This window comes from Bacillus sp. SRB_331, assembly GCF_003264175.1.
GTDB classification, from domain to species: Bacteria; Bacillota; Bacilli; order Bacillales; family Bacillaceae_G; genus Bacillus_A; species Bacillus_A mycoides.
The window spans coordinates 57,672-173,014 of the sequence record NZ_NADV01000043.1 but is presented as its reverse complement, the minus strand read 5'-3'; the positions used below and the strand labels follow the sequence as shown (position 1 = coordinate 173,014).

Sequence of the window (115,343 nt, the reverse complement as noted above, 5' to 3'; positions counted from 1 at the left end):
CCCAGCACGGAATGTATCTCCTGCCGCCAATAGGACAGACTTACCTTCTGATTTAAATTTATGTGCAAGCTTACCAATCGTCGTCGTTTTCCCCACACCATTCACACCAACAAATAAAACTACTGTTAATTGATCCTCTTGTATATTAACTTCATTACTAAAATCGCTGTCACCTTTGTAAATTCCCACTAGCTTTTCAGAAATAACAGCCTGTACTTCTTTCGGATCTTGAATGTTACGACGTTGCACTTCTTCTTTCAACTGATCAATTAATTCCATCACTGTCGAAACTCCGACATCCGCACTAATTAAAATTTCTTCTAATTCTTCAAAGAAATCTTCGTCTATTTTGCGGTAACGGTACACTAAGTCATTTACTTTATCAGCAAATGAATTTCTCGTTTTTTCTAATCCTTGTTTAAACTTCTCTGTTACCGTATCCGTTTGTTTTGAAATTTTTTCTTTTAATTTTTTTAAAAAGCTCATACTTCCCATCCTTCCTATCTACTTGCAACAAGTTCTTCGCCATCATCTAAACGAACAGAAACAAGCTTCGACACCCCTGATTCTTGCATTGTTACACCGTACAATACATCAGACTCTTCCATTGTACCTTTTCGGTGTGTAATTACAATAAACTGCGTTTCATCACTAAATTTCTTTAAATACTGCGCAAAACGAGCAACGTTTGCCTCATCAAGAGCTGCTTCCACTTCATCTAGAACACAGAATGGAACTGGGCGTACTTTTAAAATACCAAATAAGAGCGCAATTGCCGTTAAAGCACGCTCTCCCCCTGAAAGTAAACCTAAATTTTGTAGTTTCTTCCCTGGTGGTTGCGCTACAATATCAATACCCGTATTTAGTAAATCTTCTGGGTTCGTCATTACTAAATCCGCTCTTCCACCTCCGAATAATTCAGAGAATACAGATTGAAACTCTGTTCGAATCCCTTCGAATGTAGTAGAAAAGCGTTTTTTCATCTCTTCATCCATTTCCGTAATAAGTTGATGCAATGTCGATTTCGCTTGTTCTAGGTCATCTCTTTGCTCTAATAAGAATGTATGGCGCTCTGCTACACGTTCATACTCATCAATTGCCCCTAAATTTACTGCGCCTAACTCTTCAATGGATAGTTTAATTAGTTTCACCTTTTTACGTGCATCTTCTGCAGGCATCATCATTGTATACTTAAGTTTTGCTGCTTCAAATGAAATAGTATATGTTTCACGTAAATGTTGCAATCTATTTTCCAGCTCTACATCAAGTCGGTTAATTTTCACTTCTTGATCTTTCAGCATCTCAAGAATATATTTATGTTTACCTATTGTTTCTTTCACACCGCGCTCTAAATGCTCGACTCTTTCTTGCAATGATACGCGTTGTTCACGACGAGAACGAATTAACTCCGAAGTTTGATTACGATCATACGCTTTCTTCTCAATCATATTCGTAATTTGTTCTTCGCCACTTGAATTAGATGTCATCTCTTGCTTTAAGAACGCTAAATCTTCTTTCGTTTTTACAAGCGTCGCATCAGTCTCTTCTTTTTCCTTCGTCAATCGTTCGACTTTTTCTTTTTGATTAGACAAACGTTGTTGTTGTTCAGCAGCTTGTACTTTTAGCTCCGTCATTTCCTTCTGAACTTTTTCTTTTGAAGAATATTGTTCACTTTTTTGTTTCGTTAAAACGACGATTTTGCTATCTAATTCCCCAATCTCAGCTTGAAGAGTCGCTAAAATCTTTTCTAACTCTTCTTTGCGCCCTTGCATTTTTACTTGATCTTGTAAAAATCCTTCAATCTCTAAATCGTAAATCGATAAACGATCATTAATACGATGTTCATCTAATTCTAAACGATTAATTTCTTCTCTTAGCTTCTGTTCATCTACACGTTCGGTCTCTACACCTTGGCGTAGCTCTCGTATTTGTACTTCTTTTTCTTGAATCTCTTGCTTTACTGCTTTAACAAAGTTTTCTAGCTTCGTTGTTTTTTCTTCCATGTCAGTTAGTTTTTTAGTCCACTCTTCAAGTTCACGTTGACGTCCCAATAAAGAGGATTTCGCCTGTTTTACAGCTCCACCCGTCATAGAACCACCCGGGTTCACTACGTCACCTTCGAGTGTTACAATACGATAGCGGTATTGCAGTTGTTTCGCTAACTCATTTGCTCCGCGTAAATCTTTCGCAACAACAACTGTACCTAATAAACTTGAAACTACATTCTCATATTTATTATTGTACTGCACAAGTTCTGCCGCTACACCGACAAACGATGGATGCTGATTCACAATGCGTAATTGATCAAATGATAGCGATCGGCTTTTAATAACAGCTTGAGGTAAAAACGTTGCACGGCCATGTTTATTTTGCTTTAAAAATGCAATTGCATTACGAGCATGCTCTTCTGTTTGTACTACGATATGTTGCATCGCTGCCCCAAGGGCGATTTCCATTGCGATTTCATATTCTTTCGGCACAGTCAGAAGTTCTGCAACAGCTCCCTCAATACCTTGTAGTCTATTTTCTCTAGCCTTTAATACTTCACGTACCCCTTGATAGAAGCCAGAGTAGTCCTCTTGCATCTCTTCTAACATTTCTTTCCGAGAGCGCGCCTGTTGCACAAATTGATACGCTTGATACAGTTTCGTTTCATTTTCACTATACTGTGACTTACATTTCCCAAGTGCCGTTTCTGTCTTCTGTATGTTAGAAATAATGCCAGCTATTTTCTCTCTCGCTTGCTCATAACTGTCTACAAGTTTCGCCTTTTTCGCTGTAATTTCCACACGCATCTGTACATACTTTTCATTTTCTTCATCAAGTCGTTCGTTTTTAGAGTTTTGCTGTTTTGATTGTTCTTCAATCATAGATAATTCATTACGAAGACTTGCTTGTTGATTTAAAAGTTCAATATAGTCACCTTTTAAATTCTCAATTTGTTCCTCTAAATTCTCAGCAAAAGTCGCAAGTAATTGCTCGTTATCATGCAATTTCTTCTCCAATTCTTTTACTTGATTCACAAATTGCATTAAAGCTTCTGTACTTGTTTCAATTTCGCCATCATAACTTGTAGTTTTCTCTGTTAACTCAACAATTAGCTTTTCAAGCTGCGCACAATGTGTCGTTGCATTTTGCTTTCTTTCCTTTAACAGCTCGCGTTGCCCTTCTAGTTTTTCTAGTTCTTTACTAGACAGAAGTAGAACTTCTTGTAAGGAATTTACAGATTCATCAACGGCTTGTAATTGCCCGCGTAATTCCTCAAGCTCTTCTTCACTTTTTTGTAAGTTCGCCGACATTTTAGCTTCTTCATCTTTATTATGCCCAAATTGATTTCGAAGCGCTTCCCACTTTTCATGTAATTCTTCAATTTCATGTACAATAAGCGCAGCTTCTACTTTCTCTAATTCTTCTTTTTTCTCAAGATAATCTTTCGCAATAGAAGCTTGTCTTTCTAGTGGTTCTACTTGACTACTTAATTCGTGAATAATATCTTGTACACGATTTAAGTTTTCTTGTGTTTCCGCCAATTTCCCTTCAGCTTTCTTTTTACGAAGTTTATATTTCAGCACACCCGCAGCTTCTTCAAATACACCACGACGTTCTTCTGATTTACTACTCAAAATCTCTTCGACTTTCCCCTGGCTAATAATCGAAAAAGCTTCTCTTCCCATACCAGAGTCCATAAATAAATCAATAATATCTTTTAATCTACAAGATTGTTTATTAATATAAAAATCACTATCACCCGAACGAGATACACGACGCGTTACACACACCTCGTTATACTCAATCGGTAAGCGTTGGTCTTCATTATTTAAAGTTAATGTAACTTCAGCAACATTAACCGCTCTTCTCGTATCACTGCCGGCAAAAATAATATCCTCCATCTTTGCACCGCGTAATGACTTTGCAGATTGTTCACCAAGTACCCAGCGAATTGCATCAGTAATATTACTTTTCCCGCTCCCGTTAGGTCCTACTACAGAAGTTACACCTGGAACAAAATCGACAGATACACGCTCAGCAAAAGACTTAAATCCTGCTATTTCTAATCTTTTTAAAAACACGAAAGGCCTTCCTCCTATTCTCCGTTGTTGTAAACGTTGTCTGTACGAAAACAAACTACTATACGGATTTCCCACTCCTTTTATTTATAAATAAAAGGAAAGTTTCATTCTATGCATAAGGAATCCCCCTCATTCAAAGGGGGATTCCTTATGATTGTTCTTTTAATTTTTTCAATGCTTCTGCAGCAGCTTGTTGCTCTGCCTCTTTTTTTGACTTACCACTTCCAAGACCTAATGCCTCATTATTTAAAGTTACACGGGACACAAATTCTCGGTTGTGGGCCGGTCCTTTTTCTTGCAAAATTTGATACTCAACATTGCCACTACCATCACGCTGAATCAATTCTTGCAATTGACTCTTATAATCCATCACATGAGAAAAAGCACCTTCATTAATTTTTGGATATACAACTTCTTTTAAGTATCCCCAAACTGTTTCTAGCCCTTGATCAAGATAAAGGGCACCAATAAACGCTTCAAAGACATCCGCTAATAAAGCTGGTCGTTCACGTCCACCCGTCATTTCCTCACCTTTCCCTAATAAAACAAGGCTACCAAATGACATTTCGTTTGCAAAACGAACAAGAGATGGCTCACATACAATAGCTGCACGTAGTTTTGTTAACTCTCCTTCGCTCATTGTCGGATATTTTTGAAACAGATACTGTGATACAGTGAGTTCCAATACAGCATCGCCAAGAAACTCAAGACGCTCATTGTCCTCATGCGGTTTTTTTCGATGCTCATTCACATACGATGAATGCGTAAACGCTTGAATCAATAATTTTTCATCTGTAAACGTAATACCTATCTCTTCTTGAAATACTTTAAAAGCTTCACGATATTTTGCTTCGTATTTTTTTTCTCTATGTTTTCGGTACGGCATAGGTCCCTCCAGATATAAGCCGAGAAGCCCCGTTAAAAAACGGGACTTCACTTAAGCATTATAGATGACTCTCTATGTAAGTCACAGCATCGCCAACAGTAGCAATCTTTTCAGCATCTTCATCAGAAATTTCCATTTCGAATTCATCTTCTAATTGCATTACAAGTTCTACTACATCTAGGGAGTCTGCGCCTAAATCTTCTTTGAAGCTTGCAGCTGGTACTACTTCAGTTTCTTCTACTCCTAAACGATCAACGACAATTTTGGTTACACGCTCTAAAACATCTGCCATTCTGTTCACCTCCCCTCAAATATTATATAAAATATTGTCCAAAAAAACTAGGTGAAATCGATTCTTTTATTACATTACCATACCGCCATCAACATTTAACGTTTGACCTGTAACATATTTACTTTTATCAGAAGCAAAAAACGTTACAGTATTTGCGATATCTTGTGCTTCTCCAAACTGAGCTGCAGGAATTAATTTTAACATTTCGGCTTTTATATTTTCATCTAATACATCCGTCATATCAGTCGCAATAAACCCTGGAGCAATTGCATTTACAGTAATATTTCGGCTCGCTAATTCTTTTGCTGATGTTTTTGTTAATCCAATTACACCAGCTTTAGCGGCAACATAATTTGCTTGTCCTGGGTTTCCTGTTACACCAACAACAGAAGCGATATTAATAATACGTCCATGACGTTGACGCATCATATAGCGCGATACTGCTTTCGTACATAAGAAAACACCTTTTAAGTTTGTATTAATAACTGTATCCCATTCTTCTTCTTTCATACGCATTAATAAATTATCTTTTGTTACACCAGCGTTATTTACAAGAATATCAACTTGTCCAAACGTATCTACAGTTTGTTTCACCATTGCAGTAACATCATCAGCATTTGCAACATCTGCTCTTACTGCAATGGCATCTGAACCTAATTTCTTTATTTCATCAACTACTTCATTCGCCTTTTGCTCATTACCAGCATAATTCACTACAACATTTGCCCCTTGTTTCGCTAAATCAATAGCAATCGCACGACCAATCCCACGTGAAGCACCAGTTACTAATGCTACTTTCCCTTTTAACATCAGCTTTCTCCTCTCAAATTTGAAATGGTATCTTTTAATGTCTCTTCATCATATACCGCATATGCTTTCACTGAAGAATCAATCGACTTCATAAGACCAGCAAGTACTTTTCCAGGTCCGATTTCAATAAATGTATCTACCCCTTGATTCACCATATACTCAATAGATGGGTACCATAATACAGGCGAATAGAGCTGTTCAATTAGCTTTGCTTGAATATCTGTACCACGCGTAATAACATCTGCCGTAACATTTGCAATAACAGGAATATTCGTGTCTTGAATTGTAATTTCATTTAAAACACTTTGGAATTTCTCAGCAGCTGGTTTCATAAGCGAGGAATGAAACGGTCCACTTACTTTGAGCGGAATTGCTCTTTTAGCACCATTTTCTTTCGCTCTTTGAGAAGCAAGTTCTACTCCTTGCTTTGTTCCAGAAATAACAATTTGCTTCGTACTATTCATATTAGCAATTTGTACTGCATATCCTTCACTTGTTACTTCTTCTGTAACTCGTTTCAGCATATCCGGATCCGCACCTAAAATAGCTGCCATTGCACCTTCCCCGCCTGGAACAGCTTCTTCCATATATTCCCCGCGTTTCCTTACAGCATATACAGCGTCTTCGAATGTTAATGCACCAGCAGCTACAAGAGCGCTATATTCACCTAAACTATGTCCTGCGACAAAATCAGGTGTAATATCATACTCCTTCAAAGCTGTTAAAATTGCAAAGCTCGTTGTTAATAGTGCCGGCTGCGCATTTGTCGTTAATGTTAACTTTTCTTGCGGTCCTTCAAAAATCACTTCTGAAAGAGAATCATGCAAAACCTCATCCGCTTTTGCAAACACTTTCGCAACCTCTTTATTATTCTCCGCTAACTGTCTACCCATTCCAACTGCCTGTGAACCTTGGCCCGGAAAAAGAAATGCTATTTTTCCCATTTCAAATCCTCCTCTTATTGAAGCGGCTCCTTCTCCATTACACTTGAAATTGTAGGAATTACTTCTTTCGCTACCATTTCTCTCGTTTGACGAATCGCACTAAATATCGATTGGTCATTAGAAGAACCGTGAGCCTTAATGACAGGAGCTTTCAATCCAAACAACGCCGCTCCCCCATACTCCGAATAATCCATTTTATCTTTCAATACCATAAGTTTTGGTTTTAATACCGCTGCTGCTAATTTGCTCGTAAACGAACTCATTAATTGTTCTTTTAACATAGAGAATAACGCAAGTGCTGTTCCTTCTAATGATTTTAGCGCTACATTACCCGTAAAACCATCACATACAACAACGTCTGCTACACCTTGCAATAAATCTCTTGCTTCAACGTTTCCAACGAAATTAATTGGTGCATCCTTGAGCATAGCAAAGACTTGTTTTGAAAGCTCGTTTCCTTTACCATCCTCTGTTCCAACGTTTAAAAGTCCAACGCGTGGATTTTTAATTCCTCTTACCTTCTCTGCGTAAACAGAGCCCATTACTGCATATTGATATAAATGAATTGGTTTTGCATCAACATTGGCTCCAACATCTAACATAACAAAACCTTCTCCATCAACAGTTGGCATTGTAGGTGATAAAGCTGGTCGTTCAATTCCTTCCATACGACCAACAACAAACAATCCAGCTGCCATCAAAGCTCCTGTACTACCTGCTGATATACAAGCATCCGCTACGCCGTCTTTTACTTGCTGCGCCGCTAGTACCATTGAAGCTTGTTTTTTTCGACGAACCGCTCTTACTGGTTCGTCTGTCGATTCAATTTTTTCGTCCGTATGAAGTATAGTAATTCGCTCTTCACTCGTTAAATATTGACGAATTCCCTCTTCTTTCCCTACTAACGTAATATGTAAATCTGAGTATTCCTTAATAGCTTTCATTGCTCCTAATACTACAGCCTTTGGTGCATGATCGCCGCCCATTGCATCTATTGCGATTTTCATAAGTTGTTACCTTCCTCACTATAATTACTAGATCGATACATTTCAAAAGTGCCTGTAAAGACAAGTTCTTCTCCAACAAAACTACGCACTTTGACAACCGTCCGTCCTTTATCATTCTCTACATCTTCAACACGTACTTTTGCAACAACACGCTCTCCTAATTTTACAGGACGAATATATCGAATGGTGGACTTTGCAGTTAAAGCTAATTCTTCATCAATAACCGCAACAGCTAGTGAGTTTGCTTGTGCAAACAAATGATGCCCACGAGCAATTTGATTTCTTTTAAATACATGCTCTACCTTTACTTCAAAGATAGAAATCGCATGTCTATCTAATTCTATATCAATAATTTCTCCGACAACCTCTTCTAACGGTAAAGATTTCACATCTTCTTCATGTTGTTTTGTAGCCACATGCTTAATTCGTTCTCTTAATTCAGGAATAGATAATTCCATACGATCAAGACGAACAGTTTGTATGCTCACTTGAAATTTTTCCGCTAAATCTTCATCCGTTATAAAAGGATTCGTTTCTATTGTTTGTTGTAATAATTCTTGTCTTTCTTTTTTACTTCTTCTTTTTTTCATACCGCACCATCCATTTTTATGACTAGGTACTAAAAGTAGTATATAATCATTAAAAGTAGAATGCAACAAAAACTTTTGCAGACTACTTTTAATCGAGCTTCTCTCCCTGGAACACACCTGTCCCATCAAGATAAGTACGCAGCGAAGCATACTGATCATTATGCCAAAACGCTTCTGAATCAACTAGTATCGCTGCATCTTGTCTTGCTGTTTCTAACGCCCGATAATCATGTACCATATCAGCAACCTTAAATTCTGGTAGACCACTTTGCTTACTTCCAAAGAAATCCCCAGGACCTCGTAACTCTAAATCTTTTTCTGACAATACAAATCCATCATTTGTTTCAGTCATAATGCGCATTCTTTCTTTTCCCGTTTCTGATTTCGGGTCCGCAATTAATAAACAATATGATTGTTCACTACCACGCCCAACACGCCCCCTCAGCTGATGGAGCTGTGATAAACCGAAACGTTCCGCGTCATAAATAACCATAACAGTCGCATTTGGTACATTCACGCCTACTTCAACAACTGTTGTCGACACAAGAATTTGCACTTTACTTTCACTAAACTGTCCCATTATCTCTTCTTTTTCTTGAGATGATAGTCTCCCATGCATTAATCCAACTTGGCATTTCCCTTGATAATGATGAGTCAGCATACTATGTAAGTCGATAGCATTTTGTACATCAAGCTTCTCAGACTCTTCAATAAGAGGGCAAATAACATATGCCTGTCTTCCTTTTTTTATCTCTTTCTCCACAAAACCGAGGACACGATCTAACATATCATGTTTTGCCCAGTACGTTTCGATTACCTTTCTACCAGCTGGCATTTCGTCGATAATAGAAACGTCCATCTCTCCAAATGCGGTGATAGCTAACGTACGCGGGATTGGGGTCGCCGTCATAAACAATACATCTGGACTTTCACCTTTCTCACGTAAAACCCGGCGCTGCGCCACACCAAATCGATGCTGTTCATCGGTAATAACGAGACCTAACCTATGAAATATAACTTCGTCTTGAATTAAAGCGTGCGTTCCAACAAGGATGTCTACTTCTCCCTGTTCTAATCTCGACAAAATTTCTCGACGTCTCGCACCTTTAACAGAACTTGTTAGCAATTCAACCTTCATACCGAAATGTGAAAACGTCTCCGCGAGCGACTGATAATGTTGCTCGGCTAAAATTTCTGTAGGAACCATCAAAGCACCTTGATAATGAGCCAATTTCGCCGCATAAAGAGCAATCGCAGCAACAACTGTTTTCCCAGAACCTACATCCCCTTGCAATAATCGATTCATTCGGTACGGAGATATCATATCTTTCATTATTTCATCTACAACCCGGCGTTGTGCGCCAGTTAATGGAAACGGAAGCGCATCAGTAAACTCTTGCAATTCTACTAATGAAATTTCCTTTTTCGTCCCTTTCGAGTTTTCCCTTTCCATTTTCCGTAATGTTTGCATTTTCAACTGAAACAAGAAAAACTCCTCATATACAAAACGGCGACGCGCTTGCTTTAAGTCTTCCTGTCCCACTGGAAAATGTAACCCTCTGAGCGCTTCATAGCGTGATAATAATTTATATCGACTTAACAAACCATCTGGTAACACTTCGACTATAGAATCTCCATACTCCTTAAATGCTTGTGCAACAAACCGGCGCATCTGTTTTACTGTCAGTTTTCCTTTCACTGAATATACAGGTTCTACTTCTTGTTGTCGTACAACCGGTCCAAAATTCAGTTCTGATACAGCAATTGTTTGGCGATGCTGATCCCATTTACCAGTAATCGTTACCGTTTCATCTAAATTTAACTTTTGTTTATAGTATGGTCTATTAAAACATACAGCTGTAATTAAATAACGACCGACGAGAACACGAACTGTAAGACGTGACTTCTTCTTCCCATAATATTGCAGTAAAGGAGCACTATGAATTTTCCCCTCAACCGTTACACGCTCGTCATGCTTTACTTCAGCAAGATCTTTCATCGCATAGTCTTCATAGCGGTACGGAAAATGTTCTAATAGATGAGAAACTGTATAAATTCCCATCTCGTGTAACAACTCAGATGTTTCTCCTCCGATTCCCTTTACATCCGTAACAGGAACTTGTACAACTTCATTCAAGATTCTCACGCTCCGTCACATTATTTTCTTTGATTCATTCTATTGATTATCCATTATTATCATTGACACCTGTAATCGCTCTCTTTCACCTTATATATTCTATCATAGGCATTCTAAGAGAAACTACTCTAATCCCTCTGTATAAAGTGAAACTATAATCAGTGGGCGTTTACGGACAGTTAATCTCCCACTTAACTTCTTTGCTCCAGGCGAATATAGGGAGTCGAAGTTTTACTGCCCACAAATAGCGGGATAAAACAAAGTTGTACAATACGTAAGAAAAGAGCCTCACTATTAGCAGCAAGGCTCTTTTCTATCATCAATATGCTAGCCTTTTGAATAAAAACTAGTAATAAACTTCATATCACTATTTCTTATCCATTAGCAAGTAAGTAACCCATTTATTTTCAAATTGAATCTTTTCTTATTCTACAGAGAAGATGAAAGAATACACCGGTTGGTTCCCTGCATGTACTTCTACTTCTGCATCTTCAAAGTTCTCTTCTACAAACGCAACTAATTTAGCCACTTCTTCATCTGTTGCATCTTCACCTTGTAGAATCGTTACGATTTCAGAATCCTCATCAATTAGCGCTTCTAGTAATTGCTTTGCAGCTCCTACTTTCTCAGCATTTGTAGATACAATTTTCCCATCTGCAATACACATGAAATCATCTTTTTGAATCGCTACACCGTCAATTTCCGTATCACGAACAGCATACGTAATCTGACCTGTTTTCACATGAGCTAAAGCTTCTTTCATGTTTTCTTCATTCTCTTCTAGCGTTCCAACTGGATTAAATGCTAACATTGCAGCCATACCTTGAGGAACTGTTTTTGAACGAATAACAATAACTTCTTGTTCTACAACTGACGCTGCTTGTTCTGCTGCCATCACGATATTCCCGTTATTTGGTAAGATGATGATTTTTTCAGCATTCGCCTCTTCAATCGCCTTCACAATATCCTCCGTACTCGGATTCATCGTTTGGCCACCTTCGATAACTTTCGTTGCACCAATGCTCTCAAATAGAGTTTTAATACCCGATCCCATAGCTACAGTTACAATACCATACGGTTGTTTCTCTATTGGCTGATTCGTTTGTTCAGGTACCATGGTAGGTTCATCTAATAAAGCAGTATGCTGTTCACGCATATTTTCTACTTTGATCTTAATTAGACTACCGTAACGTTGTCCATAGTTCATAGGATCTCCAGGATGTTCCGCATGAATATGAACCTTTACAACCTCATCATCCGATACAACAAGTAGTGAATCTCCGTACACACTAATATCTTCACGGAATTTTTGTTCAGAGAAATTATGTTCCTTCATTTTTCCAGGCTCTAATTTCACCATGAACTCCGTACAATATCCATACTTAATATCTTCTGTACTCAATTGGCTTTGTACACTACGGTGATGTTCTGCACGTACCATGTCATTCATAGATGGTTGGGCAGGCATATTAGAAGAAATCATTTCTCCTTTTAAGTCAGCTAAAAATCCTTCATATACAACAACAAGACCTTTACCACCGCTATCTACAACGCCAACTTGTTTTAATACAGGTAATAAATCTGGCGTACGATTTAACGATGCGTTTGCTTCTTTTACAACGTCTTCCATAAACAAAACAAAGTCGCGCTGTTTTTTCGCAACTGTCACTGCATATTTACCCGTTTCTCTTGCAACCGTTAAAATCGTTCCTTCAATTGGTTTCATAACCGCTTTGTAAGCTGCCTCTACTCCAGCTTCTAAAGCTGCAGCAAAATCAACTGTCGTTAATTCTTCTTTTTGTTCAATGGATTTAGAGAAACCACGGAATAACTGAGATAAAATAACCCCAGAGTTACCACGAGCTCCCATTAATAATCCTTTGGCTAAACTTACACCGACTTTACCAGCATGCTGCGAAGGATTTGCTTTCACTTCACGTGCGCCTGAAGTCATTGATAAGTTCATGTTTGTACCGGTATCGCCATCTGGAACTGGGAATACGTTTAATGCATCAACAAGCTGAACATTATTTGTTAAATTATTGGCTCCTTGAATGATCATTTGTGATAAACGTTTTCCATCAATTTTTTGAATTGACACAGATTTTCCTCCTTAATGCACATTACAAGTTTATTACTTTAACTCCTTGTACGTAGATGTTTACAGAATCTACTGCTAGTCCTACAGTTTGATCTAATGTATATTTCACTTTAGTCTGCACGTTATGTGCTACTTCTGAAATTTTCGTACCATAGCTCACAATAATATACATATCAATATGTACTTCATCTTCATTTTTACGAACAATAACGCCTCTAGTGAAGTTTTCTTTTCGTAAAATTTCTGTTAATCCATCTTTTAACTGATTTTTTGATGCCATACCTACGATACCGTAGCAATCTACTGCGGCACCTCCAGCAATTGTTGCAATTACATCTGTACTAATATCAATTTGACCGTACTTCGTTTTAATTTCAATTGACATCTCGTTTCCCCCTTCATAAATGGTGAAAGTGAGCTAGACTACTTTAGTTACTATCATATAATCTTTTTAAAGAAAATTCCATCGTTCTTTCTTTTTCACTCTCATATTTTATGTTTTAAATTACATTTTTTTATGATGAGCAAAATAGTCCATTGTTATTATACAACATGTACCACTATAATATGTCAAGCAATTTTTCTTGATTTCACCTTTTCTTCATTGACATATAGTGTCAAGTATTTTTTCTTGATTTCTTTTTCCTACGGTGTTGCATTCTCTTTTTAGTTGTGTTAAATTATAGTAGTGTTTTTAGCATCGCATAAAAGACTAATATTGAAAAATTACGTATGTTACGGTAGTTAAGGGAGGGAAATATAAATGGCTCGTGTTTGTGCTATCACTGGAAGAAAAGCTCGTTCTGGTAACTCTCGTTCTCACGCAATGAACGCTACAAAACGTAAATGGGGCGCTAACCTTCAAAAAGTTCGCGTACGCATCGACGGAAAAGTTCAACGTGTTTACGTTTCTGCTAGAGCATTAAAATCTGGCAAAATCGAACGTGTTTAATAATAAAAAAAAGAGCCGCTAGGCTCTTTTTTTATTATACCATTGGAAAAAGCACCGGTAATAGGTGCTTTTTTTAGTCTTTTTTGAAGGTATTTAACATCGCACGAACAATTCCACCAAGAAATTTAGGTAACTTAATTGTATAAAATCTCATGGTTTCCCTCCTAATCCCCATTACTCCACTTGTTCACTATATGATGCAAGGAGCAAAATTGTTTCTTCAATCAGTGCTTCTTATCATCATTAATATGCCAGAAGTGAATGAAAAAGTACCTTTTTCCTCAACGAGTTCATTACTAATACAAAGTGTCGATCCCCACTCTATTATTTTATTAGTAAGGGGATACTTAAAACCGTGAAGTGTAATACCTTCTACCCTTTCAGTAACTGGTACAAATGATACGTATGGAAAATGTTCGTTTCCTTCAATTATATACATACCAAACTTTTTCACCATTATTTCATTTTTATTGTCCACAATACACATTTCTATATTTACTTCTAATCCCTTTAAAAGCATCTGAATATTTGCTAAACCATGATCAAGTCTTCCACCAGTAGCACCAAAAATACGAATTAATTTTGGTTTCTGTTCTAAAGCCCAGCTAATTGCAATTTCTAAATCTGTTTGATCTTTTTCTCGCGGGACGATATGTAATTCATTTGTTTGCTGCCTCATCCATGCTAATTCCTCATCAGTAACTGAATCATAATCCCCAAACGCAACAACCGGAGTGATTCCTCTTTTCAACAAACGGTACACTCCTCTATCAACGGCCGCCCAAACTACTTCTTCATTTTCATACCGCGAAAAATCTGCGCAGTATTCTGCAGGTCCTCCCGCTAAAATATGAATAATCATTTTTCCTTCCCCTTCTATTGTAAAAAGGCAATCTGCCATTCGGTAGATTGCCTTTCTCCTTATTTGCCACTCTAACATGTATAAATAGTGAAGTCTTAATGAACTAGAAGCTTCACTAGGATAAAGGTTCGTTCATTCTTTATCCGCGAATTACACGAATTGCTTCACCGCGGTCTTTTTGATTGTATACTGCTGATCCCGCTACAAGAACATTCGCTCCTGCTTCAATACAAAGTCTTGCCGTTTCAGCGTTGACACCACCATCAACTTCAATTTCCACTTCTAGATTTCGCTCTTTAACCATTTCTGCAACTTGTTTGATTTTCGGTAATACAGAATGAATAAACTTCTGCCCGCCAAATCCAGGATTTACTGTCATAAGTAATACCATGTCTATATCTTCTAATACATGCTCAATCGTTGAAACTGGAGTATGCGGATTTAATACAACCCCTGCTTTAATGTCATGAGATTTAATTAACTGAATTGTACGATGTAAATGAGGACACGCTTCTACATGAACAGTAATAATATCCGCTCCCGCTTTTGCGAAAGTTGGGATATAGTTATCAGGATTTTCAATCATTAAATGTACATCTAACGGTAATGATGTAATCGGACGGATTGCTTCTACAATTAATGGTCCAATCGTAATATTTGGTACGAAATGCCCATCCATTACATCGACGTGAATGTAGTCAGCTCCGCCTTTTTCTACATCTTTAATCTCTTCCCCTAATCTTGAAAAATCTGCTGATAAAATCGATGGTGCAATTTTAATCATGACTAATACCTCGGCTTTCTCTCTCTAATTTCTTCTACGAATTGTTTGTAATTCTTATAACGATATTCGGTAATCTTTCCTTCTTCAACCGCAGCTTTCACCGCACATTTCGGTTCAGCAAGGTGTGTACACCCTCTAAATTTACAGTATTGGCTCGCTTCTTTCAACTCTGGAAAACAATATGTAAGATCTTCTACCTCTATATCTATGAAATCAAGCGAACTAAAACCAGGTGTATCCGCAACAAGTCCGCTTCCAACTGTAATTAATTCTACGTGTCTTGTCGTATGCTTTCCACGTCCTAAATGTGAAGAAATATCATTAGTTTTCAATTCTAAATCTGGACGTAATACGTTTAGCATTGAAGATTTCCCAACACCAGATTGGCCTGCAACGACGGAAATACAACCTTCTAAGAATGGTTTCAGAATATCAATACTTTCCGATGTATTTATAGAAGTAAACAACACATCATAACCCATTTCACGATAATCATTTGCATAAGATTCAACAGTTTCTCTCATTTTTTCATCTACTAAATCCATCTTACTAATACAAATAATTGGTTTAATGTTATGATATTCAATTAATACTAAAAATCGATCTAACAGTCCTGGATTAAAATCTGGTTCTACCGCAGAGAAAACAAGAATAGCTTGATCAACATTAGCAATAGGAGGTCTAACAAGTTCATTTTTCCGATCAAATACTTCTAACACATAACCTTCATTCGGATTATCCGCTTGAAAAACAACTTGGTCTCCTACAAGTGGCGTAATTTTATTCTTTCTAAATACACCACGCCCACGACATTGTGTAATCCCTTCCTCATTCTGCACATAATAAAACCCACTTAGAGCTTTTACAATTTTTCCTTCTGGCATATAATTCTCCTTTATTTTGTATAAAATGAAACTGCCATTAAATATGAATAGACTAGCGTTCTTTAAACAATTAGTTCAAAGCCCACCAAATATATATCCAGGTTCATATATTTAATCTACCATCAAATTTGAAATATTATTTACAACAGTATCACTTTTACAGCTTTTTGAATCATATATTTTTGCCTGTTATACAGTCCACGATGTAGACAGCATAACAGGCAAGAGTAATAAATTCCATCTTCTATATAAGGACGATGGAATTCACTATTATTGAGCTGGATATGGTACTTCCTTGTCCATAATCGTTACTCCATCTCGGACAATTTTATAGTGTCCCTTTGCACCTTCTTGAATTACAAATTCTAAAGAAATAATCGCTGACTCAGTAATTGTTCTCGTTTCAACTGGTTTATCCATTTTTTGCTGCATATCTTCTTTATAAATTTCTATTGTTTGCGGCTTTTTCTCACCTGTTACAGAAGCTTCATATGGGATAGAAATGTTATCCACTTTTACCGTTTTCGTCACTTTAGGCTTCGGACCATCGGAGATAACAATCGATACTTTATCTCCTTCTTTTAAAGGTGTCCCAGGCTTTGGTAACTGTGAAATAACAAGACCTTTATCAACCTTATCTGAATACTCTCTTTGTATATCAGAAACAAGCTTTCTTTCATTTAAATAACCTTTTACACTATTTTCAGTCCATCCTGAAAAATCACCTGGTCTTATTTGATAAGGTCCTTTACTTACCCAAATTTTCAGTTCTTGTTCTGTCTCTATAACCATTTGATCAGGCGTTGGTATTTGCTCTACAATTTCACCTTTCGGCTTATCATTTTCAATATAATTTATTGTAACTTGTTTATATTTTTCTTCTAACTCAGCTCTTATACTCTCGAAATCTTTTCCTGTCAAATCACGCATCTTACTTTTCTTTTTCCCACCTGATTGATAGATAGTAATTTTAGAGTTTTCTTTCACTACTCTTCCTGCTATAGGATCTGTTTTTATCACGTTTCCGGCTTCAACATCATCTGTATATACAAGATTAGGTTCAGTAACTTCAAAACCTTTTTCAACTAATGTATTTACAGCTGTCGTATATTTCATACCAGCCACATCAGGAACCTTCACATCTTTCGGAATAAAGAAGCCTGGAATAACAGTAAGTGCTAATGTTATCCCTATCGCTAAAAGTAAAAATGTTGTAATTAAAACTTTCAGCCATTTATTATTTCGCTTTTTCTTCTTACCTGATTTGGTCTCTTCTTTTCTTACTTGTTCATCCACTTTACTTCCTTTTAATACAATCGTTTCATCACTTACATTTTGAAATAGTTGTTCTTGTTGAATAATTGGAATCGCTTTCGTTGCTTCCATATCTTCTGGTATGTAAAATGGTTGTTCATTTATTCGTTCTGGGTATAGTGCTGTTTCAATATCTCGTTTCATCGCGTTAGCAGATTGATATCGATGGAACGGATCTTTCGCAGTTGCCTTTAATATGATATTTTCAACACTTTGTGGAATATTGTCATTCCATCTTTTTGGAGATGGCATTTCATTTTGTAAATGTTTTAACGCAATTGCAACAGCAGATTCACCAGAAAACGGTTGTCTTCCTGTTAACAATTCAAACATAACAATGCCAAGTGAATAAATATCTGATTGTTTATTCGCTATACCGCCGCGCGCTTGTTCTGGTGATAAATAATGCACCGAACCGAGCACCGAATTTGTATGTGTAATTGTTGCTGCACTTGTAGCTGTCGCAATTCCAAAGTCTGTTACTTTGACCACTCCGTCATCTCGAATCAAAATATTGTGCGGTTTAATATCACGATGTACAATCTCAAAATGATGGGCGTGTGCCATAGCGGACGTTAACTGCTCCATTATATCAAGAGCCTCTCCTATCGGTAACATCCCTCGATCAATTATGTATTGCTTCAATGTTCGTCCAGGTACATATTCCATTACAAGATAATATATATCATCCTCTTCCCCAACATCATACATATTCACAATATTTGGATGCGACAACGTTGTAACAGATTGCGCTTCTCGATGGAAACGTTTAATAAACTCTTCATTATTTGAATAGTCGAGTCTTAATATTTTTACCGCTACATCTCGGCCGAGTATATCATCATGAGCTAAATATACATTGGCCATTCCTCCACCGCCAATCATTTTCAGCAGCTTATAACGGTCATTTAAGCGTTTTCCAATCAGCACGTTGCACTTCACCTACTTTCGTTTGTCGAATCCGTATAATCAATAATAACGAGGGTAATATTATCTTCTCCACCACGATCATTTGCTAATTGAATGAGATGCTCTCCCTTCGCCTCGAGCTGTTCATTCAATTGTAAAATTTGTTGCATATCAGCAATAGAAACTTTGTTAGACAATCCATCCGAGCAAAGAAGTAATTGATCATCTTCTTCAAGCACCAATGTTTTAACATCTAATCCAACTGTTTCTTCATTTCCTAATGCTCTTAACAAAACATTCTTTTTCGGGTGATATTCTGCATCTTCCTTTGAAATTTCGCCATGTCTTACAAGTTCATTTACAAGCGAATGATCTTCCGTTACAAGCGTCATTTTCCCCTCTGATACCATATAACAACGACTATCTCCTATATGACCTATCGTCACAAAATTCGATGTACAAATGGCTATTATAAGCGTTGTTCCCATGCCATTACATTCTGCATGCTGCTGAGAGTAAGCATATATGCGCTCATTAATAATTCCAACGTTAGTATGTAACCACTTTTCTACCTTTTTAGGCTCATTCATATTATGCGTTTGCTTCCAATAATCATGGAATAATTGAATAGCCATCGAGCTAGCTACATCGCCAGCTCGATGACCTCCCATTCCATCTGCTACTACCGCTAAAATATTTCCATCTAAATTGCGAAAAACTCCTGCACTATCTTCATTATGTTGACGAACTTTTCCTTTATCCGATAGAAACACGGCTTTCATCTAGTCACCTCGTCTCTTCTTTGCGCTCCTTTGCACGCAACTGACCGCAGGCTGCATCAATATCATGACCTTGTTCACGGCGAATGGTTACATTCACTCCACGATCTTTTAGCGTCTTTTCAAATAAGAAAATTTGCTCTCGTGGCGTACGTACATAATCACGTTCTGGCACGTAGTTTACCGGAATTAAGTTTACATGACATTTTACACCTTTTAAGAGCGCAGCAAGTTCTTCAGCGTGCTCAACTTGGTCATTTTCTCCTCCAAATAAGCCATATTCAAATGTAATACGACGCCCTGTTCTATTTACATAGTATTTAACAGCTTCCATTAAATCAGGTAGCTTATAAGCACGGTTGATCGGCATTAATTTTGAACGTATCTCTGTATTTGCGGCATGCAATGAAATCGCAAAATTAATTTGCATATCTTCTTCAGCGAACTTATAAATTTTTGGAACAATTCCACTTGTTGAAACTGTCATATGTCTTGCACCAATATGAATTCCTTTTTCATGATTTACAATGCGTAAGAATGACATTAAGTTATCATAATTATCAAATGGCTCTCCAATTCCCATAACAACAAGAGAACTTACACGTTCTTCTGTTTCATCAAGCGCACGCTGAACTTCTACTACTTGCGCTACAATTTCTCCAGCCTCTAAGTTTCGTTTTAACCCACCAAGTGTAGAAGCACAGAACGTACAGCCAATGCGGCAACCCACCTGTGTTGTTACACAAATGGAATTTCCATATTCATGTCGCATTAGTACAGTTTCAATAGAGTATCCATCGTATAACTGGAATAGGAATTTAATCGTTCCATCCGAAGACGTTTGTTTTACTAAAGTGTTTAAAGTAGTAATATCAAAGGAATTCGACAATTTATCGCGCAATCCTTTAGCAAGGTTTGACATATCCTCATAATTTTTTACACGTTTTTTATATAGCCAATCAAAAATTTGTCCTGCACGGAACTTAGGTTCCCCTTGTTCCTTTAACCAATCTTGCATTTCATGAAGTTGTAAAGAATAAATTGATGGTTTCTTTGTTTCTAGATTTTTCTTTTGTTTTTTTACAGTCGTTTCCATGATGCTACACCTTCTTTCTTAAACAAGCAATATAAAAGCCATCTGTTGCAAAATAATGCGGTAAAATTCGTACTTGACCTTCATCAATATACGGATTTAACTTTTCTGGCATGCGATCTTTTATCGTAGTATCCCATTCAAATTCAGGATGCTCTTGTAAAAATTGCTTTATTACTTGTTCATTTTCTATTTTTTCAATTGTGCACGTACTATAAACAAGGCGACCACCTTGTTTTAACAATGGTGCTATTTTTTCTAGTATCGCAAGTTGAATCGTTGATAACCTTTCACTATCGCCCTTATCTTTACCTAACTTAATATCAGGTTTACGTCTAATAACACCAAATCCAGAACATGGTGCATCTACTAATATTTTGTCAAAAGATTCATTTGCAAAATGCTCTTGAACTTTTCTAGCATCTAAAGCCATCGTTTCTACATTTTCTAAACCAAGTCTCTTCGCCTGTTGTTCAATTAAACGTACTTTATGTGCGTGTAAATCAAGCGACATTACCTTACCAGTTCCGTCCAAACGCTCTGCAATATGAGTTGTTTTTCCGCCAGGAGCAGCACAACTATCTAGAACTGTATCTCCTTTATTCGGTTCTAAAGCACGTGCTACAAGCATTGAGCTTTCATCTTGAATAGAAAGGAAACCTTTTTTGAACGCTTCTGTATGTGCGACATTTCCTCTTTCAATTTGAATTGCATCCTCTGACAATTCGCCACGTTTTGCTTCTATACCCTCATCAGCTAATAACGCAACCGCTTCTTCTACCGTTACTTTATCAACATTTACACGTGCTGTTGGTACAGGTGGCAACATATTTACTTCACACATTTTCTCTGCTGTCTCTAAACCATATTCGGATGCCCATTCTTGTACAAGCCACATTGGATGACTCGTTGCAATCGCAAGTCGTTCTACTGGATTTTCGATTTCTTCTAACGAAGGTACACCTTCTCGCTGAATCGAACGCAATACTCCGTTCACCATGCCTGAAATCCCTTTATGTCCACGACGCTTTGCAATCTCAACTGCTTCATGAATAGCCGCTCTTTCTGGAACTCGGTCTAAATATAGCATTTGATATAGAGATAGGCGAAGCAACACTCTTACCCACGCTTCAACCTTTTTTCTTAAAAATGGTTGTAAATAATAATCTAGTGTGTCACGACGTTGAATTGTTCCATATACCATTTCAGTTAATAAACCAATATCTTTTCTGTCAATTGTATTTTTTTCAATCAAATTATTTAAAAGTAAGTTGCTATATGCACCACTTTTTTCTACTTGAATTAAGCCATCCAGAGCTAACTCACGCACATTTTGTCTCATGCATTTTCTCCTAACTTCGTACCAATTTCAGGTTTTGTTCCACGTAAAAATTGTGAACAACTCATACGCTTTTTACCAGATGGTTGCAATTCAGTGATTTTAACGCCTGTCTCGTTCCCTGTTGCAACAACAAATCCATCTTCTTCAAGAGCTACTATTGTACCTGGTTCAGCTTTCTCTGTAATAGAGACCTTCTCTCCCCACCATACTTTAATAACTTGTCCTGCCAAAGTCGTATAAGCAACTGGCCATGGATTCAATCCGCGAATGTGATTGTATACTTCTTCACCTGTTTTTGTCCAATCAATTATCTCTTGCTCACGTTTTATATTATATGCAAACGTCACTTCAGCTTCACTTTGTTTAATTGGTTCTAGTTTACCCTGAATTAGTAAAGGAACCGTTTTAGATAAAAGGTGTGCTCCTGCTTCGCTTAACTTATCAAATAATGAGCCTGTTGTTTCACGCTCTTCAATTTCTACTTCTACTTGCGTTAATATATCGCCAGCATCTAATTTTTCTACCATATACATAATTGTAATACCTGTTTTCTCTTTACCTTCCATGATCGCATAATGAATTGGTGCACCACCGCGAAGTTCTGGAAGTAATGATGCGTGGACATTAATACATCCATACTTTGGCGCTTCTAAAATTTCATTCGGTACGATTTGTCCAAATGCTGCTGTTACAATTAAGTCTGGCTCTAGTGCTAATACTTTTTCATATTCGTCTTTTTCGCGAATTTTTAACGGCTGTACTACTGGAATACCATGTTTCTCCGCTTCTACTTTAACAGGAGTAGGTGTTAAAACCTTTTTTCTACCAACTGGACGATCAGGTTGCGTTACAACACCAACTACGTCATATCCGTCCTCGATAAGACGACGAAGCACCGGCACAGAAAAGTCCGGTGTCCCCATAAATACTACTTTCATCATTCAAAAACCGCTCCTTTTAAACCTATTCTAATTCGCCTGCTTCATAATACCTTTTCACTTTAGATGTAAATAAAACACCGTGTAAATGATCGATTTCATGCTGAATTGCACGCGCTAAGAAGTCATCCGCTTCTAATAAAAATATTTTACCGCGACGATTTTGTGCACGTACTTTAATGTAATCTGCACGCTCCACTTCACCATAAAGTCCCGGAAAGCTTAAGCAGCCTTCGGGACCTACTTGTTCACCACGTTTTTCTAAAATAACAGGATTAATTAATTCAATTTTACCCGTATCATCACCTATATCAACAACAGCAACTTGTAAGCTTACACCCACTTGTGGCGCAGCTAGACCAACTCCGTCTGCAATTAACATTGTTTCATGCATATCTTTTAACAATTTCACTAACTTTTTATCAAAGTTAATTACTCTTTCGCATGGTGTTTCTAACACTTCATTTGGATGCTTTACAATTTCTAAAACTGCCATATTTCCCTCCGCTACATTAACATTGTTGGATTAAAATCAATTGAGATTTGTAGCTCTTTTTGCATTTCTGCTTGATAATGTTCATTTACCATTTTGAGCACGTTCTTTAAGTTTGGTTCCCGTTTGTATTTTATCATGCATTGGTAACGATATCTATCTTTTATCCTTGGAATTGCTGAAGCAACCGGCCCTAACACCATTGTTTGCCTTGAACAATGCGTTCGTAAATGACCGACAATTTTTTCCGTCACTTGGACTGCCTTTAATAACTCCGGATGAGATACAGTTACAAGTACAACGTAGTAATATGGCGGATATTGTCTCATTTGCCTCATTTGCATTTCGTGCTCATAAAATACATCATATTGTTGATTCTTTGCTAATTCTACACTGTAATGTTCCGGCGTATACGTTTGAATTACAACTTCACCTGGCAATTCATGTCTTCCTGCACGTCCACTTACTTGTGTCAATAGCTGATACGTCTTTTCACTCGCCCGAAAATCAGGTAGATGAAGCATCGTATCCGCCGTTAAAACGCCAACAAGCGTCACCTTCGGAAAATCAAGCCCTTTTGCAATCATTTGTGTTCCAAGTAATATATCTGCTTTCTCTTCACCAAACGCCTTTAATAATTTTTCATGCATTCCTTTACGGCTTGTTGTATCCACATCCATTCGAATGACCCGCGCCTCAGGGAATAGTTTTGTGATTTCTTCTTCAACCTTTTGCGTCCCTGTACCAAAGAAACGAATATACGTACTATTACAAGCGGGACACTCCGTTGGCATATTTTCCTCATGACTACAATAATGACATTTTAAACGATGGTTCATTTTGTGATATGTCAACGAAATATCACAATGCGGACATTGTACGACATACCCACAATCACGACACATCACAAACGTAGAATGACCCCTTCTATTTAAAAAGAGAACCATTTGTTCTTTCTTTTCTAATCGATCTGCTATTTTTTCATGCAGTGCCTTTGAAAACATTGAGCGATTTCCATCACGAAGCTCTTCACGCATATCAACAATTTCTACAGTCGGCAAAGCTTGTTTGTTCATACGTTTTTCCATTGTAAGCAACCCATAGACACCTTTTTTCGCTCTAGCAAATGATTCAAGTGTCGGCGTTGCACTTCCGAGAACGATTGGACACTTATGGTATTGTCCTCTCCACACTGCTACATCTCTTGCATGATACTTTGGGTTATCCTCTTGCTTATAACTTGATTCATGCTCTTCATCAATAATAATGATTCCTAAATTTTCGAATGGAGCAAAAATAGCTGAACGCGCACCAACTACAACTTTCACTTCTTTTCTTAATATCTTTCGCCATTCATCATATTTCTCGCCAACAGAAAGCGCACTGTGAAGAACTGCAACTTGCGAACCGAACCTACCTTTAAAGCGATCTACCATCTGGGGCGTTAGCGCAATTTCAGGAACAAGCACAATTGCTTCTTTTCCTTTCTCGAGCACCGCTGCTATAGATTGTAAATACACTTCAGTCTTACCACTTCCTGTAACACCATATAGTAAAAATGGATTGTAAGTTTCATTTGTAATTGATGACAAAATCGGTGTAATTACTTGTTTTTGTTCCTCAGTAAGCGGAAATGGTTTCGTTTGTTCAAAATCATCATCGTCATACGGACTCCGGTATACCTCTACATACTTTTCTGAGATTAGACCCTTTTTAACAAGTGCTTTTATTGGAGCATCTGTTATTTGTAATTCTTCTGTTAAATTTTTTAACGGTACACTTTTGTAGTTTTCTACAAAATAATAGAGTACATCTTGTTGTTTTTTACTTTTCAGTTCAAATGCTGCTAATTCCAATTTATCTGCCGGCAACTCCGGTTGAACTACTCTTTGTTTCTTCTTCTGCACTTTATCCTTTACTTGATAAACCACTTCAGTCGTACCATTTTTAATTTCTTGTTGAATAGTGCGATATAGGTGCGGCTGTGCTTCGATAACTTCCCAATCTATCGTTTCCTTCCCTTGAAATAAAGAAAGAATTTCTGGTGCTACTTCTTCTCGGTTACGAAGTTGCAGACGCTTTTTATATGTTGCTTTAATCGCCGTCGGAAGCATCACCTGAAAAGCTGAAATCATATAACATAACGTTTCACTTGTAAGCCAATACCCAAGTTTTAATAATTCATCATTTAAAACCGGAGTGACATCTAATATTTCATACAACGCTTTTAACTTTTTACTTTCTAGTTCAACCGAATCCTTTATGCCAATAATAAAACCTTGCAATTTCCTCGGACCGAATGGGACTACTACACGCATTCCTGTTTGCACGATATCTTCCCATTTTTTAGGGATAATATAATCAAACGGTCGATCTGTTTGACGTGCAGGTACATCAACAATTACACTTGCAAACTTCATACATAATCATCTTCTAACATCATTTCTATTTGCTTTAATATTTCACGAGCCACTTCTTTCTTCGTTAAAAGTGGCAGCTCAATGATTTCTCCATCTTTTCTATACATTGTCACAATATTTGTATCCGTACCAAACCCAGCTCCTTGCGCTTTCACGTCATTCGCAACAATCATATTTGCATTTTTCTCACGTAATTTTCTCGTTGCGTATTCCTCTATGTTTGTCGTTTCAGCTGCAAAACCGATAAGTAACTGTCGGTCCTTCTTCTCACCTAACGTTTTTAAAATATCCACTGTTCTTTCTAATTCAATTACAGCATCGCCATTTTTCTTTTTCATTTTATTATCATGAACATATTTCGGACGGTAATCTGCAACGGCTGCTGTTTTGATGACAACATCCACACTCTGATAATGCTGAAGGACTGCCTCTAACATATCTTGTGCAGATTCTACTTGTATTGTTGTGACATGTAATGGTGACTCTAATGCTGTCGGTCCTGACACAAGTATGACATCAGCACCTAAGCCTGCTGCAACTTCTGCGATCGCATACCCCATCTTTCCAGAAGAAAAATTCGTCATAAAACGAACCGGATCAATCTTTTCACGTGTCGGTCCAGCTGTTATTAATATTCGTTTTCCTTGCAATGGTTGTTGTTCCGAGAAAGCCTCTTCTAATCGTCCAATAATTGCTTCAGGTTCTTCCAGTCTTCCTTTTGCTACATAACCACATGCTAAAAAACCTTCCCCAGGCTCAATAAATGTATATCCTAATGTTTTTAACGTCATCATGTTTTTTTGAACAATTTTATTTTCATACATATGCACATTCATAGCAGGTGCAATCCACACTGGAGCTGTAGTAGCTAACAAAGTAGTTGTAATCATATCATCAGCAATACCGCCAGCTAACTTTCCAATGCAATTAGCTGTAGCAGGTGCAACAAGTACAACATCTGCCCAATCCGCTAAATCAATATGAGCAATAACAGCGGAGTCTCTCTCATCAAACGTATCCGTATATACATCATGGCGAGAAAGTGCTTGAAATGTAAGAGGCGTAACAAACTTCATTGCCGACTCACTCATCATTACTTTTACAAGAGCGCCAGCTTGTGTCAATTTACTTGTTAACGCAGCCGCTTTAAAAACTGCAATGCCTCCTGTTACACATAGAAGTATCTTTTTCCCTTTTAGCATATGACTCGTCCTCTTTCTTTTTCAAACTTATTCTACTGAAATAGAATTTCCAGCTCGTCAGTACCAGTATTTCGTTCCGTCTTTTTCGATTCCTTTTCATCCCTATCGTAAAAAAATAACAACCTACTTGTAAATAGGTTGTTACCGTTACATAGAAAATTATAAAGTCTATGTTTTAATTTGTCGAAAAGAATGTCTTAATCAATTATTGTGTCATCGCTTGGTACATATTTTAATACTTCTAAATCGATTTCTTCTAATGCTTTACCTACACATTTATAAGAAACAGGCTTTTCAATAACACAATTGTCAGCAATTTGCATTTCACGTGCACGCTTTGCAGCTACTGTTACAAGTGTATATTTAGAATCGATTTTTGTTAATAATGAGTCAATTGATGGATTTAACATAATTATAGACCCTCCGTCATTTCTTTATAGTATTTTGCCACTCTTTCGCGGCGGCAATGTTCACCAACCACAATTGCTTTAATTCGGTCGCAAGCTAATTCAACTTGATCGTTTTCTACAACATAGTCATAAGCGTCCATCATTTCGATTTCTTCTTTCGCTACAGTTAAACGATTTTCAATAACATCTTCAGTTTCTGTACCACGGCCGACAATTCGGTTCTTTAGCTCAGATAAACTTGGAGGTGCTAAGAAAATAAATACACCTGCTGGGAAGGCTTTCTTAACTTGAATTGCTCCTTGCACTTCAATTTCTAAGAACACATCTTTTCCTTCTTGTAACGTTTTTTCAACATAATCAATCGGTGTTCCGTAATAATTACCAACGAACTCAGCCCATTCAAGTAACTTTTCATTACGAATCATTTCTTCAAATTCTTCTCTCTCTTTAAAGAAATAATCCACACCATCTACTTCACCTTCACGCGGTTTACGTGTCGTTACTGAAATAGAGTACTGAAAACGTGTGTCTTCATGGCTAAACAGCTCTTTTCGAACCGTTCCTTTCCCGACACCAGAAGGTCCCGAAAGAACGATGAGCAATCCTCTTCTACTTCTCATAAATATGTAAAACCTACCCTTCCTCACTTAAATCTTCTTTATTATTCAAACGATGTGCAATCGTCTCTGGCTGAATTGGACTTAATACTACATGCCCATCATCCATAACAATAACCGCCCTTGTTTTTCTCCCATACGTAGCATCAAGCAAAGCATTATGTTCACGCGCTTCCTGTACTGTCCGTTTAATAGGAGCTGACTCCGGACTTACAATAGCAATAATTCGATGAGCAGATACAATATTTCCGTATCCAATATTTAAAAACCGCATGGCCATAGTTTGCGCCTCCTAGTAAGTCTATCCGATTTCTCCACCACGTATAACTTTATATATTTTTTGAAAGCTACTCAATATTTTGTACTTGTTCACGAATTTTTTCAAGGTTATTTTTCATTTCTACGACATATTTTGAAATTGTTAAGTCATTTGCCTTAGAGCCTATCGTATTAACTTCCCTATGCATCTCTTGCACGATGAAGTCCATTTTCCTTCCAACAGGCTCTGTAATTTGCAGTGCTTCACGAAATTGATCTAAATGACTTTGTAATCGAACTAATTCTTCGTGAATATCTGAACGCTCTGCAAATATTGCTACTTCTGTCAACAATCGTTGTTCATCTAAATCTTGATTATGTAATTCTTTTAAGCGATTTTCTAATCGTTCACGATATTTTTGTGTAACAATTGGTGCATGTGGAATAATTGCATTTACACAATTATGAATCTCTTGCAAACGATATGCTATATCTTTATGTAATCGTTCTCCTTCGCCATCTCTCATCGTTTTCAACATATGAGCAGCTTGGCGAACAGCTTCATATAAACCGGTTTCAAATTGTTCATTTACATTTTCTATTTCTTCAACTGCCGTTACTTCTGGCATTCCCATTAGTTGCCCGAGTGTAATAGAATCTTGTAATTGAAATTTTCCTTTTATATCTTCCATAATGGATTGGTACTGCTTGAGAAGTTCCCAATTCACAGTTAATTTTCTTTCAACAAGCCCTTCACCTGTTATACTAATAGACACTTCAATACGTCCACGGCGAACTTGCTTTGCAATTATTTTACGAATCTTGTCTTCAAACGCCATCATTTGCTTCGGAAGCCGAATACTCATTTCTAAAAAACGATGGTTTACCGACTTCATTTCTACTGTTATTTGAAAAGTATCGTTTTCTACCTTCGATCTTCCAAATCCTGTCATACTACAAATCATCTTTATCACATCCAAGCCATGAAATAACTCAATGAAAAAGGCAATAGAGATGCGACTCTACTACCTTCTGTAAATTATATCATATTTTCATATCGTTGACTATTTCAAGTTTAATCCCTTCTTATATAACAGCGGCTTTTTCTTTTTCTCCTTTTTTCTTGTTAATAAGGATCCTACTAATAAGAAGGTCGGAATAGATGATAATCCTCCAATTAACAACCAATCTCGTGCTTGTATCGGCATTGTGCTAAAAATCGGCTGTAATGGTGGATAATATATAACTACAAGCATTAACAGTAAAGAAATAATAACCGCCCCTACTAAATATATATTTCCAAACGGGTTGCGGTGAAATATAGAATGTTCACTACGACAATCAAATACATGAATAAGCTGAGCCAGTACTAATGTTGCGAAGGCTACCGTTTGTGCATACTTCAATTCATTCGGATGCTGGTTAAATGCAATAATAAACGCTACTAATGTCACTGCTCCGATTAGAAAACCACGACTTATAATTTTCCACGCAAGCCCTCTAGCGAACACCCCTTCTTTCGGATGGCGTGGTGTTCTCTTCATCACATCTCCTTCAGCCTTATCCAAACCTAATGCCATCGCTGGTAAACCGTCAGTAACTAAGTTCACCCATAAAATTTGAATTGGAACCATCGGCAATGGCAGTGCAAGTAACATCGCAAATAACATAACTAAAATTTCACCAACGTTAGATGCTAACAAATACCGAATAAACTTCCGAATATTTTCATATATGTTTCTACCTTCTTTAATCGCCGATTTAATCGTAGCAAAGTTATCATCTAACAACACAAGTGACGAAGCTTCTTTTGCAACATCTGTCCCTGTAATTCCCATCGCAATCCCTATATCAGCTGTTTTAATAGCTGGAGCATCGTTCACTCCATCACCTGTCATAGCTACTATATGTCCCTTATTTTGTAGCGCCTTAACGATTTTCAATTTATGCTCAGGAGACACACGAGCGAATACATACGTATCTTCTACAATATCTTCTAATGCCTCTACATCCATATTCGCAAGTTCTACACCTTCAACAACACGTCCACCCGCCGGTAAAACCCCTAGCTGTTCCGCAATTGCCATTGCCGTCACTTTATGATCTCCCGTAATCATTACGGTTCTAATACCAGCTTCCTTACACTCTTTCACCGCTTGCGCCACTTCTAGTCTTGGCGGATCTATCATTCCTTGTATTCCAACAAGCATAAAATCCTGCTCGATTTCTCTTTCATGTTCAATTGAATCTGTAGCTTTTAACGGTTTAAATGCCACCGCAATCGTTCGTAAAGCTTGACTTCCTAAACTATGAATCGCTGCCTGCACTTCTTTTCGATACATTTCACTTAAAGGCTGCCGCTTATTTCCCCACAAAATTGTTTGACTCATTTGCAAAAGAACATCTGGTGCTCCTTTTGTAATAACAAATTTTTTACCTTCACGATCACGAACAATAACACTCATCATTTTTCTAGTTGAATCAAAAGGAAATTCACGAATGACTTCAAACTTTCCTTTAAGAGCTTCACGTGATATTCCCGCCTTCATTGCAGCAGCAACGAGAGCTCCCTCTGTTGGATCTCCATCTAACACATACGTCTTTTTCTTTTGAATAACATTCGCATTATTACATAAACAGCCAAATGTAAGTAGTTGATACAGTGATTTCGTCTTAGTAGGGTCAATTACTTCTTCACCTTTCATAAACGAACCTGTTGGCTCATAGCCTTGACCTGTTACTTTCCACAATTCTCCGCCTGACCACATATGTGTTACCATCATTTTATTTTGTGTCATTGTTCCTGTTTTATCTGAGCAAATAACAGAAGCACAGCCTAACGTTTCTACAGCTGGCAACTTTCGCACAATTGCCCTCTTTTTAATCATACGCTGTACGCCAAGTGATAGCGCAACCGTAACGATAGCTGGCAATCCTTCTGGAATAGCTGCAACAGCAAGCGAAACCCCAGCCAAAAACATGTGATACACTTCATTCCCTTGATATACACCAGCTAGTACAACAAGAGCCGTCAAAATAAGAGCAACAATAATTAAAATTTTTCCAAGCTGTTCTAGTCTTCTTTGTAATGGCGTTTCCATTTGCTCAGCATTTTGCAACATATTTGCAATTTGCCCCATAGCTGTATTCATTCCAGTTGCTACGACTACCCCTGTTCCAGCACCTCTCGTTATCATCGTCCCCATAAATGCCATGTTTTTTTGATCACCAATTGAAACATCTTGACCTTGTAACGCATCTACCTTCTTTTGTACAGGCAATGACTCTCCTGTAAGAGCCGATTCTTCAATATATAAACTTGAAGATTCCACAAGGCGAACATCCGCGCCAATACGGTCACCACTAGAAAATTTAATAATATCACCTAGTACAAGCGCTTTTGACGGCGCTTTTATCCACTTCCCATTTCTTAGTACAGTAACTTGAGGAGCTGCCAATTCTTTTAAAGCTTCCAACGATTTTTCAGCTTTCCTCTCTTGGAAGAAACCGAGGACACCATTAATAATAACAATTGCAACAATTGCAATCGAATCAATATACTCTCCTAAAAAAGCTGAAATAATTGTAGCACCAAATAAAACAAGTACCATAAAATCTTTAAATTGCGCTAAAAACACCATAAGCGCAGAAGGCCGCTTTGCTTCTTGCAATTCATTTGTACCAAATTTCTTTAATCGGCCCTCTGCTTCTTGCTCTGTAAGACCTACCTCCACATTCGTATTCGTTCTTTCCTCCACTTCATGTGCTCGCATTTCATACCAGTTCATCCTGCCATCGACCTCCTGATTCCAGACATACTCTAATGAAAGCTTATTCAGCCTCGTCCAAAAAAATGCTATAATTAACTTTTAGTTAGAAAGGAGTGTTCATTCATGGCATTCGATGGATTATTTACAAGAGCAATTACACATGAAATTGCAAATTCTCTTCAAACAGGAAGAATTTCAAAAATATATCAACCCTCAAAATATGAAGTTTTATTACATATTCGAGCAAACGGAAAAAACCAAAAGCTAATTCTTTCATCTCACCCTACATATGCGCGTATGCACTTAACAAATCAAAACTACAATTCACCAGCGCTACCGCCGATGTTTTGTATGCTTCTTCGCAAACATTTAGAAGGTGGATTTATTGAAAAAATCGAACAAATTGACTTAGAACGTATTATTCAAATTACAGTCCGCAGTCGCAATGAAATCGGTGACGAATCAGTAAAAACATTAGTAATCGAAATAATGGGACGACACAGTAATATTATCTTAGTAGATACGAAAACAAATGTTATTTTAGATAGCTTAAAACACGTTTCTTTAGCGGTAAACCGACATCGTACTGTATATGCTGGAGCTGAATATGTTGCCCCACCGGCACAACATAAAGTTAATCCGCTTCTTATCGAAACAGAAGATGATTTTATTAAACCGCTAGACTTTTTATCTGGCAACATGGACAAACAACTTGTCGGAGCATTCATGGGAATTTCCCCATTATTTGCAAAAGAAGTTGTAAATAAAGCAGGTATGGCAAATGAAAAAGCATTATCTGAAGCTTTCTTCAGCTTGCAAAAACCTTTGCTAACACATCAGTACGTGCCTGCCATGATAACAGCAAATGGAAAAGAGTTCTTTTACCTATTCCCTCTTTCTCACTTACAAGGAAACGAAAAAACATTTTCATCTGTTAGTGAATTATTAGATCGTTTCTTCTTTGGTAAAGCAGAGCGCGATCGTGTAAAACAACAAGCTCACGATTTAGAACGCTTTATGCAAAATGAAAAAACAAAAAACGAAAAGAAGCTAATTAAACTAGAAAAAACATTACAAGATGCCGGAAAAGCAGATAAATATCAACTATTTGGAGAGCTACTTACAGCCAATATGTACGCTTTGAAAAAAGGTGATAAAGAGATAGAAGTCGTTAACTATTACGACGAAAATGGTGGGACTGTAAAAATCACATTAAATCCTTTAAAAACACCATCTGAAAATGCACAACGCTATTTCCAAAAGTACCAAAAAGCGAAAAATTCAGTTGCTATTGTAGAAGAACAAATCGTAAAAACAAATGAAGAAATTCTTTATTTCGATAGCTTACTTCAACAAATAGAGGTTGCTTCTTCAAAAGATATTGAAGAGATTCGTGAAGAACTGACCGAAGAAGGTTATGTACGTAATCGTAAGAAGAAAAACACAAAGAAAAAACCGACAAAACCAGTATTGGACAAATATTTAGCTAGTGATGGCACAGAAATTTTCGTCGGTAAAAACAATAAGCAAAATGATTATTTAACAACGAAATTCTCCCGTCGTGATGAAATTTGGTTACATACGAAAGACATACCTGGGTCCCACGTTGTCATTCGTTCTCTTGAACCTACGGAAGAGACTTTACAAGAGGCCGCTAAAATCGCTGCTTATTACAGTAAAGCAAAAGATTCTAGTTCTGTTCCTGTAGATTTCACAAAGGTACGCCATGTCAAAAAACCGAGCGGTGCAAAACTTGGATTTGTTACATATGACAATCAACAAACATTATATGTAACACCAGATGCTGATACAGTAATGAAATTAAAAGCGTAAATTAAAAAATGCGTTGCTTGCTAGCAACGCATTCTTTAATTTAGTTCATATATCCATTAACTAATTCGTAACATCTTTCTTTTGTCATCTTATATTTCTCTTCCGAAGCCTCTATACGTCTCATCGTTCCATTATTTTCATCTGTAGCAATTGCTTTAACTTTACTTTCCTAACTTCAATATTGTCAAAAAATTTGACAGTGCTATTTCATATTTGTATAAATTTTTTTACAGTGTGTAAAGAAAGTGAATCTTGAGTTGATGTTTTTTTCATTCTCCCAACTGCTAATTGAAGTAATCTGTATTTCACGAGCAGCCCACCGCCCACAAATAATGGGCTGAATTTCTTATCTTCTCTAAAACATATGTAATTCCCACTATCTTTTCTCTAAAGATATTTTTTGGCACGCTATTTGCTTTATTCAATACTGTGAAAAGGGGGAAATTAACATGAATTTAAGAATTAATAAAATCCAAAATCAACTACAAAAATATGAAATTGACGGATTACTTATTACCAAAAAAGAAAATCGCCAATATGCAACTGGCTTTACAGGTAGCGCTGGCGTCGTCTTAATCTCTGCGGATAAATCGGTTTTTATAACTGATTTTCGCTACGTAGATCAAGCGAAATCACAAATAAAAGACGCTGAAATTGTTATGCATAAAGGAAATTTAGAGAAAGAAGTTGCAAATCAAGTATCGAAATTAAACATTCAAAAACTTGGAATTGAAGAAAATAACATGACATTACAACAATATAAAAACTTACAAAAATACATACATGCGGAAATGGTGCAAGTGTGCGAAATCATCGAAGATATTCGCATTATTAAAGACACACCTGAAATAGAAACAATGAAAATTGCGGCTAATATTGCTGACGAATCATTTCACCACATCCTTACGTTTCTAAAGCCAGGAATAAGTGAAACTGATGTCCGAGATGAATTAGAATTTTTCATGCGAAAAAAAGGGGCTACATCCTCATCATTTCAAATTATTGTAGCTTCTGGCGTTCGCTCTTCACTTCCTCATGGCGTTGCATCGAATAAAATAATCGAGCACGGCGATATCGTTACCTTAGATTTCGGTGCACTTTATAACGGGTATTGTTCCGATTTAACACGTACTGTAGCGATTGGCGAACCATCGGAAGAATTCAAAAAAATATATAATGTTGTATTAGAAGCATTAAAGCGTGGAACTGCAGCCATTAAACCTGGAGAAACTGCGAAAAGTATCGATGATATAACGAGAGATTACATTACAGAACATGGATACGGTCAATATTTCGGCCACTCTACTGGTCATGGGCTTGGGTTAGAAATTCATGAACCTCTCCGTCTATCCCAAGAAAGTAAGGCTACTTTAGAAGAAGGTATGGTTGTTACAGTTGAACCAGGTATTTATATACCAAACTGGGGCGGGTGTAGAATTGAAGATGATATTGTCGTTACAAAAGAGGGCTATGAGGTTATTACAAAGGCAAATCGGGAACTAATTGTCATTCCCTGTTAAAAATCATGAACTTTTTAACAGGAGTTTTTTCATAACTACTTTAAGTGGTTTCACGTATTTGAAGATGAGATCAACCATCGCGGACAAATTCGTTTAATTAAAAAGATGCAAAAAGCTCATTCAGTAAAGTAAAAAAATGCCACCGAATAAGGTGGCATTTTCTTTTATTCATTAACGAATAACTTTTCGTTTACTTTTTTAGCGACTACCGCTACCGATATTAAAATGCATATTAAATATAGCAATTTCGCAATAAATAACCACCCTTGAAACATTACAATTCCATCTATTATCTCATTTCCTTTCAATAACAAAAACGGAATCGTGCTAATTATAATGACAAACTCGATGCTGAAAACAATTTTCTTTTTTCGACTATATGCTTTCCATTCATCCCAGCGATACATAGGAGCAAAAATCAATACTCCTATACATAATATAACTGGTACCCATTCACTTTTAAGAAATCGCCCTGAAATAACTGATAATAGTAAACAAACGAGCACACCATAATACCCTATTTTCTCTCTCATTCGTACTCCCCATTCTACTTCGCCTTTAATATGTAACTTGCTATGCTTATAACAATTCTTAGAAAAATAACAACTACAAGTACAATATAAAGACCTTTTGCAGAAGACATCCATTCTTGAAAAATAGACATTTTCTCCATCTGTTTCTGCCCTTCTATTAAAATAAACCCTATGAAAAATGAGCAAACAACAGTGATACCTATCATAATTCCAATACTTTTCTTGCTATATTGTTTCATATCATCCCAGTTATATAACAGTACAAAAACAAACCCGAAAACAGGTATGATACTTACCCATTCATTGTTTGTAAATTGACTTAAAATGATTAATAGACTGCAAGATATGATGAATCCCCAAAATCCAATTTTTTTGTGCATAGCCCCTCCTTAAATTCCATTTTTAGGATTAATTGTATTGTAACATCCATTTCTTGTTCTTACCATTACAGTACATGAAATTTTACTTTTTCCTATACTCACATACTTTCACTGCTTTCATACAATAAACTACACGAATGCCTAAAGGATGTGAATGTTATGGGAGTTGAATTAACGCTTTTACATGCTCTCTATGTTCTTTGTTTACTCACTATTATTACCTTCTTTATTCTTAGAAAAGATACGACGATCATTTGTATCGTTTTTATCTTTTTATTAGCATTAACCGCTACAAGTTCTATCCCTCTTGCCATTAGTGGTATCTTTCAAAGTTTCATTTACGCCATTACCGAACTATTACCAACTATATTAATCATCTCCATTATCGTATCAATGAGCAATCTACTCGTTCATACCGGCATAAATGATACGATGATTTCACCATTTACAAAGATGATTCGTACACCTGCACATGCCTACTGGATTATCGGTCTTTTAATGATGACAATTTCCTTTTTCTTTTGGCCTTCTCCAGCTGTCGCCTTAATGGGGGCCATTTTATTACCAGTCGCTGTACGCGTCGGCCTTCCGCCAATTGGAGTCGCAATCGCTATGAACTTATTCGGACACGGCATCGCCTTATCTGGTGACTTCGTTATTCAAGGTGCACCGAAATTAACTGCAGATGCTGCTGGTCTTCCTGTTTCCAGCGTTGTTTCAGCCAGTGTTCCCCTCGTTATCGTTATGGGTATTGTGACAACTTCCGTCGCATTTTTCTTCTTACGAAAAGAATTTCATACAGGCTTATCTATACAAGAATCTATTCCATCAACTGAGTCTTCTAAAACGCTCACTTCATTATCTCCTCAGACAAAAAAATGGCTCGCTATTTGTATTCCGATCGTATATGCCATAGATATTCTTTGCATGATTCAATTTAAACTACAAGGAAGCGATGCAACTGCACTTATCGGCGGGACGACTGTTATTATGATTATCATTATTTCTCTCATCGCCTACAAAGGTAATGGACTGAATAAAACGACCGATTATTTTATAGAAGGGCTCCAATTTGGATTTAAAATCTTTGGTCCAGTTATCCCAATTGCTGCACTCTTTTATTTAGGAGATAGCGGCTTTATAAAAATTGTCGGAGACTATTTACCGAAAGGTTCACATGGAATCATTAACGACTTAGGAATCGCCTTATCCCAAACTGTACCTTTAAATCAATATGTATCGGCAGGAACATTAACTATTGTTGGTGTCATAACAGGCTTAGATGGATCTGGTTTTTCCGGTATATCACTTGCTGGTTCGATTGCAAACCTTTTCGGAACAGCACTTGGGCATGGAACCGCTACATTAACAGCACTCGGGCAAATTGCAGCAATCTGGACCGGCGGTGGCACTTTAATTCCTTGGGCGCTTATTCCTGCCGCTGCCATATGCAAAGTAGATCCGTTTGAACTTGCACGCCGAAATTTTTTACCAGTTGTGATTGGCTTAATCGTCACCACAATCGTTGCGATGTTTATTCTATAGCGTAAGCGAGTATTCTCTTGCTTACGTTTTTTATTGTGAAATCAATCATTTATTACTGCCTTTCAAAAGGGATTATGTATATGTTAGCGAAGTTATATTAGAAGAGTATTTATTTCAAAACGTTTACGAGAAACAGATTACTTCAATTAGAAAAGGGGACATAACTATGAATGAATTGATTTTTGTCTTATTAATTTGTCCATTACTTATCTTTATCGTTTCTGTTATTGGAACACGTAGAACGAGAACGTACTATGTAATGCCAATTGTAACGTTTGCTAGTTTTTTAATAGTAGGTGCTATCGCCTTCCCTCCAAAGTTTTTCTTTTGGGTCGGTATGTATAGTATCTTCTCATTTATTATTTCTTATATGACTCTATTGTTTGTGAGAGGATATGAAGTTGCAGAAAACAATAAGTAGTTATTAGTGAGGAGATTGTACTATGATTTTCTTTGATATCGATGGAACTTTACATAAAATTTTAGCAATGATATAAAAAAGACGACCGCGTTCCCCCGCGGTCGTCTTTTTTCGTGTTACGCTGTAATCCAAGCTTCATTTGCTGGATTTTTACGCCACTCTTGTAACTTTTTCGTTTCAGCTTGTCCGATCATACCTTTTTCTACTGCAACTTCAGTTAATGCACTGTAATCACTTAAAGAATATGATGCTACGTTTGCTGCTTCTAGTTTCTCTTTTCCTGACTCAAGCTCGTATGTGAAGATTGATACGATTCCTAATACTTCACAGCCAGCTTCGCGAAGTGCTTCTACACATGTAATTGCACTACCGCCAGTTGAAATTAAGTCTTCTACTACTACTACTTTTTGACCTTTTTCAGCTTTTCCTTCGATTTGATTCCCTTTACCGTGACCTTTTGCTTTACTACGCACGTAGCACATTGGTAAATCCATACGATCGCTTACCCATGCAGCATGCGCAATACCAGCAGTTGCTGTTCCTGCAATAACTTCTACAGTTGGGAAGTGCTCTTTAATTAACTCTTCTAATCCAGCTGCAATCGCTTGGCGTACTTTTGGATAAGATAAAGTTAAGCGATTATCACAATAAATTGGTGATTTTATACCAGAAGACCAAGTAAATGGGTCATTCGGTTGTAAAAATACTGCTCCAATTTCTAATAAATGCGATGCGATTTCTTTTTTCATACTGTTACACCTTCCCACTGTTGTTTTACTGTTTTATACGCTTCAAGCGGATTTTCTGCTTTTGTAATACTACGTCCAACTACGATGTAGCTTGAACCAAGTTCCCTCGCACGTTTCGGTGTTGCTACGCGCACTTGGTCATTTACATCATCGCTTGCAAGACGAATCCCCGGTGTTACTGTTACAAATTCATTTCCGCATACTTCACGTAATTTTGGTACTTCAAGTGTTGAACAAACAACTCCATCAAGTCCACTTTCTTTCGTTAATTTTGCATAATGAGCAACCGCTTCTTCTAACGTTTTCTCAATGCCAATCTCTTTTTTCATCATAGCTTCCGAAGTGCTTGTTAATTGTGTAACGGCAATACAAATCGGTCTCTCTTTTCCTTCTTGCTTACCTTCCTCTAATCCCTCAATCGCAGCTTTCATCATGCTGCTTCCCCCAGCAGCATGAACATTTACCATATCTACATCTAGACTAGCTAGGCTACGCATAGCGCTTTTTACCGTATTCGGAATATCATGAAGTTTTAAATCTAGGAAGATTTTATGTCCTTTTTCTTTTAAGTACGTAATAATTGCAGGACCTTCTTTGTAAAACAACTCCATACCAACTTTGACAAATAACTCTTCCCCTTCAAAGTGGTGTAAGAATTGTTCTACCTCTTGTTTCCCTGGAAAATCTAGTGCAACGATTAACGACTGTGACATGTTTGCTTCCAGCTCCTTCCTTGACATTCCGAAATATGATCAAATCCTAATTCATCTAGTAATGCTGGTAATTCTTCAATAATTGTCGGACATACGAACGGATCGATAAAGTTCGCCGTTCCAACTGCAACCGCGCTTGCGCCAGCATAGAAGAATTCAATTACATCTTCCGCTGTTTCAATACCACCCATTCCGATGATCGGAATGTTAACAGCTTGACTTACTTCATGTACCATACGAATTGCTACTGGCTTAATCGCAGGCCCTGATAGTCCGCCCGTACGGTTTGCTAAAATTGGTTTTGCAGTTTTTAAATCTAGACGCATACCAAGCAATGTATTAATCATCGTTAAACCGTCCGCACCCGCATTTTCAATTGCTTTTGCAATTTCCACAATGTTTGCCACGTTCGGTGACAATTTCACATATACCGGTACTTCAGAAACCTCTTTTACTCGCTTCGTTAAATCAGCTGCAATTTCAGGATTTGTACCAAAAGCGATACCACCCGTTTTTACGTTTGGACAAGAAATATTTAATTCTAGCGCATGAACATTAGGTGCCTTTGAAATCGCCTTCGCAACCGCTACGTAATCCTCAGCTTGTGAACCCGCAACGTTTGCAATAATCGGAAGATCAAATTGCTCGAGAAAAGGTAATTCAGAATTCATTACCTTTTCTAATCCAGGATTTTGAAGCCCGATTGCATTTAGCATTCCGCCTGGTGTTTCAGCAACACGAGGCGTTGGATTTCCATAACGAGGTTGTTCTGTTGTCGCTTTAATCATAATTGATCCAAGTACACTTAAATCATAGAACTGTGCATACTCACGACCAAATCCGAAGCAACCAGATGCTGGGATGATTGGATTTTTTAATGATAACCCTGGTAATTCAACTTGCAATCTGTTCATAGTACAACCTCCCCGATTGGAAATACTGGTCCGTCGCTACACACCTTCTTGTAAGAATGTCCACTCGGATCTGCTTGCAAATGGCATACACATGCGAAACATGCTCCGATACCACAGCCCATACGTTCTTCTAATGAAATGTAGGCTTTTCTCTCCTTATAGCGTCCTTCTAATGCACGAAGCATCGCTAAAGGTCCACATGAGTAGAGAATGTCAAAGTCAATTCCATAGCTATCGATTACATCTGTTACAAACCCTTTTGTACCATGTGTACCATCAACTGTTGCAACATACGTATCACCAAGTTCTGCGAATTTCTCTTCATAGAAGACAACATCTTTCGTTTGGAAACCTAAGATGTGAATAACGCGTACTCCTTTTGCTACAAGACGCTGTGACAATTCATATAGTGGTGGTACACCAATTCCCCCACCAACTAATAGAGCCGTTTGTCCAGATTCCGCTTCTTCTACAGGAAATCCATGACCAAGTGGTCCTAACACATCTACAAGTTCACCTTGTTTTCTTTTCGCTAATGTTTTTGTCCCTTGTCCTTCCGCACGATATAGCATTGTAAATTCGTTCTTGTCTTGATCGACATTACAAATACTAATTGGGCGGCGCAGAAGGGGTGTAATGCCCTCTGCTACCTTAATGTGTACAAACTGCCCTGGATCGTTCATTTGCTGCACTAAATCCCCTTGAAGCACTAATTCGTAAATATTTTTTGCGATTTCTTTTTGGTTAACGACGATCATATTTTGCTTTTGCATCATGCATGTACCACCTCGTGACGCTTCGTTTGCGTAATTTCTTTCATTGAATGAGCTGAGAATGTCATAGATTCTAATACTCTCAAGATTGCTCTCGTTGTATCAAGTGATGTTAAGCAAGCCACACCATTTTCTACTGATTCACGGCGAATGCGGAAACCATCACGCGCTGGTTGTTTTCCTTTTGTTAATGTATTGATTACAAACTGTGCTTTCCCTTGACGGATAATATCAAGTAAGTTGTAGTCTTCAGAATCAATTTTGTTTACAACTTGCACCGGAATGTTTTGTTCTGTTAGCGATTGTGCTGTTCCTGCTGTTGCTAATAAGTTATAGCCGATTTCATGGAAGCGTTTTGCAATTTCCAGCGCTTCTTCTTTATCTTTATCCGCTACAGTGATGATTACTGATCCGTGCGTTGGAATGTTAATTCCTGAAGCAACAAGTCCTTTATATAATGCTTTTTCAAGCGTTAAATCTTTACCCATTACTTCCCCTGTTGATTTCATTTCAGGCCCTAATGTTGTATCAACTGAGCGTAGTTTCGCAAATGAGAATACCGGTGCTTTTACATACACTTCCTTCTCTTCTGGGTGATAGCCAGTTCCATATCCTTGTTCTACAAGGTTTTGACCTAAAATAACTTTCGTTGCGATATTTGCCATCGGTACACCTGTAATTTTACTTAAGAATGGTACTGTACGGCTCGCACGTGGATTTACTTCAATTACATACACTTCATCTTTGAATACTACAAACTGAATGTTTAGTAATCCAACAATGTTTAAACCTTTTCCAAGCCCAATTGTATGTTCAATAATTTGTTCTTTTAGTTTTTCAGATAAGCTCTGTGGTGGATATACTCCAATTGAATCCCCAGAGTGAACTCCAGCGCGTTCGATATGTTCCATAATACCTGGAATGAATACATTCTCACCGTCTGAAATTGCATCTACTTCAATTTCTTTACCAACCATATAACGGTCGATTAATACTGGGTGATCTGCGTGAACTTTAACCGCATTTTTCATGTAGTGCAGTAATTCTTCTTGACGATATACGATTTCCATCGCACGTCCACCTAGTACGTAAGATGGTCTTACTAATACTGGGTAACCAATTTTGTCAGCGATCGCTACTGCTTGCTCTACAGTCGTTGCTGTTTTACCAACTGGTTGCGGGATACCAAGCTTTGTTAAAGCTGCTTCAAACTTATCACGATCTTCTGCACGGTCTAAATCTTCAAGTGATGTTCCTAAGATTTTCACACCGTGTGCTTCTAATTTAGCCGCTAAGTTAATTGCCGTTTGTCCACCGAATTGGACGATAACACCTTCTGGCTTTTCTAAATCGATAATGTGCATTACATCTTCGATTGTTAATGGTTCAAAGTATAATTTGTCAGAAATACTGAAGTCTGTTGAAACTGTTTCTGGGTTGTTATTAACAATGATTGCCTCATATCCAGCTTCTTTTATTGCCCATACAGAGTGAACTGTTGCATAATCAAACTCAACACCTTGACCAATACGGATTGGACCAGATCCTAGTACAACTACACTCTTACGATCTGTTACAATCGATTCATTCTCGTCACCATATGTGCTGTAGTAGTATGGTGTTGCAGATTCAAACTCTGCCGCACAAGTATCTACCATCTTATAAACAGGAGTCATATTGCTTTCTTTACGCATATCGTAAATTTCACGCTCTGTTTTGTTCCAAGCATTGGCGATGTAATGGTCACTGAAGCCCATTTCTTTAGCAGATTGTAACACTTCCATATTTCCTACATTCGCTTTTACTTCGCGTTCCATGTTTACGATATTTTCAACTTTTTGTAAGAAGAAGAAGTCCATTTCACACCATTCGTTGATTTCTTCTTTCGTTACACCTTGACGGATCGCTTCTGCTACAACGAACAGACGCTCGTCATCAGCTTTTATAATACGCTTTTTCATCGTTTCTTTATCAAGCTCTTTTAAGTGGTCTAACTCTAGGTGATAAACGCCAAGCTCTAAAGAACGAATCGCTTTTAATAATGATTGTTCTAAGTTACGTCCGATTGACATAACTTCACCAGTTGCCTTCATTTGTGTACCAAGTGTTCTGTTTGCTGATTCAAACTTATCAAATGGCCAACGCGGAATTTTTGAAACAACATAGTCTAATGCTGGCTCGAAGCAAGCGTATGTTTTTTGTGTTACTGGGTTTATAATTTCATCTAATGTTAAACCGACTGCAATTTTCGCCGCTAGCTTCGCAATTGGATATCCAGTTGCTTTAGATGCTAGTGCAGACGAACGACTCACGCGCGGGTTTACTTCGATTACATAGTATTGGAAGCTATGTGGATCAAGTGCAAGCTGAACGTTACATCCACCTTCAATTCCTAATGCACGAATAATTCTTAATGAAGTGTTTCGTAACATTTGATACTCACGGTCACTTAATGTTTGGCTCGGTGCTACAACGATAGAATCACCTGTGTGAACCCCAACCGGATCGATATTTTCCATGTTACATACTACAATCGCGTTATCATTCGAATCACGCATTACTTCATATTCAATTTCCTTACAACCGGCAATACTCTTTTCTAATAAACATTGTGTTACGGGACTATGTTTTAATCCACCTGATACGATTTCAATTAGTTCTTCTTCATTATTACAGATTCCGCCACCTGTTCCCCCCATTGTAAATGCTGGGCGAACAATAACTGGATAACCAATTTCTTTTACAAATTCATGTGCTTCTTCCAGCGTATGAATAATCGTGCTAGATGGAATTGGTTCATTTAATTCCTGCATTAATGTACGGAATAAATCACGATCCTCGGCTTGCTCGATTGCTGATAATTTTGTTCCTAAAATTTCAACTCCGCACTCTTCAAGTATGCCTGATTTCGCAAGTTCAACAGCCATGTTTAGGCCTGTTTGACCACCTAATGTTGGTAGGAGTGCATCTGGACGTTCTTTACGAATGATACGGCTTACGAATTCTAATGTTAATGGTTCTATATATACTTTATCTGCTGTTGCAGTATCTGTCATAATTGTTGCTGGGTTAGAGTTAACAAGGATTACTTTGTAACCTTCTTCTCTAAGAGATTGACAAGCTTGTGTACCAGAGTAATCAAACTCTGCTGCTTGCCCAATTACAATTGGTCCTGATCCGATTACTAAAATTGTGTTAATGTCTAGGCGTTTTGGCATAACTCTTCCCCTTCTTTCTTGAAGTTTTCAATCATTGCTAAGAAATCTTCGAATAAATCATTTGCATCTTCTGGTCCTGCAGAAGCTTCTGGATGGTATTGCACTGTAAATGCTGGGAACTTCGTATGACGAAGACCTTCTACTGTTCCATCATTTAAAGCAACATGTGTAATTTCAAGTTCTGTATTTCCAACTGATTCTTCTTCTACTGCGTAACCATGGTTTTGAGAAGTGATTGCTACTTTTCCAGTTGCAAGATTTTTTACTGGATGATTTAAACCACGGTGACCGAATTTTAACTTACTTGTATTTGCACCAGATGCTAGCGCGAACAATTGATGTCCTAGGCAAATCCCGAATAAAGGAACTTTACCAATAATGTCTTTTAACATTTCAATTGCTTCTGGTACATCTTTTGGGTCCCCAGGTCCATTACTTAACATAATTCCATCTGGGCTAAGGCGTAGAATTTCTTCTGCTGTTGTATTGTAAGGTACAACAATCACATCACAATCACGCTTATTTAATTCTCGTAAAATACCATGTTTCATTCCGAAGTCTACAAGTACAACTCGGTGTCCACGGCCTGGACTTGGATATGGATCTTTTGTTGATACGCGTTTCACATGATCTGTAAAGACAGTTGCTTTCAATTGGCTAACGATGTCCTCTACATCCACATCCATATTGCAAAGACGTCCGCGTAAAGTTCCATATTGACGGATCTTTCTTGTTAATTTTCTCGTATCAATTCCTGCTAATCCTGGGATATTTCTTTCTTTCAAGTAATCATTTAGCGAAATTTCATTACGGAAGTTTGATGGGTGATCACAAATTTCGTTTACGATTAAACCATTTACAGATGGGTGAATTGATTCAAAATCATCACGGTTAATGCCGTAGTTTCCGATTAATGGATACGTAAATGTTACGATTTGACCGCAGTATGATGGATCAGATAAAGTTTCTTGATATCCAGTCATCCCAGTTGTAAATACAACCTCACCTGACTTTTCTATTTCTCCTCCGAAACCTTTTCCAATTAATACTGTTCCATCTTCTAAGATAAGTTGTCTTTTCATACTAATGCACTCTCCTTTTGCCATGCGATCTTACCACCAACGATTGTCATAACCGGCCAACCTTGGCATTTCCAACCTGCGAATGGTGTGTTTTTTCCTTTTGATAAGAATGTTGTTGGATCAATTTCTTCTTCTTGTTCTAAATCGATAATTGTAATATCAGCTGTTCTACCTTCTGTTAGGCGCCCTGCTTCTAAACCGAATGTGTCAGCCGGTTTTTCTGTTAAGAATTGAATCAGTTGCTCTAATGTAATGATTCCTTTTTTCACAAGGTTTGTATATAAAAGTGGGAATGCTGTTTCAAAACCAGTAATTCCGAACGGTGCTCTTTCAATCCCTTGCGCTTTCTCTTCTGCAGTATGCGGTGCATGGTCAGTTGCGATCATATCAATTGTTCCATCTAATAGTCCTTCAATTAACGCTGCATGATCTTCTTTTCCTCGAAGCGGTGGATTCATTTTAAAGTTAGGATCAGCCGATGGGATATCATCTTCACATAATACTAAGTGATGCGGTGTTACTTCTGCTGTCACCTTAATTCCAGCACGTTTCGCGTCACGGATTACACGTACAGATCCTTTTGTACTTACGTGACATACGTGGTAGTGACAATTTGCAGCTTCCGCAAGTAAGATGTCCCGGGCAATATGTACGGATTCACATACTGATGGGATACCGTTTAATCCGTGTTTCTCAGAAAACTTCCCTTCATGTACACATCCTTTATTAATAAGTGTGTTCTCTTCACAGTGTGCAACAACTGCCATATTTAATTTCGATGCACGCTTCATTGCAGCTAACATCATGCTTGCATCTTGCACGCCTACGCCATCATCAGTGAAAGCAAACGCTCCAAGTTCTTTTAACGTTTCAAAATCGGTCATTTCAGAACCTGCTTGACGTACTGTAATTGCTCCATATGGTAATACATTTACATGTGCTTTTTCTTTAATACGCTTTTGCAGGTCTTCCATATGTTCTTTACAATCTGGTACTGGGCGTGTGTTTGGCATTGCGCAAATTGTAGTAAATCCACCTTTTGCTGCTGCAAGTGTTCCTGTTTCAATTGTTTCTTTATGTTCACCACCTGGTTCACGAAGATGAACGTGTACATCTACTAATCCAGGTGCGATTAACTTTCCATTTACATCGATTACTTCAGCATTATCTGCCGTAATATTTTCTGCTACCTTCGCAATTTTACCGTCTTGTACGAGAAGATCTGTTGCTACGATTGTTCCTTCTGCATTCATATAACGACCATTTTTAAACAAATAATTCATGTTTCATTCCTCCTAATACATTTGGTAATGCGCGTTTTAGTACAGCCATTCTTACGTAGACCCCGTTTTCCATTTGCTTGAATATGCGTGAGCGTTCACACTCGACAAGTTCACTCGCAATTTCAACATCACGGTTTACGGGGGCTGGATGCATAATAATGCTTCCTTCTTTCATACGTTTTTCTCTTTCAACTGTTAACCCATGTTGCTCGTGATACTCTTTCATAATGTCTGTTTCATAATGGTCATGACGCTCATGTTGTACACGAAGTAACATCATCACATCCACTTCTGGAACAAGTTCATCTAAACTCTTGTACGTTCCAAATGTGTTCTCTTCATCTTTCCACTCTTCTGGGCTTGCAAAGTAAATTGTCGCGCCCAGTTTCGTTAATGCTTCTGCATTAGAACGTGCTACTCGGCTATGACGAACATCCCCAACTATTGCAATCTTCAAACCTTCAAATCTTCCAAACTCTTGTTTAATTGTTAGAAGATCGAGTAGACATTGCGTTGGATGATTTCCACATCCATCTCCAGCGTTCAAGATTGGGATATTCACCTGATCTTTTAATTCATCGAAGTAACGATCTTGCTCATGGCGGATGACTACCGCTTTTGTTCCGATTGATTCTAGTGTTCTTATCGTATCGTATAAAGTTTCTCCTTTTTGTACGCTAGATGCATCTGCGGAAAAGTCTAATACTTCAAGTCCTAATCTCTTCTCAGCAACTTCAAAGCTAAATCTCGTCCTCGTACTATTCTCAAAGAACAAGTTCGCAACAAATGTTTGCTCTGTCGTTTTTCTCTCTTTTCCATTCGCGAAATCTTCTGCGTCTTTTAGGATTTCTGAAATTTCTTGTTCCGATAATTCACTCATCGTTAACAAATGGCTCATCGTCATCCCTCATCTTTCTGTTTTTTATGATAACACCATTGAATTTATATAACAATAACTGCATAAAAATACCCTAGTCTTTGAGAATAGGGTGCGTTAAAGTAGCCACCCTTTTCTATCTCACAGGACTGAATTAAAAGGTTATTTTTATGAAGCAATCTGCTTAGATTGTTTTGTTTTATTTGTTTGTTTTGTCTCTGGTAGTAGTAGATTTAATAGTACACCTACAATTGCTGCTAGCGCCATTCCTTCTACTTGGAACGATTCACCTACGTGCAGTACCGCTCCGCCAATACCGATTACTAGTATAACTGATGCAATCATTAAGTTTCGTTTGTCACCTAAGTCTGTTTTATCGTCTACCATCATACGTAAACCACTTGATGCGATTACACCGAAGAGTAAGATTGATACACCACCCATAACTGGTGTTGGAATCGAATGAATCAGTGCTGAAATCTTCCCGATAAATCCAAACATGATTGCGAACACTGCTGAACCGATGAATAAGTATACACTGTATGCTCTCGTAATTGCTAGCACGCCGATGTTTTCACCGTACGTTGTATTCGGTGGTCCTCCTATTAGTGATGCGATCAATGTTGCTATCCCATCACCGAAGATTGAACGATGTAAACCTGGTTTTTCAATTAAATCTCTTTTAATAACATTTCCAAGTACAATTTGATGTCCGATATGTTCTGAAATTGTTACAAGTGCAACTGGCACCATTAAGAGTACAATTTTCCATGAAAACTCCGGAGTATATGTTACAAACGGTACTGTGAAGTCTGGTATGACAAACCATTTTGCCTCAGCTACTGGCTTTAAATCTACTAGCCCTTGGAAGTAAGCGAATATATACCCGCCGATGATTCCAAGTAGCACTGGTATGATACTGAAAAATCCTCTCCCGAATATGGAGCAAATGATTGTAATTGCTAATGTTACTAATGCTACTGAAAAGTGTGTAATGCTATACTTACCATCCGCACCGTTCATCGCCATGTTCACTGCTGTATGTGCTAAAGATAAACCGATTACCATTACGACTGGCCCAACTACGATTGGCGGAAGTAATTTCATAATCCATTCTGACCCAGATTTCTTAATTCCGAGTGAGATTAAGATGTAAACAAGTCCCGCAAGCATTCCTCCAAGCATCGCTGCTCCAGGTCCACCTGCTGTTTTTGCTGTAATAATTGGTGCAATAAAGGCGAATGATGATCCTAAATATGCTGGTACTTGACCTTTCGTTATTAGAAGAAACGCTAGCGTTCCTAATCCACTTGATATTAAAGCTACTGATGGATTCAGTCCTGTTAAAAACGGAACAAGCACTGTTGATCCAAACATCGCGAACAAATGTTGTATACTTAATAATAACCATTTTCCCGGTTTCGGTACTTCATGAATGTCTAACACTGGCTTTTGCTCCATTGTTACATCCTCCTTCAGTTTTGATTTTTGCAATAAAAAAACTCTTTGTGCCTGTGCACAAAGAGTCCTACACTTTCGTATGCCAAATTTGACATATGAAAGCCAAGACCCTTTGGCAGCCTCACAGGACTACATTTAAAAGGGCTTTACTTATCGTATATGCTTACTCGATCTTGTTGATCTGTCTCTTGCAAATCAACTTCGATACGCTCTTCACTAGATGTTGGAATGTTCTTTCCTACATAATCAGCGCGAATTGGTAATTCACGATGACCTCTATCAACAAGAACAGCTAATTGGATTTGTGATGGTCTACCTAAATCCATAAGAGCATCCATTGCTGCTCGAACTGTTCTTCCTGTATATAACACATCATCCACAAGGATAACTTTTTTCTTCGTAATATCTACAGGAATATCAGAACCTTTTACAAGTGGTTCTTTATGTTTCGATTGTAGTGTTAAATCATCACGATACAACGTAATATCTAACTCTCCTACTTCCATCTCTTTTCCTTCAATTTGACCAATTCGTTCTGCCAAACGTTGTGCAATAAAAATTCCACGTGTTTTTATTCCGACAAGAACACAATTATCGACACCTTTATTTCGTTCCACGATTTCATGACTAATTCGTGTTAAAGCGCGGCGAATCATTTGGTCATCTAAAACGACAGCTTTCTCTTGCATGCTCTACACCTCCAAGTTTTTTTCTTGCGTGAGAGTAATGGTATAAAAAAAGTCCTCTCAGCGTGTGCGAGAGGACTTTTGAAAAAAGGGTACAACATACCCTAAGTATTTCAAACCGTTACCTTCTCAACCTCACGGGGCTGTGTTAAAGGATCATTATTTAACTGTTGTCAGTATCTCAGTTTTCTTATGATTTGTCAATACTATTTCCGTAAAATATTTAGCGCTTCTTCAAACACTTCTGGAATCGGTGCCTCAAACTCAATATATTCACCAGTACGAGGGTGATCGAAACCTAAAATCCCTGCATGAAGTGCTTGTCCATTCATATCTAATGTTTTCTTCGGACCATACTTTGGATCCCCTGCAAGTGGATAACCAATATATTTCATATGAACACGAATTTGGTGTGTACGTCCCGTTTCTAAGCGGCATTCTACAAGTGTGAAATCCTTAAATCGCTCTAACACTTGGAAATGTGTAACTGCATTCTTACCATTTTCATCAACAGTCATACTTTGACGTTCTTTTTTATCACGACCAATTGGAGCGTCAATTATTCCTTTATCATGTGGAATTACACCATGTACAATCGCTTTATAACGTCTTGTTACCGTTTTTGCTACAAGTTGATTTACAAGTGATTCATGCGCCATATCATTTTTAGCAACCATTAATAATCCAGATGTATCCTTATCAATACGGTGTACTATACCAGGACGCATTACACCGTTAATACCTGATAGGTCTGTACAATGATGCATAAGTCCGTTTACAAGCGTACCCTTCGTATGCCCTGGTGCTGGATGTACTACCATGCCACGCGGCTTATTTACAACTAGTACATCGGCATCTTCATAATAAACTTCTAAATTCATATCTTCCGGTTGAATATCTAACTCTTCTGGCTCGGGAATTGTTACTGTAATTTCATCATTTCCTTTTACTTTATAATTCCCTTTAACTGATTTTCCATTTACTGTCACAACAGCATCTTTAATCCATTGCTGCACTTGTGAACGTGACCATTCACTGTTTATTTCTGCAACGAATTTATCAATTCGCTCGCTTTTTTGTTCTTCTGCAACTGTTACTTGTACTACTTCACTCATTCAATTACTCCTTCGCTTTCTTTCCTTCTAATACTGTTTGAATAATAATTAATACAACTCCAATACATAATGCTGAGTCAGCTATATTGAATACCGGATAGTTGTACGAGAAAATATACACGTGAATGAAATCCACTACTTCTTGTCTAAATACACGATCAATAAAATTGCCAATTGCTCCGCCTAAAATTAGACCTAATGAAATACCTAGAAGCTTGTCCGTTTTCGCATATTTTTTCATATAAAATACGATAAATGCTACGAAAATGACTGTAATAATGTAGAAAAACCACATTTTATTTTCTAAAATACCCCAGGCAGCTCCTCTATTTCGATGAGATGTTATGTATAATACATTATCGATAATCGGAATGCTCGTACCCAATTCCATGTTCTTTACAATTAGCCACTTCGATATTTGATCGATGGCAATGACAAATAACGCTATTACATAATATATCATTTTCATTTCCCCCACAAAGACAGTGTACCTCAAAATTTTAGCATAGCTGCTACCTTTTCACAATGAACCTTTGTAGAAGAATAAAATAAATTAAAAAAAGGTAACATAATATCGTTGTGCGTATTCATACATTTACCTTTTTACAGAAAAATTCATGAATAGTACGAGCAGTCGGCATTGTTTTCATTTGTTTTGTAGAAATCGCTCTTCCAGTTTCTTCACAAATACCGTACATATCTATTTCCATTTTAAACAATGCACGTTCTACATCTTTTAAATCCTCTTTTATATCATGTAATAGCAATTTTTTCTTTGTCTCTTCCTTTATTTCGTATCCAAGTTCTTGCCCAAATTCCATATAGTATGTGTGCATTACTTCTTTCGCCAATCTATCTTGCAACTCTTTTCTCATCAATTGCAATTCTTCTTTTATTTCCATATAAATTTCATTCACGTGTACATTCCTCCCAGCTGCAATGTACAATTAGTGTGTCCGAAATTTCCACGCTTACCTCACACACATTTTTCCTTCATAGGAAAGAGAGTGAAAGTTATTTCGATATATCATCAACAAAAAACTGACTGCTATTATGAGCAGTCAGCTTTTTTTCATTATTTTACATAATTTTCTTTAACAACCGTTGCACAACGCTCACATAATGTTTCATGCTCTGCATCTTTACCAATTGTTTCTGAAACAACCCAACAACGTTCACACGTCTCACCTGTCGCCTGTGCTACAACTACAGCTGTATGCTCATACTTTGGTGCTTCTGTTGGCGCTTCTTCAATTGTACCACCAAGTTTATACTCAGAGACGATGAATAATTGCTTTAAGTCTTCGCTAATAGACTCTAACATAGCCTTCATTTCTGCAGTCGGATATAGCGTAATGCTCGCATTTAATGACTTACCAATTACTTTCTCATTACGAGCTACTTCTAACGCTTTTAAAACGTCATCACGTAATGTCATAAATGCATCCCATTTTGCTCTTAACGCTTCTGAACCCTCTACTTCTGTAGCTTCTGGCATATTAGTTAACTGTACGCTTTCTTCTTCTGCACCAGGAACATATGGCCATACTTCATCAGCTGTATGAGGTAAGATTGGCGTTACAAGTTTCGTTAATGCAACAAGAACATCATATAATACAGTTTGAATTGCACGACGATCCGCGTGATCTGCACCTTCAATGTATAAAATGTCTTTTGCAAAGTCTAAGTAGAATGAACTTAGATCAATTGTACAGAAGTTGTGAATTGCATGATATACAGCAGCAAAATCATATGTTTCATATGCATCTTTTACTTTTGTAATTAAGTCATTTAACTTCACTAACATGTAACGATCTACTTCACGAAGTTCAGCTACCGCTACTGTATTTTCACTTGGATTAAAATCATCTAAGTTTCCTAATAAGAAACGGAATGTGTTACGGATTTTACGATACACTTCTGCTACTTGTTTTAAAATATCATCTGAAATACGTACATCAGATTGATAGTCAACAGAAGATACCCATAAGCGTAAAATGTCTCCGCCTAATTGATCCATAATTTTCTTCGGTACGACGATGTTTCCAATCGACTTACTCATTTTACGTCCGTCACCATCTAGTACGAAACCATGGCTTAGTACGCCTTTATACGGAGCTTTACCAGTTACAGCAACTGCTGTTGATAATGAAGAGTTAAACCAACCACGATACTGGTCAGATCCTTCTAAATATAAATCAGCTGGACGTTGTAAGTCTTCGCGCTCTTCTAATACCGCTTGGTGAGAAGAACCTGAATCGAACCATACATCCATGATGTCTGTTTCTTTACGGAATTCACCATTTGGGCTACCTGTATGTGTAAATCCTTCTGGTAATAAATCTTTCGCTTCACGCTCGAACCATACGTTAGAACCGTGCTCACGGAATAAATCTGCTACATGATTAATTGTTTCATCTGTAATAATTGGATCACCATTTTCTGCATAGAATACAGGAATTGGCACACCCCATGCACGCTGACGAGAAATACACCAGTCACCACGGTCACGAACCATATTATGAAGACGAGTTTCTCCCCATGCTGGTACCCATTTTGTTTCCGCAACAGCTTCTAATAATTCTTTACGGAACGCTTCAATAGATGCAAACCACTGCGCTGTCGCACGGAAAATAATTGGTTTTTTTGTTCTCCAATCATGTGGGTATGAATGCGTAATGAATGTTAGTTTCAGTAACGCGCCTACTTCTTCTAATTTTTCTGTAATTGGCTTGTTAGCTTTATCATAGAATAAGCCTTCAAATCCAGGTGCCTCATTTGTTAATACACCTTTATCATCAACTGGGCAAAGTACTTCTAATCCATACTTTTTACCAACAACGAAGTCATCTTCCCCGTGTCCTGGTGCTGTATGAACACAACCTGTACCTGCATCTGTTGTTACGTGCTCTCCTAGCATAACTAATGAGTCACGATCGTAGAATGGATGTTTTGCAACTGTATACTCAAGTTCGCTACCTTTTACCGTTTTCACAACTTCAGCATTTTCCCACTCTAACGTTTTTGCAACTGTCTCAAATAGTTCAGAAGCAATAATATATTTCTCATCATTTACTTTCACAATAGCATATTCAAGTTCTGGATGAACAGAAATACCTAGGTTAGCAGGTAATGTCCAAGGTGTTGTTGTCCAAATAATGTATTTCTCATCACCTTCTAATACGTTCTTTCCATCTTTTACAGGGAATGCTACGTAAATAGATGCTGATTTTTTATCTTGATATTCAATTTCAGCTTCTGCTAAAGCTGATTCACTTGTTGGAGACCAGTAAACTGGTTTTTGTCCTTTATAGATATAACCTTTTTTCGCCATGTCACCAAACACTTTAATTTGTTGTGCTTCATAAGCTGGCTCTAAAGTAATATATGGATTATCCCAATCTGCACGTACACCTAAACGCTTAAATTGTTCACGTTGACGTTCTACTTGCTCATATGCATACTCTGCACATAACTTACGGAACTCAGCAACTGTCATTTCTTTACGCTTTACACCTTTATTTGTTAAAGCTTGCTCAATTGGTAAACCGTGTGTATCCCAACCTGGTACATATGGTGCACAGTATCCAGTCATTGATTTAAAACGAACAATAAAGTCTTTTAACACTTTATTTAGTGCGTGTCCCATATGGATGTCACCATTTGCATATGGAGGTCCATCATGTAGTACAAATAAAGGACGGCCTTTCGTATGTTCTTGTACCTTTTCATAAATATTCATTTCAGCCCATTTTTCTTGCATTGCAGGCTCACGTTTCGGTAAATTCCCACGCATCGGGAATTCTGTTTTTGGCATTAGTAATGTATTTTTGTACTCCATGCTCAATTCCTCCTTAAATATATAAACGACAGACCTTAAAAAAGGGAATAAAAAAGAGACCTCTCATCCCCAAAAAGGGACGAGAAAGTCTCCCGCGGTACCACCCTAGTAGACCATATACAAATGCATAAGGTCCTCTTTATATTCTTAACGCGAATATACGCCTACGCTTACTAAATTTGTTCAGCGCGGAACTCCAGGGTGATATTCCCATTATCTCCTTATCCTGAGCTTACACCATCCTCAGTTCGCTATATAAGGTATGAAAAAGGTACTTATCCCTATCTTCGTTTTTCTTAATAAATATGCTGTTTAAAATTATATGTAATAATGAGAAAAACGTCAAGCTTACACTGTTTCTTCTTTTTTCAACAGTTCGTCCACTTCGTCTTCTAATTCAATTAGTTTATCCCAATCATCGTTGTTTAACATTTCAAGTTGTGTTTCTAATAACATACGGAAACGAGTTCGGAATACTTTCGCTTGTTTCTTCAACTCTTCAATATCAAAAGCAACTTTTCTTGATTTCACTAACGCTTCATTAATGATACGATCTGCATTTTTTTCTGCTTCACGTACAATTAATTTTGCTTCTTTTTGTGCATTACGCTTCACTTCTTCAGCAGCTTCTTGTGCGACAATGATAGATTTGTTCAGCGTATCTTCAATATTAGAAAAATGATCTAACTTTCCTTCTAATTGTGCAACCTTTTCTTCTAAAGCTTTTTTCTCACGAATGACTAATTCATAATCTTTGATGATTTGATCAAGAAACTCATTTACTTGATCTTCATCGTAGCCACGAAACCCGCGACCAAATTCTTTGTTATGAATATCTAATGGTGTTAACGGCACAACGCCACCTCCAAGTAGTTATCTAAATTTCCTCTTTCAATTATATCTTTTCTTCGACAAAATAAGAGAATTTCCTTCTAAAAAACCAATCATTTTAGTATACCATACAAAACTCTCCATTTGTCGCGCTTCGTTTTACCTTCTACAGAAAATAATTTACTTCGTCCATACCCTCTAACCGAGAAAACATCCCCTGGAAAACATTCATACGAAGTTTGCTCTACTGTTTTCCAATTGACTTTTACTAAGCCACCTTTTATAAGAGGCTGTACCTTCTGCCTAGATATATGTAGCATTTCAGCTAATAAAACATCTAGACGAAGTGACGAAACAGTCCCAGATTTTTCTCCCCATTTTTCACCTACACGCAAAATTTTCTCTACTTGTATAGGAGAGAGTGTGACTTTCATTTTCCCTATTGATTGTAAGTTCATTTCAATATACGATACAACTTCTTTGGCAACTGCAATTTGGGCACGGTCTTCTTGAAGCAAAATATCACCACATTTTTCCCTTGTTAAACCAAGCGACATGAATGCACCTAATATTTGCCTATGTTCTAGCGTAAAAAACTTGGAAGGATAGTCAATTTCTAATACTTCTACTTGAAATTCCTCTTCATTTAATTCTAGATAATCTGGATAAATTAGTGCTCTTTTCCGTTCGGCTTCAGGCATCGCACCATCAAACCGTACAGCTACATCTCCTTGCCCTATTACCATAGAAACAATTTGTTGCTGTCTTGGATCAAGAAAATCTGTTAACTTGACTTGATGGTACTCAGCAGCCTGTTTCCACTCTAATACTTTATCCACAAAGACCTCTTCATCAGGTCTAAAATGCTCATAGATGCTCATGTATTTAACCTCACACTATAAAAAATAGTTGAATAAACTCACTAAACCACCTCTAGCAAGTTTCAAGGCAACAATAGCAACAAGTGGAGAAATATCAATCATACCAAATGGTGGAATAAACCTCCTAAACGGCTCTAAATACGGTTCGCAAATACGCGCAAGAAAATCTCCAAAAGCTGATTCCTTTGCGCCAGGAAACCATGATAGGAGAATGTAAATAATTAGTGCCCACGAGTAAATCTCGATAGCAGTAAGTAACACTGTTAAAACTGTTGTCATGGCGTATTACCACCTCTTTATATTTGTCTCTTCTTCTTCACCGAATAACTCTGAAATCGCACCAACGATATCAACATTTTCAGGTGTACACATAAATGTTTTCGGGCCTATTTTTTGAATATCCCCGCCTATAGCGTATACAGTACCACTTAAAAAGTCAACGATACGTACAGCTTGATCTGTAGACATTCTTTGCAAATTAATTACAACAGCTCGTCTACCTTTTAAGTGATCCGAAATGCCTTGCGCTTCCGAATATGTACGTGGTTCTAGTAAAACAACTTTTGAAGATTGCTTCGCTGTTTCAATACTCACTACATTTTGCTTCGGTTGCACTTTCGCAAACGGAACATCTTGTTGTTCTGGGGGATCTTGTTGCTTTTTCATGTCTGTTTGCTCCTTTTCATAACTATATTGAGCTGCTTCTTTTTCTTCCGGTGTGTCAAAAAAGAAGTATTTTACTTTTGACCAACTCATAATAACTTTCTCCTTCCTCCTACGCTTTTCCTACTAAAACCGTTCCCAAACGAATATATGTAGCGCCTTCCTCAATTGCAATCGTGTAATCATTTGACATTCCCATTGATAATTCTTTACATGGTGCATGTAATAATTCTAGCTCCTGCACCTCTGTTTGTAGCATGCGCAATTCCTTAAAGCAGCGACGAATCTCTTCCTCTTCTCCTGTAAACGGAGCCATTGTCATTAATCCTACCACTTCAATCTTATCCAATTCTTGCAAACTTTGAATAAAAGAAATTGTTTCTTCTATCGCCAATCCTTGCTTTGATTCTTCAGATGATGTTTTCACTTGAATAAAGCATTTAACTTTCTTATCAGCACGTTTTTGAATTTCTTTTGCAAGCGAAAGACGATCTAATGAATGTAAATAATCAATCTCATTAATGATTTCTTTTACTTTTCTCGTTTGCAATGATCCAATAAAATGCCAATTCACTTTTGAACCGAAATGCTCGTATTTTTGTAAGAAACCTTCATTTCTATTTTCACCTAAATCAATAATTCCTGTTTCAATTACTTCGCTTGTTTTTTCAATCCCTACAGTTTTTGTAACTGCAACGAGCTTAATATCTTTCATCGAACGTCCAGCTCGTACACAAGATTCTTTAATTACTTCGTTTACATCTGCTAAATTCCCTTGCACTGTCACTTACTTCACTCCTCCTTAAAACCTATGAAACTCAACATTCTCCCCGTCTTACCTTGATCACGACGATGAGAGAAAAATAATTGTTCTTCACAGCTTGTACAAAGAGATGACATTACAATATGTTCTTCTTTTATGCCTGCTTGTACACATAATATACGATTAACTTCTTTTAAATTAATTGCATACTGACCATCAGAAATTACTTTATGAGGAACAGATCCGTTTACTACTTGCTGTGCTGCTGTTAATACACGATCATCAACAACATAACAACATGATCCGATTGCAGGACCAATTGCGACATGAATTTCATCACTTGAAACACCTTCTGCATTCCACTTTTGAATCATTTCTTTCGCAATCTCTGTTACAGTCCCTTTCCACCCAGCATGCGCAAGTCCTATCATATCATGTGATGGTGCATAAAAATAGAGCGGAACACAATCAGCGTAACAAGATGTTAAGAGAACATCTTTGTTAGTCGTATAAATGCCATCCGTTTTTGGAATACCGTCTTCATATGAATAAACGCCTTTCCCTTTTTCTTGCAGTCCTACTTTCTCAACATGATGGTCATGAACTTGTTCAGAGCAAATCCATTTTTCTAATGGTTTTTGTAACTTATTCGCTAAAATGCGTCTGTTTTCATGAACATTCTCCACGATATCATTCACATGTAATCCTAAATTCATCGCATGAAAGGAGCCTGTACTTACTCCACCATCTTTTGTCGTAAATCCAACAGTAATGTTTCCAAGTTCTTTCCACGCTTGTAAATACAGTATACCGTCCGCATATTTAAATGGTTCTCTCATAAAGCGACTCCTTTTAATTAAAATAACAGAAAAAAGTATGGTACTTCCTGTCTATTTTACCATACTTTTATTTTTTCATAATGACAACAGAAAAAAAAGAGGAATTTGTAATATTCTTTATGAAATTGTCGGTGTTTGTATTGATTCTGTTACAGAATTAACATGATCTACTTTTACAAGTATGACATCTTCTCCAATTTTCATAATTTGCTCCCAAGGAATCACAAATTCTACTTCCTTCCCAAAGAGTCCAAGCATTCGTGCCTGCTTAGAAATAATAACCGCCCTAATCTTTCCTGTGTCTATATCAATATCAATATCTCCAATATTCCCAAGCCTCTTTCCATCTGAAACATTTACAACATCCTTCATTTGAAACCCCGAAATCCGTATCATATTCATCCTCTCCCTTATATCATGAATCGTAAGTACGCTCTCAAATAAAGTGAAATCTTAATCAGTGGGATTATCCCCATCCCTACTGATTATTAACCCATGCCAATCGGACTTTTACGGGCAGTCCCGCTTCCATCTAACTTTTTACTTCAGCCTAATTTCGAAGCGGATAAACAGTATATAACCGCTACTAATAGAACATCCATTTTATTTTCATTATATGAACCTACCCAATCTACTATGAGCGCAAAATATTATATATAAAAAAGACCTCACCATAACTGGTGAGGACCTTATCCTTGAATCGTCTTATTCATTTGCTTAATAGCAGACTTCTCCAAACGTGATACTTGCGCTTGAGAAATCCCAATTTCTTCGGCAACTTCCATCTGTGTCTTTCCTTGAAAGAAACGTTTTCGAATAATCATTTTTTCACGATCATTTAAACGCTTCATTCCTTCTTTCAACGCCAGTTCTTCAACCCACTGCTCGTCCTTTTGTTTTTCATCCTTTAATTGATCCATAACAAAGATAGGATCTCCTCCATCGTTATAAATCGGTTCAAATAATGAAACCGGATCTTGAATCGCATCTAGCGCAAAAACAATCTCTTCATGTGTCACTTCAAGAACTTTCGCAATATCCATTGCTGTTGGTTCTTTTGAATTTTCAGCAATCAATTTTTCTCTTACTTGCAACGCTTTATACGCAATATCTCGTAATGAGCGAGATACACGAATTGGATTGTTATCACGCAAATATCTGCGTATTTCTCCAATAATCATCGGCACAGCATACGTTGAAAACTTTACATTTTGGCCTAAATCAAAGTTATCAATGGATTTCATAAGTCCAATGCAACCAACTTGAAATAAATCATCAACATATTCTCCTCTGTTATTAAATCTTTGGATGACGCTCAGTACAAGACGTAAGTTTCCATTCACTAATTTCTCTCTGGCGCTTATCTCTCCACTTTGCATTTCACGAAATAATTTACGCATCTCTTCATTTTTTAGTACTGGAAGTTTAGCTGTATCAACACCGCAAATTTCTACTTTGTTTCTCGTCAAAGTGTTCCCTCCTATCGGGAGTTGCTGTACAGTGTAAAGTATTTCCTTTGAAGGGGATTTTATGCATACGGTTTTTCCATCATTTTTCACAAATATCATATTTCCTAATGCACAAAAAAAGAATAAGACCAGTCTAGATACCGACTGGTCTTATTCTTCACACCATTTTATTAAATTCTTTTCGTAATCTTTTTATAATTCTTTTTTCCAAACGAGAAATATAAGACTGTGAAATTCCAAGCATATCAGCCACATCTTTTTGTGTCTTCTCTTCGCCACCAGCGAGTCCAAACCGAAGCTCCATAATTTGTTTTTCACGGTCATTTAATTGATGCAATGCTTTCATTAAAAGATGACGATCTACAGTAGCTTCTAAATCTTTTGTAATAATGTCATCATCTGTACCTAAAACATCTGATAGTAACAGTTCATTTCCGTCCCAATCAATGTTAAGCGGTTCATCAAAAGAAACTTCCGAACGATTTTTATTATTTCGACGCAAATGCATTAAAATTTCATTTTCTATACAACGAGATGCATATGTTGCTAATTTAATTTTCTTTTCTGGATTAAATGTATTCACTGCCTTAATAAGACCAATTGTTCCTATACTAATCAAATCCTCAATATTGATCCCTGTATTTTCAAATTTTCTTGCTATATATACAACAAGCCTTAGGTTACGTTCAATAAGCATCGACCTCGCAGCTTGATCTCCATTTGGTAATTTATTCAAAAGAACTGCCTCTTCTTCTTTCGTTAACGGCGGTGGCAACGCTTCACTTCCACCAATATAATAAATTTCATCGGTCTTAATTCCTAATTTCAGCAATACTTTATACCAAAGGTATACCAAATAAAATTTAAATTTCACCATATTATCCCGCCTCTCATAATTAAGCAATTACCATCTTTTGCGAAATCAACATTTTCGGATGTACAATGCATTGATACTCTCCATTAGTAGATAATTGTTGTGTATTTAATCCAATCAGTACTTTGTTTACAACAACCGAACTACCTTCATGATAAACTCGCACACAATCTGGCTTAATTGCCCATAAAAATTGATTCTCTACTCCTACTGCTCGGAAAGGAATTAAACGTAGTTTCGTCGCCCATCCAGAATCATTTTCTGGTATTTGAGGAATTTCTGTTTTGAAATAAATTTGTTCTGTTAACCAAGCTGGCAAACAATGTTCTAATGATGAAATATGCATAATCATAACGGGTGTTTTCGTTAACGGGTCATAAAGTTGGTTCCCACTATCAATTAGACCTGCTAATTCTAGTTCCTCTCCAGCTAATTGAATTTCCACTTTCACGATTTGATCATAGTGTATCTTTGTGACCTCTACGCTTTCTATACGCTTTTTAGAAAAATAATAAATTACTGGAAAACCAAAAATAACAAATACCCAACTAATTGGATCACCGTAAGAAACTGATTTAGATTGAACTAATCCATTTACCATTTCGTTCGTTTGCAAAAAGTAATGCGTTCCAATTAATCCTCCACCAACCATAAAGGTTACAAAATAGAAAGTAAAAACAGTTTGTGTATAATTTCTAAATGTCGAAAACCCAAATGCTGTATACACAATAAGTAACGAGTACAATAGTTTCATAATTGGATGTGTCATCATAGAAGCAAAAGGCGTAAAGGCGAAAATAACAATAGTTGAACCTATAAATGCCCCTAACACAAGCCTCCATCTTTTGATTCTCTTTTTTAACACGGTGGCTGTTAATAAAAGTAAAAGAAAATCAATGCAGGCGTTTAACAACCAGACAATGTCGGCGTAAACAACCAAACAATTCACCTCTTTTTTTAAGTTGAGACTAGTATAATGCATATCCAATAGGAAAGTGTGTCAATTGGTGGAGGGATTTTTTTGTTATTTTGTGATTTCTAGACATAATCTGTCGGTAAAAAATAAAAGTGTATTTTTCATAGAATAATATAAATTTTTTACTTGTATACATAATAATTGAATTATATATATACAAAGTTTATCTTGCTATTTGCGGGCAGTAAGACCCTGCCTCAAAATTCAGCTATAAAAAAGGACAGAAGTTAAGTGGGAGTCGGGCTAACAATCATTTTTGGATGAACACCCCCGACTAATTAAAGTTTCAATTTATCACAGCTTATGGCTTAAAAATAGGACTGGGCTCTCCATATGCAAAATAATAAAAAAGATCTGCTTAGCAGATCTTTTCCATTTAGACAACAAAAAAAAGGAGCATGAAAGCTCCTTTTCTTTTATCGTCTACGACGGTTACGTAAGAATGCTGGAATATCGATGTCATCTGAATCTGTATGACGATCATGCACAACCGGCTCTTCACGTTTCATTTCACGCTTAACTTCACGTTGTTTTGAAGGTTGAGCTACTGGTTGTTGTTGCTGTTGTGTGTGATTCGCAGTCGGACGGATAATTGGTTTTGGTGGTTGTGTCGAAGCACTATCATCAAAACCAGTTGCAATTACAGTGACAACGATATCATCTTTTAATCCTTCATTAATAACAGAACCGAAGATCATATTTACTTCTGGATCCGAAGCTGAAGCTACAATGTCTGCTGCTTCTTGTACTTCATATAAACTTAAGTTTGCGCCGCCCGTAATGTTCATAATAACACCTTGAGCTCCATCAATAGATGTTTCTAGTAATGGACTAGAAATCGCTTTTTTCGCAGCTTCAGCAGCACGATTTTCACCATTACCAGAACCGATACCCATTAAAGCAGAACCTCTATTAGACATAATTGTTTTTACGTCTGCAAAGTCTAAGTTAATTAGACCTGGTGTAGCAATTAAATCAGAAATACCTTGAACACCTTGACGTAATACGTTATCTGCTTCACGGAACGCTTCTAACATTGGCGTATTTTTATCAACAATCTCTAATAAGCGATCATTTGGAATTACGATAAGTGTATCTACATTTTCTTTAAATGACGCAATACCAGATGCAGCTTGAGTTGCACGTTTACGCCCTTCAAATGTAAATGGACGTGTTACAACACCAACTGTTAACGCGCCTAGTTCTTTTGCAACTTGAGCAACAACTGGAGCTGCACCAGTTCCAGTTCCGCCGCCCATACCAGCAGTTACGAAGACCATATCCGCGCCACGAAGCGCTTCTTGAATCTGTTCTTTACTTTCTTCTGCAGCTTTTTTCCCTACTTCAGGGTTTGCGCCTGCACCAAGTCCACGCGTTAATTTTCCACCAATTTGCATTTTCGTTTCAGCTTTTGATAGATTTAATGCTTGTGCATCAGTATTCACAGCGATAAAGTCTACACCTTGTACACCGTGTTCAATCATACGGTTTACAGCGTTGTTTCCGCCACCGCCGACACCGATAACTTTTATATTCGCTAATTGATCTTGAGTAGTATCAAACTCTAACATGTCGAAATCCCCCTAGAACCTCATTTTTCGTGTCCAATTTTAATCCCATAAATAACGGAATGCACGTTTTACTTTTGACATCATGCGGTCATCATTTTGATTAGTATTGTTTTGATTACGAGTTTTTTGTTTCGCAGGTTGCTGTTGTACCGGCATTGGTGCTGGTACTGGTTCAAAATGTTCTTGCTTTTCCTGCACATTTTTCCCACGTAATTTAGCTTTTTGATAAGAATGTTTAATTAATCCAACTCCACTTGTATATTGAGGCTCACGAACACCAATATAATCAGGAGTTGCTATACGAACATTTTCATGTAAAATATCGTATGCAAGATCAAGAACACCTGGCATAGAAGCTATCCCACCAGTTAGTACATATCCAGAAGCAGCTTGCTTTACTCCTAACTTATGCACTTCATCTTGAACAAACATTAAAATTTCCTCTACACGAGCCTCTATTATATCCGATAATTCCAACTGAGAATATTGTTCTGTTTGATCGCTTCCCATAATAGGAACCGTAAACATCTCTTCTTCAGATGCTGTATCATAAAAAGCATGTCCATATTTCAGCTTAATTTGATCTGCATTTTCTGTTGAAGTTTTCAGCCCAATCGCTATATCCTTCGTTATATGATCTCCACCTAATGGCAATACGCTCGTTGCTTGCAACTCTCCATCTTTAAAAATAGATAAGGTTGTAGATCCTCCGCCCATATCAACAAGGGCTACCCCTCTATTTCTTTCATCCGAAGATAACGCAACTGTCGCTGCCGCTAAAGGTTGCAGACAAATATCAACAATTTCAAGACCTGCTTTTTCTACACAACGAAGTAGGTTATGTAGTAAAGTTCTCGAGCCTGTAATAAGTGTACCTTCCATTTCTAATCTTACACCGATCATCCCGCGTGGATCGTTAATCTCGTCAAGACCGTCTACAATGAACTGTCGAGGTACCACATCAATAAATTCACGTTCAGGAGCAATTGACACAACTTGCGCTGCATCTAGAACGCGTAAGACATCTTCATTCCCGATTTCACGATCTTCATTTGAAACAGCGACTACTCCGTGACACGGGAGCAACTGTACCTGGTTTGCATTGACACCTACTACAACTTGCTCAATGTGGATACCCACCATGCGCTCAGCTTGTTCAATTGCTTTTTTAATTGATCGAACAGTTTCATCTATATCAACTATCGATCCCTTTTTCAAACCATTTGATTTTACGTTTCCAACACCAATAATGTTTAAGCTATCATTAACCATTTCACCAATGATAACTTTAACATTGGATGTACCGATGTCAAGACTAACATATATTTCATTGCTGTTCATTCTTTGGCACCTCCTTCTTTATTTATACCATACAACTCAATATATGGAACAACAATCGCAACTTTACTATTTATAAGAAAAATATTCAACGTCTTTGTACGTTTCCCTTTTTTAACCCTATATTTTTCTTATTTTTATTTAACATTCATTTAAGAATATCGCAGTAACCTGTGAATAACTGCTCTATCTTGAAATAATTATATTTCAAGTGTAAAGATTACCGCCAAGTATAAGTCTACACTAAGATGTACTTGTAGAAAAGTGAAACTTGTACCAATCCTAGTATGAATCTAAGAAAATTTACATTTTTTTCATCAAATTAAGCATTCTTGCAAATTAGCATCCATATAAAAGAACGTTTGTTTCATTTCATACGTAATAACGCAGTAAAAACTATCATTCTATTCTTTCTTTTCTTCAGCACCTAGTTCCTTCGTATATGCACCCACTTCTAAGTCAATTAAAACCTTCTTACCAGGTTCAATTGTTTTTAAAATAAGTGGATAAGCTTCCATTCGCTTTGCGAAATTTTGAATAGTGGTGCTCACTTCATATCCTTCATTCATATATAAAGTAAGATGATCTTCATTTGCGTTCGTTGGTGTATAACGAATTTCAGAAATAGACCTTAAAATAGTTGGCGTTAATTTTTCTAGTTCTGCAATTAATTCCTTCATTTTTTCCTCTTTAAATGGTTCAAAAATTGGTGCTGCAACTGGAAGCTTTCCGTTCGGAAGTACATCGAGTGTTTTCCCATTTTCTAATAACGGTTGTAATTTCCCATCTTTGTTTATATAGCCAATTGTTAAATATTCTTCGATATGAACATCAATTTTGTTTGGGAAACGTTTTTTTACATTTACCTCTTTAATTTCTTTTCGTTTCGTTAAGTTTTCTTCTGCTTTATGTGCTGTTACTCGGAAATAACTCGTATCATATGTCACACCTGATTCCTTCATAACTTGTTCATCTGTCATATAATGATTTCCAAAGACACTTATCTTTTTTATATTACTAAGCGGAGACCGAAAATAAATTAAAAAGAGTACTAATAAAAATAAAATCGATATGTATAAAATTAACCGATGATTAACAGGTTTCTTATTTTTTTTATTTTGATTCTTTAATTTTGGTACACGATCTTGTAGTTTAATCACTTTACTATTTTTCATGTACGATCCCCCTATGTAACATAAAGAACGGCATGTTCCTCATGCCGTTCTTATCTTCTTATTATAACATAAATGATAATGAGCGGAACGAACAACCGTTATCTTCCAATTATTTCTACTTCTGTATGCATATCAACACCAAATTTATCTTTAATTGTACGCTTTACCAATGCGATTAAGTCTAATACATCTTGCGCTGAGGCCACACCAGTATTAACAATAAAATTCCCATGCATTTCAGAAATTTGAGCTCCACCTATTGTATAACCACGAAGCCCTAATTTTTCTATTAAATCTCCTGCAAAATAGGGGACTGGATTTCGAAATATACTTCCTGCACAAGGGTGATTCCAAGGCTGCGTTTCACGGCGATACTCTTTATTCTTTTGCATGCTTCTTACAATTCCCTCGCGTTCGCCTACCTCTAATTGGAATTCAGCTTCCAAAACAATACCAGGGCGTTTCATTTGCAATACAGATGTGCGATAAGAAAAGCCCATTTCGGTATTCGTCAACCAATTAATTGTTCCATTGTCAAACAAAATACGAGCTTTCGTTAATACACTCGATATGTCGGACTTATGAGCGCCTGCATTCATATACACTGCACCGCCAACACTTCCTGGAATACCACTTGCAAATTCCAGGCCCGCTAATCCCTGTCGACTAAGTAAAGTTGACAATTTAATAAGGGGATATCCAGCACCGACTCTTACTCTATGTTTTTCGACTTCTAAATGGTCTAATCCTTCTCCTAAACGAATAACCACACCTTCTATACCTTGATCAGATACGAGAAGATTTGAACCACGACCAATTGCAGTCCACCTTGTCTTGTACTTCTTTACTAACTCTAGAGTCTTCTCAATACCAGCAACATGCTTCGGTACAATTAAAATATCAGCTGGTCCGCCTATTTTCATAGTCGTGTAACGCGCTAACGGTTCATTAACTAACACGCGACCAACATTTGCTTCTAAAAGCTCTTTTACTAATTGTTCCATAGACAATCTCCCCCATATCAAGTCTCCTTATTACAGTAATATGCAGGGCGTTCACCTAATGTTATTTTTTAATAAGCTTGTTCATTACTTCATATAGCTTATTTGCTGCATCTGGAATACCAAGTTGCTTAGTAGCCAGTTTCATATTTTGTAATGTTTGTGTATCCAATAAAATCTCATCAATGTCACGAATAAGCGTTTCAGATGTTAAATCTTTTTCAAGTAGCATTTTAGCTGCTCCTTTATCAACAACTGATCGTGCATTTTTTTCTTGATGGTTATTTGTTACGTACGGACTTGGAATTAATACACTCGGCTTTCCTAACGCTGTTAATTCTGCAAGCGTTGTAGCCCCTGCCCTTGAAACAACAAGATCTACACCCGTCAGTACCTCTGGCATATTATGAATAAAAGGTTTAATAATAACATTATTCGGATTCCCTTTTTGTTTCACAGCTTCCATAACTTTATCATAATGTACTTCGCCTGTTACATATAATACTTCGTAACTTTTATTCCCAAATTGTTCAATCGCTTCTACAAAAGCATCGTTAATCGGTCTAGCCCCGCGGCTCCCACCAAAAATAAGCACGGATTTTTTAGAAAGGGATAGTCCTACCGAACGTTTTCCTTTCATTCCATTTTGGTCCATTACTTCTGATGCACGTGGATTACCTGTCATAACCACTTTTGACTGTGGAAAATGTTCTGCAGCTGCTTCAAAACAAACTGCAACTTTATCGACATAACGACTTAAAAATTTATTCGTTACACCAGGTACACTATTTTGTTCATGGACAATAGTCGGAATACCTAATTTAGCCGCAGCATATACAACTGGCCCACATACGTATCCACCCGTACCAATCACAATATCAGGGTTAAAACGACGAATATATCGTTTACTATCTTGAACACCTTTTAGGAAACGCATCACGGTTTTTACATTATCAAGAGATATTTTTCGTTTAAATCCACTTATAACAATAGATTGGAACGGAATACCCGCTTTCGGTACGATGGTACTCTCTAATCCATTCTCTGTACCAATGTATAAAAATCTTGCTTCCGGATTTAGTTTTTTTATTTCTCTAATTAAAGCAAGAGCTGGATAAATATGTCCTCCAGTACCCCCACCACTTACTAATACTCGCACTACTGATTCCTCCACTTCCCTGTTCTTATTCAATCGTATTTATTTCTATATACATATTGTATTTTCACACACACACGAAAAACCCTGTCTTTTAAACAGGGTTTAATAGCGAGAATGGCGACTTATATTCAATAATACACCTACTGCCATTAACATTAAGGTCAAACTTGATCCACCATAACTTAAAAATGGCAAAGTAATACCGGTAACAGGCATCAGTCCTGTTACAACACCAACATTAATCATTACTTGAATCGCAATCATCGCCACAATACCTACTGCTAAAAACGTACCATATAAATCTGGCGCTCCTAATGCTATACGAATCCCACGCCATAATAATAGACTAAATAATAATAACACAAATGAACCACCAATAAAACCTAATTCCTCGGATAAGATTGCAAATATAAAGTCTGTTTGTGGTTCAGGTAAATAAAGAAATTTTTGTCTACTTTGTCCAAGTCCAAGCCCAAATAAACCACCAGGTCCAATTGCGAGTAACGATTGGATAATTTGAAATCCACTTCCGAGCGGATCCGACCACGGATCTAAATATGATGTGATGCGTTTCATTCGATATGGCGCTGATGCAATTAACCCTACAAATCCCGCTGCACCAAGCAAACCAAACATTGCAAAGTGAAAGACCCTTGCTCCCGAAATAAATATCATAATAATACATGTCCCAATCATTACCGTTCCCGTACCAAGATCTGGCTGTAACATAATTATCCCAAAAGCAAGAAATACAAAACTAAGAGCCGGTAGTAAACCTCGTTTAAAAGATGTAATTAATTTTTGTCGTTCCGCTAAAAATTTTGCTAAGAAAATAATCATCGCGAATTTCATAAACTCTGACGGTTGGATAGAAAATGCCCCGATTCCAATCCAACTTCGCGCCCCTCCACGAACGAGACCTACTCCAGGAATAAGAACGAGAATAAGAAGAACGAAACAAACTAGTAAAATTACTTTTGAATACGTACGCCATACCCAATAATCAATTTTCATCAGAAAAAACATAGCTACTACCCCAAGACTTGCAAATAACAATTGTCTTTTTGCAAAAAAGAATGAATCCCCCATTTTATAAGAGGCCCAAACCGCACTCGCACTATAAACCATAATCATTCCGATTGTTAACAACGCAAGTGTAACGATGATGAGAATAAAATCAGGCGTTTTCTTCATTACCCATGAACACCACCTCTTTGGGCAGAACCTTTGCCCTATGTAACAAAACATCAGTAGGTGTTAGCCTACTGATGTTTTGATTTACTTTATATAAGTTTATGCACAGCTTGTATAAAAATGTCTCCTCTTTCTTCAAATGTTTTAAATTGATCCCAGCTTGCACATGCTGGTGAAAGAAGAATTACATCACCATCGGTAGAATGAGCATAAGCTTTCACTACTGCATCATCTAAAGTATCGACACTTTCAATTACATCTAATCCTGCTTTTTCTGCCGCTCTTACTAATTTTGGTGCAGTTTGTCCAAATGTCACAATCGCTTTGACATGTTTAAAATATGGAATTAAATCATCAAATTCATTACCACGATCAAGTCCACCAGCCAATAATACAATCGGTTGTGTAAATGCAGATAATGCTTTTTCTGTCGCTAGCATATTCGTCGCTTTTGAATCATTATAAAATTTACGATTATTAATCGTTGTTACATATTCTAAGCGATGTTTTACACCTGTAAAACTTTTTAACACAGCAGTAATTGCTTCATTAGAAACACCTAGTAATTTAGCAATACTCATTGCTGCTAAAATATTTTCTAAATTGTGCTTACCAGGTAAAACAATATCACTTACTTTAACTACTTTTTCGCCTTTAAAATAAAGAGCGTTATCTTTTATATACGCACCATCTTCAATTTCTTTCGTCGTCGAAAATAATACTTTCTGTCCTTTACTATATGCCGATAACGCCATGACATCTGCATCATCTGCGTTAATTATACTATAATCTGCTTCAGTTTGGTTTTTGAAAATATTCGCTTTCGCCAAACCATACTCTTTCTTCGTCCCGTGATAATCTAAATGCGCTTCAAATAAATTTAAAAAGGCTGCAATTTTTGGTTGGAACGATTCCACTCCCATCAATTGAAACGATGAAAGTTCCGTAACGACAACTTCATTTTCCTTCGCCAATTGTGCAACTTCACAAGCTACAGTACCTATATTCCCCGCAATAACTGGGTGCTTTTGTCCTTCTTTTAACATTTCAAACGTTAACATTGTCGTTGTTGTTTTACCGTTAGATCCCGTAATCCCAACAAACGGTGCTGCTGAAATGGAATATGCTAATTCAACCTCAGTTACAATTGGAATTTGTTTTTCTTTCGCCGCCACTAAGAGTGGATTAGAATATGGAATTCCTGGATTTTTTACGACAAGTGAAATGTTTCTCTCCAGCAATTCTAATGGATGCCCACCACACACAACATCCATTCCTTCCGCTTGTAACTCAGCTGCAAGCACATTACCCGCTAATGGTTTCCCATCATTTACAATGACGTTTGCCCCTAACTTTTTTAATAAAGTAGCTGCTGCATAACCACTTTTAGCAATACCTAATACAAGAACATTTTTATTTTGATATTCAGTTACAGTTTTCAATTACATCCACACCCCGATATAAATTCCTAGCACAGCTAATAAAAATCCTACAGACCAAAACGTTACAACAACGCGCCACTCTGACCAACCACATAATTCATAATGATGATGTAATGGACTCATTTTAAAAACACGCTTTCCTGTTGTTTTGAACGAAATAACTTGGATAATAACAGATAAAGTTTCCGCTACGAATACACCGCCAATAATAACGAGTAACAATTCTTGTTTTAACAAAATCGCTACAGCTGCGATAGCACCACCTAAAGCTAGAGAACCAGTATCCCCCATAAATACTTTCGCTGGATTCGCATTGAATACTAAAAAGCCAAGTACAGCTCCTACGACTGCCATACAGAAAATCGCTACCCCAAATTGTTCTTGAGCTACAGCAATAATACTAAATGCTCCGAATGCAATAGCAGCTGTTCCTGATAATAAACCATCTAAACCATCTGTTAAATTAACCGCATTTGATCCACCAATAAGCATAAATAATACGAGAACAAAATACGCCCAGCCTAATTCAAATTTAACATCGGTTCCTGGAATCATGATATACGTGTGAAATGCTTGCCCTTTTCCAATTAAAAAGAACGCAATAGCAATTACAAGCTGACCAATCAATTTTTGTTTTGATGTTAAACCAAGATTTCTTTTCTTTACTACTTTTATGTAGTCATCTAAAAATCCGATTAATCCGTACCCAAATGTAACTAATAATAACAATGATACTTCTGCACCTAAATTGTTAAATTTAATCGCCATAATAAGCGTAGTCACCATCATAGATACATATATGACAATACCACCCATCGTTGGTGTCCCTGATTTCTTTTGATGTGACTTCGGTCCTTCGTCACGAATACTCTGTCCGAACTTTAACTTTCTTAAAAATGGAATAAATAATGGCGAAAGGGCAACAGAAATTAAAAATGCTACCCCAGCCGTTACTAATAAACCTTGTTCAAGCACATGTAGTCCTCCTCTCATGCTGTTACACTTCGTTGTTTAAACGCTCCGTGATTGCTTCTTTAGCAACTTCACGATCGTCAAAATGATGAACTTCTTTACCAATAATTTGATACGTTTCATGCCCTTTACCAGCAATAATAATAATATCTTCTGCTTTTACTTTCGAGATAGCGGAACGTATCGCTTCTTTTCGATCGACAATTACTTCATAATTATTCCCATTCACATCATTTACCATATCATCTAAAATAGCCTTCGGATCTTCACTTCTTGGATTATCTGATGTATAAATTGCATGAGTTGCATATTCGGTTGCGACACTTGCCATTATTGGTCTTTTCGTTCTATCTCTATCACCACCGCAACCAACGATACAATATACATCGCCTTTTGCAAACTGTTTTGCTGTTTTTAGTACGTTCTCTAAGCTATCAGGTGTATGCGCATAGTCAACAATAACTGTGTAATTTTGTCCACCATCTACAACTTCAAAACGTCCAGGAACGCCAGCAAGCTCTTTAATTACATCAATAATTGTTTGTAAGCTCACTCCTGAAACAAGACCTGCTGCTGTAGCAGCTAACACGTTGTATACATTAAACTTACCAATTAATTTCATCGTAACATTTACAGTTTCATACGGTGTTACAAGTGTAAATGTTGTACCGCCACTCGTCATTACGATATCTCGTGCCATAATGTCGCTTGCAACATCTATACCGTATGTTACAACAGTAGCTGCTGTACTTCTCATATACTCTTCTGCTACTGAATCATCACTGTTTAATATAGCGTATTTTTCACGATTATGATGATAACTATTGCCAAGCTGTGCGAAAAGCAACCCTTTCGCATGTTTATATTCTTCCATCGTTTTATGATAGTCTAAATGATCTTGTGTTAAATTCGTAAATACTGCAACATCATAATCGCACCCGTGTACACGGCCAAGATCTAAAGCATGAGACGAAACTTCCATTACTGTGCTATCCACACCTTGTTCAACCATTTTTGAAAATGTCTGTTGAAGTGTTAGTGCATCTGGTGTTGTATTTTTCACCTCAAATGTTTCATCACCGATTTTCATATTAATCGTTCCAATTAGCCCTGTTTTATGACCATGTGCGCGCATAATTTCATCCATAATATGCGATGTTGTTGTCTTTCCATTTGTACCTGTAATACCGATTAAATGTAACTTGTGTGTTGGTTGACCATAAAAATAATCAGCTAAAACCGCTAGCGAACGAAAAGTATTTTTCACAAGTACAACTGGAACGTCAACATCAATTGGTCTTTCCGCAACAATAGCAGCCGCTCCTTGTGCGGCTGCTTGCTTAGCAAAGTCATGGCTATCAACCGTATATCCTTTCATACATATAAATAAGCTTCCCTCTTTCACTTTACGTGAATCCGCTTCAATAGATGTTATTTCTGGATTTTCTGTTGGAACAACTGGAAAATCATGCAAACATGATACAAGTGTATGCAACTTCATTTCACTAAACCCTCTCTACATTGTTTATTTATCTCTTATTTTAGCAAGTAACACGTTACCTCCTAGTTATATAAAAATAGGAGGTAAGTGCTACTATAGTCTAATCAATAGATTTATTTATTAATGAGACACTTATCGTCTCAAGTAAAGCAATTTTTCTATAAAGAACTCACTTCCACCAATTGTACCATAAAACACAATCAGTTACCTTTAATTCCCGAAGTAAATTCTAACTTTTGAACCCTCTTTTACTTTAGCTCCTGCTTCTGGTGATTGTTTAATTACTTTCCCACCATCACCACTTATATCAAGCTTCAAGTCTACAAGTTGCGTTTGTAAATCTTTCTTTTTCATACCAATTAAATTAGGAACTTCCACAGTTGGTGTATCGCCCCATTTATATTCTTTCTCAACTTGCTCTTTTCTCGGTTCCACTCCCATTACAGGAAGTGCGTCACGAAGAATATTCCCAACAATAGGTGCTGCTACAACTCCACCAAATTGAGTGACTCCTTTTGGATTATCCACTGCTACATAAACAACAATTTGCGGATCGTCAGCTGGAGCAAAACCGATAAATGATACAATATAGTTATTATCTAAATATTTTCCATCTTTCACCTTTTGAGCAGTTCCAGTTTTTCCACCTACACGATATCCATCAATATAAGCCCCTTTACCCGAACCTTTCGCTACAACATTCTCTAATGCGTAACGAACTTTCTCTGAAGTTTCCTTGGAAATAACTTCCCTTTTCGCAACAGGTGTCTTTTTGCTGACAACTTGATTATTCTTCGGATCAATAAATTCCTTCGCTATATATGGCTGATACAAAGTTCCACCATTTACAGCGGCCGCTACAGCTGCTACTTGTTGAATCGGTGTAACAGAAACACCTTGCCCAAATGAAGTCGTCGCTTGCTCGACTGGACCAACTTTATCTAAATTAAATAAAATACCGCTACCTTCACCTTGTAAATCAATTCCGGTCTTCTGTCCAAACCCGAAATTGCGAATGTATTTAAACAATCGATCTTTACCAAGACGATCACCGAGTTCAATAAATCCTGGGTTACAAGAGTTTTGAACTACCTCTAAAAACGTTTGGCTACCATGGCCTCCAGCTTTCCAACACCGCAATCTAGCTCCACCAACTTCAGCTGCCCCATCATCATAAAATGTATCTTTCTCTAAGTCTACTAAATTTTCATTCAAGGCTGCAGCTAATGTAATAATCTTAAATGTTGACCCCGGCTCATACGTACTCCATACAGGTAAGTTTCTGTTATATACTTCCGGAGAAACACTTTGGAAATCTGCTGGATCAAAACTTGGTCGACTTGACATACCTAAAATTTCACCATTTTTCGGATTCATTGCAATTGCTATCATACCATCAGGGTTATACGTTGATTCCGCAATATTCATTTCTCTTTCCATAATCCTCGTAATGCGTGAATCAATTGTTAATCCTAAATTCAAGCCGGCTTCTGGTTTTTTGAAATCATCTCCAACGTTAGGCATTCTCTGTCCTTTCGCGTCTGCAAAAAATCGCACATGACCTTTATCACCATTTAGCTCTTTATCATAATATTTCTCTAGTCCCATAAGCCCTTGATTATCACTGCCCGCAAATCCTAATACGTGTGATAAAAAATTACCGAATGGATAGTACCGGATAGAATCCTCTGCGATGTACACACCCTTTAAACTTAATCCGCGTACTTCTTTCGCTTTGTCATGCGATATTTTCCTTCCGCCTTTATCAAGCCTTACAATCGATTCTTTTTTTGTAATCCGCTTATAAACATCATCTTTTTCCACACCTAATACTGCAGCTAACTTCTCTGCAGTCTCTGCTGGTTTTTCAATTTGCCTCGGCACAACAAAGACGGTCGGTGCACTTTTATTCGTAGCAAGCTCCACACCATTTCGATCTAAAATTTTCCCTCGCTCTGGTTCAAAAGTAATATTACGACTCCATGAATCCTTCGCACGATCCGTTAACATATTTCCAAGAAAAAATTGCACATATCCAAGACGAATATCGATAATGGTGAAAATGAGTATACCCGATATAAGTATAAAAATAAGTCGTTTTCTAACTGTTACATTTGATACACGCATATTGGAACAAGCCTCCCTTACGCCTAGCTTGTTCCAATATATGCTTGTACTTATTTAATTAGAACTTCTTCCCTATTACCATTATGGCTTTTCTGCTTCTTGCTGCGGTTCAAGTGGTGGTACGAGTGTTACACCTAATTCTGTACCAGGTTGCAACAATGTCCCTTCCGCTACACTTTGCTCAGTTACATATCCTGTACCAGAAGGTTTTAAGTTAAGCTTTAATGTTTTTGCTAAATTCATAACATCACGCAGTGCCCATCCCTGTATATTTGGCATTGTAGGTTTATCTCCTACTAAGAAGACTCGATCACCCTTTAATGTTTGTTCAGTTGCTTTTGGCACTTGCTGCTGCACTTTACCTTCACCTAATACGATTGGACGAAGTTTTGCTTTATCAATTGCTTTTTTCGCTTCTTCCATCGTTTTTCCGGTTACATCTGGAACGAAAGTTTGTTGTTCTTTCACATATTTTTTCGGGTCTTTTACTTCATTCGGCTTAATCTTTAAGTACTCTAAGCTATTTTTCGTTACATATTTAAAGATATCTGCTAAAGGTTTAGCCCCGTTTTCATCATCTTTTAATTTTGGTTGTTTAACGGACACATACACAACAAGTTGCGGATCGTCCATCGGTGCCATACCTAAGAATGAGAATATATAATTCTCTCTTCCCGTCATATAGCCACCTTTCCCGTCAGGAATTTGTGCTGTACCTGTTTTCCCCCCGACTGAATACCCATCAACTTTATATGCAGTTCCTGTTCCTTTCGGTGATGTAACAACACGTTCTAGTAATTGCCTTACTTGCGCTGCTGTCTCTTTGGAAACAGGTTTCCCTACTTCTTTTGGTTTATGCTCTAGCTGTACTTTACCTGTTATTGGATCCACAATTTTATCAATTGTATAAGGTTTCATCATTTTCCCATCATTTGCAATCGCTGTTGCAGCTTGTACAAGTTGAATTGGTGTAACTGTAGAACCTTGTCCAAACGCTGTTGTTACTTGTTGTATTTGTTGATCAAATAAAATTGTATTTGACCCTTCACCAAGTAAATCAATGTTTGTTTTTTCATCTAATCCAAAATTATGAATATATTTCCGGAAACGATCTGGACCAAGCTTTTGATCACCTAAAATTGCAAACGCTACGTTTGAAGAGCGCTCTACCCCTTCGTCAAAAGTAATAGAACCCCATCCAGCGCCGCCGTTATGATCTTTTATTTTGCGATTACCTACTTGATATGTACCAGACTGATAAAAGTCTTGTCCCTTGTATACACCTTCATTAATGGCCGCTGCTAATGTGAAAATCTTCATTGTTGATCCTGGTTCAAATGCATTTGCAATGGCATCATTATAAAAATATTCATTATTCTCTTGGTTCGGATCATAACTAGGTTTACTAGACATCGCTAATATTTTCCCTGTTTTGGGGTCTGCAACAATTCCTATTAAACTTTCTGGTTCATAATGTTTACTCGCTTCTTTCATTGCGTCTTCTAAATAACTTTGAATACGTTGGTCAAGCGTTAAATACACATTATCTCCATTTTTAGGTGCCTTTACATTCACTTTCCCGCCGTCAAGAGATACTCCTTTACGGTCACCTGTATAAGCTACCTCACCATTAGAAGCCCCTAAATACTTATCCAAACTCTTTTCTAAGCCAAATTCACCTACTGCGATTCCATTATCATCAGGTCTGGCATGACCTATGACGTAAGATGCGAAATCACCGTTTGGATACACTCTCGCATTTTCGGTAATAAAAGTTATTCCCGGCAATTTCAATGCTTCTATTTGTTCTTTCTTTTCTTTCGTCAAGCCCTTACCCAATGTTCCAAATTCCACTTGACTTCTATCTTTATTTAAAGCGGCTAAGATCGCGTCTTCGCCCGTTCCGAGTACTCCAGCGATTTTCTTTGCAGTATCCTCTTTATCCTCAACAGGCTTAGCACCTTTTAATTCCGCTACCATTCTATAGGAATTTGCGTCTTGTGCTAGCACATGACCATTTTGATCATAAATTGTTCCTCGATTCGCTTCGAGAACTCCCTTTTTACTATGTTTCTGCTCAGCAAGTTTCTTCAAATCATGATTGTCCACTGTTCCTGTTGCTTGTATGTAAAAAAATCGGGCTAATAACAGCAAAAAGAGCAGGAGGAAAAATATCATAAAATAACCTGCTCCCTTATTGGTATGAAATTTGGTCATATTTCTCTTCATCTTTTCTTCACACCTATTTGCCTTACTTTAGGCCTTTCACATTATTCGCATTAATTTCTAGCCCGTGTTTTTTTGCAACTTCAGCGATACGTTCATAACGACTTAACTTCTCTACTTCAGCCTGCAATTCTTGATTTTCCTTTTGTTTTTTCACAATTTGTTCTTCTATCGTCGCTGCTTCTACATTAACTTGATATAGACCCGCTTTATTCCCAATAAAAGCTACACAAGCATATAATAAAAACCCAATAAACGTTACGTACAATAGCTTTTCAATTCTTGTAATTTTCGTTTTAACTTTTGGCTTAACCATCTGCTGTGGCGGCGCTTGAATTTGTACCTCTTCTTGCGCCTGTTGTTTATACTTTACAGCTAAATTAGTCATACCTCTCTCTCCTTTTTATCGTTTTTCAGCGATTCTCAACTTCGCAGAACGCGCTCGATTATTTTCTTCTAATTCAATGTCAGAAGGTAAAATCGGTTTCCTTGTAATAAGCTTTAATTTCGGCTTAAATTCATCCGGAATAATCGGTAGTCCCTGTGGTAATTGCGGCGTTGTGCTATTTCGCTTAAACGTCGTTTTACAAATACGATCTTCTAAAGAATGGAATGTTATAACACTAACTCTTCCACCAGGCTTGACCATATCAATTGCAGATTCCAACGCTTCTTCAAATACTTTTAATTCATCATTTACAGCAATACGAATCGCTTGAAATACTCGCTTCGCAGGATGTCCACCTGTTCTACGTGCCGGAGCTGGAATACCTTCTTTAATTAATTCCACTAATTCTCCTGTCGTTTCAATAGCCTTATTCTCGCGATAAGCTTCAATTTTCCTTGTTATTTGCTTTGAAAATTTTTCTTCTCCGTATTGGAAGAAAATTCTTACGAGTTGTTCATATGACCAGCTGTTCACAACATCATATGCTGTTAATGGGGCATCTTGATCCATCCGCATATCTAACGGTGCATCATGATGATAACTAAAGCCACGCTCTGGTGTATCTAATTGTGGGGATGAAACACCTAAATCGAATAAAATCCCGTCTACTTCTGTGATACCTAATTCATGTAGTTTTTCAGATAAATAACGGAAGTTGCTCTTCACTGTTACAAATTGTTCACCATAAGAAGAAAATTTTTCCTTCGCATTTTGAATCGCTATTTCATCTTGATCAAATGCTATTAACTTTCCACCATCTGTTAGCTGAGATAATAAATAAGAACTATGTCCTCCTCCACCCAGTGTACAATCTACATATGTACCACTCGGTTTTATATCTAAGCCATCTACTGTTTCTTTCAAAAGTACTGTTACGTGTTTGAACATTGCTGCACCTACTCTTTTTCCAATTAATTATGTTAAATACATTTCTCACTCTACAAACACAATTTACTACTAGGGGATGAAATGCTACTAAAGAACGACTCATTTAACTTCCAACAAGGTAGTACGCTATACAAATCGCTATTTTATTTTATTATATACTAAATTTTATCATTTTTTGCGGGAATTTAAACAAAAACCTGTCGAAAAAGATATTAATCCGTTTACATTTTGTGCTATTTTGTCATATATATATACCTGATACATAGCGATTCATTACATTAACATAAGATGGATAATTCAGAAATATTTCACTTCACAGTTAATTCAACAGAATAAAAATAAAATCCTGCTCAAAAGAGCAAGATTCTATAGTTTTATTACATGATGTTTTCCATCCCACGAAAAAGATTGTTCCATTACCCGGTCAACAAAATCAAGGCCGAACTGATTTAAATAATAACACACATTCCACACACGTTCTTGCGGTGCTCCTAATGGACGAAGCGCGAATTGTAAACGGCGGAATTTATTCAGTTGAACCTCATGTTTCTTCTCAACATTTCTTTTCAACATTTTTTCTAACAGTTCAATTTGCTCATTAATTTTCAGTTCATTTTTCCCCGCAAACTCATTTAACCCTGGATCTATTTTTTTCACGAATTGTTGTAATGATGTATGAATATCCATTATTTCTTTTTTCGCTTCTATAAATCGCTCGTCTATCGGTTCCTCTATTTGATTAGAAAGCCAATTGTCACGCAGATTATCTATATTATTTAGAAATGGATCAATTTCTTGCAAATCTAAATCATATAAATCTGTCGCTATATCTCGCTCCATATAAGTAATTGTAAGCCGCGGAACAACAGGTGGCATTTGGAAACCTGCCGTATGAAACACTTGTTGCAATTCACTCCAATAAGCTAACTCCCCTGGACCGCCAATAAACGCTAACGTAGGAAACACATATTCTTGCATAAGAGGGCGCGTTACAACATTATTACTAAAACGTTCTGGACTTCTTTCCATCTCTTCCATCAATTCTTCATACGAAAATGAATGCACTCCATCTTTTCCAATAAACTTCCCTTGATTCTCTTCAAGCAATACTCGCTCATTATCAATTTCCATAAATATATGCACTGCATTTGTCTTCGTTTCAATAATCGGTTTAAATCCTAATTCCTTAAGTACTTCCTGTTGATTACGAAGCCCTACTTGAATTTCTTTATATTTACTTATAATTTGTTGTAAAAACGGCACTTCTAATTTTCTTAATGCAGGATGATGTGAATCTACAAGAATTAAACCAGAATTTGCGAACATTTTCGTAATAAGGTGCGCAAAGAAATCTACATATGTATGCGATTTACCTAAAGCATCATCAACAAATTGTAATACATCCTTTGTAAAATTCGTTTCCGGATATGTTTTAAAAATCTCTTCGACCCATTTTCTACAGTCTTCAATAGAAAACTCAGACTCAGAAGCACTCGCCTTTTTCGGATAACGATCATGAAAAATGGTCTTTTTTATTTTTTTATTTTTCGTTACAAATGTATGATTAATTTCATCCATATCATGGTCTTCACCAGCAATCCAAAAGACAGGAACAACCCGAACCCCTAAGCTCTCTTCTTTTTCTTTTGCAAGCTGTAAAATTGAAATGATCTTATGAACTGTATAAAGCGGACCAGTTAATAACCCAGCTTGTTGTCCAGCTATAACTACATATGTATTTTCATCTTCAAGCGCTTTTATATTTTGAATTGTAAATTCTCCCGCTTGCAATTGTGTATTATATTCTAATAAATGCGTTACTAAATCTTGACGGAAAAACTCTCTCTCACGTAAATCATGTAAACGCTGTTTAAAAGCATCCTCTGTTAACAGATAATCAAAACATGACTGTATCTCTTTTTTACCGTTCATATAGTCCGCTACAACACCTTGTAGTGGAACAGAGATTTCTTTTATCTCCATATAATTCTTCCTTTCGTATCCTGTTCTCTCACCAACCCACATTGTATTCAATGTTTCACGTAAAAGCAAAGAAAAACACTTATAATTCCATTCCTTTTATTGCATTGAACAAAAATCGAAGTGTCGGAACAGATTGTTGTTGTTCCTTAGCTTCTTCTAATACATATCCAACAATCGCATTAACTTCCGTTTGTCTATTCGCTCTTACGTCCGCTAACATAGATGAAGTATTATGGGATGTTTTTTCACATACTTGGCATACCATTTTCCATAGCATTTCCTTATCTTCTTCTTTAACAAGAAATGCAACTTCCTGAAATACTTGCTCCATCATTTGATAAAAAAGCGGGTTTGAAATTAACTCCCCGTTCTCAACCCGCAATAATGCCGTCAACGGATTAATACATACATTGACTACTAATTTATTACGCATAATCCCCTTCCAATCATCTTCTATCTGAATCGGAAAATAATCAAAAGGAAAACAATTAAATACCTTTTTAAAACAACTAGATTGACCACGCACTACACCAAACTTTGTAACACCTATTCCAGTATGACGAACTGTATGTCCATCCTCTTTTTTTGCACCATGCTCCACAATCCCGACTGCTATACGTTCATTTCCTATTTTTTGCATAACGTGAAGATGTGACATTCCATTTTGCAAAAAGATTAATGACGATTCTCCCTGCACAAAAGGTAATATATCAGTTACATGATATTGCTTTACAGCAATAAATGTATAATCTAACTGTTTATCCAGCATACTTTCTATCGGTAAAATAGATGGAAATACCGTTTCACGTTCTCCATTCCTAATACAAGTTACACCCGTTAAGTTTAATTCTTCTGCTTGCTTATCGTTTCTTGTAAACAACGTAACATCTTGATTACTTTTTTGTAAATAAAATGTATATAGGAGACCAATAGCTCCCGGTCCAACAATTCCAATTTTCATCTTCACACAAAGAACTCATATTAACAAGTGATATAAGTTCCCTTGCCTTTCCCCCTTTATATCTTATTAAATTACAATTACATAGTTGAGGATTCAATTATCTTTTAACAAATGCAACTCTTCTTTCACTACGTATATGCTACCTATATACATAGTTCTATTCTTAGTTTAGCAAATCCTCAAAAAAATAATGAAAGAAATATTCTATCTTCTTCATAAAAATTTAAAAATGAGTTATAATATTATTATAAATATTTTAACTTTTCTGCATTCAACAAGATAAGAAAAGGACGTGATGTAATGGGATTCCCAAAAGTTGAACGCTTGCTCATCAATTATAAAACATTAGATGAATTTAAAAAATTTAAAGGGTGCGGAGCTCAAGAACTATCCATGTTGGAAGAATTACAAGCAAACATTATTGAAAATGATAGTGAGTCTCCATTTTACGGTATTTATTATGGTGGATCGCTAATCGCACGTATGAGTCTATATATGAAAAGGAACGGTGGAGAACCATTTGAAATTACAGGTACTTACCTAGAACTTTATAAACTTGAAGTATTGCCGACTTTTCAAAAACAAGGATTCGGACAAATGCTTGTTAATTATGCGAAACAACTACAATTCCCAATTAAAACGATAGCACGTATCCAGTCATCTGGTTTTTGGGATAAATTAAGTTTCCAGCCAGTATCAGTAACTGATGGTGATTTTTATATTTGGCATCCAGAAACAAATTCGAATGCGATTACAAACGAAGAATCTGCATAAGAAACAAAAAAACAGCTGTTACGCAGCTGTTTTTATTTCTTTAATTTTTCTAATTCTCCATTCGAGCGAGCGCCATTTCTTTCCGCTACCATTACACTTCTTTTTTGATCGATATAATCAAGTAATGTTCTATATTCTTCCTCATATACTGATAATCGCTCCAGAAGACGTTCTTTCTCTGTTTGTAACGATTCAATTTGTTGTTGCAACACCATTAAAGAGCTTTCATCTTTATAATTCCGCAAGAATTCAATAACATCATTCAATGTAATTGATGTAGGCTCTAATACCTTTGTCTCTTTCACTTCATAATTTTCTACTTTACGAAGTTGCTTTGCTTCTTCAATACGTTCTTTGTATTGCTTTCTAACATAAGAATTCCACCTAAATCCACATGCTGCTGGTGTGCGAGACAAATGTCTCCCCACTTCTTTAAAGGCAGAAAGTTGCGTTCCACCTTCTTGAATATGCCGGAGTACTACTTCTGCCAGAAGCAAATCTTCATCATCAGTCCAAGCATCTTGTCTTGTTGTCGCCATCTCTCTAGTCCTCCCTATGCATTTTTTATTAAGCATATGCAGTTACTAGAAAAGATAGAATACAACAAATAAAGAATAAGACAAAAAAAAATAAACGTAGAAGATATCTTCTACGTTTATTTTCCCGCAATTACTTGCTGATTACTTCTTTACCTTTATAAGTACCGCATGCTTTACATACACGGTGAGCTAATTTCGCTTCACCACAGCTTGGGCACTCTACCATACCAGGTACTGATAATTTGAAATGCGTACGACGCTTTCTTTTTACTGTTTTAGAAGTTCTTCTAAAAGGTACAGCCATTCTTCCCACCTCCTTAAAAGAAATAGTTATTTTCATATGAAGGCCTAAACCAGTCTTCCGATTATTTGTCAAAAAACTTTGCAAGTCCTGCTAATCGTGGATCAACAGTCTTTTCTTTGTTTTCTTCCGAAATCACTTGCCAGTCTTGACCTTGCATCGGTGCTCCACCAGAAACATCATCACTGAAAATTTGCATTGGAATCTCCAAAAGTATATTTTCCTTGATTACGGGCAGTAAGTCAAGTACTTCTCCTTCTAAACAATGAATTTCAGCTTCTGTTTCAAATTCTTCTTCCGAAGTTTGGAACACCTCAGTTGTTTTAATGTCAAATGGTAATGTCACATCTACTAAAGAGCGAGAACATGGTAAAACCATGCTTCCAGTTATATGTAGATGAAACGTAAACTTACCGGAGCCAAAATCAACTCTTCCTGTTACATGAGCAGGATTAATTTCACGAATATCTTTCTCGACCTCTTTTAGCTCACTTACATCTACCATTTCATTTAATGTCAATCCTTTATTTCTCAATTTATTCAATTGATGGATGGACCATTTCATATCATATCACCTCAAGGCAACAAACAAAATTATAGCTAGCCATTTTATATTTGTCAATGTTTTTTCTTTACACTATAATGAAGTCATCATAGGAAATAATATATAGACTATCACGTTTTCCAAAAAGATGCTACATCGAAAGGAGAGATTACCATAAAATCCAGTGGTATTGTTGTTGAATATAACCCTTTTCATAACGGTCATGCTTATCATGTGCAACAAACAAAAAAGTTAACACAGTCTGATATTATTATCGCCGTTATGAGTGGTCCTTTTTTGCAGCGTGGTGAGCCCGCACTCATCTCCAAATGGTATCGTACCAAAATGGCCTTAACAAACGGCGTAGACCTCGTTGTAGAGCTTCCTTATGCATTCGCAACACAAAAGGCCGAAACTTTCGCAAATGGCGCAATTTCGATTTTAAACGCCCTTGGTGTTTCTGAAATTTGTTTCGGTAGTGAAGATGGACAAGCTGAAAATTTCTACAATACCATCGCTATACAAAAAAATGAAGAAGAGACTTTTAATCGTCTTGTGAAGCAATTTATGAATGCAGGTAATAGTTATGCAAAAGCTACATCTGAAGCCTTTCTACACATCTTACCACCCGAAAAAAACGTAGATATGTCACAACCAAATAACATTTTAGGCTTACAGTACATTAAAGCAATTCTCTTACAAAACAGTTCGATGCAAGCACAAACTATAAAAAGATTCGCCTCTCATTATCATGATGAAACATTTCACGATCAACATATTGCAAGTGCAACAAGTATTCGCAAACAGCTATTTAATGAAAACAGTTCCTCTACAACTATTGAGCCTTTTATCCCGAAAATGACTGCTTCTCTTTTAGAAAACTACAAGCAAAACTACGGGACGTTACATAACTGGGAAAAATACTTTTCATTTTTTAAATACAAACTTATGACGATGTCTTCAGAGGACTTACAACATATATATGAAATGGAAGAAGGTTTAGAGCATCGTATTTTATCAAAAATACAAAACAGTTCATCTTTCTATTCATTCATGGAAGCATTAAAAACAAAACGTTATACATGGACTAGATTGCAAAGAGCTTGTACACATATTTTAACAAATACAACGAAGGAAGAAATACACAAAGCAAATATAGAGCAACATGCGCCGTATATCCGTCTTCTCGGAATGTCACAAAAAGGACAAACTTATCTTTCTAGAAATAAGAAAAAAATAGAACTCCCAATCCTTACTCATACAAAAACATTCGAACATCCAACTTTAGACATAGAACGAAAATCAAATGCTGTATATTTCTCCATAATGCAAGAACCTTTGCGGACACAACTGCTAAAACAAGACGCAACGCATCATCCAATTCGTTATGATGAAATAACGAAAAAATTCCTATAAGAAAAACCTCTCTTCTTCAGAGAGGTTTACTTTATTTTACCCATTTTTTCCAAATACGTTAATGCATCATCCAGTGTGTCCACCGGTACAATTTTCATCTTCGTTTTAATATCTTTCGCAGCTTCAAGAGCATCTTTATAATTCGATTTCTCTACACCTTTTTCATTTGGCGCAAAAAACACTTCAGCTCCCGCATCACTAGCAGCTACTACTTTTTGCTGAATACCACCAATTGGACCAATTTCTCCTTTATCATTGATTGTACCTGTTCCAGCTATTTCATGTCCGTTTGTTAAATCTTCTTCAACGAGCTGATTATAAATTTCTAGTGTAAACATTAACCCCGCTGATGGACCGCCGATTTCATGGGAATCGATTTTCACTTTCGGGTCTACTACTAACTCTCTTTCCGTAACGATAGAGACCCCTATACCGACGCGTCCATTCCCATTAGGGATCGTCTTTACATTTAAATTTTCTTTAAACTGTTTTCCGCCCCGCTTGTATTCAATATTTACTGTGTCCCCTTCTTTTTTCCCTGTCATATACTCAATAAATTGTTCCGTCTTGTCGAATATTTTTCCATCGACAGCTATAATAACATCTCCAAGCTTAAGCTTTCCCTCTGACGGCATACCCTTTGCTACACCAGCAACTAGTACACCTTTATTTTCAAAAGAAACAGAGCGATTTGCACGTTTATAAGCATTATAGATTGCTGCATTTTGCGAATCTTTCATTGCATAATTTTGGCGAAATTGATATTCTTCATCACTCTCGCCTTTTTGCAATATTTCTTCCGCCTTCGAAACGTGTGTATATTTATTAAATTGCGCGGCTATTAAGTTCACCACATTAGCAGGTCCCATTGAGACAGTGACAAGCATGAAATCACCAGACTCTTTAGTTCCACCGTCAACTTGCACGTACGGCGCTAATTTCGCGGCCATACCTGGTTTTGTCACATAATACGGCAAGCGCACATAAACAAGTAGCATCGCCAATATAACCCCTATTAAAATTGCATATATAAACCGAAAACGCTTAAACATTATGTTTCTCCTTCCACTGCTCAATTAGTAAATAAATGTTTGAAATATGTTGTTCCGCTTCCACTTCTCCGACCCTAATAATGTCTTCAATATGTGTAAAAGCACGCGAACTAAATTGTTCCACTGCTGGCCGCATCATTAAATCTGATGCTATTTGCCGATTCATCACAAGTTCATGTTGCATAATTTCAATACTTTGCATAATTACATCATAAATCGATGTAACCTCTCCATTCACCTTAATTGGAGATACATCAACAGCAATAACAATATCAGCACCTAAATCTTTTACAACCGATACGGGAATACGGTCAATTACCCCTCCATCCACTAATAAGCGGCCATCTATTTTTTCTGGAACAAACACCCCTGGTACAGATATACTAGCTCGAACCGCCTCCGCAATCGGACCACTTGTAAAAACAACTTTCTCCCCCTTCAAAATGTCAGTAGCCACAACAGCTGTCGGGATATCTAACTCTTCTAAATTTTTATTATATGTAAACATTTTAATCATATCTTTAATACGTTTTCCAGCAATAAATCCCATTTTAGGAACTGTAAAATCCAAATAATATTTCCTTTTAAAAACAGCGGCCAATCTATACAGTCTTTCAACGTCACAACTCGCTGCATAAAATGTACCAATTAACGCTCCTATACTACTACCTGCTATCATGTGAATAGGGATGCCAGCTTCCCTTAACACTTTTATTACCCCTATGTGAGCAAAACCTTTTGCACCTCCGGATCCAAGCGCTAAACCGATTTTTGGTTCCTTCATTTTTCTCACCCTTTAATTTTTTTCATTCCTTTTTCATACTTATGGTCTAAATTCACCACATATCCACGTATACTGAAATGAACGTTTTTGGGACAAAGGGGGATTTTCTTACATGTACGAAAAATGGAAAACTGCTTTTCTTACCATATCAATGTTGTTTTTAACCTTTTCTCTTGTACTTCACCCCCAAGATGCTTTGCAAGCTTCAATTCGCGGGTTAAATATATGGTGGGAAGTTGTATTCCCTTCACTACTACCGTTTTTCATCATTGCGGAACTTCTAATCAGTATTGGTATTGTAAAATTTATCGGTGTTATATTAGAACCACTAATGCGTCCACTGTTTCGTGTTCCAGGGGTAGGCGGATTTGTTTGGGCAATGGGAATGGCTTCAGGATTCCCCGCTGGCGCCAAATTAAGCGCTAGACTACGCAAGAGCAATCAACTAACACAAATTGAAGCGGAACGACTCGTATCTTTCACAAATTCTTCTAATCCACTTTTTATTTTCGGAGCGGTTTCTATTGGTTTTTTCAATAATCCGAAATTAGGACTCGTATTAGCAGCAGCACATTATATAAGTAACTTTATCGTCGGATTACTTATGCGCTTTTATGGTAATAACGATACTTACATAAAAGACAAACATACGAATCAAAAGCGTGCCTTTCAAAACCCTTTTTCCATCCTCCACCAAACACGTATGCAAGAAAAAAGACCAATCGGAAAACTACTCGGTGACGCTATCGTTTCTTCTATTCAAACATTGCTCATGATTGGTGGGTTTATTATTTTATTCTCTGTTTTAAATAAAATGATTACTGTTTTCAAAATTACAGAAGCGCTTTCTTTTATTATGCAACATATTTTATCATTCTTCCAACTTACATCCCAATTTAGTATTCCGATATTATCCGGTATTTTTGAAATGACGCTCGGAAGCCAAATGATTAGTCAAATTAATGAATCAACACTTCTTCAACAAGCGATGGTAACAAGCTTCATTTTAGCATTTAGCGGTCTTTCTATTCAGGCACAAGTAGCAAGCATATTAGCGGAGACAGATATCCGCTTTAAACCATATTTTTTAGCTCGAATTATCCAAAGTATTCTCGCTCCTATTTTCACTTTTATATTTTGGGGACCATTTTATGAAAAACTTCATTCTTTCTCGCCTACGCAAGAAGATCTTCCCGTATTTTTATTGAATCATTCTTATACACTAACTGATATTTGGACATCATTTATACACTACGGACCAATCTTCACCTTATTTTGTTTATATTTATATGTCATCTTATTGTTTTTACGCATTTATAAAGAAAAACCCCGTTCACTTTAACGGGGTTTTAAACTTTTCTTTTAAAGCACGCTCTACAATCGGAGGAACAAGGTCTACTACACTTCCACCATATCTCGCAACTTCTTTCACAATACTTGAACTTAAAAATGAATATTGATTATTTGTCATAATGAAGAAAGTTTCGATACTTTCGTCTAGTTTTCGATTCATTGAAGTAATTTGCATCTCATATTCAAAATCAGAAACTGCTCGTAAACCACGTAATATTGCATTTGCATTACGCATTTTTGCATATTCCACCAATAATCCACTATGTGAATCAACTTTTACATTCGGAATATCCTTTGTCGCCTCTCGAATTAACTCTAGGCGTTCTTCTACCGAAAAGAATGGTTTTTTTGATGAATTGTTTAAAACAACTACATATACTTCATCAAATACTTTTGCTCCCCTTTTAATAATATCCAAATGTCCAAGGGTAATTGGATCAAAACTCCCTGAAGAAATAGCTATACTTGTCATTCTGTCCCCTCACCTTCATACTTATAAATCGAAATTGCTGTAATCCCGTAGTTTTCTGCCCGTACTTTTACAAGTTCTCCTATAGAATCAGGTAAAACCACGTCATCCCCATGCTCTGCCATAATGATGCCATCTTTATTTAACAATCCATGTTGATCCATTACACTAACTAAAGACACAATTTTTTGAGCTTTATATGGAGGGTCTATTAGTATAAGATCGAATGATATTTCACGCTTTATAAGCGCCTTTACCGCACGCTCTGCATCATTTCGGTACACTTCAGCTTGTTCTTGTAGTCTACAGCTTTCTAAATTTTGATGAATGACTTTTATCGCTTTACTATCTCGGTCAACAAAAATCGCTTTATCAATCCCTCTACTTATGGCCTCAATTCCAAGACCACCGCTACCACCAAATAAATCAAGAGCGATACCACCATCATAATAAGGACCTATCATATTAAAAATAGATTCTTTCACTTTATCTGTCGTTGGACGCGTTGTATTACCAGGTACCGCTTTAAGTGGGTGCCCTTTACATTTTCCTGAAACTACTCTCATCTGTTGTCACTACCTTTATTTCAATCTATAGAGCGATTACAGCAAATTCATTTCAATTCGGTAACCGCTACCGATTCATACTATTTCATACATTTTTTCATTAATCTGTTATTTAACTAATTGAAAACCTCAGTTAAAATAATCGCTCGCTATTTCTTTCATATCCATTTCACTATTTGCAAGCAACAACCCTCTATGTACATCAGTTCCACTTTACCTTTTTTATCCTATCATAAAATAAAAAAAAGAAAAATAAAAAGCCTAACATAAATTTTAATTTCATTATGTATATCTTCATTTTAGATTGGACATAAATAAATATAACAACATCATTTTCGATGTTGTTGCCAACCGCGGAGAAGACTTACGTTTCCCCATAAGTTCTTCCTCCGGTTTCTCCTCTCCCTTTGCCTTCTTACTAGTAGTACATACTAGTATTAGAAGGGCCCTGCTTTGCAGGGTTTTTTTATTTGTCTACTTTTCATTTAAAAAGTGAGGTGGTACAGTAAAAGAAAGAGGAGGAAAAAATATGATTCAACGCTTTATAGAACTCGGAGAAGGCTACTCTGACTTATATGAATTACTTGAAATTGCCAAAACAAACCAAGAACGTGTAACACATATGTTACAATTCGAAACTGTAAAAAACGAAAAAAAAGTGTGTTCACTTGTTGTAATACTAAAACCGACAACTACTGGTGATTTCCAACCATTATACATATGTCGTGAAGGCATTCCTGTACTTGAAAATAAAAAAAGTAAACGTGTCGTTTTATTTGAAGAAATGGCGGAACAAATAGGGAAAAAAGTTACTCCCTTTACTGTAAAACCATCAACAACTTTCCCTGAAAAAGAACTATTTTTTAATCATCTAATTGGTATTTTACGAATGAACAATTTCATTCCTCCAATGAAATAACACGTTATTTCAAGTAAAAAATCCCCTGCTAAATTTAGCAGGGGATTTTTTTACTTAGCTATAATCGTATTCTTTTGCCCGATCAGGACGCGAATTTTCGAATTCCGTTTTTAAAAATGGGCGATACGACTGTTCTACTTTTTTTACAAAAGGAAGTTTATTCAATTTTTGCATCATATGCTCAATTTGTTCCATATCACAATATACAACGGCATATTTCAAACGTTTTGATATGTAATGAATGTTACCATATTTCCTTAAAATCTTGGCATGTTTCAATGAATGTAAATAAACAATCATACTTTGTCGTTGCCCGAACATAATCTTCTCCATCTTCTCCTTTTAAAAACTTATATTCTTATATTTTATGAAAACCAATCATAAATTTATGACATTAAAGAACAAACTCTGTATACGTTTTCTTCTATATTCTAAAAAACGGGGTAAATTACCCCGTTTTTTTACAACCACAACCGCCTCCGGTACCACAACCACCGCCACAGCCACCCGCATCAAAAAACGGATTTCCTGTTGGAACTTTAACGGAAGAAGATACCTCAGAACCAATTGCTACACTAACTTCATCTAATAACTTCTGTAAAGCTGTTTCTGCTCTTTTAAAAGTTGCAACCTTATCATGCATATCTACAGAACGCTTTAATTCCCTCATTTTCGTCGAAACGAAAGTATAATCAGGATGATATTTACCAAAACGTTGCACTTCTTCGTATCGCTCTTTCATCGCTGTAAATTGCTGAATTAGCGTCTGGACTTCTATATCTTCTTGTAAATCCTTATAATACTTACGGTAATCTTCTGCTATATCTGAACAGATGATCGCTTTTGCAAGCTGCTCTGCCTTATCTAAAATCAATACGCTTTCCAGCGTCGCTACAATCATGAGAGACACCTCCGAGTATTCATCATAACACATTTGGAACAGAACTACTAATTGAAGTGTCTCACCTAAAAGAAAGATATGATTCTAATTACTTTTCATACAATCTCCTTGCACTCTTATACACTAATATGCTCCGCAATATTATATTTAAGAACATCCCATTTCCCGCTATTCTCTTTCACGTAGCTAATACATGCGTTTTTTAACGGCGTTTTAAATGTAATTTCATTTGGTGCAATTGCGTGTAAAATAGCTTTTATTGCATGTGAATGCGCAACAATGATAATACGTTTATCTCCATGTGCTGCTGCAACCTGTTGTAAAGCCGTAAAACAGCGCTCTACGATTTCTTCATCCTGCTCCATTCCTTCTACATTACCTTCTGTAATTAACTCTCTAACGGCCGCAACTGGTTTCCCAGAAGCTTCCCCAAAATTACGTTCCATAAATCGCTCATCTAATAAAATAGATGGTAATCCAATAGCCCCAGCAATTTCCTTAGCTGTTTCTTGCGCTCTAATTAACGGGCTACTTATAATTATATCCCACGATTCCGCTTGCAAGGCAGCTGCACTTTGACTCGCTTGCTTCTTCCCAACTTCATTGAGTGGAATATCTTCGCGCCCTTGAATAATCTCTTGAAAGTTCCAATCAGTTTGTCCATGTCGTACTAAACAAATTTCCGTCATGCTGCAACTCCTTTTTTAAATAATCCGATTCTATTGTAACAAAAGTTTTGCATAACGGACATAGTTTTCCCTTCCAATTACGTCGTATTTTGCTGCTTCATATACTGGAACATATCAATCATAATTGAAGCAACGGCCAATTGATTTTGAAATTTTTCCACTTTATCTGGTATCGTTTTTTTGAAATGCTGCATGGCAGCTAACTCAAAAGCTTCTTTTTCTTCTGGGTTACGCGTCAATTTCCGGTACCAGTATGGCTGTTCCCGAATATAGCGAGCTAAATCCTCATCAGCTTTTATAAACTCCATAAGCTCTGCTCTCATTCTCTTTCCCCCTAATCCTTTTGAAAGAAAAAAGGATTATTTTCAGAAGTACTTTGTTCTTGCTGCGCACGGTTTCCTTGAAATTGTTGAATAACTTGTTGCACGCTACCAATCGCACTCGTTACATTTGCTAAATGATGTTGCATTTGTTCTACGTCTAGCTTTTTAAAGAAAGAAAGCATTTGCCCCATCACATCCGCAGTTTTTTCCTCTTCTGTTCGATTTTCTTTTTCTTCTTTATTTTCTTTTACCGAAGAAAAAGCAGGTGCTCCATCAGGTCTATATGCTGTCCATATTTGATCTTCTTCACCAAGTAAGTACCATTCTTCATAAAATTGCTGCCAAGTTTTTTGACCACCTCTAACCTCATGAACCATTTTAGGGTGATGGTTTACAAACTCTTTAAACTGTTGAACTGATGGATGTAACGGCCCTTTTGTTGTTGGCATAATCCTCACCTCTTCATGTATATCTACTATATTGTAAGAAAAAAAAGGCACATGGTTCGCCTATTTTTAGACGATTCATGCACCTTTTTATCTTCCTATTTGTGGACAATTAAAGCCCGATTGGTGAAGACTAATAATCAATGAAGGATGCCCCGACTGATTAAAGTTTCATTTTATTTTCGGATAAAGTTTTGAGTATAAAATTTATCATATACCCCAACACCTAATCCAGTAAATTGTTCGTTTAATAAATTCTTTCTATGCCCCTCACTATTTAACCAACCCTGTACCGCCGCAATTCCATCACTATGTTGCGCCGCTATATTCTCACCAGCAAGTTGAAAAGCCACTTGACCACGTTGCAAGCGATCTCCTAACGTACCAAAAGTAGGTGAATCGTGTGAAAAATAATTATTATCCTTCATATCTTTACTATGGCCAAATGCAACATCTGCAGTTTGTTGATCCAATGTTAACAACGGTAATTGATGACGACTCCGAATAATATTTGTTAAATCGAGAATTTGTTGCATATTTCCATTTTCTACTTGCTTCATTTTTTCTGGCGTCAGCGGCTGTTCCGCTATTAATTCACCTGAATAAACAAGTTGATATGGTCTTTGTCGTAATAACGTTTCATCATCCATATAACGAAGACCAACAAGCTCATGTGTAAAGTGATCAAAGTATAATTGTGCCCATCCATCTTCTACAGGTACTAGCGGTTGTTCCATTACTTCCGTATCAGATAACTCAAATTGATAACTATTCTTTCCTCTTTTTAATGAAATCTCATGTGAAAGTGGATTCTTTTTATATACCTCTTCATACTTTTCATTTATATAATAGGGAGCCACCTTAACTTGCTCACCAGCAACATACGCCGTTACAACTTTACGTTCAGCAACTCCAAATTGAACATACTGAGATAAATCTTGATTATACACCCACCATTCATATCCATAAGCAGACGGCTCTATTCGAGATGGTTCGCCCCACTTCGCTAATAAATTCTCAGAGTCCCCGCCAATCATATTTAAAACAGTGTCTGTGGATTCTTCATTTACTTGCTTCTTCTTTTTCACAATTTTATTTTCTTGCTTAGAGTGAGATGGGGTTAATATATATTGTGACACGAGTAACTTCCCGTATAAATCAACAGCTAAAATTAAAAATGTAATCATTACGATACGCAATAATTTCTTCAAACGATATACCTCCTGAACAAAGCATAAAATCGAGATATACACAAATCCTTTTATTTCCTTTTTTTGTGTGTACCGTACTCTTTTCACTATATCATATTTTCACGAAAAAAGTCTGGATTATCCCTTTTCTCGCAATACGAATTGCACTTTCTTATTATTCGTACTATTATAAAAATAATGAACTAACATTAAAATAAGGAGGTATTCTATGCAATTTACAAATACAAACTTTAATGATGCAGTCGTTGATCTAACTCTTTTAACTGAGATTATGGAAAACAATCATTTTGTACTTGCCGGACAATGGGATTACGAACGTGTTACATATGATTATAAATTTGAAATATTAAAGGATATTTATTATTTACGTGTACAAGGATTTGCTGTTGAAGGTGACATCGGCGGTAGACACGCTCAAGTAAAACTATTGCCACCCTTATTAGGAAAACATTATTATCCTCATGGCGTTGAATATGGCGATGATGAGATTTTCCCAACGAATGTACTTCAAAAAAGCGAACAACTCCTACAAAATATTGAAAAAGAGTTAAAAGAATTTCAAATTATTGAATAACAAAAAAACTAGCGCATTAACACGATGCGCTAGTTTTTATTTCGTCTGCAAATAAGGAGGTAACTCTTGCAGCTGCTCTCTATCCTTTTCACGCTCTCTACGTGCCCATTTAAAGAACACATAACCGATAATCGTACCGTACACTATTTCCTGGACAATTTTCATAATAATACCACCTGTTTGCTGGTCTTGTACTACCGGCATCCAATGTAAAAATTCTGGTCCAGTTATATTTAAATCTGATAAAGTACCCGCCGGTACACAGAGTTCCATTGCCTTCATCCAAGCGGCCGGATCTGTATATGTTGCAAATAATGGTGCAGTCGCAAAAATTATTAACGCACAAGCTGGCGTTAATAAAATACCATTAGCAAACATGTAACCAAGCTTCTTAATATCACTTAAAGTTTGATATTCTGGCAGTGGATTTAACATCGGCCACCACATCATCATTGCTGCAAAAAACAATATAGCAAGGCAAATAGGATGCGCTATTTGACTTTGTTTTACTGCATCAAAAACAATTGGCAAATGATAAAAGGAAAACAGGCCATTAAATACAAACAATGCAATAAGCGGCTTAGCAAAAAACTTTATCACAATTTGAACGAACTTAAAAGAAGTAATATAACGATATAACCAAACAGGTATACCAAGCAGTAATAACGGAGGCACCGCAATATACATTACTGCCATCTCAAACATATGTGCACTAAATATGATATGACCAATTAAATCAATAGGTCCTCCCTTTACAACATACAAAAGAACAATCCCGGTCGTAAAATAAAAAATTTGCTTCTTACTTACCTTCGTCGCATTTTCAAATCGCGTTCTATAAGGTCCAATAATTAAAAAATAACTAATAAGAATCGAGATCATAAATAATAAAAAAATTGGACTCCATAAAGCTTGAAAACCAAATACCCATAAGTTTTCCATTTCCACACCTACCTTTTCAAAATTCTTATATTTCATATAAAAAGAGGGCTTTGATATATCAGAGCCCCCTACTATCACTGTTTAAATCCACACAATTGTCATAAAGGCTAATATTGTTAATAAACCAATTAACAATCCAGAGTACAAGAAGAAACTCGCCGCTTCATGCCCTTTATGACTCATATGCATGAAATAATATAACTGAAATATAACTTGAATGACTGCTAACAATAATATAAATGGAACCGAAAAAATCGGGCTAAATGTTTTCGGATATGCCACCGCTGCAAATGCAACTAATGTTAAAAAAATCATTAGTGAAAATGTAACAACTTGGTGCTTCATTTCCTCTGCACTTTTTCTCTTCCGATAAACAAGATCCACCTTAGGATTATTCGTTTGCTTAACCGCCATTGTTTATCCCACCATTCCCATCAAATATACTACAGTGAAAATAAACACCCAAACTACGTCAATAAAGTGCCAATAAATTGATGCAACATAAAACTTTGGTGCGTTGTATAAATTTAAGCCTCTCTTCGCGTTTCTAAAGATTAATGTTAAAATCCAACATAATCCAAACAACACGTGGAGCCCGTGTGTACCAACAAGAGCATAAAATGCAGAACCAAATGCACTACTTCTCATAGTATGCTTAAATTCATGCGTATAATGATAAAACTCATATATTTCAAACCCCAAAAATCCTAAGCCAAGCAACACTGTTACAAGTAACCAAAGTTGCATTTTCTTAAAGTTAAAATTTTTCATATGATACATTGCGTATACACTCGTTAAACTACTTGTTAACAAAAGCATCGTCATAATGAAAACGAGTGGCATTTGAAACATCTCTTGAGATGTTGGTCCACCATTTGTAGAGTTCTTTAACGCTAAATATGTGCCAAATAAGGAAGCGAACAACACTGTTTCGCCTCCAAGAAATAACCAAAAACCAACAAACTTATTTTTCCCCTCAAGGGTTGCTTTTTCAGGCTCTGCTGGAAATGTTTCATTCGTTAATTTCTCATCTACATGCATTACGCCTTGCCCCCCTTATCATCTAAATCTTCCTTATGAATATGATATCCATGATCATCAATTACTGAACGAAGGAACATTGTACCAAACGTAATGATTAAACCGATAATCGCTACTAATAACCAAAATTTATCTTTGCCACCCTGCATATACATCGCACCGAATGCTGCTATGAATAAGCCTAGAGAAATGATAAATGGTGAAAATGAAGCATTTGGCATATGAATATCACCGGCCGGTTCCGCTGCTGTCATCTCTTTATTACCTTCACGTTTTTCAATCCAAAACGGATCTAACCCGCGAACAAATGGCAATTGTTTAAAATTGTATTCCGGTGTAGGTGCTGGCATTGTCCATTCTAATGTACGTCCATCCCATGGATCACGGCCAGCCTTCTCTTTTGATACCGTTGTTTTTATTACATTGAATAAAAGAACAATCGTTCCAAGAGCCATAAACACAGCTCCGATAGAACTAATCATATTCCCCATTTCCAACCCTTGGCCCTCAAGATATGTGTAGTAACGACGTGGCATACCAATCAATCCAAGGAAATGCTGAATAAAGAATGTTAAATGGAAACCGATAAAGAATAACCAAAATGTTATCTTACCTAATGTTTCATTTAATACTTTATTAAACATAAGTGGCCAATAATAATGCGCACCTGCAAGTAAACCAAATACAACACCACCAACAATTACATAATGAAAGTGTGCTACTACGAAATAGTTATCATGAAACTGATAATCAGCTGGTGCAGAAGCAAGCATAACACCTGTAACTCCACCCATAACGAAGGATGGAATAAAAGCTACCGCCCACATCATTGGTGTTGTAAACCTAATACTTCCACCCCACATTGTAAAGAGCCAGTTAAATATTTTAATACCCGTTGGAACTGCAATCGCCATTGTTGCAACCGAGAAGATAGCATTTGCAACAGGCCCAAGACCAACAGTAAACATATGATGCGCCCATACCATAAATCCTAAAAACCCTATTAATACTGTCGCGAACACCATAGAGGAATAACCGAATAATCGTTTTTTCGAAAATGTGGCGAAGATTTCTGAGAATATTCCGAAAGCTGGGAGTATAAGAATGTATACTTCCGGATGACCGAAGATCCAGAATAAATGCTCCCATATAATCGTATTCCCACCTAGTGCCGGATTAAAGAAACTTGTGCCAAATAAACGATCTAACATTAAAAGTCCTAATCCTACAGTTAATGGTGGAAATGCAAATAAAATAAGTGAAGATGTTACAAATGTTGTCCATGTAAACATCGGCATGCGCATGTACGTCATCCCTGGCGCGCGCATATTAATAATTGTAACAAGGAAGTTAATACCTCCAATTAATGTACCAATACCTGATATTTGCAAGCCGAGTACATAAAAATCAACACCATGTCCTTTAGAGGCTAAAGCTAACGATGCATACGATGTCCACCCTGCATCAGGCGCTCCTCCTAAAAACCAACTTAAATTTAAAAATAATCCACCAAAGAAAAATAACCAAAATCCGAGCGAATTCAAAAACGGGAACGCCACATCACGTGCTCCAATTTGAAGTGGTACAGCGGCGTTCATAAATGCAAACACGAGTGGCATAGCTGCGAGGAAAATCATTGTTGTACCGTGCATCGTTAATACTTGATTATAAGCATCCCCAACAAGAAAAGCATTGTTAGGAATCGCTAACTGCAGGCGAATAAATAGTGCTTCTATTCCACCTATTACAAAAAACAATCCACCTGCAATTAAATAGAGAATGGCAATCTTTTTATGGTCTACTGTCGTTAAATAATCCCATATGACAGCACCCATCCCCTGTTTTTTTGCTACAGAACTCACGTTTTCAACCTCCCCTTCGCAAATGATCCCTCTTTATTTTTCAATCTTTAACGTTTGTAAATATGCATTTAATGCATTAATTTGATCATCCGTTAAGTTGCCATATTTACCAGTCATTTTATTACCTGGTTTCATATTTTCAGGATCTTTGAGCCATTTTTTTAAGTTCTCTTCATTATTTTCGGCAATACCAGCAACCATATCGCGATCTGCGAAGTTTGCTAAGTTCGGTGCGATACGAGCAGAAGGTGGTCTACTATCATTTGATCCAACTGCATGACAACCAATACAGCTTTTATTAAATATTTCTTGACCCCCTTGCGCCTTTGTAGAAGCTACTTCTTTTTTTCCATCAATCTTCTTCATGTCAGCAAGCCACTTTTTGTACTCGCTTTCATCCAGAGCTTTCACTTTGAACTGCATTAAAGAATGTGATGGGCCACAAAATTCTGTACAAAAACCATTATAAGTGCCCGATTTATCTGCCTTTAACCACATTTTGTTTACATTATCTGTATTTGTATCCATTTTCCCAGCTAAAGATGGAACCCAAAACGAATGTTTAATATCGGCACCCTTCAAATTCAAATACACTTTCTTACCTGTGGGGATAACTAAATCTTGAGAAGTTACTATTTTTTCTGATTTATAAGAAAATTCCCACCAATAAAGATTCGCTGTTACATCAACAACGATAGTATCTTTATCAATATTCTTTTTCTCCATCGCACTTACATCAGCAAGCTTGAATGTATATGTAACAGTCGGAACAGCCAAGATTAACAAAAGAATAATCGGAATGACTGTCCATATAATTTCTAGTTTGTGATTTCCTTCAACTTGCTCTGGAATATAATCTTCCTCACCCTTTTTTTGTCGGAAACGCACAATTACATATAAGAAAATAATAGTAACTACAAGTACTACTCCTACCATGATTGCACTCGCTAGCAAGAGCAAATCATATTGCATTTTTGCTACTTCCCCTTGCGGAATTAAAGTAGACTGAAAAGCTTTACCGCATCCCCCTAACAGTAAAGCCAGCAGTGAAACGAACGAAAGCAGTCGCCACTGTTTCTTCATACAAACAACCCCCACTTTCTTTGTGAATTAGATTGTACTTTATAGTTAAGTAAAGTAAATCTCAACGTAAAGAAATCCAATCATGTCGTTGTCTTAGAAGAATGTAACTACAATCATTGACACAAATAAGATTGTTAAGTAATTCAGGGAATAAACAAACATTTTTACGGACCACTTGATGTCATCTTGCTGACGGAAGCCATAAAGCCCTAATGCGATCCATCCGATGTTAAGCAATGTTGCAATTACCATGAATGTTATTCCAAGCCCACTCATATAAAATGGTAGTGGTAATAAACATACTGTCCAAATCATAATCTGACGTTTCGTAATATCAAATCCCTGTACAACAGGAAGCATTGGGATTCCTGCATTTCGATATTCATCAACACGCTTCATCGCTAATGCGAGGAAATGTGGGATTTGCCAAATAAACATAATTAAAAATAACATCCAAGCAATTGGATGATTTAAAGACGGATCAATTGCCGCCCATCCAATTAAAGGTGGAACTGCTCCTGATATACTACCTACAACAGTATTTAACGTATATTTTCTCTTCGTCCATAACGTATATAAAACAACATATGTGAAGGCACCAATAAATGAGATTAACACTGCCATCGGTGTAGTAAGTAATAAAAATGCAAAGCCAAGAAGTAAAATTACAAGTCCAAATGCAAGTGCAAAGCCAGGTTTATATTTACCTGTTACCGTTGGACGGTTTTTTGTTCTTTCCATTAATGGATCGATATCTCGGTCAATGTAGTTATTTAAACAACATACCCCTGCCATAATTAATGCCGAACCAACGATTGTGAAAAATAACTTATCTAGATTGTCCATAACACTCAATCCATTAAAATGTAAAGCCAACCAAAATCCTGTAAATACAGTAAGTGTATTTGAGTTTACAATCCCCATTTTAACGAGCGCTGATAAATCTTGTAACCGAGTTGTTTCCGGTACAATTGAAACAGCTGACTCATCATGCAGCTCACTTGTTGCATGGTTCATCACTTTAACCCCCTCTTAAACCTATCATCTTTCTAAGCATATATTTCATGTGAAATATTTCGCTTCTATATAGCAATATTATTACAGTAGAAATATTGTTAACTCATTCTACTACTAATCTACGCCCATACTCCAATATATTAAATCACATTTCCCGAACATTTTGTGAAGAAAACATGAACTTTTTGTGTCGAACATTAAAAAACTTTATTCTAATTTATCCTTATCATAACATGATGTTATCTTCTATAATAAACTATTTTGTCATATTTAGCATGTATTCTCCCCATTTCTTTTCAAAATAGCCTGAATTCCTCCTAAAATATGTATTTTAAATCCCATTTTTTTCTTTATAATACGTACGTTGTCCTCGCCCTCCATTTCTTTGCTATTTTATTATTTTTTATATATCATAGGACTGTAGCACGTTTTATTCTATACATAATGGAATGAAAATATTTCGCAATAACTTCATAGCAGAAAGATGGTGAAAGAGATTGCAACGCTTTATTAAATGGTTAGCAGTCATTACAAGTCTCGATTTATTAGTAGTTTTACTAGGAGGCGCTTTAGTTACAAAAACGGGTTCAGGCCAAGGATGCGGCAAATCATGGCCTCTTTGTAACGGTGAATTTGTTCCATCTAATTTATCAATGGAGACTATTATTGAGCTAAGTCACCGCTTAACATCTGGATCAGCAGGAATCCTTGTTACTCTTCTTTGTATCTTGTCCTGGAAATATTATAAACATGTGCGCGAAACAAAGACGTTAGCAATTTTATCCTTCGTATTTTTAGTTGCACAAGCATTAATGGGGGCGGCGGCGGTTGTTTGGGGTCAAATGCCTGCTGTATTAGCTATTCATTTCGGTATTTCCTTAATTTCATTTGCTTCTGTCATCTTGTTAACGTGTCTTATTTTTGAAATTGATCAGAAATTTGATGCACGTTCACTTATTATGGACAAAAAAATGAAATTTCATATTTATGGTGTAACAATTTACAGTTATATCGTTGTCTACACAGGAGCTTTAGTACGTCACGAACGAGCTACCTTAGCCTGTCCAGACTTCCCTTTATGTAGCAAAAATAGACCTATGCCAACTCAACTACATGAGTGGGTTCAAATGGGACATAGAGTTGCAGCGATGTTAATTTTCGCTTGGATACTATATGCGATGATTATCGCTATTCGCCATTACAAGCAGCAGCGTGTAGTATACTGGGGATGGATTATTTCATTTATCCTTGTTACACTTCAAGCTATAGTAGGGATTTTAGTCGTATTTACAAATGCTAGTTTAGCAATGGCATTATTACATTCGCTCTTCATTTCTTGCCTGTTTGCTGTACTATGCTATTTAGTTATGATAGGTACAAGAAGTACAGTCAATGCAAAAGAAACTGAATCAACTTCTAAGCAAACAAAATAAAGTAAAACTTTAATACCTTGCCAATTCGGCAAGGTATTATTTACACACAAAAAAGAGCTGCTTTCGCACAGCTCTTTTTCTTTATTTTAATGATCTAATTCAATGAGTAAATCTCCCGTTTGAATTGCATCCCCATCATTTACATATACTTTTTTCACTTTACCACTAAATGGCGCTTGAACCGTCGTTTCCATTTTCATAGCTTCTGTAATTGCCATGGAATCACCTTTTTTCACTTCATCGCCTTCTTTTACAACTACTTTAATAACAGTTCCCGGCATCGTTGCGCTAATATGATTTGGATTTTCACGATTCCCCTTCACACGCTGTGCAACAGTTGATTTCACGTTTTCATCTTTCACTACGATTTCACGCGGTTGTCCATTAAACTCCAGGTAAAGCACACGATTTCCATCTGGCTGTGGCTCCCCAATGGAAACTAGTTTAACCATCAATGTTTTACCTTGCTCGATTTCCACATCAATTTCTTCACCAAGTCTCATACCATAGAAGAATGTCGGTGTATCAAGCACAGATACATTTCCATAAATCCCAGCAACTTTTTCGTAGTCCATAAATACTTTTGGATACAATGCATATGCGACTACATCAAAAATTGTTACTTCGCGTCCAAGTTTGTGGAATAACTCTTCTTTTAAAGCATCGAAATCTACTGGTTCTAATAATTCACCCGGTCTTACTGTTAATGGCTCTTTCCCTTTTAAAATAATTTTTTGTAATTCTTTCGGGAAACCACCATATGGTTGTCCTAAATCTCCAGAGAACATTTCAACAACAGATCCTGGGAAGTCCATAGCATGTCCACGTTCTAAAATATCTTGTTCTGTTAGGTGATTTTGAACCATAAATAATGCCATATCACCGACAACTTTAGATGATGGTGTTACTTTTACAATATCGCCAAACATATCATTAACACGGCGATACATCACTTTAACTTCATCAAAGCGATCTCCTAAGCCAACCGCTTTTGCTTGTTGTTGAAGATTACTATACTGTCCACCCGGCATTTCATGCATATATACCTCTGTGTGAGGAGCATTCATACCACTTTCAAATGGAGCATAATATTTTCGTACATCTTCCCAATAATGAGATAGTTTTTCTAATGAGTCTATATTAACATCTGGCTGTCTTTCGTTTCCACCTAACGCATAGTATAGTGTATTCGCACTTGGTTGTGACGTTTGACCAGCCATTGAACTCACCGCTACATCGACAATATCAACACCTGCTTCAATTGCCTTCGTATACGTTAAAATACCATTTCCGCTCGTATCGTGTGTATGCAGGTGAATTGGAATCGACACCGTCTCTTTTAGTGCTGAAACTAAATCATATGCTGCGTTTGGCTTTAATAAGCCCGCCATATCTTTAATTCCTAAAATATGAGCTCCTGATGCTTCCAACTCTTTTGCTAAATTTTTATAATAATTTAAATCATATTTACTGCGTAACGGATCATGAATGTCTCCTGTGTAACACATTGTTGCTTCTGCAATCTTACCAGTATCTCGTACAGCATCAATTGCAACTCTCATGCCTTCTACCCAGTTTAAGCTATCAAAAATACGGAACACATCAATTCCAGCTTGCGCGGAACATTCCACAAATTTTTGAATTAAATTATCTGGATAGTTTTTGTAACCTACTGCGTTTGAAGAGCGAAGTAACATTTGGAATAAAACGTTTGGCATTTTTTCACGAAGATCTAGTAATCGTTCCCATGGATCTTCTTTCAAGAAACGATACGCAACATCAAACGTTGCACCGCCCCACATTTCTGCTGAGAATAAGTTTGGTAACATTCTCGCTGTCGGCTCTGCAATGTGATGTAAATCTTTTGTACGAACACGAGTTGCAAGTAATGACTGATGTGCATCACGGAATGTTGTATCAGTTAAAAGTACACGCTTTTGATCTTGTACCCACTTTACTAATCCATCCGCTCCACGCTCATCCAAAATTTGTTTCGTTCCATTTTGCATTGGCTCTGAGTGTATCACATTTGGTATACGAGCATCTGGGAAAATTGGTTTCTCTTTTTTCCCTACTCCTGGGAAGCCATTTACTGTTACTGTACCAATATAATTTAACATTTTTGTTCCGCGGTCTTTACGTTTCGGGAACAAGAATAGTTCAGGTGACGCGTCAATAAATGAAGTGTCATATTCTCCTGATAAGAAGTTTTTATGTTTTACTACATTCTCTAGGAATGGAATATTTGTTTTAATACCACGAATACGGAATTCTTTTAAGTTACGTTCCATTTTTGCAGCGGCTTGTTCAAAAGTAAGTGCCCAAGTAGTAACTTTTACAAGTAAAGAATCGTAGTACGGTGTAATAACTGCACCTTGGAAACTATTACCTGTATCAAGACGAACACCAAAACCACCGCCTGATCGGTACGCCATAATCTTTCCTGTATCAGGCATAAAGTTATTAAGTGGGTCTTCTGTCGTTACACGAGATTGGATTGCAAATCCATGCACAACCACTTCCTCTTGCTTAGGAACACCTACCATTTTGCTATGTAATGCATGTCCATCAGCTATTAAAATTTGCGATTGAACGATATCCACTCCTGTAATCATCTCTGTAATCGTATGTTCAACTTGAACACGTGGGTTTACTTCAATGAAGTAAAACTCATCACCTTTTACAAGGAATTCTACCGTTCCAGCATTTAAATAATTTACATTTTTCGTTAACTTTACTGCAGCATCACAAATACGCTGACGCAAATCATCTGAAAGCGACACGCTCGGTGCAATTTCAACTACTTTTTGATGGCGTCGTTGTACAGAGCAATCACGCTCATACAAATGAACAACATTACCTTCTTCATCTGCTAAAATTTGTACTTCTATATGTTTAGGTTTTTCAACGAATTTTTCAACGTACACTTCATCATTACCAAAGGCTGCTTTTGCTTCTGATTTCGCGCGATTATACGATTCTCTTAACTCTTCACTAGCACGTACAATACGCATACCGCGACCGCCGCCACCAAGGGATGCTTTAATAATAATCGGGTAATCATACTTTTCAGCAAATTCTTCAACTTCTTCTATTGAATTTACTGGACCATCACTACCAGGAATAATTGGAATTTGTGCTAGCTGCGCTTGTGTTCTTGCTTTAACTTTATCTCCAAACATGTCTAAATGCTTACTTTTTGGACCGATAAAGATAATCCCTTCTTCTTCACAACGTTTTGCAAATTGAATATTTTCTGACAAGAAACCATATCCAGGGTGGATTGCATCTACATGATTACTTTTCGCAATCTCAATAATGCCTTCAATATCTAGATAAGCATCAATTGGCTTTTTCCCTTCCCCAACTAAATAGGACTCATCGGCTTTATAGCGATGATAAGAACCGCTATCCTCTTTAGAATAGATCGCAACTGTGTTTAATCCAAGTTCTGAACATGCTCGGAACACACGAATTGCTATCTCTCCACGGTTAGCTACCAATACTTTTTGAATACGTTGCAGCTTTGTCATGATTTTCCCCCTCTATTTTCCTACCACTCTAGAGATAAAATACATACACACTCTAAAGAGCGTGAAGTTCTTCACTTTCTACATTATATTATACTTAGAAAGCTTCACTTTATTTTTATCCATCATACCTTATTTTTCAACAAATGATAAGTTTTCTGATCAATTTGTTTCACAAAAATAGTATAGCATACCTCTTCCTTTTCTAACAACAATATTGTATATCACATTTACTTGAATGTAATATACTTTTAATTTTAAAACAATCAATATTATATCACATTTAAAACCTAACAAAATAAAAAACACATTGAACTCTAGAGCTCAATGTGTTTTTTATTTTACAACAACAAGATGCGGTCCACCTTGTTCTATTTCGTTAGTCAATTTGTTTTGTTGTTTCTCTTGTCGTTTTACATAACTAGCAATATTTAACAGTATACCCATTGCAAGCAGATTAGCTAACAAAGAACTCCCACCATAACTAACAAATGGTAATGGTACCCCTGTAAGCGGTATTAACCCAGACATACCACCGACATTAATAAAGGTTTGAACTCCAAACAAACTTGCAATTCCTATGGCTATTAAACTTCCAAATGGATCGTTACACTTTTGTGCAACTCTAAATGCCCGAATAATAATAAGTAGTAAACAGATTAAAATGACAGCTACACCTATAAAACCAAGTTCTTCAGATATAATTGCCATAATAAAATCTGTTTGCGGTTCTGGTAAGTATCCATATTTTTGCACACTGTTCCCTAACCCTCGACCATTTAGCCCTCCTGAAGCAATTCCAATAAAAGAATTTATTAATTGGAACCCATCATTTTGAGGATCGTTAAATGGATCAAGAAAAACTGAAAACCGTGCCTTTTGATATGGATTTAATGCATAATTACCGAGAATATATAGTGCCGGAACCCATACTATAGAAGTTAAAACAATTCGTTTAATCCATAAATTAATCCGCACTCCCGAACAAAGAAACATAATTCCTACTGTTCCTGCAATTAACAAATCGGTACCTAAATCATTTTGCTTTAAAATTAAAACCATGATTAAACCAACACCAAAAAGTACCGGTCCCGATCCTTTCAAAACAGGCGTATTCGTTTCTTGTCTTTTCGCAAAAAAATGAGCCAATACGAGGATAACAGTTATCTTCACAAATTCTGCAGGCTGTATTCCAAATATCCATCCATTTGCGCCGTTTACTGTCTTAGTGAAAAATGCAGCTGCCGCTAATAATGCAATGCTAATACCATAACTCCCCAATAAAAAAATTCGTTTCCTCCACACTTTATATGGGATAGTAGCGATAATTATTAATATGATTGTCCCAGCAGCCAAAGTCATTAATTGTCTTTTAAAAAAGAAATTTGCTGGTTTATCAAACCTCGAAATCGCAACAATGGAACTAGAACTATATACCATTATAACTCCCAACACACATAAGATAACAAGAGGAAGTAATAAGGAATAATCCATCGATTTCCATACTTTTTTCATTTCATTTCCTCTTTCTGTTTCAATTTAATTATTGTTGTATTCCATATGTATATGGGTTCTTCCTTCTTTATTATACAAATAAAAAGCCCAAACTATTTCAGTTTGAGCCCCCTTATTTGAACCCGTTATTATTGTTTGTTTGTAAATGCTTCATGAAGTGCAGACAACTCACGTTCGAGCTCTCCTAACATTGCTTTCCCTTGTTCTTCTGCAATAAGACCAAGGCGAACCGCAAAATCGACCTCGCGGGATAGTCCAAACATTTGTGTGTCTAAAACTTCTTCATATAATGGACATTGCGGCATTGTAAGATTGTCCATTTGTACCTTAATAAGTCTTAAAATCTTCTCTGCATCCGCTTGTAGAAGGGCTAGTGCCTTTTCCTGATGATTTGATACTGTCTCAGACGCCAAATTGATTCCCTCCGTTTCCGTCCTACTCTCTCATATCTATTAATATTAGCGATAGTTTTAATAAATTGCAATAGAAACATTTTTTGTGACAACAGTGTCTAATACTATTATACTGAAAAGTGGGAGTATAACACAAATGGGGGAACAACAATGAGCGAAATTTTATTTATTAATGGAAAAGTTCGTTTTCCAATCACTATCGATCCAACTGTATGGATTTTCGATGATCGAAAAATAGATTTGACAACCTACTTTGATGAAACTAGAGAAGAATCATCCGAATTAGAAACATACTTAAAACATACTTCAGAGCATTGGGATCGCGAAATCCGTGATGGTGCTGCCTTCCCGCCAATACAACAAAGTGTAAAGAAATATAAAAAAGAACAGCTTATTAACGGGACGTTTGGCATACCACTTCATCCATTTCTAAAAAATGCTGAAATTTTAGAAGATGCTACTCATGTCGAAATTGAAACCACAGACAATACAATTACACTTCCGTTAGAAACAGCCCATAAAGCTATTCTCGGTTTTTCAAAAGAAGGTAAACCATTACGAGAAGACGGGCCTGTTCATCTATATTTCCATGATGGATCTAATAGACAAAATCCGATTCGTAACATCCGTAAATTTACAATCATTTAAATTGTATAATTAAAAGGCAAAAAAGGAGTGAGCTTAAGCTCACTCCTTTTTATAATAAATCCGCTGCTAGTTGTGCTAAATTAGAACGCTCTCCTTTAACAAACTTTACATGACCACTAATACGTTGTTCTTTAAACTTCTCTACAACATATGTTAAACCGTTATTATATTCATCTAAATACGGGTGATCAATTTGCTGAGGATCCCCCATTAATACAATCTTACTTTTTTCGCCTACCCTTGTTAATATCGTCTTTACTTCATGCTTCGTTAAATTTTGTGCCTCGTCAATTATAATGAATTGGTCTGGAATACTTCTCCCACGTATATAGGTAAGCGCTTCTACTTCAATCGAACCCATCCCAGCTAAAATAGCATCTAGCTCCCCAGGCTTTTTCGTATTGAATAAATACTCTAGATTATCAAAAATCGGCTGCATCCACGGTCTTAATTTTTCCTCTTTCTCTCCTGGTAAATAGCCTATATCTTTCCCTACCGGTACAATTGGTCTCGCGACAAGTAGTTTTTTATATAACCCTAAATCTTCCGTTTGCATTAGTCCCGAAGCTAATGCGAGTAACGTTTTTCCTGTACCGGCTTTCCCTGTTAACGTTACAAGTGGAATATCTTCCCGAAGTAGCAATTCTAATCCCATAATTTGCTGCACGTTTCGTGGGCGTATCCCCCACACTTGTTCATTGTGAAAAATAAGTTTTTTTACCTTCTTACCTAAATGATCCACAATCCCAAGTGCAGAACTAGAACCCCCTAGTGCATCTTTCATTACAACAAACTGATTTGGATAAAAAGGATGATTTGCGATTTCAGATAAAGGCAGTTCACCTTTTTCATAAAAATAATCTAACTGTTCTTTTGATATATACCCTTCTAAAAATCCTGAATATATATTTTCCACTTCGATTACTCGGTCACTTAAATAATCTTCGGCCTGCAATCCGATTGCATCAGCTTTTACCCTTACGAGTACATCTTTACTTACTAAAATAACTGATTTCCCGTCCTCTTTTTCTTGTTCTTCTAAAGAGAGGTTTTTCGCTACCGCTAAAATTCGATTATCATTTGTTTTTTCTACAAAAATATCTTGCAGTTGAACAAATGAGCGATGATTTAATTCAATACGAAATGTACCGCCGTTTTCTAACGGAATACTTTCATGCAGCTTTCCTATTTCGCGAAATTTGTCGATTAACTTAGATACATAGCGAGCATTTCGTCCTACTTCATCCATATAACGTTTTTTCGAATCAACCTCTTCTAATACAACTGCTGGAATCACTACTTCATTTGTTGCAAATGAAAAAATAGATAAAGGATCCTGCAAAAGTACATTCGTATCTAACACATAAATTTTATCCAACCTGTTACCCCCTGACTCCACTTTTAAATTTGTAGAACAAGGGTTTCATCCATAAAATATGGACGAACCATTGTTATAATTATATGTACCGTAAAAACGAGGTAGAATCGAAACTCATAGAAATTAAACCTTTTCTTTATTTTTTATTCATTTCTATTCAATATATTACTTTTTATTATAATTTTTCACATTAAATCACAATACTCACTTGTAAAAGTTTATGAACGATGTTCCTATTCATCTTCTTTATAATTCTTTCATTCCTACTAATACTTGGTTATCAAGCTTTTTAGCTGCTCGAAGATCATATGTTTTTTCATATGTTGGTTCAGTAGCAAGTTTCGCACCATAAAACATAACATCACGAACTTCTTGTACATTCACTTCTACTACCGTTAATTTTAGAGGAATCCCTTCCATTCTATCTGTTAAAATTTCACTTTCACCACTTATGGAAAATACGGATTCATTCGCCATTATAGTCAATACAACCCCTGCACTATGCCGTATATTCCCCACAATACGTGAGCGTTGATCTACCGCAAATCGAATACTAGTTTCACTCACTGCATATACCCAAGAAATAGCACTTACGTTAGGAATTTGTTTTTCGAAATCTGTTGTTGCTATCATAACGATACACTCTTTACGCAAAGATTGTACTAAATCACCTGTCAATGTAGGCTCAACTACATTCGCCATATTTCCACCTCCAAATATTATTTATATATCCTTATCATAACCTATTTTTCGAATTGCGAAAATATTATTTTTTCCCGCTATTATTCAAAAACATTATGCTTCCATGATATACTTATACTGATAGAATTCGTATTGAGGTGACGAAATGAGAGTCAGATGTATGATTTGTGATAAAAAAGATATGTTAGATGACGAAAATCCTATGGCAAAAAAACTGCGTAATCGCCCTATTCATACATATATGTGCATGGAATGTACGGAACGCATTGCAGATCGTACTATGGAACGCCATGCAAGTGGTAATTTCCGATTATATCGTGATAAAAAAGTAGAAGACGATTGGTAAACCGTAAATAAGTCCTTAATCATATAGATAAGGACTTATTTGTATTTTTCTGGTTCACGATTCATCTGATCCAAAAAACAATCAATTGCTTCTACTGGAAATCTTGCACACCTTATTTCTCCATCAATTTCATATGTAATTAAATACATTTCCTCGTTCTTTTCCACTTCTACATTTCGTAATTTATGCTCTTCATATATCATATTTCGAAATAATACGTACGTTTCTTGTGCAGCTCTATCATCTGGACGCGCTTCCGCAACAGTTTTAATTGTTAACCAATTATATAGTGCATCTTGTACCGAGCGCATGAAACTCCCCCTTTTCACCCTGCTTTTTGTTGTTTCGCTTGACGTAAACGTAATCTATAAATTCCAAGTACAATCGCCGCTACAACGAGCCCCTCTCCAACTGGCAAAAAAACTGCAAAGAAAGTTAATACCGTGCATCCAATTGCTAAAGATATGTATATTACTATATTTTTTAGCACTGATAGCTTCCTTGCAAATCCTAAATTATATACAAGTGCACTCAATATAATAATTGTTCCATAAAGTAACCACATCCCTAGTTCTGGATTTTCATCAACTTTGCACAATTTCGCGAAAAATGACATTCTTTCTAACACTATCTTTCCTCCCTTCTCATAAAAACAAATTTTCTTTATGTACTTAATACAAGAGTAACTCGCAAAAAAAATACTGTCCACAAAAAAGAATAAATATTCTAAAAATAAACAAAATAAAAAAACAACTACCTTTTATAAAGGTAGTTGTTTTTTATTTTTATGCTTCTACAGATTTCTTTTTCTTAGCAGCTCTTTCGCGCTCACTCTTATCAAGAATCTTTTTACGTAGACGAATTGATTCTGGAGTTACTTCACAGAACTCATCATCGTTTAAGTACTCTAATGACTCTTCTAAAGTCATTAAGCGTGGTTTTTTCATTGTTGAAGTTTGATCTTTCGTTGCAGAACGAATGTTCGTTTGTTGTTTCATTTTTACAACGTTAACTGTTAAATCATTCTCACGTGTATGTTCTCCAACGATCATACCAGCATATACTTCTGTACCTGGTTCAACGAAGATTACACCACGGTCTTCAACTTGCATAATACCGTATTGTGATGCTTTTCCTGCTTCAAGTGAAACTAGAACACCTTGACGACGTCCACCCACTTGTCCAGCATGTACTGGTTGGTAGCAATCAAATGTGTGATTTAAAATACCATAACCACGAGTTAATGTTAGGAATTCTGTTGTGTAACCAATTAACCCACGTGCTGGAACCATGAAAGTAAGGCGAACTTGACCGTTTCCGTTATTCACCATATCTAACATTTCACCTTTACGTGCGCCCATTGATTCCATAATAGAACCAGTGTATTCTTCAGGAACATCGATTTGTACGCGCTCTACAGGCTCACTTCTTACGCCATCGACATCTTTAATAATTACTTCAGGCTTAGATACTTGTAGTTCATAACCTTCACGACGCATGTTTTCAATTAAGATAGATAAATGTAACTCTCCGCGTCCAGATACGATCCATGCATCAGGAGAATCTGTATTATCTACACGTAAACTTACATCTGTCTCTAATTGTGAACGAAGACGCTCTTCAATTTTACGAGAAGTAATGAATTTACCTTCACGACCTGCAAATGGGCTGTTATTTACAAGGAATGTCATTTGTAATGTTGGCTCATCAATACGTAATAATGGTAAAGCCTCTTCATGCTCAACCGGACATACCGTTTCACCTACGTTAATGTCTTCCATACCTGAAACAGCTACTAAATCTCCAGCTTTTGCTTCTTCAATTTCTTGACGTTTTAATCCAATGTAACCAAATAATTTAGTTACACGGAATTGTTTTACACTTCCGTCAACTTTCATTAATGCAACTTGTTGTCCTACTTTCATTGTACCGCGGAATACGCGTCCAACCCCAATACGACCAACATAGTCATTGTAATCAAGAAGTGCTACTTGGAATTGAAGTGGCTCTTCGCTGTTATCAATTGGTGCTGGAATATGTTCAATGATTGTGTCAAACAATGATTTCATATTCTCTTCTTGATTTGCTGGATTTGAATCTAAGCTTGCTGTTCCGTTCATTGCTGATGCAAATACAACTGGGAACTCTAATTGGTCTTCGTTTGCACCAAGTTCGATGAATAAGTCAACTACTTCATCAACTACTTCATCAGGGCGAGCGAAGTCACGGTCAATTTTGTTTACAACAACGATTGGAGTTAAGTTTTGCTCAAGAGCTTTCTTTAAAACAAATCGTGTTTGTGGCATACAACCTTCATATGCATCAACTACAAGTAGAACACCATCAACCATTTTCATGATACGTTCTACTTCTCCACCGAAGTCAGCGTGACCAGGTGTATCTAAAATGTTAATTCTTTTATCTTCATAGTGAATCGCAGTATTCTTCGCTAAAATTGTAATACCACGTTCTCTTTCTAGATCATTTGAGTCCATTGCGCGTTCTTCAATATGTTCATTCGCACGGAACGTCCCCGCTTGACGTAATAACTGGTCAACAAGTGTTGTTTTACCATGGTCAACGTGGGCAATAATTGCTATATTTCGTAAATCTTGTCGTTTTTTCAACATGTCCAACTCCTAATGTCTTTTTAATCCTTCTCTATTATAAGAGCGAAGGGGATACAATGGCAATCAAAATAAAATCAAGAATGAAAATATAGTTGTATTCTTACTTTTGTGAAAGTAAAATAAGATTGGAGGGTGAAGAAATGGAACACATTCAATATCGCTTTTTATTAACAGCAATTATCGGTGTTATCTTCTTAATTGGTATCGGAATTATGATTGCTGAAAATAGTCCCATCGGCATTATTATTTGCATTATCGGCACATTTGTTACAGTTGGATACGGTTTTGTAACAAAAAGAAAAATGCGTAAATCGCAATAACATTAAAAAGTAAGAAGCTTCTTTATGCCTCTTACTTTTTTTCATTATTGCGATACAAATGGTAATAATTCTTCGTATACTCCTGGTTTTGCCACTAACACACTGCTTTTCTCTACAATAGAAAGAGGCGTTCCCAAGAACGTTGTCACTTTACCGCCAACTTCCTCTACAATAATCTGTCCCCCGCCAAAGTCCCATGGCGATAAGCGCGGTGTTACATATGCGTCTAATCTTCCTGTGGCAACATATACCATTTCTAACGCTGCACAACCATATGACCTCGTACCTCTCGCCTTCTTAACGAGCATCATCATTTTTTCCATATTAAGCAATGGATTATCAGTAAGCCATATCGCATTCAAAGCTATAACTCCATGCTCTACCGTTCCTTTTTCCAACATGGGAATAGCTAAATCATTGCAAAAAGCCCCTTCTCCCTTTACCGCATGATATAGTTCGTCATGAACTGGATCATAAATAAGACCAATCTTTCCGATACCGTTCTCATAAATCCCGATTGAGATTGCGAAATTTCTTTTTTGATGAACAAAGTTCATCGTGCCATCAATTGGATCAATTAACCAAACAACCCCATTAGAAGAGGTAATCTCATCTCCATAGCCTTCTTCTCCTAAAATGTTATGAGCCGGGAATGTTTCTTTAATTTTCCCAATTAAAAACTGCTCCGTTTCTCGGTCCATATTTGTTACTAGATCAGCTGCATTTGACTTTGTTTCTATAATAAGTGTTTTTTTCAGTGACGCCATTAATTGTTCTCCTGCTTCTCGAATCCACTGTTTCGCGTGTGTATCGATGTCTTTCCATACTTCTTGCATGTTTAAACACTCCGATCTATACTGTTCACAGAAAAAACGAACCCTTTATAAGGTTCGCACCAACTAATTATTTATACATATACTATTATTACGCTTCTAAACGGATCATTTCAAGTCTTAACACTTCTAATTTTTGTACGCACTCTTCTTTTTTCTGTTTGTCGTTATCCATCATCGCATCATATAAAGTTGCTAATTCATAATCTAGCTCCAAACGTAGCACCGGAATTCTCTTTTCAGCATCTGTTCTCTTTAACGCATTAATCACCTGTCTCATTTTTTTGCCTCCTCCCAATATTCGTCTGCCCTCGGACTAGAATTGATTCAATTTTCTGATTTTTTGTTTTATACTATACTATGTTGGATAAATCATCTATGCAACAAAATTATATTTTTTTATTTAAATTTTTTTGTGATGTTTTTTTTATGAATAGTACAAGCTATGCTAAAATTAAAACAAAATAGGAGTTGGAGGAACAATCATGACACTACAAACATTCACATCAACTGATTTTGAAGTCTTTACTGTTGATGGTCTTGAAGAACGAATGAGCGCAATTAAAACGAATATTCATCCTAAGCTAGAAGCTTTAGGGGAACAATTTGCAGAATATTTATCACAACAAACTGATGAAAACTTTTTCTACCATGTAGCAAAACATGCACGCCGCAAAGTCAATCCACCAAACGATACTT

The 115,343-nt window shown here is 36.7% G+C and carries 113 protein-coding genes, 1 pseudogene and 1 other annotated feature (2 of these 115 cut by a window edge); of the genes and pseudogenes, 15 read left to right on the top strand and 99 right to left on the bottom strand.

What is annotated here, in order from left to right; translation table 11 throughout:
* The 11 genes from ftsY to B5P42_RS25315 all read right to left on the bottom strand — a co-directional run.
* Window positions 1-486: the 5' portion of a signal recognition particle-docking protein FtsY gene (ftsY, locus tag B5P42_RS25365; protein WP_002088200.1), read on the bottom strand. It extends 504 nt beyond the left edge of the window; the window shows 486 of its 990 coding nt (coding positions 1-486); it begins with the start codon at window positions 484-486; its stop codon lies off the left edge, out of view.
* A gap of 14 nt (window positions 487-500) precedes the next feature.
* Window positions 501-4,070: a chromosome segregation protein SMC gene (gene smc, locus B5P42_RS25360; RefSeq protein ID WP_113735508.1), complete on the bottom strand. Its 3,570-nt coding sequence runs from the start codon at window positions 4,068-4,070 to the stop codon at window positions 501-503.
* A 148-nt stretch (window positions 4,071-4,218) separates the two neighbouring features.
* A complete protein-coding gene (gene rncS, locus B5P42_RS25355; RefSeq protein WP_002033792.1) occupies window positions 4,219-4,956 on the bottom strand; it encodes a ribonuclease III in 738 nt (245 codons plus the stop codon).
* 58 nt (window positions 4,957-5,014) lie between these two features.
* A complete protein-coding gene (acpP, locus tag B5P42_RS25350; RefSeq protein ID WP_002014515.1) occupies window positions 5,015-5,248 on the bottom strand; it encodes an acyl carrier protein in 234 nt (77 codons plus the stop codon).
* Window positions 5,249-5,317: 69 nt separating this feature from the next.
* Window positions 5,318-6,058, bottom strand: coding sequence for a 3-oxoacyl-[acyl-carrier-protein] reductase (gene fabG, locus B5P42_RS25345; RefSeq protein WP_113735507.1), 741 nt, complete (start codon window positions 6,056-6,058; stop codon window positions 5,318-5,320).
* Entirely contained in the window at window positions 6,058-7,002 is a 945-nt protein-coding gene (gene fabD / locus B5P42_RS25340; protein ID WP_002128825.1) for an ACP S-malonyltransferase, read from the bottom strand. The genes fabG and fabD overlap by 1 nt, the downstream gene beginning before the upstream one ends.
* 14 nt (window positions 7,003-7,016) lie before the next feature.
* Window positions 7,017-8,009, bottom strand: coding sequence for a phosphate acyltransferase PlsX (plsX, locus tag B5P42_RS25335; RefSeq protein WP_113735506.1), 993 nt, complete (start codon window positions 8,007-8,009; stop codon window positions 7,017-7,019).
* Entirely contained in the window at window positions 8,006-8,599 is a 594-nt protein-coding gene (fapR, locus tag B5P42_RS25330) for a transcription factor FapR (RefSeq protein WP_000747354.1), read from the bottom strand. The genes plsX and fapR overlap by 4 nt, the downstream gene beginning before the upstream one ends.
* Window positions 8,600-8,687: 88 nt before the next feature.
* On the bottom strand, window positions 8,688-10,736 hold the full coding sequence (gene recG / locus B5P42_RS25325; protein WP_113735505.1) for an ATP-dependent DNA helicase RecG: 2,049 nt from the start codon (window positions 10,734-10,736) through the stop codon (window positions 8,688-8,690).
* A 424-nt stretch (window positions 10,737-11,160) separates the two neighbouring features.
* Complete coding sequence (locus tag B5P42_RS25320; protein ID WP_113735504.1) at window positions 11,161-12,837, bottom strand: DAK2 domain-containing protein; 1,677 nt, start codon at window positions 12,835-12,837, stop codon at window positions 11,161-11,163.
* A 22-nt stretch (window positions 12,838-12,859) separates the two neighbouring features.
* On the bottom strand, window positions 12,860-13,222 hold the full coding sequence (locus tag B5P42_RS25315) for an Asp23/Gls24 family envelope stress response protein (RefSeq protein WP_002014507.1): 363 nt from the start codon (window positions 13,220-13,222) through the stop codon (window positions 12,860-12,862).
* 378 nt (window positions 13,223-13,600) lie between these two features.
* On the opposite strand from B5P42_RS25315, the gene rpmB reads away from it, so the two are divergent.
* Complete coding sequence (gene rpmB, locus B5P42_RS25310) at window positions 13,601-13,789, top strand: 50S ribosomal protein L28 (RefSeq protein ID WP_000124776.1); 189 nt, start codon at window positions 13,601-13,603, stop codon at window positions 13,787-13,789.
* Between the two features lie 73 nt (window positions 13,790-13,862).
* Here rpmB and spoVM read toward each other — a convergent pair whose 3' ends face one another.
* The 17 genes from spoVM to B5P42_RS25225 all read right to left on the bottom strand — a co-directional run bounded on the left by spoVM (window position 13,863) and on the right by B5P42_RS25225 (window position 31,882).
* The gene (spoVM, locus tag B5P42_RS25305; protein ID WP_001213599.1) at window positions 13,863-13,943 is read right to left on the bottom strand and encodes a stage V sporulation protein SpoVM; all 81 of its coding nucleotides are present in this window, start codon (window positions 13,941-13,943) and stop codon (window positions 13,863-13,865) included.
* Between the two features lie 66 nt (window positions 13,944-14,009).
* The gene (locus tag B5P42_RS25300; protein ID WP_113735503.1) at window positions 14,010-14,690 is read right to left on the bottom strand and encodes a thiamine diphosphokinase; all 681 of its coding nucleotides are present in this window, start codon (window positions 14,688-14,690) and stop codon (window positions 14,010-14,012) included.
* A gap of 100 nt (window positions 14,691-14,790) precedes the next feature.
* Window positions 14,791-15,435, bottom strand: coding sequence for a ribulose-phosphate 3-epimerase (rpe, locus tag B5P42_RS25295; RefSeq protein WP_002014505.1), 645 nt, complete (start codon window positions 15,433-15,435; stop codon window positions 14,791-14,793).
* Between the two features lie 2 nt (window positions 15,436-15,437).
* Complete coding sequence (rsgA, locus tag B5P42_RS25290) at window positions 15,438-16,319, bottom strand: ribosome small subunit-dependent GTPase A (protein WP_002014503.1); 882 nt, start codon at window positions 16,317-16,319, stop codon at window positions 15,438-15,440.
* 270 nt (window positions 16,320-16,589) lie between these two features.
* Window positions 16,590-18,563 carry a Stk1 family PASTA domain-containing Ser/Thr kinase gene (gene pknB, locus B5P42_RS25285; protein ID WP_113735502.1) on the bottom strand — a complete coding sequence of 658 codons (1,974 nt, stop codon included), beginning with the start codon at window positions 18,561-18,563 and terminating at the stop codon, window positions 16,590-16,592.
* Between the two features lie 8 nt (window positions 18,564-18,571).
* Window positions 18,572-19,324, bottom strand: a complete 753-nt coding sequence (locus B5P42_RS25280; protein ID WP_002066780.1) for a Stp1/IreP family PP2C-type Ser/Thr phosphatase — start codon at window positions 19,322-19,324, stop codon at window positions 18,572-18,574.
* 4 nt (window positions 19,325-19,328) lie between these two features.
* The gene (gene rlmN, locus B5P42_RS25275) at window positions 19,329-20,417 is read right to left on the bottom strand and encodes a dual-specificity RNA methyltransferase RlmN (RefSeq protein WP_002014500.1); all 1,089 of its coding nucleotides are present in this window, start codon (window positions 20,415-20,417) and stop codon (window positions 19,329-19,331) included.
* Window positions 20,418-20,421: 4 nt separating this feature from the next.
* Entirely contained in the window at window positions 20,422-21,756 is a 1,335-nt protein-coding gene (gene rsmB / locus B5P42_RS25270) for a 16S rRNA (cytosine(967)-C(5))-methyltransferase RsmB (RefSeq protein ID WP_002128834.1), read from the bottom strand.
* Window positions 21,753-22,697 (bottom strand): methionyl-tRNA formyltransferase, encoded by a 945-nt coding sequence (gene fmt / locus B5P42_RS25265; RefSeq protein ID WP_002014498.1) that lies wholly within the window; start codon window positions 22,695-22,697, stop codon window positions 21,753-21,755. Before fmt ends, rsmB begins: the two co-directional genes overlap by 4 nt.
* Before the next feature lie 22 nt (window positions 22,698-22,719).
* Window positions 22,720-23,190, bottom strand: coding sequence for a peptide deformylase (gene def, locus B5P42_RS25260; protein ID WP_002014496.1), 471 nt, complete (start codon window positions 23,188-23,190; stop codon window positions 22,720-22,722).
* Between the two features lie 11 nt (window positions 23,191-23,201).
* Window positions 23,202-25,607 carry a primosomal protein N' gene (priA, locus tag B5P42_RS25255; RefSeq protein ID WP_002128835.1) on the bottom strand — a complete coding sequence of 802 codons (2,406 nt, stop codon included), beginning with the start codon at window positions 25,605-25,607 and terminating at the stop codon, window positions 23,202-23,204.
* Window positions 25,604-26,809: a bifunctional phosphopantothenoylcysteine decarboxylase/phosphopantothenate--cysteine ligase CoaBC gene (gene coaBC / locus B5P42_RS25250; protein WP_002014494.1), complete on the bottom strand. Its 1,206-nt coding sequence runs from the start codon at window positions 26,807-26,809 to the stop codon at window positions 25,604-25,606. The genes priA and coaBC overlap by 4 nt, the downstream gene beginning before the upstream one ends.
* A gap of 197 nt (window positions 26,810-27,006) precedes the next feature.
* Window positions 27,007-27,219: a DNA-directed RNA polymerase subunit omega gene (rpoZ, locus tag B5P42_RS25245; protein ID WP_002014493.1), complete on the bottom strand. Its 213-nt coding sequence runs from the start codon at window positions 27,217-27,219 to the stop codon at window positions 27,007-27,009.
* Window positions 27,220-27,221: 2 nt separating this feature from the next.
* Window positions 27,222-27,839: a guanylate kinase gene (gene gmk / locus B5P42_RS25240; RefSeq protein ID WP_002014492.1), complete on the bottom strand. Its 618-nt coding sequence runs from the start codon at window positions 27,837-27,839 to the stop codon at window positions 27,222-27,224.
* 13 nt (window positions 27,840-27,852) lie between these two features.
* Window positions 27,853-28,116 (bottom strand): extracellular matrix/biofilm regulator RemA, encoded by a 264-nt coding sequence (gene remA, locus B5P42_RS25235; protein ID WP_001251456.1) that lies wholly within the window; start codon window positions 28,114-28,116, stop codon window positions 27,853-27,855.
* Between the two features lie 67 nt (window positions 28,117-28,183).
* On the bottom strand, window positions 28,184-29,059 hold the full coding sequence (locus B5P42_RS25230) for a YicC/YloC family endoribonuclease (protein WP_002088227.1): 876 nt from the start codon (window positions 29,057-29,059) through the stop codon (window positions 28,184-28,186).
* Window positions 29,060-29,158: 99 nt separating this feature from the next.
* On the bottom strand, window positions 29,159-31,882 hold the full coding sequence (locus B5P42_RS25225) for a calcium-translocating P-type ATPase, SERCA-type (protein ID WP_113735501.1): 2,724 nt from the start codon (window positions 31,880-31,882) through the stop codon (window positions 29,159-29,161).
* Window positions 31,883-31,987: 105 nt separating this feature from the next.
* Here B5P42_RS25225 and B5P42_RS25220 point away from each other — a divergent pair, with 105 nt between their 5' ends.
* Window positions 31,988-33,697: an Rqc2 family fibronectin-binding protein gene (locus tag B5P42_RS25220; protein ID WP_113735500.1), complete on the top strand. Its 1,710-nt coding sequence runs from the start codon at window positions 31,988-31,990 to the stop codon at window positions 33,695-33,697.
* Between the two features lie 40 nt (window positions 33,698-33,737).
* Here the strand turns inward: B5P42_RS25220 and B5P42_RS25215 are convergent.
* Window positions 33,738-33,866 (bottom strand): annotated as a pseudogene (locus B5P42_RS25215) (lysozyme inhibitor LprI family protein); the annotation flags it as partial.
* A gap of 280 nt (window positions 33,867-34,146) precedes the next feature.
* Between B5P42_RS25215 and B5P42_RS25210 the strand changes: the two are divergent.
* Entirely contained in the window at window positions 34,147-35,217 is a 1,071-nt protein-coding gene (locus tag B5P42_RS25210; protein ID WP_113735499.1) for a M24 family metallopeptidase, read from the top strand.
* A gap of 164 nt (window positions 35,218-35,381) precedes the next feature.
* Here B5P42_RS25210 and B5P42_RS25205 read toward each other — a convergent pair whose 3' ends face one another.
* A complete protein-coding gene (locus B5P42_RS25205) occupies window positions 35,382-35,750 on the bottom strand; it encodes a YoqO family protein (RefSeq protein WP_113735498.1) in 369 nt (122 codons plus the stop codon).
* 14 nt (window positions 35,751-35,764) lie between these two features.
* A complete protein-coding gene (locus B5P42_RS25200) occupies window positions 35,765-36,130 on the bottom strand; it encodes a YoqO family protein (protein WP_113735497.1) in 366 nt (121 codons plus the stop codon).
* Between the two features lie 159 nt (window positions 36,131-36,289).
* Here B5P42_RS25200 and B5P42_RS25195 point away from each other — a divergent pair, with 159 nt between their 5' ends.
* Window positions 36,290-37,675 (top strand): hypothetical protein, encoded by a 1,386-nt coding sequence (locus tag B5P42_RS25195; protein WP_113735496.1) that lies wholly within the window; start codon window positions 36,290-36,292, stop codon window positions 37,673-37,675.
* A 166-nt stretch (window positions 37,676-37,841) separates the two neighbouring features.
* Window positions 37,842-38,096, top strand: coding sequence for a YbeF family protein (locus B5P42_RS25190; protein ID WP_002033769.1), 255 nt, complete (start codon window positions 37,842-37,844; stop codon window positions 38,094-38,096).
* A 116-nt stretch (window positions 38,097-38,212) separates the two neighbouring features.
* Here B5P42_RS25190 and pyrE read toward each other — a convergent pair whose 3' ends face one another.
* The 39 genes from pyrE to panE all read right to left on the bottom strand — a co-directional run bounded on the left by pyrE (window position 38,213) and on the right by panE (window position 82,096).
* Entirely contained in the window at window positions 38,213-38,845 is a 633-nt protein-coding gene (gene pyrE / locus B5P42_RS25185; protein ID WP_113735495.1) for an orotate phosphoribosyltransferase, read from the bottom strand.
* On the bottom strand, window positions 38,842-39,558 hold the full coding sequence (gene pyrF, locus B5P42_RS25180) for an orotidine-5'-phosphate decarboxylase (protein WP_000083510.1): 717 nt from the start codon (window positions 39,556-39,558) through the stop codon (window positions 38,842-38,844). Before pyrF ends, pyrE begins: the two co-directional genes overlap by 4 nt.
* Window positions 39,543-40,472: a dihydroorotate oxidase B catalytic subunit gene (pyrD, locus tag B5P42_RS25175; protein WP_002088238.1), complete on the bottom strand. Its 930-nt coding sequence runs from the start codon at window positions 40,470-40,472 to the stop codon at window positions 39,543-39,545. The genes pyrF and pyrD overlap by 16 nt, the downstream gene beginning before the upstream one ends.
* Window positions 40,469-41,248, bottom strand: coding sequence for a dihydroorotate oxidase B electron transfer subunit (pyrK, locus tag B5P42_RS25170; RefSeq protein ID WP_002088239.1), 780 nt, complete (start codon window positions 41,246-41,248; stop codon window positions 40,469-40,471). The genes pyrD and pyrK overlap by 4 nt, the downstream gene beginning before the upstream one ends.
* Window positions 41,245-44,463 (bottom strand): carbamoyl-phosphate synthase large subunit, encoded by a 3,219-nt coding sequence (gene carB, locus B5P42_RS25165; protein WP_002165154.1) that lies wholly within the window; start codon window positions 44,461-44,463, stop codon window positions 41,245-41,247. The genes pyrK and carB overlap by 4 nt, the downstream gene beginning before the upstream one ends.
* Window positions 44,448-45,545, bottom strand: coding sequence for a carbamoyl phosphate synthase small subunit (locus tag B5P42_RS25160; RefSeq protein ID WP_002121861.1), 1,098 nt, complete (start codon window positions 45,543-45,545; stop codon window positions 44,448-44,450). Before B5P42_RS25160 ends, carB begins: the two co-directional genes overlap by 16 nt.
* Window positions 45,542-46,828 carry a dihydroorotase gene (gene pyrC / locus B5P42_RS25155; RefSeq protein WP_002088243.1) on the bottom strand — a complete coding sequence of 429 codons (1,287 nt, stop codon included), beginning with the start codon at window positions 46,826-46,828 and terminating at the stop codon, window positions 45,542-45,544. The genes B5P42_RS25160 and pyrC overlap by 4 nt, the downstream gene beginning before the upstream one ends.
* Window positions 46,812-47,726, bottom strand: a complete 915-nt coding sequence (gene pyrB / locus B5P42_RS25150) for an aspartate carbamoyltransferase (protein ID WP_002128846.1) — start codon at window positions 47,724-47,726, stop codon at window positions 46,812-46,814. Before pyrB ends, pyrC begins: the two co-directional genes overlap by 17 nt.
* A gap of 147 nt (window positions 47,727-47,873) precedes the next feature.
* Entirely contained in the window at window positions 47,874-49,166 is a 1,293-nt protein-coding gene (gene uraA, locus B5P42_RS25145; protein ID WP_002014712.1) for a uracil permease, read from the bottom strand.
* Between the two features lie 146 nt (window positions 49,167-49,312).
* Window positions 49,313-49,855, bottom strand: a complete 543-nt coding sequence (gene pyrR / locus B5P42_RS25140) for a bifunctional pyrimidine operon transcriptional regulator/uracil phosphoribosyltransferase (protein WP_001156489.1) — start codon at window positions 49,853-49,855, stop codon at window positions 49,313-49,315.
* A gap of 203 nt (window positions 49,856-50,058) precedes the next feature.
* Window positions 50,059-50,967: an RluA family pseudouridine synthase gene (locus B5P42_RS25135; protein ID WP_002033761.1), complete on the bottom strand. Its 909-nt coding sequence runs from the start codon at window positions 50,965-50,967 to the stop codon at window positions 50,059-50,061.
* Window positions 50,968-50,971: 4 nt separating this feature from the next.
* A complete protein-coding gene (gene lspA / locus B5P42_RS25130) occupies window positions 50,972-51,430 on the bottom strand; it encodes a lipoprotein signal peptidase LspA (RefSeq protein WP_002128849.1) in 459 nt (152 codons plus the stop codon).
* A 124-nt stretch (window positions 51,431-51,554) separates the two neighbouring features.
* The gene (locus B5P42_RS25125; protein WP_113735494.1) at window positions 51,555-51,884 is read right to left on the bottom strand and encodes a TraR/DksA C4-type zinc finger protein; all 330 of its coding nucleotides are present in this window, start codon (window positions 51,882-51,884) and stop codon (window positions 51,555-51,557) included.
* A 158-nt stretch (window positions 51,885-52,042) separates the two neighbouring features.
* Complete coding sequence (ileS2, locus tag B5P42_RS25120) at window positions 52,043-54,808, bottom strand: isoleucine--tRNA ligase (RefSeq protein ID WP_002066877.1); 2,766 nt, start codon at window positions 54,806-54,808, stop codon at window positions 52,043-52,045.
* Window positions 54,809-54,880: 72 nt separating this feature from the next.
* Window positions 54,881-55,105, bottom strand: a binding site (T-box leader).
* 51 nt (window positions 55,106-55,156) lie between these two features.
* On the bottom strand, window positions 55,157-55,663 hold the full coding sequence (gene divIVA, locus B5P42_RS25115) for a septum site-determining protein DivIVA (protein WP_001131609.1): 507 nt from the start codon (window positions 55,661-55,663) through the stop codon (window positions 55,157-55,159).
* An 89-nt stretch (window positions 55,664-55,752) separates the two neighbouring features.
* Window positions 55,753-56,520, bottom strand: coding sequence for a YlmH family RNA-binding protein (locus B5P42_RS25110; RefSeq protein WP_002033759.1), 768 nt, complete (start codon window positions 56,518-56,520; stop codon window positions 55,753-55,755).
* Between the two features lie 15 nt (window positions 56,521-56,535).
* On the bottom strand, window positions 56,536-56,799 hold the full coding sequence (locus B5P42_RS25105; RefSeq protein WP_002014720.1) for a YggT family protein: 264 nt from the start codon (window positions 56,797-56,799) through the stop codon (window positions 56,536-56,538).
* A 6-nt stretch (window positions 56,800-56,805) separates the two neighbouring features.
* Window positions 56,806-57,276, bottom strand: coding sequence for a cell division protein SepF (locus B5P42_RS25100; protein ID WP_002014721.1), 471 nt, complete (start codon window positions 57,274-57,276; stop codon window positions 56,806-56,808).
* A 19-nt stretch (window positions 57,277-57,295) separates the two neighbouring features.
* Window positions 57,296-57,970, bottom strand: coding sequence for a YggS family pyridoxal phosphate-dependent enzyme (locus B5P42_RS25095; protein ID WP_002033757.1), 675 nt, complete (start codon window positions 57,968-57,970; stop codon window positions 57,296-57,298).
* 5 nt (window positions 57,971-57,975) lie between these two features.
* On the bottom strand, window positions 57,976-58,785 hold the full coding sequence (pgeF, locus tag B5P42_RS25090; RefSeq protein WP_002128855.1) for a peptidoglycan editing factor PgeF: 810 nt from the start codon (window positions 58,783-58,785) through the stop codon (window positions 57,976-57,978).
* Window positions 58,786-58,902: 117 nt separating this feature from the next.
* Window positions 58,903-59,181: a YlmC/YmxH family sporulation protein gene (locus tag B5P42_RS25085; RefSeq protein ID WP_113735493.1), complete on the bottom strand. Its 279-nt coding sequence runs from the start codon at window positions 59,179-59,181 to the stop codon at window positions 58,903-58,905.
* Between the two features lie 293 nt (window positions 59,182-59,474).
* Complete coding sequence (sigG, locus tag B5P42_RS25080) at window positions 59,475-60,254, bottom strand: RNA polymerase sporulation sigma factor SigG (protein WP_002014725.1); 780 nt, start codon at window positions 60,252-60,254, stop codon at window positions 59,475-59,477.
* A gap of 157 nt (window positions 60,255-60,411) precedes the next feature.
* Window positions 60,412-61,131, bottom strand: coding sequence for an RNA polymerase sporulation sigma factor SigE (sigE, locus tag B5P42_RS25075; protein ID WP_002128857.1), 720 nt, complete (start codon window positions 61,129-61,131; stop codon window positions 60,412-60,414).
* Window positions 61,132-61,150: 19 nt separating this feature from the next.
* Window positions 61,151-62,068, bottom strand: coding sequence for a sigma-E processing peptidase SpoIIGA (gene spoIIGA, locus B5P42_RS25070; protein ID WP_113735492.1), 918 nt, complete (start codon window positions 62,066-62,068; stop codon window positions 61,151-61,153).
* A gap of 452 nt (window positions 62,069-62,520) precedes the next feature.
* Window positions 62,521-63,675 carry a cell division protein FtsZ gene (gene ftsZ, locus B5P42_RS25065; RefSeq protein WP_002014730.1) on the bottom strand — a complete coding sequence of 385 codons (1,155 nt, stop codon included), beginning with the start codon at window positions 63,673-63,675 and terminating at the stop codon, window positions 62,521-62,523.
* A gap of 39 nt (window positions 63,676-63,714) precedes the next feature.
* Window positions 63,715-65,016 carry a cell division protein FtsA gene (gene ftsA / locus B5P42_RS25060; RefSeq protein WP_002014731.1) on the bottom strand — a complete coding sequence of 434 codons (1,302 nt, stop codon included), beginning with the start codon at window positions 65,014-65,016 and terminating at the stop codon, window positions 63,715-63,717.
* A gap of 401 nt (window positions 65,017-65,417) precedes the next feature.
* Window positions 65,418-66,188: a cell division protein DivIB gene (gene divIB / locus B5P42_RS25055; RefSeq protein WP_002014733.1), complete on the bottom strand. Its 771-nt coding sequence runs from the start codon at window positions 66,186-66,188 to the stop codon at window positions 65,418-65,420.
* A gap of 98 nt (window positions 66,189-66,286) precedes the next feature.
* A complete protein-coding gene (gene murB / locus B5P42_RS25050) occupies window positions 66,287-67,192 on the bottom strand; it encodes a UDP-N-acetylmuramate dehydrogenase (RefSeq protein WP_113735491.1) in 906 nt (301 codons plus the stop codon).
* A 61-nt stretch (window positions 67,193-67,253) separates the two neighbouring features.
* Window positions 67,254-68,348, bottom strand: a complete 1,095-nt coding sequence (murG, locus tag B5P42_RS25045) for an undecaprenyldiphospho-muramoylpentapeptide beta-N-acetylglucosaminyltransferase (protein WP_002088269.1) — start codon at window positions 68,346-68,348, stop codon at window positions 67,254-67,256.
* 102 nt (window positions 68,349-68,450) lie between these two features.
* Window positions 68,451-69,542 carry a stage V sporulation protein E gene (gene spoVE, locus B5P42_RS25040; protein WP_002014736.1) on the bottom strand — a complete coding sequence of 364 codons (1,092 nt, stop codon included), beginning with the start codon at window positions 69,540-69,542 and terminating at the stop codon, window positions 68,451-68,453.
* 89 nt (window positions 69,543-69,631) lie between these two features.
* Window positions 69,632-70,984, bottom strand: coding sequence for a UDP-N-acetylmuramoyl-L-alanine--D-glutamate ligase (murD, locus tag B5P42_RS25035; RefSeq protein WP_002142942.1), 1,353 nt, complete (start codon window positions 70,982-70,984; stop codon window positions 69,632-69,634).
* Entirely contained in the window at window positions 70,985-71,959 is a 975-nt protein-coding gene (gene mraY, locus B5P42_RS25030) for a phospho-N-acetylmuramoyl-pentapeptide-transferase (RefSeq protein WP_002014738.1), read from the bottom strand.
* A 22-nt stretch (window positions 71,960-71,981) separates the two neighbouring features.
* Window positions 71,982-73,457, bottom strand: a complete 1,476-nt coding sequence (murE, locus tag B5P42_RS25025) for a UDP-N-acetylmuramoyl-L-alanyl-D-glutamate--2,6-diaminopimelate ligase (RefSeq protein WP_078177802.1) — start codon at window positions 73,455-73,457, stop codon at window positions 71,982-71,984.
* 210 nt (window positions 73,458-73,667) lie between these two features.
* Window positions 73,668-75,584 (bottom strand): stage V sporulation protein D, encoded by a 1,917-nt coding sequence (locus tag B5P42_RS25020; RefSeq protein ID WP_002014741.1) that lies wholly within the window; start codon window positions 75,582-75,584, stop codon window positions 73,668-73,670.
* A gap of 81 nt (window positions 75,585-75,665) precedes the next feature.
* Window positions 75,666-77,813, bottom strand: coding sequence for a penicillin-binding protein (locus B5P42_RS25015; RefSeq protein ID WP_483295823.1), 2,148 nt, complete (start codon window positions 77,811-77,813; stop codon window positions 75,666-75,668).
* Window positions 77,814-77,835: 22 nt separating this feature from the next.
* A complete protein-coding gene (gene ftsL, locus B5P42_RS25010; RefSeq protein ID WP_002014745.1) occupies window positions 77,836-78,198 on the bottom strand; it encodes a cell division protein FtsL in 363 nt (120 codons plus the stop codon).
* Between the two features lie 15 nt (window positions 78,199-78,213).
* On the bottom strand, window positions 78,214-79,146 hold the full coding sequence (rsmH, locus tag B5P42_RS25005) for a 16S rRNA (cytosine(1402)-N(4))-methyltransferase RsmH (protein WP_002014746.1): 933 nt from the start codon (window positions 79,144-79,146) through the stop codon (window positions 78,214-78,216).
* Window positions 79,147-79,512: 366 nt separating this feature from the next.
* The gene (gene bshC / locus B5P42_RS25000) at window positions 79,513-81,129 is read right to left on the bottom strand and encodes a bacillithiol biosynthesis cysteine-adding enzyme BshC (protein ID WP_002128861.1); all 1,617 of its coding nucleotides are present in this window, start codon (window positions 81,127-81,129) and stop codon (window positions 79,513-79,515) included.
* A 79-nt stretch (window positions 81,130-81,208) separates the two neighbouring features.
* On the bottom strand, window positions 81,209-82,096 hold the full coding sequence (gene panE, locus B5P42_RS24995; RefSeq protein ID WP_002128863.1) for a 2-dehydropantoate 2-reductase: 888 nt from the start codon (window positions 82,094-82,096) through the stop codon (window positions 81,209-81,211).
* 294 nt (window positions 82,097-82,390) lie between these two features.
* Between panE and B5P42_RS24990 the strand changes: the two genes are divergently transcribed.
* Window positions 82,391-82,864, top strand: coding sequence for an N-acetyltransferase (locus B5P42_RS24990; protein ID WP_002014751.1), 474 nt, complete (start codon window positions 82,391-82,393; stop codon window positions 82,862-82,864).
* 32 nt (window positions 82,865-82,896) lie between these two features.
* Here B5P42_RS24990 and B5P42_RS24985 read toward each other — a convergent pair whose 3' ends face one another.
* From B5P42_RS24985 to B5P42_RS24975, 3 genes are all read right to left on the bottom strand, one after another.
* Window positions 82,897-83,403, bottom strand: coding sequence for an RsfA family transcriptional regulator (locus B5P42_RS24985; RefSeq protein WP_002066865.1), 507 nt, complete (start codon window positions 83,401-83,403; stop codon window positions 82,897-82,899).
* A 130-nt stretch (window positions 83,404-83,533) separates the two neighbouring features.
* A complete protein-coding gene (gene rpmF / locus B5P42_RS24980; RefSeq protein WP_001984764.1) occupies window positions 83,534-83,707 on the bottom strand; it encodes a 50S ribosomal protein L32 in 174 nt (57 codons plus the stop codon).
* Between the two features lie 61 nt (window positions 83,708-83,768).
* Window positions 83,769-84,269 carry a YceD family protein gene (locus B5P42_RS24975; RefSeq protein WP_002014753.1) on the bottom strand — a complete coding sequence of 167 codons (501 nt, stop codon included), beginning with the start codon at window positions 84,267-84,269 and terminating at the stop codon, window positions 83,769-83,771.
* A 153-nt stretch (window positions 84,270-84,422) separates the two neighbouring features.
* Between B5P42_RS24975 and B5P42_RS24970 the strand changes: the two genes are divergently transcribed.
* Window positions 84,423-85,664 carry a nucleotidyltransferase gene (locus tag B5P42_RS24970; RefSeq protein ID WP_164081469.1) on the top strand — a complete coding sequence of 414 codons (1,242 nt, stop codon included), beginning with the start codon at window positions 84,423-84,425 and terminating at the stop codon, window positions 85,662-85,664.
* Window positions 85,665-85,690: 26 nt separating this feature from the next.
* On the opposite strand, the gene B5P42_RS24965 is transcribed toward B5P42_RS24970, so the two are convergent.
* Window positions 85,691-86,716, bottom strand: coding sequence for a SepM family pheromone-processing serine protease (locus B5P42_RS24965; protein ID WP_016096201.1), 1,026 nt, complete (start codon window positions 86,714-86,716; stop codon window positions 85,691-85,693).
* Complete coding sequence (locus B5P42_RS24960; protein WP_002138096.1) at window positions 86,709-87,500, bottom strand: patatin-like phospholipase family protein; 792 nt, start codon at window positions 87,498-87,500, stop codon at window positions 86,709-86,711. Before B5P42_RS24960 ends, B5P42_RS24965 begins: the two co-directional genes overlap by 8 nt.
* A 112-nt stretch (window positions 87,501-87,612) precedes the next feature.
* On the opposite strand from B5P42_RS24960, the gene ylbJ reads away from it, so the two are divergent.
* A complete protein-coding gene (ylbJ, locus tag B5P42_RS24955) occupies window positions 87,613-88,842 on the top strand; it encodes a sporulation integral membrane protein YlbJ (protein WP_113735489.1) in 1,230 nt (409 codons plus the stop codon).
* Here the strand turns inward: ylbJ and coaD are convergent.
* A complete protein-coding gene (gene coaD / locus B5P42_RS24950; RefSeq protein WP_002142952.1) occupies window positions 88,834-89,325 on the bottom strand; it encodes a pantetheine-phosphate adenylyltransferase in 492 nt (163 codons plus the stop codon). The two genes, ylbJ and coaD, sit on opposite strands and share 9 nt — an antisense overlap.
* A complete protein-coding gene (gene rsmD, locus B5P42_RS24945; protein ID WP_001266992.1) occupies window positions 89,322-89,888 on the bottom strand; it encodes a 16S rRNA (guanine(966)-N(2))-methyltransferase RsmD in 567 nt (188 codons plus the stop codon). Before rsmD ends, coaD begins: the two co-directional genes overlap by 4 nt.
* A gap of 529 nt (window positions 89,889-90,417) precedes the next feature.
* On the opposite strand from rsmD, the gene B5P42_RS24940 reads away from it, so the two are divergent.
* Window positions 90,418-90,807 carry a DUF7147 family protein gene (locus tag B5P42_RS24940; RefSeq protein WP_002014762.1) on the top strand — a complete coding sequence of 130 codons (390 nt, stop codon included), beginning with the start codon at window positions 90,418-90,420 and terminating at the stop codon, window positions 90,805-90,807.
* 54 nt (window positions 90,808-90,861) lie between these two features.
* Here B5P42_RS24940 and B5P42_RS24935 read toward each other — a convergent pair whose 3' ends face one another.
* The 6 genes from B5P42_RS24935 to B5P42_RS24910 form a co-directional block, all read right to left on the bottom strand.
* Window positions 90,862-91,128 (bottom strand): YlbG family protein, encoded by a 267-nt coding sequence (locus tag B5P42_RS24935; protein WP_002088292.1) that lies wholly within the window; start codon window positions 91,126-91,128, stop codon window positions 90,862-90,864.
* Between the two features lie 127 nt (window positions 91,129-91,255).
* The gene (locus B5P42_RS24930) at window positions 91,256-91,708 is read right to left on the bottom strand and encodes a YlbF/YmcA family competence regulator (RefSeq protein ID WP_002014765.1); all 453 of its coding nucleotides are present in this window, start codon (window positions 91,706-91,708) and stop codon (window positions 91,256-91,258) included.
* Window positions 91,709-91,824: 116 nt separating this feature from the next.
* Window positions 91,825-92,397, bottom strand: a complete 573-nt coding sequence (locus B5P42_RS24925; RefSeq protein WP_002014767.1) for a histidine phosphatase family protein — start codon at window positions 92,395-92,397, stop codon at window positions 91,825-91,827.
* A 77-nt stretch (window positions 92,398-92,474) separates the two neighbouring features.
* A complete protein-coding gene (locus B5P42_RS24920) occupies window positions 92,475-92,720 on the bottom strand; it encodes a YlbE-like family protein (RefSeq protein ID WP_002014770.1) in 246 nt (81 codons plus the stop codon).
* Window positions 92,721-92,731: 11 nt separating this feature from the next.
* Window positions 92,732-93,169 carry a YlbD family protein gene (gene ylbD / locus B5P42_RS24915; RefSeq protein WP_002014771.1) on the bottom strand — a complete coding sequence of 146 codons (438 nt, stop codon included), beginning with the start codon at window positions 93,167-93,169 and terminating at the stop codon, window positions 92,732-92,734.
* Between the two features lie 173 nt (window positions 93,170-93,342).
* Window positions 93,343-94,377: a CAP domain-containing protein gene (locus B5P42_RS24910; protein ID WP_113735488.1), complete on the bottom strand. Its 1,035-nt coding sequence runs from the start codon at window positions 94,375-94,377 to the stop codon at window positions 93,343-93,345.
* Between the two features lie 208 nt (window positions 94,378-94,585).
* On the opposite strand from B5P42_RS24910, the gene B5P42_RS24905 reads away from it, so the two are divergent.
* Window positions 94,586-94,951 (top strand): YugN family protein, encoded by a 366-nt coding sequence (locus tag B5P42_RS24905; RefSeq protein WP_002066906.1) that lies wholly within the window; start codon window positions 94,586-94,588, stop codon window positions 94,949-94,951.
* Between the two features lie 36 nt (window positions 94,952-94,987).
* Here the strand turns inward: B5P42_RS24905 and ctaG are convergent, their stop codons facing one another.
* The 6 genes from ctaG to cyoE form a co-directional block, all read right to left on the bottom strand.
* Window positions 94,988-95,893 (bottom strand): cytochrome c oxidase assembly factor CtaG, encoded by a 906-nt coding sequence (gene ctaG, locus B5P42_RS24900; protein ID WP_113735526.1) that lies wholly within the window; start codon window positions 95,891-95,893, stop codon window positions 94,988-94,990.
* 81 nt (window positions 95,894-95,974) lie between these two features.
* On the bottom strand, window positions 95,975-96,307 hold the full coding sequence (ctaF, locus tag B5P42_RS24895; protein ID WP_002014776.1) for a cytochrome c oxidase subunit IVB: 333 nt from the start codon (window positions 96,305-96,307) through the stop codon (window positions 95,975-95,977).
* 3 nt (window positions 96,308-96,310) lie between these two features.
* Window positions 96,311-96,934 carry a cytochrome c oxidase subunit III gene (gene ctaE, locus B5P42_RS24890; protein WP_000557861.1) on the bottom strand — a complete coding sequence of 208 codons (624 nt, stop codon included), beginning with the start codon at window positions 96,932-96,934 and terminating at the stop codon, window positions 96,311-96,313.
* Window positions 96,934-98,769: a cytochrome c oxidase subunit I gene (gene ctaD / locus B5P42_RS24885; protein ID WP_176126945.1), complete on the bottom strand. Its 1,836-nt coding sequence runs from the start codon at window positions 98,767-98,769 to the stop codon at window positions 96,934-96,936. Before ctaD ends, ctaE begins: the two co-directional genes overlap by 1 nt.
* 60 nt (window positions 98,770-98,829) lie before the next feature.
* The gene (gene coxB, locus B5P42_RS24880; RefSeq protein WP_113735487.1) at window positions 98,830-99,879 is read right to left on the bottom strand and encodes a cytochrome c oxidase subunit II; all 1,050 of its coding nucleotides are present in this window, start codon (window positions 99,877-99,879) and stop codon (window positions 98,830-98,832) included.
* A gap of 93 nt (window positions 99,880-99,972) precedes the next feature.
* Window positions 99,973-100,896: a heme o synthase gene (gene cyoE, locus B5P42_RS24875; protein ID WP_002033731.1), complete on the bottom strand. Its 924-nt coding sequence runs from the start codon at window positions 100,894-100,896 to the stop codon at window positions 99,973-99,975.
* A gap of 497 nt (window positions 100,897-101,393) precedes the next feature.
* Here cyoE and ctaA point away from each other — a divergent pair, with 497 nt between their 5' ends.
* Window positions 101,394-102,329, top strand: a complete 936-nt coding sequence (gene ctaA, locus B5P42_RS24870) for a heme A synthase (RefSeq protein WP_002014781.1) — start codon at window positions 101,394-101,396, stop codon at window positions 102,327-102,329.
* Between the two features lie 86 nt (window positions 102,330-102,415).
* On the opposite strand, the gene pyc is transcribed toward ctaA, so the two are convergent.
* The 3 genes from pyc to B5P42_RS24850 all read right to left on the bottom strand — a co-directional run bounded on the left by pyc (window position 102,416) and on the right by B5P42_RS24850 (window position 107,787).
* A complete protein-coding gene (gene pyc / locus B5P42_RS24865; RefSeq protein WP_012261618.1) occupies window positions 102,416-105,862 on the bottom strand; it encodes a pyruvate carboxylase in 3,447 nt (1,148 codons plus the stop codon).
* A gap of 333 nt (window positions 105,863-106,195) precedes the next feature.
* Window positions 106,196-107,374, bottom strand: coding sequence for an FtsW/RodA/SpoVE family cell cycle protein (locus B5P42_RS24855; RefSeq protein ID WP_113735486.1), 1,179 nt, complete (start codon window positions 107,372-107,374; stop codon window positions 106,196-106,198).
* A gap of 128 nt (window positions 107,375-107,502) precedes the next feature.
* The gene (locus B5P42_RS24850) at window positions 107,503-107,787 is read right to left on the bottom strand and encodes an Fpa/YlaN family protein (RefSeq protein WP_113735485.1); all 285 of its coding nucleotides are present in this window, start codon (window positions 107,785-107,787) and stop codon (window positions 107,503-107,505) included.
* A 150-nt stretch (window positions 107,788-107,937) separates the two neighbouring features.
* On the opposite strand from B5P42_RS24850, the gene B5P42_RS24845 reads away from it, so the two are divergent.
* Window positions 107,938-108,435 (top strand): molybdopterin-binding protein, encoded by a 498-nt coding sequence (locus tag B5P42_RS24845; protein ID WP_002014789.1) that lies wholly within the window; start codon window positions 107,938-107,940, stop codon window positions 108,433-108,435.
* A 49-nt stretch (window positions 108,436-108,484) separates the two neighbouring features.
* Here B5P42_RS24845 and B5P42_RS24840 read toward each other — a convergent pair whose 3' ends face one another.
* A complete protein-coding gene (locus B5P42_RS24840) occupies window positions 108,485-109,813 on the bottom strand; it encodes a PhoH family protein (protein WP_002088317.1) in 1,329 nt (442 codons plus the stop codon).
* 246 nt (window positions 109,814-110,059) lie between these two features.
* Window positions 110,060-110,515 carry a PNPOx family protein gene (locus tag B5P42_RS24835; RefSeq protein ID WP_002014791.1) on the bottom strand — a complete coding sequence of 152 codons (456 nt, stop codon included), beginning with the start codon at window positions 110,513-110,515 and terminating at the stop codon, window positions 110,060-110,062.
* A gap of 145 nt (window positions 110,516-110,660) precedes the next feature.
* Here B5P42_RS24835 and B5P42_RS24830 point away from each other — a divergent pair, with 145 nt between their 5' ends.
* Window positions 110,661-110,861 carry a YlaI family protein gene (locus B5P42_RS24830; protein ID WP_113735484.1) on the top strand — a complete coding sequence of 67 codons (201 nt, stop codon included), beginning with the start codon at window positions 110,661-110,663 and terminating at the stop codon, window positions 110,859-110,861.
* A gap of 35 nt (window positions 110,862-110,896) precedes the next feature.
* On the opposite strand, the gene B5P42_RS24825 is transcribed toward B5P42_RS24830, so the two are convergent.
* From B5P42_RS24825 to typA, 3 genes are all read right to left on the bottom strand, one after another.
* Complete coding sequence (locus B5P42_RS24825) at window positions 110,897-111,172, bottom strand: hypothetical protein (RefSeq protein ID WP_060749583.1); 276 nt, start codon at window positions 111,170-111,172, stop codon at window positions 110,897-110,899.
* A gap of 14 nt (window positions 111,173-111,186) precedes the next feature.
* Window positions 111,187-111,489 (bottom strand): YlaH-like family protein, encoded by a 303-nt coding sequence (locus B5P42_RS24820; protein WP_000893662.1) that lies wholly within the window; start codon window positions 111,487-111,489, stop codon window positions 111,187-111,189.
* A gap of 157 nt (window positions 111,490-111,646) precedes the next feature.
* Entirely contained in the window at window positions 111,647-113,491 is a 1,845-nt protein-coding gene (gene typA, locus B5P42_RS24815) for a translational GTPase TypA (RefSeq protein WP_002014867.1), read from the bottom strand.
* Between the two features lie 140 nt (window positions 113,492-113,631).
* On the opposite strand from typA, the gene B5P42_RS24810 reads away from it, so the two are divergent.
* Window positions 113,632-113,811: a DUF5325 family protein gene (locus B5P42_RS24810; RefSeq protein ID WP_000400127.1), complete on the top strand. Its 180-nt coding sequence runs from the start codon at window positions 113,632-113,634 to the stop codon at window positions 113,809-113,811.
* 44 nt (window positions 113,812-113,855) lie between these two features.
* Here the strand turns inward: B5P42_RS24810 and B5P42_RS24805 are convergent, their stop codons facing one another.
* Window positions 113,856-114,647 (bottom strand): inositol monophosphatase family protein, encoded by a 792-nt coding sequence (locus B5P42_RS24805; protein ID WP_002033721.1) that lies wholly within the window; start codon window positions 114,645-114,647, stop codon window positions 113,856-113,858.
* An 88-nt stretch (window positions 114,648-114,735) separates the two neighbouring features.
* Window positions 114,736-114,924 (bottom strand): hypothetical protein, encoded by a 189-nt coding sequence (locus B5P42_RS24800; protein WP_002121995.1) that lies wholly within the window; start codon window positions 114,922-114,924, stop codon window positions 114,736-114,738.
* Between the two features lie 205 nt (window positions 114,925-115,129).
* On the opposite strand from B5P42_RS24800, the gene B5P42_RS24795 reads away from it, so the two are divergent.
* Window positions 115,130-115,343, top strand: the beginning of a protein-coding gene (locus B5P42_RS24795; RefSeq protein ID WP_002014864.1) for a YktB family protein. The gene runs 413 nt beyond the window's last position; 214 of the gene's 627 nt are visible here — the first part of the coding sequence; it begins with the start codon at window positions 115,130-115,132; the stop codon falls past the right edge of the window.

Excerpts from the sequence above, each read along its gene's own strand:
- rncS (WP_002033792.1), bottom strand. The coding sequence starts at position 4,956 with ATGCCGTACCGAAAACATAGAGAAAAAAAATACGAAGCAAAATATCGT.
- acpP (WP_002014515.1), bottom strand. The coding sequence starts at position 5,248 with ATGGCAGATGTTTTAGAGCGTGTAACCAAAATTGTCGTTGATCGTTTA.
- fabG (WP_113735507.1), bottom strand. The coding sequence starts at position 6,058 with ATGTTAAAAGGGAAAGTAGCATTAGTAACTGGTGCTTCACGTGGGATT.
- fabD (WP_002128825.1), bottom strand. The coding sequence starts at position 7,002 with ATGGGAAAAATAGCATTTCTTTTTCCGGGCCAAGGTTCACAGGCAGTT.
- plsX (WP_113735506.1), bottom strand. The coding sequence starts at position 8,009 with ATGAAAATCGCAATAGATGCAATGGGCGGCGATCATGCACCAAAGGCT.
- fapR (WP_000747354.1), bottom strand. The coding sequence starts at position 8,599 with ATGAAAAAAAGAAGAAGTAAAAAAGAAAGACAAGAATTATTACAACAA.
- B5P42_RS25315 (WP_002014507.1), bottom strand. The coding sequence starts at position 13,222 with ATGTCAATTGAAATTAAAACGAAGTACGGTCAAATTGATATTAGTACA.
- rpmB (WP_000124776.1), top strand. The coding sequence starts at position 13,601 with ATGGCTCGTGTTTGTGCTATCACTGGAAGAAAAGCTCGTTCTGGTAAC.
- spoVM (WP_001213599.1), bottom strand. The coding sequence starts at position 13,943 with ATGAGATTTTATACAATTAAGTTACCTAAATTTCTTGGTGGAATTGTT.
- B5P42_RS25300 (WP_113735503.1), bottom strand. The coding sequence starts at position 14,690 with ATGGCAGATTGCCTTTTTACAATAGAAGGGGAAGGAAAAATGATTATT.
- rpe (WP_002014505.1), bottom strand. The coding sequence starts at position 15,435 with ATGATTAAAATTGCACCATCGATTTTATCAGCAGATTTTTCAAGATTA.
- rsgA (WP_002014503.1), bottom strand. The coding sequence starts at position 16,319 with ATGCCAGAAGGAAAAATTGTAAAAGCTCTAAGTGGGTTTTATTATGTG.
- B5P42_RS25280 (WP_002066780.1), bottom strand. The coding sequence starts at position 19,324 with ATGAAAGCCGTGTTTCTATCGGATAAAGGAAAAGTTCGTCAACATAAT.
- rlmN (WP_002014500.1), bottom strand. The coding sequence starts at position 20,417 with ATGGAAACGACTGTAAAAAAACAAAAGAAAAATCTAGAAACAAAGAAA.
- rsmB (WP_002128834.1), bottom strand. The coding sequence starts at position 21,756 with ATGAGACAAAATGTGCGTGAGTTAGCTCTGGATGGCTTAATTCAAGTA.
- fmt (WP_002014498.1), bottom strand. The coding sequence starts at position 22,697 with ATGATGAAAGTAGTATTTATGGGGACACCGGACTTTTCTGTGCCGGTG.
- def (WP_002014496.1), bottom strand. The coding sequence starts at position 23,190 with ATGGCAGTTTTAGAAATTGTAAAGCATCCAAATGAAGTGTTAGAAACA.
- priA (WP_002128835.1), bottom strand. The coding sequence starts at position 25,607 with ATGAAGTTTGCAAGTGTAATTGTTGATGTACCTGCACGTCAAACAGAT.
- coaBC (WP_002014494.1), bottom strand. The coding sequence starts at position 26,809 with ATGCTAAAAGGGAAAAAGATACTTCTATGTGTAACAGGAGGCATTGCA.
- rpoZ (WP_002014493.1), bottom strand. The coding sequence starts at position 27,219 with ATGTTAAATCCATCAATTGACTCATTATTAACAAAAATCGATTCTAAA.
- gmk (WP_002014492.1), bottom strand. The coding sequence starts at position 27,839 with ATGAGAAGTAGAAGAGGATTGCTCATCGTTCTTTCGGGACCTTCTGGT.
- remA (WP_001251456.1), bottom strand. The coding sequence starts at position 28,116 with ATGGCCATGCGGTTTTTAAATATTGGATACGGAAATATTGTATCTGCT.
- B5P42_RS25230 (WP_002088227.1), bottom strand. The coding sequence starts at position 29,059 with ATGATTTGTAGTATGACAGGATTTGGAAGATCGAAGGTAGAAAACGAT.
- B5P42_RS25225 (WP_113735501.1), bottom strand. The coding sequence starts at position 31,882 with ATGAACTGGTATGAAATGCGAGCACATGAAGTGGAGGAAAGAACGAAT.
- B5P42_RS25220 (WP_113735500.1), top strand. The coding sequence starts at position 31,988 with ATGGCATTCGATGGATTATTTACAAGAGCAATTACACATGAAATTGCA.
- B5P42_RS25210 (WP_113735499.1), top strand. The coding sequence starts at position 34,147 with ATGAATTTAAGAATTAATAAAATCCAAAATCAACTACAAAAATATGAA.
- B5P42_RS25205 (WP_113735498.1), bottom strand. The coding sequence starts at position 35,750 with ATGAGAGAGAAAATAGGGTATTATGGTGTGCTCGTTTGTTTACTATTA.
- B5P42_RS25200 (WP_113735497.1), bottom strand. The coding sequence starts at position 36,130 with ATGCACAAAAAAATTGGATTTTGGGGATTCATCATATCTTGCAGTCTA.
- B5P42_RS25195 (WP_113735496.1), top strand. The coding sequence starts at position 36,290 with ATGGGAGTTGAATTAACGCTTTTACATGCTCTCTATGTTCTTTGTTTA.
- B5P42_RS25190 (WP_002033769.1), top strand. The coding sequence starts at position 37,842 with ATGAATGAATTGATTTTTGTCTTATTAATTTGTCCATTACTTATCTTT.
- pyrE (WP_113735495.1), bottom strand. The coding sequence starts at position 38,845 with ATGAAAAAAGAAATCGCATCGCATTTATTAGAAATTGGAGCAGTATTT.
- pyrF (WP_000083510.1), bottom strand. The coding sequence starts at position 39,558 with ATGTCACAGTCGTTAATCGTTGCACTAGATTTTCCAGGGAAACAAGAG.
- pyrD (WP_002088238.1), bottom strand. The coding sequence starts at position 40,472 with ATGAACAGATTGCAAGTTGAATTACCAGGGTTATCATTAAAAAATCCA.
- pyrK (WP_002088239.1), bottom strand. The coding sequence starts at position 41,248 with ATGATGCAAAAGCAAAATATGATCGTCGTTAACCAAAAAGAAATCGCA.
- carB (WP_002165154.1), bottom strand. The coding sequence starts at position 44,463 with ATGCCAAAACGCCTAGACATTAACACAATTTTAGTAATCGGATCAGGA.
- B5P42_RS25160 (WP_002121861.1), bottom strand. The coding sequence starts at position 45,545 with ATGAAAAGACAACTTATCTTAGAAGATGGAACAGTATTAATTGGAAAA.
- pyrC (WP_002088243.1), bottom strand. The coding sequence starts at position 46,828 with ATGAATTATTTGTTTAAAAATGGTCGTTATATGAATGCAGAAGGAACA.
- pyrB (WP_002128846.1), bottom strand. The coding sequence starts at position 47,726 with ATGAGCCATTTGTTAACGATGAGTGAATTATCGGAACAAGAAATTTCA.
- uraA (WP_002014712.1), bottom strand. The coding sequence starts at position 49,166 with ATGGAGCAAAAGCCAGTGTTAGACATTCATGAAGTACCGAAACCGGGA.
- pyrR (WP_001156489.1), bottom strand. The coding sequence starts at position 49,855 with ATGCAAGAGAAAGCTGTCGTTTTAGATGACCAAATGATTCGCCGCGCT.
- B5P42_RS25135 (WP_002033761.1), bottom strand. The coding sequence starts at position 50,967 with ATGAGTGAAGTAGTACAAGTAACAGTTGCAGAAGAACAAAAAAGCGAG.
- lspA (WP_002128849.1), bottom strand. The coding sequence starts at position 51,430 with ATGATATATTATGTAATAGCGTTATTTGTCATTGCCATCGATCAAATA.
- ileS2 (WP_002066877.1), bottom strand. The coding sequence starts at position 54,808 with ATGGAGTACAAAAATACATTACTAATGCCAAAAACAGAATTCCCGATG.
- B5P42_RS25110 (WP_002033759.1), bottom strand. The coding sequence starts at position 56,520 with ATGAGCATCTATGAGCATTTTAGACCTGATGAAGAGGTCTTTGTGGAT.
- B5P42_RS25105 (WP_002014720.1), bottom strand. The coding sequence starts at position 56,799 with ATGACAACAGTTTTAACAGTGTTACTTACTGCTATCGAGATTTACTCG.
- B5P42_RS25100 (WP_002014721.1), bottom strand. The coding sequence starts at position 57,276 with ATGAGTTGGTCAAAAGTAAAATACTTCTTTTTTGACACACCGGAAGAA.
- pgeF (WP_002128855.1), bottom strand. The coding sequence starts at position 58,785 with ATGAGAGAACCATTTAAATATGCGGACGGTATACTGTATTTACAAGCG.
- B5P42_RS25085 (WP_113735493.1), bottom strand. The coding sequence starts at position 59,181 with ATGATACGGATTTCGGGGTTTCAAATGAAGGATGTTGTAAATGTTTCA.
- sigE (WP_002128857.1), bottom strand. The coding sequence starts at position 61,131 with ATGGTGAAATTTAAATTTTATTTGGTATACCTTTGGTATAAAGTATTG.
- ftsZ (WP_002014730.1), bottom strand. The coding sequence starts at position 63,675 with ATGTTAGAGTTTGATACTACTCAAGATCAATTAGCGAATATAAAAGTT.
- ftsA (WP_002014731.1), bottom strand. The coding sequence starts at position 65,016 with ATGAACAGCAATGAAATATATGTTAGTCTTGACATCGGTACATCCAAT.
- divIB (WP_002014733.1), bottom strand. The coding sequence starts at position 66,188 with ATGAAAAATAGTAAAGTGATTAAACTACAAGATCGTGTACCAAAATTA.
- murB (WP_113735491.1), bottom strand. The coding sequence starts at position 67,192 with ATGGAACAATTAGTAAAAGAGCTTTTAGAAGCAAATGTTGGTCGCGTG.
- spoVE (WP_002014736.1), bottom strand. The coding sequence starts at position 69,542 with ATGAAGAAAACGCCTGATTTTATTCTCATCATCGTTACACTTGCGTTG.
- murE (WP_078177802.1), bottom strand. The coding sequence starts at position 73,457 with ATGAAGTTGCATACACTTGTATCATGTTTGCATGATTTTCCAGTTGTT.
- B5P42_RS25020 (WP_002014741.1), bottom strand. The coding sequence starts at position 75,584 with ATGCGTGTATCAAATGTAACAGTTAGAAAACGACTTATTTTTATACTT.
- B5P42_RS25015 (WP_483295823.1), bottom strand. The coding sequence starts at position 77,813 with ATGAAGAGAAATATGACCAAATTTCATACCAATAAGGGAGCAGGTTAT.
- ftsL (WP_002014745.1), bottom strand. The coding sequence starts at position 78,198 with ATGACTAATTTAGCTGTAAAGTATAAACAACAGGCGCAAGAAGAGGTA.
- rsmH (WP_002014746.1), bottom strand. The coding sequence starts at position 79,146 with ATGTTCAAACACGTAACAGTACTTTTGAAAGAAACAGTAGATGGCTTA.
- bshC (WP_002128861.1), bottom strand. The coding sequence starts at position 81,129 with ATGGAGATAAAAGAAATCTCTGTTCCACTACAAGGTGTTGTAGCGGAC.
- B5P42_RS24990 (WP_002014751.1), top strand. The coding sequence starts at position 82,391 with ATGGGATTCCCAAAAGTTGAACGCTTGCTCATCAATTATAAAACATTA.
- B5P42_RS24985 (WP_002066865.1), bottom strand. The coding sequence starts at position 83,403 with ATGGCGACAACAAGACAAGATGCTTGGACTGATGATGAAGATTTGCTT.
- rpmF (WP_001984764.1), bottom strand. The coding sequence starts at position 83,707 with ATGGCTGTACCTTTTAGAAGAACTTCTAAAACAGTAAAAAGAAAGCGT.
- B5P42_RS24975 (WP_002014753.1), bottom strand. The coding sequence starts at position 84,269 with ATGAAATGGTCCATCCATCAATTGAATAAATTGAGAAATAAAGGATTG.
- B5P42_RS24965 (WP_016096201.1), bottom strand. The coding sequence starts at position 86,716 with ATGTTTAAGCGTTTTCGGTTTATATATGCAATTTTAATAGGGGTTATA.
- B5P42_RS24960 (WP_002138096.1), bottom strand. The coding sequence starts at position 87,500 with ATGAAGGAACCAAAAATCGGTTTAGCGCTTGGATCCGGAGGTGCAAAA.
- ylbJ (WP_113735489.1), top strand. The coding sequence starts at position 87,613 with ATGTACGAAAAATGGAAAACTGCTTTTCTTACCATATCAATGTTGTTT.
- coaD (WP_002142952.1), bottom strand. The coding sequence starts at position 89,325 with ATGACAAGTATAGCTATTTCTTCAGGGAGTTTTGATCCAATTACCCTT.
- rsmD (WP_001266992.1), bottom strand. The coding sequence starts at position 89,888 with ATGAGAGTAGTTTCAGGAAAATGTAAAGGGCACCCACTTAAAGCGGTA.
- B5P42_RS24940 (WP_002014762.1), top strand. The coding sequence starts at position 90,418 with ATGATTCAACGCTTTATAGAACTCGGAGAAGGCTACTCTGACTTATAT.
- B5P42_RS24935 (WP_002088292.1), bottom strand. The coding sequence starts at position 91,128 with ATGTTCGGGCAACGACAAAGTATGATTGTTTATTTACATTCATTGAAA.
- B5P42_RS24930 (WP_002014765.1), bottom strand. The coding sequence starts at position 91,708 with ATGATTGTAGCGACGCTGGAAAGCGTATTGATTTTAGATAAGGCAGAG.
- B5P42_RS24925 (WP_002014767.1), bottom strand. The coding sequence starts at position 92,397 with ATGACGGAAATTTGTTTAGTACGACATGGACAAACTGATTGGAACTTT.
- B5P42_RS24920 (WP_002014770.1), bottom strand. The coding sequence starts at position 92,720 with ATGAGAGCAGAGCTTATGGAGTTTATAAAAGCTGATGAGGATTTAGCT.
- ylbD (WP_002014771.1), bottom strand. The coding sequence starts at position 93,169 with ATGCCAACAACAAAAGGGCCGTTACATCCATCAGTTCAACAGTTTAAA.
- B5P42_RS24905 (WP_002066906.1), top strand. The coding sequence starts at position 94,586 with ATGCAATTTACAAATACAAACTTTAATGATGCAGTCGTTGATCTAACT.
- ctaG (WP_113735526.1), bottom strand. The coding sequence starts at position 95,893 with ATGGAAAACTTATGGGTATTTGGTTTTCAAGCTTTATGGAGTCCAATT.
- ctaF (WP_002014776.1), bottom strand. The coding sequence starts at position 96,307 with ATGGCGGTTAAGCAAACGAATAATCCTAAGGTGGATCTTGTTTATCGG.
- ctaE (WP_000557861.1), bottom strand. The coding sequence starts at position 96,934 with ATGCATGTAGATGAGAAATTAACGAATGAAACATTTCCAGCAGAGCCT.
- ctaD (WP_176126945.1), bottom strand. The coding sequence starts at position 98,769 with ATGGGTGCTGTCATATGGGATTATTTAACGACAGTAGACCATAAAAAG.
- coxB (WP_113735487.1), bottom strand. The coding sequence starts at position 99,879 with ATGAAGAAACAGTGGCGACTGCTTTCGTTCGTTTCACTGCTGGCTTTA.
- cyoE (WP_002033731.1), bottom strand. The coding sequence starts at position 100,896 with ATGAACCATGCAACAAGTGAGCTGCATGATGAGTCAGCTGTTTCAATT.
- pyc (WP_012261618.1), bottom strand. The coding sequence starts at position 105,862 with ATGACAAAGCTGCAACGTATTCAAAAAGTATTGGTAGCTAACCGTGGA.
- B5P42_RS24855 (WP_113735486.1), bottom strand. The coding sequence starts at position 107,374 with ATGAAAAAAGTATGGAAATCGATGGATTATTCCTTATTACTTCCTCTT.
- B5P42_RS24845 (WP_002014789.1), top strand. The coding sequence starts at position 107,938 with ATGAGCGAAATTTTATTTATTAATGGAAAAGTTCGTTTTCCAATCACT.
- B5P42_RS24835 (WP_002014791.1), bottom strand. The coding sequence starts at position 110,515 with ATGGCGAATGTAGTTGAGCCTACATTGACAGGTGATTTAGTACAATCT.
- B5P42_RS24830 (WP_113735484.1), top strand. The coding sequence starts at position 110,661 with ATGAGAGTCAGATGTATGATTTGTGATAAAAAAGATATGTTAGATGAC.
- B5P42_RS24825 (WP_060749583.1), bottom strand. The coding sequence starts at position 111,172 with ATGCGCTCGGTACAAGATGCACTATATAATTGGTTAACAATTAAAACT.
- typA (WP_002014867.1), bottom strand. The coding sequence starts at position 113,491 with ATGTTGAAAAAACGACAAGATTTACGAAATATAGCAATTATTGCCCAC.
- B5P42_RS24810 (WP_000400127.1), top strand. The coding sequence starts at position 113,632 with ATGGAACACATTCAATATCGCTTTTTATTAACAGCAATTATCGGTGTT.
- B5P42_RS24805 (WP_002033721.1), bottom strand. The coding sequence starts at position 114,647 with ATGCAAGAAGTATGGAAAGACATCGATACACACGCGAAACAGTGGATT.
- B5P42_RS24800 (WP_002121995.1), bottom strand. The coding sequence starts at position 114,924 with ATGAGACAGGTGATTAATGCGTTAAAGAGAACAGATGCTGAAAAGAGA.